This window comes from Gordonia sp. NPDC058843, from assembly GCF_042743165.1.
In the GTDB taxonomy this organism is placed as follows: domain Bacteria; phylum Actinomycetota; class Actinomycetes; order Mycobacteriales; family Mycobacteriaceae; genus Gordonia.
Window position 1 is genome coordinate 1 of the sequence record NZ_JBHYNC010000018.1, and the last position, 91932, is coordinate 91932.

A 91932-nucleotide genomic window follows, 5' to 3' on the forward strand; every position below is an offset into this window, starting at 1 on the left:
CCACCATCAGCCCAATGCACCACATGATGGACTTGCGTATGCGCCGCTGGGGCACCACATTTCACGCAACACACATCCCGCACGATGATCGCCTGGCGCAGATGATGCGGGAACAGTCGTTTCGTCGTTCCCATCCGCAACGGCACGCCTTCGTCGTCGAGGACGATCGACGTCACACCGCCATCGCATGACAACCGCCGCGCCGTCGATGCCGATACCGCCCCAAGCCACGGCAACCGCGCCGGATCCGCGCCGTCGGCAGGGATGGTGACCAACACCTGGGTGCGGGGTGCGCCGGCGGTGGTCATGGCAGCACCGATCGCGGCCTGATCGAGTAGTAGCTCCAGCCCGTCGGCGCGACGTTCTCCGACACTGCGACGATCCTCGGCACCGTCGGGTTCCGGGCGCGGACCGGAGCGTTCGTCGATCATCGACAGAAACTTCTCCCCGATCACCGCCGTCACATCCCCGCTGATGACGACCCTGCCCTCCTCGGTCACCCGCGTGTGCACCGTGTTCAGCGATGCATCATCAGCCGCCGCCACCGCGTCCGGATCGGCATCGGCCACCCGCATGGCAATGCTCCGGGCGTGGGTGTCGATCTCGGCCGGTGTGGCACCGGAGAACGCCTGCGTGAGCAATTCGCTCTCGAACAGGGTCCGGTCGTCGTCGGACAACGCAGCCGCAGCCCGCCTGCCGATGACTGCGATGCCACGAACCACCGCATCAACACACTCGGCAGACAGATAGCCCTCGGCGGCACAGTCCGCGACCTTCGGCAACGCCCCCAACCCGCCGGCGATCCGTGCACCACGGTGCGCGGCCGCCGGGGGCATGCCCATCTCGATCAGCCACGACCGGGTCGTCGACCCCGCCCGCGACGCCGCGCCCGAGGCATCCAGCAGCGCGATGTGGACCGCGATCTGATGATCCAACACGTTGCGCAGCACCCGTAGTTCGTCGAGGCGGTCGCACACTGCGCGACCGCTCCCGTCGTCGGGTGGCGACGGCAGAGAGACGAGGGTGTCGCGGAGCTCGGTGATCGAGGTCATGAGACCAAGATACTCGCCAAGACGTTCGACGACGAGGTTTGTCCACAACCCGTTTGCATTCGAGTTTGGTTGTGTAGCAGTAGATGTCTTTCACATCCCAGCGGTGAACCGTGGTGAACTGTGGTGAACAGAAACCCCATCAGTCACACGCGACGCCCCGGCTCGGGTGCCAGAGCGTCATAGTTGACGGACTCTTCGGCACTCATGGACGCGCAGATTTCTGCCGGCCGTTCTACATTCACGCATCGTGGTTTCTCTCCGCTGTGAGAAGCCCTGCGTGACACCGTGCGTACTGGCTCCACGCCGACACGGTCGGACTGGTTGGTTCTCACGCAGATACCGTGTCCTGGTGAAGACCTTGCGAATCGCGTCGATCATCTCGGTGCTGTGCGCGGTGCCCATCCTGGTGTTCGTCGTACCGCCGCTCCTTCTGTCCGGAGTCGTAGAGGTATCGGGCAACTTCGAGTACATGGTGGTGTTCCCGACACTGATCGGCTTGCTGTGCGCGTTCGTTGCGTCAGTCATCGGGGTCGTATGTGTTCTACGGCGACACACGCGCACGGCCGCTTCGATCCTCGTCACCCTCGGCCATCTGATGACCATCGTTCTGGGTACGGCAATCATCGTGTGGGCTCTGAACTTCGGCACGACCGGATGGGAACTGCTCGCTCTGCCATGGGCACTCATCGGCGGGCAGGCCGTCGTCGCTGTGGGCCTTTCCGCCTGGGGCCGAACGCAGTCGTATTCCCGCGGGACCGGTGACGGTCCGGCAAGCTAGGACCGTGGCGACAACACTGGAAGACACATTGGCGGCGATCAGCCTTCTTCAGAACACCGGTTCCTGTGCACGCATCTCCGGAACCGCCGAATACAGGTCGTGGGGTAAGACCGATCTGACCGGCCCGCCCACGAAGGTTCAGACGGTTGAGTTCTTTGTCGACAACGAACTCTGCTCCTGGTCGGAACGCACGCCCAAGTACGGCCAGACCCGTCGATACACCAGGAATGCAGGACAAGAGTTGGTCGACGACAGCGGGCAATCGATTCCCCCGAAGCCACCCTCGGGGTTTGCGCACTGGCCGCTGCTCGTCAAGATGCTGAAGCCGAATAGATTCCCGATCTGGGGACGCCCTGGAGACAAGTGGCAGATGAGGGGCGCCGAATTGACCGAGCACGGTTACCTCATGCACCTCGACCGTGACACCTCCCCAGCCGTGGCCGAGCTATTCATAGATACCACCTTCTCACTACCGATCCGCTGGACCGAGGTCAACCAGATAAGGCCGGACCTCGGAGCGAAGCAGGAGGTTGAAGTATTGGCCCTGCACGTTCCCCCAGAGTGGAAGCGGTTGACAGGCATGGACATGTCCGAAGAAGGCGAGGACATGGCCGGGTAGTGCTCGGCCGGCGGGGCCGCGGGCATTGCCGGAGCGACACGTCCGCGGGTCACACGGCGTCGAGCTTGGCCACCGACCGCTTCGGTGCGATCTGGCGGTAGCTGGTGTCGAGGAGCTCGCCGACCTCATCCCAATCGGTGTCGTCGTCGAGGATCAGGCCCACCCAGCCGGCGGGGCCCAGGTAGGCGGGCAGGAAGAACCGCGGATCGTCCAGCAGCGCGGGCCGTTCGGACTCGTCGGCGAGGACCAGGATCGATTGATCATGACGCACCTTGCTGCCCTTGACGCCGCCGCCGTAGTTGCCGAACATCTTGCCGCAGCGGAACGTCGGCCGGCCGTGCGCGACGACCTCGGTCGCGTCGGGCAACGCGAGCGCGATCTCCCGGATCCGACCCAGATGGGGATCCGCGTCGTCGAACATGATCGGGTGCGGCATACCGACGAGGATAGGTCTGCGACGGCGCCGCCGCAGACTTTTCAGAGTGCCGAGGGATCGCTGCCCAGCAGCTGGCCGGCTTCGGCGGTGATCGTCAGTGCCGTCTTGGCCCACGACGCCGAGGCGCCGGCGAGACCACAGGTCGGCGTCACGATGACGTTGTCCGCCAACACTTTGCGATTCAGTCCGATGCGGTCGGTCAGTGCCGCGAGATCGGTGGCCACAGTCTCGGCGGCCAACGGGCGATCGGGTGCGGTCGACGGTACGCGTCCCGCGAGCAGCACGCCGCCGCGATCGACGAGCGAGCCGATGCCGTCGAGATCGGTCGCCGACGGCTTGGTGACGTCGATCGAATACGCGACACCGGGGAGGAGTTCGAGCAGATCCCATCGCGGTTTCCCGCAATCGTGCACGATCACCGGTGCGCCGACGTGGTCGACGAGTTCGGTGAGCGCACGGGCCACCTCGACCACCGGGATCGCCCGGATGGGGTCGAAACGGGTCAACGGCTTCACCGTGCCGTCGATGACCTGGCCGATCATCGGCTCGTCGAGCTGGACCACCACGTGCGCGCCGAGCCGGCGTTCCAGTTCGGCAACGTGCTCGCGCACACCTTCGGCCGTCGACTCCACGATGTCGCGCACCGCACCGTGGTCCTTGAGCACCCGCTGCCCGTTCGCCAGTTCGACGGATGCCGAGGTGGTGAACGGACCGGCGACCTGCACCTTGAACGGCCTCCCGGTGCCGACGAAACCCGCTGTCTCCCAGAGTTCCTCGACGACGTCGAGGTCCTCGGCGAGCAGATCGGCGGCACGCCGGGCCAGGCGGGAATGGCGTTGCGCGAGGCGGTATCCCCACGTCGCGGTGTCCATCGGCAGATCGACGAGGATGGCCGCCATCCGGCCGACCATATCCGAGCCGATGCCACGGCCGGGGAGTTCGGCGAGGTGTGCGAAGTCGAGTTCGCCGTTGATCACCTCGGCGGCGGCACGCGCGTCGGTGCCGGGCATCGAACCCACACCGGTGCCCACGCCGGTGGGCAGAACCGGACCGGTCACGGAGACGCTACGACAGACGGCTGCGACGCGGTGGTGGCGATGCGTCCACACCCGACGACCTGGTCGCCGCGACGGGCATCGGGCAGATACAACACCGCGGCCTGACCGCGGGCGACGCCGGTGAGCGGCTCCTGCAGCGCGATCTCGATGGCGGGTTCACCGTCGATGGTGATGGCCGTGGCCCGCACCGGCGCGAGTCCGCCGTGAGCGCGGACCTGCACCATCGCGTCGAAGGGCTCGTCGGGGGTGACCCCCGAGGTCCAGACCGCGCGGGTGGCGGTGATCCCCCAGACCTGCAGATCGGCCGCCGTCCCGACCGTCACCGTCCCCGAATCCGGGTCGATCTCGGTGACGTAGCGCGGCTTGCCGTCGGCGGCCGGCGCCTCGACACCGAGACCCTTGCGCTGACCGATGGTGAAACCGTGGACACCGTCGTGCTCGGCGAGTCGCTCACCCGACGTCGCGTCGACAATGGCTCCCGGCCGGACGCCGATGCGCGCACCGAGGAACGCACGGGTGTCGCCGCTGGGGATGAAGCAAATGTCGTGGGAGTCCGGCTTGTCCGCGACGGCCAGCCCGCGCCGAGCCGCCTCGGCCCGGATCTCACTCTTCGGGGTGTCGCCGATCGGGAACATCGCGCGCGACAACTGGTCACGCGTCAAGACGGCGAGCACGTAGGACTGGTCCTTGTCGGCGTCGACCGCGCGGCGCAACTCTCCATCTACGAGCTGGGCGTAGTGGCCGGTGGCCAGTGCGTCGAAACCCAGGGCGATCGCCTTGTCGGCGAGTGCCGCGAACTTGATCTTCTCGTTGCACGTCAGGCACGGATTCGGGGTGCGTCCGGCCGCGTATGCCTCGACGAACTCGTCGATCACGTCGTCTTTGAACCTGTCGGCGAAATCCCAGACATAAAAGGGGATTCCGAGTACGTCGGCCGCCCGGCGGGCATCTGAGGCGTCCTCGCGTGAGCAGCAGCCGCGCGAGCCGGTGCGTAGCGCACCGGGAGCCGTGGACAGCGCCAGGTGGACACCGACCACCTCGTGGCCGGCCTCGACCGCTCGTGCCGCGGCGACCGCCGAATCGACTCCGCCGCTCATCGCCGCCAGTACGCGCATCAGGAGATCCTTCCGCCGGGGACAGACACGAGACCCGCGGCCCGCGCCCGGTCGACGACCTCGTCGATGACCGCGGCGACCGCGTCGATGTCGGCATCGGTGGTGGTGTGACTGAGGGAGAACCGCAGCGACGACCGCGCGTCGGCCATGTCCAGCCCCATCGCGAGCAGGACATGACTCGCCTGTGCGACGCCCGCGGTACAGGCCGATCCGGTCGAGCATTCGACACCCTTGGCGTCCAGCAGCATGAGCAGCGAGTCGCCCTCGCACCCGGCGAACGACACGTGCACGTTTCCGGGGAGGCGACCGGCCCCGTCGACCCCGTTGCGCACCGTCCCGTCGACCCCGAGGAGCACCTCGGTCAGGCGCGTCTGCAGCGTGCGCACGTGGGCGGAGTTCGCCTCGAGGTGCTCGACACACCAGGTCAGTGCGGCGGCCATGCCGACCACCCCGGCGACGTCCTGGGTCCCCGAGCGCACATCACGCTCGTGGCCGCCGCCGTGCAGCAACGGCACACACCCGACATCACGGCCGAGTAGGAGCGCACCGACGCCCTGCGGACCGCCGAACTTGTGGGCGGTCAGGCTCAGCGCCGAGAGGCCACTGGCCGCGAAATCGACCGGCAGGTGGCCGACGGCCTGGATCGCGTCGGAGTGCACGGGTACCCCGAACTCGGCCCCCAGCGCAGCGAGCTCGGCGACCGGCTGGATCGAACCGACCTCGTTGTTGGCCCACATGATCGTGATGAGAGCGGTCTCATCCCCATGCTTTTCCAGCTCGGCGCGCAGGTCGGCCGGTGAGACCACACCATCGGCGCCGACGGGCAGCAGGACGAGTTCGGCATCGGCGTCGTCGGCGAGCCACTGCGCGGGATCGAGGACCGCGTGGTGTTCGATCGCGGAGGTGATGATCCGGCGACGACGCGGGTCGGCATTGCGCCGTGACCAGTAGATGCCCTTGACCGCGAGATTGTCGGACTCGGTCCCGCCTCCGGTGAAGACGACCTCAGAGGGTCGGGCTCCGACGGCCGCGGCGATCGCCTCGCGAGACTCCTCGAGACGACGCCGCGCGAGGCGTCCGGAGCCATGCAGCGACGAGGCGTTACCCGGCTGGGCGAAGACGGCAGTCATCGCCTCGACGGCTTCGGGCAGGATCTGCGTCGAAGCGGCGTGGTCGAGGTAGACGGGCGCCTTCACGGGCGGTCGGCTTGGCACGGGCATCGCTAGCAAGGATAAACGCGCGTCGGTCGCCGACAAATTCCGCGATCGGCGACCGATCGGTCGTCTGTCGACGAGGCGAACGCGCACAGAAGAGGCGCGAGGGGGCGGAACGTCTGTTCGCTGTCAGACCCGCTCGAGGTAGAAGTACAGGTGACGGCCGTCGATGACGCCGCCCTTGCCGTTCATGATCCCCATGACAGTGGTGTCGTCGACGCGCTTGAAGTGGTCGATGACCGGCTGGCCGTCGTAGACCATCGACGCGGTGACCTCGCCGCGGAATTCGATCGCCCAGAGGCTGGCCTCGCCCTTGCCGAGCTTCGTGTTGGAGTACAGGTCGCCGTTCTCGTCGCGGCACACCAGCGGTTGGACGTCACTGCGCGAGGTGAAGGTCTTGCCGAACCAGTTGGCTTTCGCCAGCATGCCGTTGATGGCGTGACCGGTGGTGAACTCCCCACCCTTCCACGCGCCGAGCATTTCCTCGGGCCGGAGCGTCGAGAGTCCCGCCCACACCGTGTCGAGATCGGCGTCATCGACTCGTCCGTCGGCGTCCCGGAGTTCGAAGAACTTGGCGCGCGCGGCTTCTCGGGTTTGCGTGGACGTCATCGTCGGCCTCCTGGAGGTACGCGGGTGATCGTCCGCAGAACGCGGACGGCTACCGGAGAAACCTATATGAGAGAACGGGTGATGTCACTTTCGGCGGCCTCCGGCATGCCCGCCACGACGCGCTCGCACCGGCCGGCGAGCTCGCGACGATCCCGGCCGGGCGCCTCGGGTGGGTGGATGACCATCGTGACCGCGAGGCCACGCGTCCGCAGAACCCGCCGCAGCGTGTCGGCCGGGGTGTCGGCGCCGATGAAGCTCGGCGCCGTCGCCGTGGTCCCGTCGGTACCGATGAATCTGAGTCGGACCGGCACCACCGGCACATCGGCGTCGATCGCGGCCTGGAAGAACGCCGGCCGGAAGGCGCCGCCGGATCGACCGCAGTACGTGGTGCCCTCGGGGAAGACGATCACCGATGAGTCGTGGTGCAGGCGGCCGGCGACCTCGCCGACCGTCCCCGGCAATCCGCGAAGCGTGCCGCGATCGACGGCGATGACGCCGAACCTGCGTGCAAGGGAGGACACCACCGGCATCCCGACGACATCGGACTTGGCCACCACGTGCGCCGGGCTGACCAGCGCCAGCGCCAGGACGTCGAGGAAGGAGATGTGGTTGGCGACCACCAGCCCCGGTCGGACCGGGCCGGATCGCCGGTCCTCGACGTCGACGGAGATGCCCAGGGCCGCCAGCAGCGCACTCGCCGCGGGGGCGCGAAGTGCCCGCGGTGGGCGTCGGCGCAGACGCGCCACCGCGCCGGCGGTCAGGGCTGCCCAGACGATCCACAGGACGACGGCGAACAGTCGGCAGATGCGCCAGGCGACGATCGTCGCGTCGGCCATCGCGTCGAACCGCCGCGCCACCGTTGCGCCGATGCAACCGTCGCCGCAGGTGCTGATCGGGAACCATGGGTGTGCCGGCGCGCCCGATGAGGTGCGGGACGGCGGACACCCCACATGGTGGCGCCGAAGATCATCCGTGCGCGGTGTGACCGGACCGACCAGCAGCGCGGTCATCGTGCCGCGCCCCCGGGCTCCGGCGCGGCATCCGGCCGTTGGGTCGAGCCGAGGCGCCTGGCGCTCGATCGCAGTCGGTCGAGGTATCGCTTGTTCGCGCCCTCGCGGTCGAGCAGGGTCAGGAAGTCCGCGACGTCGAAGACGTCGTCGACCGCGGGCTCGCCGCAGATGCGGGCGCCGAGTCGTAGATACCCGCGCATCAGGGGCGGCATCGCGACCGTCTCCGACGGCACGATGTCGTCGAGCAGTCGTCCGCCGACGCGTGCCGGCGCCAGCGGGTGCGCGCGACGCTGCGGATCCTGGTGCTCATCGCGCAGCCGATCGCGCAAGGCACGCATCGACGAGCCCGGGAGCCACTCGCCCGGACTGTGCAGCGGCACCGACACGCAGCCCATCAGGTAGCGCAGCTCGGCGTCGTCCATGTACTGGAGAAGGGCCGCCCACATCAGCGCGGTCACCGACCCGTCACGGTGCCCGGGGTGGACGCACGCGCGACCCAATTCGACTGTCTCGGAGACGATGTCGCTCATCTCACGGAGATCGAACTCGGTGGCCGAGTACCAGCCGCCGGCGGCGATTGCCCGCGCCGGGGAGAGGAGTCGCGCACACCCGACGACTCCGTCGTCGTCATGCCGGACGATGAGGTGCTCGCAGAAGGCGTCGAAACGGTCGGCGTCACGCCCGGTCACCGCGTCACCGATGCGGTTGGAGAAGCCGGGTTCGTCGGCGAAGACGCGGAACCGCAGCTCTTGTGCGGCGACGATGTCCGCCGGGTCGTCGGAGACGAGGACCCGGATGGGCCCCGCGGTGAGCAGGGTCGTCGGCACGGCCCGCGTGAACCGTGCGCGCGAGACGTGGCTGGTGCGGACTGGCGACTGCATGGCGTTCATGACTCGAATGAAAGCCAGACCGGGCGTCGGCGGGACCACCGCAGTGTGTCGTGTCGGTGCGGGTTCGATGAACTCGGGCCGACGCCGGATGAACATGCTGCGCGGCGACCACCTGCGGGTGAACGACCCCCGAACGCACGGTGACCCCCGACGCGGAGTCGGGGGTCACCGGGTGTTCAGCTGATCAGCTCCTGATCACTTGCGCTTCTTGACCTCTTCGGTCAGCTGCGGCGCGACGTTGAACAGGTCGCCGACGATGCCGTAGTCGGCGATCTCGAAGATCGGGGCCTCTTCGTCCTTGTTGACGGCCACGATGGTCTTCGAGGTCTGCATGCCCGCGCGGTGCTGGATGGCGCCCGAGATGCCCAGGGCGACGTACAGCTGCGGCGACACGGTCTTACCGGTCTGACCGACCTGGAACTGGCCCGGGTAGTAACCGGAGTCGACGGCCGCACGCGAGGCACCCACAGCGGCGCCGAGCACGTCGGCGAGCTCCTCGACGACCGAGAACTTGTCGGCGCTGCCGACACCACGGCCACCCGAGACGACGATCGATGCCTCGGTCAGCTCGGGACGGTCGCCGCCGACGTTCGGCTCGACCTTGGTGATCTTGACCGCGCCCTCGCCCTGGGCGGGGACCTCGACGTCGACACGTTCGCCGGCGCCGGCCTGCGGAGCGGCCTCGACGCCACCGGGGCGGATCGAGAAGACCGGCACGTCTCCCTTGGCCTGGGCGTCGACGGTGAAGGCGCCACCGAAGATCGAGTGGATGCCCACGCCGCCTTCCTTGACGTCGACGATGTCGGCGAGGACGCCGGAACCGAGACGCACGGCCAAGCGGCCCGCGATCTCCTTGCCGTCGGCGGTCGCCGGCACGAGGATGCCGGCCGGCGATGCGCTCTCGGCGATCGAGGCGAGGACGTCGACCTGCGGGGTGATGAGGTAGCTGCCCGCGTCGTCGGACTCGGCGACGTAGATCTTCTCCGCGCCGGCTTCCTTCAGTCCGTCGAGGATGCCATCGGCCGAGCCGGGCTTGCCGACGACGACGGCCGACGGGGTGCCGAGAGCGCGGGCGGCGGTGATGAGCTCGCTGGTGACCTTCTTCAGGGCGCCTTCGGCGTCCTGTTCCACGAGAACGAGTACTTCTGACATGGTGGTTTTCTCCTGAATGTCTGGGGGTTCGCCGGTGGTCTGCGTGGAGAAGGTCAGATGATCTTCTGGCCGACCAGGTACTCGGCGACCTTGGTGCCGCCGTCGCCTTCGTCGGTGACGCGCTCGCCCGCGGTCTTCGGCGGCTTCGGGGTGTTCGCCGTCACGACGGAGCCGGCATTCTCCAGGCCCACATCGCTCGCCTCGACGTCGATCTCGGCGAGGGTGAGAACGGTGACTTCCTTCTTCTTCGCGGCCATGATGCCCTTGAAGGACGGGAAGCGCGGCTCGTTGATCTTCTCGTTGACGCTGACGATGGCCGGCAGGGTGGCCTCGACGTGGAAGATGCCGTCGTCGGTCTCCCGCTCGCCCTTGAGGGTCTCGCCCTCGAGGGTCAGCGCACGCAGGTGGGTGAGGTGCGGGAGTTCGAGGTACTCGGCGATCATCGCCGGGATCGCGCCGACGCGACCGTCGGTGGCCTCGTTGCCGGCGATGACCAACTCGACACCCTCGACCGTGCCGAGCGCCCGGGCCAGCACGTAAGCGGTCTGAACCGCGTCCGAGCCGTGCATGAGGTCGTCCTTGATGTGGATCGCCTTGTCCGCGCCCATCGACAGTGCCTTGCGGATCGCGTCGGTGGCGCGCTCGGGGCCGGCCGTCAGAATGGTGACCTCACCGCCGTCGGCCTCCTTGATCTTCAGCGCTTCCTCGACGGCACGCTCGTTGATCTCGTCCAGTACGGCGTCGGCGGCCTCACGGTCCAGGGTGTAGTCGTCGTCGGACAACTTGCGCTCGGACCACGTGTCGGGAACCTGCTTGATCAGTACGACAATGTTTGTCATGGGTCTACGTCGACCTCCTGCATCGGGTTCGGCAACTTACCGGCGGGTAAGGCCATGGGTCCCCACCACTTTAGCGTCTCCTATGATTCCACTAAACATCGACTACCTCACACAATGCACTCGACCGTTCGCTCGCTCGGTACGACGGCCCCGGCAGCCGGTAGGGCATGCCCTACTCTCTCTCAGATGACTGACGCAGACCTCGGATCGTCGCACGGGACGACAACCAGTGGTCTCGAGGCACTCGACACCGACCAGCAACTCGCGCTCACCGGCGAGCGGACGGTCCCGGGAATCCCTGCCGAGAACTACTGGTTCCGGCGCCACGAGATCGCGTACCGCCACATCGCCGGCCGGTGCGCGGGACGTGACGTCCTCGAAGCCGGGTCCGGCGAGGGGTACGGCGCTGCGATGATCGCCGACGCCGGCGCGTCGTCGGTGATCTGCGTCGACTACGACACCGCCGCGGTCGAACACACCCGCCGCCGATATCCCCGCCTCGTCGTCCACCAGGGCAATCTCATCGACCTACCGCTCGCCGACGCCTCGGTCGACGTCGTGGTCAACTTCCAGGTCATCGAGCACCTCTGGGATCAGCCACGATTCGTCGCCGAATGTCGCCGCGTGCTGCGTCCGGGCGGGCTGTTGCTGATGTCGACGCCCAACCGCATCACCTTCTCTCCCGGCCGCGACACCCCGCTCAACCCGTTCCACACTCGTGAGCTCGACGCCGCCGAACTCACCGAACTGCTTCTCGACGGGGGCTTCGAGGTCGACGCGATGCTGGGCGTCGTCCACGGACCGGCGCTCCGCGCGCTCGACACCAAATGGGGTGGTTCACTCATCGATGCCCAGATCGAGCGTGCTCTCGCCGGCGAGCCGTGGCCCGACGAACTGACCGCGGATGTCGCCGGCGTGGTCGCCGCGGACTTCGACGTCGTCGACTCCCGCGAGTCCGACATCGACGCCTCCCTCGACCTGTTCGCGGTCGCGTCGCGGGCCGACGGGTGACCACCGGCACCGCACCCGTCCCGGGCCAGTTCACGCTGGTCCTGCATTCGCATCTGCCCTGGCTGGCGAATCATGGGCGCTGGCCGGTCGGCGAGGAGTGGCTGTACCAGTCGTGGGCGGCGTCGTATCTGCCGTTGTTCGACGTGCTCGAGCGTCTTGCCGCCGACGGTTACACCGATCAGCTCTCCCTGGGCATCACGCCGGTCCTCGCCGCGCAGCTCGACGACCCGCACTGCGCGTCGTCGATGTACGAGTGGCTCGCCGACTGGCAACTGCGCGCCACGCAGGCCGCGATGTCGCGCGACACCGACCGCGCCGACGCCGGCCGCCGAGAGTTCCTCGACGCGCAGCGCGCACTGGACGTCTTCGAGACGAGGTGGCGGCATGGTGCATCGCCGCTGATCCGCGGGCTCGCCTCGAGCGGGGTGGTCGAGATCCTGGGCGGTCCACTCGCCCACCCGTTCGCGCCGCTCCTCGATCCGCGACTGCGCCGCTTCTCGCTGACCGAGGGGCTCGCGGATGCGCACGCACGCTGGGGTTTCGACCCCGCCGGTATCTGGGCCCCGGAGTGCGCCTTCGCCCCCGGGATGGGGACCGAGTACGAGGGCGCGGGCGTGCGTCACTTCATGGTCGACGGGCCGGCATTGCACGGCGACACCGCACTGGGACGTCCCGTCGGCGAGAGCGACGTCGTCGCGTACGGACGTGACCTGACGGTGAGTTATCGCGTCTGGTCGCCGAAGTCGGGCTATCCCGGGCATGCCGCGTACCGCGACTTCCACACCTATGACCACGAGACCGGGCTCAAGCGGTTCCGGGTCACCGGCCGAACCGTCTCGGGCGAGGACAAGAAGCCCTATGATCCGGCGCGGGCAGACGCGGTGCTCGACCGGCACGTCGACGACTTCGTGATGCACGTGCGCGAGCGCCTCCTCGACGAGAGCGACCGGATCGGCCGACCCGCGCTGGTCGTGGCCGCGTTCGACACCGAATTGTTCGGACACTGGTGGCACGAGGGACCGCAGTGGCTCGAACGGGTTCTCCGGCGACTGCCCGAGGTCGGCGTCACCGTCGGAACCCTTGCGGGCGCAACACGTTCCGGTCTCGTCGGAGCGCCGATCGATCTCGCCCGGTCGTCGTGGGGGTCGGGCAAGGACTGGCGGGTGTGGAACGGCCCGGCCGTGCGGCACCTCGTCGACCTGAACGCCGAGGTCACCGAGACCGCCCTCGACGCCGTGGCCAAGTTGCAGCACCGAGGGGGTCAGCGCAACCGCGTGGCCGACCAGATCGTGCGTGAAGCGCTGCTGACGGTGTCGTCGGACTGGCCGTTCATGGTGTCGAAGGACACCGCGGCTCAGTACGCTGTGTCGCGAGCACACACGCATGCGCATGCCACCCGCGAGATCTGCGACGCGGCGATGCGCGGCCGCGACGACGCGGCCGAGACGCTCGCCGCGAACTGGTCACGCGCCGACAACCTCTTCCCCGCACTCGATGCGCGTCGGCTGCAGACGACCCTGACCGCGGCTGAGCGGATCGGCGCCGGGGGGAACGTCACCGAGGGGGAAATCGGATGAGGGTGCTATTCGTGTCGTGGGAATACCCACCGGTGGTGGTGGGCGGACTCGGCCGGCACGTGCATCACCTCGCCACCGAGATGGCCGCTGCGGGCCACGACGTGGTGGTTCTGACCCGTCGGCCCTCGGGAACCGATGCGGTGACTCATCCCACGACCGACACCGTCGTCGAAGGTGTTCGCGTCCTTGCCGTCGCCGAAGACCCGCTGGAGTTCGAGTTCGGGCAGGACATGATGGCCTGGACGCTTGCGATGGGGCATGCGTTCGTGCGGGCGGGGTTGCGGGTTTTGCACGGCGCCGGGAGCGGAGCGAGCGGGCCGAATGTGACCGGCGCCGGGAGCGGAGCGAGCGGGCCGAATGTAACCGGTTCCGAGCAGCGGTGGGTGCCCGACGTGGTGCATGCGCACGATTGGCTGGTCGCCCACCCCGCCATCGCACTGGCCGAATTCTTCGATGTCCCTTTGGTTTCCACGATCCACGCGACCGAAGCGGGTCGGCACAGCGGCTGGGTGAGCGGCCGGACGAATCGGCAGGTGCATTCGGTGGAGTGGTGGCTGGTGTCCGAGTCCGACGCCCTCATCACCTGTTCGGCGTCGATGCGTGACGAAGTGAACCGCTTGTTCGGGTACGACGCCGCCGACATCACGGTGATCCACAACGGCATCGACATCCGTGCGTGGCCGTTCGCGGAGCGCACCCGCACGGGTGGTCCGGCCGAATTGCTGTTCGCGGGTCGGCTCGAATACGAGAAGGGCGTTCAGGACCTTCTCGCCGCACTCCCCCGGATCCGACGCAGCCATCCGGGTACGACGCTGACGATCGCCGGCGACGGCACCCAGCGGGACTGGCTGCTGGAGCAGGCGCGCAAGCACCGGGTCAGCAAGGCGGTGACCTTCGTCGGTCCGGTGGATCACGGCGAGCTGGTGACGCTGATGCACCGCTGTGACGCCATCGTCCTGCCCAGTCGGTATGAGCCGTTCGGGATCGTGGCGCTGGAGGCGGCGGCCACCGGCGTGCCGCTGATCGTGTCGACCGCCGGCGGTCTGGGCGAGGCGGTCCGCGAGCCGGACACCGGCCTGACGTTCGAGCCAGCCGATGTCGCGGGTCTGGCTGCGGCGGTCCGTGCGACGCTGTCCGATCCGGGCGCGGCTGCCCAACGAGCGCTGCGGGCCCGGGCACGGCTCACCGCGGAGTTCTCGTGGGCCGAGGTCGCCGAACGGACCGCGAGCGTGCACCTCTCGGCGAAGCGTCGGGTCCGGCATGCGATCGGACGACCCGACATCCCGGAACGTCCCCTGCCGGAACGGGACCCGGGGCAGGCCTGACCTTCCGCTCCACTTTCGATTCGGTAGGTGGCACTGCTGTCGCTCAGAGGTCCCCGGGATTTCGTCCGCGGACGGACGACTCGCGATTTTCACGACCGGCTTTTGAAGCCCAGTATTTGCGGCCTGGTGAGATGAGTCGCCGGACCCTTCGTGACGCGCCCTCCGCAAGCTCCGGGCGCTCCTCAGGGAGCAGTGGGGCTGTTGCGCCCTCCGCAAGCTCCGGGCGCTCCTCAGGGAGCAGTGGGGCTGTTGCACCCTCCGCAAGCTCCGGCCGCTCCTCAGGGAGCAGTGGGGTGCGCGCCCTCCGCAAGCTCCGGTCGCTCCTCAGGGAGCAGTTGGGGCGCTTCCTTCGTATGAGGAAGCAGCAGTTGCAGTTCTGTCGGATCAGTGCCGGCAAGGAGCTGTCGCGTCGATCTAGTCGCGCTCGGCCGCAGCCTTCTTGCGCTCGATGTCGGCGAGGGCGCGTTCGAGCTCGGCGCGCTCGGCCGAGTTCGAGGCCCAGTCGTCCATCCGGTTCTTGACCACCCGCGCAGGTGCGCCGACCGCGATCGCATAGTCGGGGATCACGCCCTTGACCACCGCGTGCGAGCCGAGGACGCATCCTCGGCCGACGATGGTGTTGCGCAGGACCGACACCTTGGCCGCCACCCAGGTGTCCGGACCGATCCGCACCGGGCCTTTGACGATGCCCTGGTCTTTGATCGGCAGGGTGATGTCGTCCATCTTGTGGTCGAAGTCGCAGATGTAGCACCAGTCGGCGATCAGGGTGGAGCCGCCGATCTCGAGGTCGAGGTAGGAGTTCACGACGTTGTTGCAGCCGAAGACGGTCTTGTCCCCGATCCGGAGGCTGCCCTCGTGACAGCGGATGGAGTTGCCGTCACCGATGTGGACCCAACGGCCGATCTCCATCCGCGCCAGTTCCGGAGTGGCGTGGATCTCGACATTGCGTCCGAGAAAGACCATGCCCCGCAGCACGATGTGCGGGTTGGCCAGGCGGAATCGGGCCAGGCGGTAGTAGCGCACGAGGTACCACGGTGTGTACGCACGATTGCGTTTCACCCAGCGCAGCGAGTCCAGCGTGAGGAAACGCGCCTGGTCGGGGTCGCGGCGTCGGCCTGCGCGCCGGCGGGACCGGTACGAGGCATTCCACATGGTGGTCATGACGAGAAACCCTAATCGACCCGGATTTGGCGCACGATAGGCTCACTGCTGGCACGTCCCCGTGCCGTTCGACGGCACGCCCCGTGCGCGGACACGATGATGAGGAGCAGGATGGCCTTGGCACGACCGCAGGTGTCCCGACACCGCCGATCCGCGCTGGCCCGTCTGCTCGTCGCCCTCACGGCCGTGTGCTCACTGGGACTCGCCGCGTGCTCGGACGGCCACATCGACGTCCGGTCGGTTCCCAGCGTCGGCTGGCCCAGCTACGGCGGTGTCCCGGGCAACGCCAACTTCGCGTACGCCGATGTGCCGGACGATCTGACGCTGAGCTGGACGCGGCCCACCGGCGGACCGGTCACCGCGCCGGTGACCATCTCCGGCAAGGGGAACGTGGGAGTGACGTCCAATGCGGCCGAGGGATGCAACGTCCTGGTGCTCGACAGCCGGTCGGGCCGCAAGAACTTCTGCAAGGACATGCGGGCCGGCGTCGAGATCAACGCGATGCTCGTCGACCAGTATGACCAGCCTTATCTCGGCGAGGAGTCGACCTTCCTCGCCTTCAATGCCGGCGGCGCCATCCGCTGGCGTGCGGGAGTGATCGGCGTCCCGCTGTCGGCGAAGTTCGCGGCTCCCAACACCGTGCTGGTCGCCAGCACGCAGGGTCAGATCCTGCTGATCGACACCCAGCGCAACGAACTCCTCGCGCCCGAGGTGAAGTTGCGCGACGACGCCGACCCCGCGCAACCGCTCCGCGGCTTCGGCGACTGCGTGAGCAACGGGCCGCAGTGCGCGATCCCGGCCCCTGCCGCCGTCGACACCGAGCGAGAGCGCTTCTACCTCAACTTCTTTCCCCAGGGTGCCGCGACCTCGCAGATCCGCGCGATGAAGTACGGCGCGGTGGCCGGAAACCGTGAGATCCGGACCGCCTGGCAGGCCGACGTCCCGAGCGGCGTCGTCGGGACACCGACGCTATCCGCCGACGGTGCGACGCTGTACGCGTTCTCGCGCGACGGCAAGATCGTCGCCCTGAACGCCGAGGACGGATCGACGCGGTGGACCTACGACATCGGCGGGCACGGTTTCGCGACGATGACCGTGTCGCCGGACGGTCTGATCATCCCGACCGGTTCACTCGGCGCCCCGCTGACCTTGCTGCGGGATCAGGGCGATCGAGCCGAACAGGTCTGGCAGCGCACCGATGTGGCGACGGTGAGCCTGTCCGCGCTGACCCAGCAGCAGACCGCGTGGACGGTCGCTCGTGATCCCGGCAAGGACACCCTGTCACTGGTCGAGGTGTCCACCACCGACGGCGTGACGAAACGGACTCTGCCGCTGCCCGATTCGCGCGGCTTCGCGACCGGGGTCTCGGTGTCCTACTCCGGACAGATCGCCACCGCCACCAACCTCGGCGAGGTGTACTTCTTCGACAGCAAGGCCAGCCTCGGATAGTCGTTCGCCGACTCAGAGACGTGTGCTCGCGGCGTCGGGGTCGAGGAAGAAGAGTCCCGCAACCCGTCCGTCGGCGTCGAAGGCGACTCGAAAGACGACCTCGCCCGCTTCCTGTTGGAGGGGAACGTCAACGACCGTATGCAGACCGTGTCCGCGCACGAAAGGCGTTCCGGTGCTCTCCAGTTCGCCGTGCAGCGCCACCATCGAGGCCCAGGCGTCGGCAAGTGCCGTGTCCGACAACGCAGCCGACATGGTCGCGTCGAACCGTCCGGTGACGGTGGCCCACTCCGCCGTGGTGATCCGTTCGATCAGATCGAGGGCCATGACATCGGCGTGTGCGATCGTGATCTTCTGCATGGGTGCTCCTGTTCGAGGGTCGACGGGTTTGCCGAAACGCTGAAACGCCGCCTGACGGGTCACCCCGACGACATCGCCGATCTCCTGCCACGTACACCCGCTCGTACGCGCCGCACGGGCTGTCGCACTGAGTAGTTCCTCTGAACGGCGGCCCAATTGCAGCGCATCATGGATGCGACTCAAGGCCGCGTCGCGGGCTCCGTGACCTCCCGCCTCAGCGCCGGAGCCCGAAGCCACACTCCGCGCGTACCGTTCGATCTCGCGGGCCACTTCCTCCACCTCGGACATGTGTAAACCGTAGATTTACACATGACCGACTGTCAAGCCGAGATTTACACACCGAGACTCACCACCGGACGCCCGGCTCACAGATGAACGCCACACCCTTGCGTCCGATCCGGGTCAGCACCACCGACAGCGATCGGGAGCCTTTGAGCTTGAGCTTCTTTCGCAGTCGATCGGGGTCGATGTCGAGTCCACGGACGAGAATCTCGAGTGGACCGCAGTCGAGCGCGGCCAGTGCCTTACGGAGCGCCTTCTCGGTCACCGGCGTCTGCTCGATCACCCGGAACCCGCGCGCGCCGTCGGGGACGGAATCGCCGGCGAGATAGGCGATCTGCGGATCGAGCTGCCAGAGTCCGTATCGGTGGGCATAGTGCTTGACCAGTCCTGCCCGTACGATCGCCCCGTCCGGATCGATGATCCACTTCCCGACCTCGCCGGCCGGTACGTCGTCGTCCTCCCGGTCGGTGATCTCGAACTCGACGACCGTGCCATCGGGCCTGGTCCGCAGCACGGTGGCGCGACGACCGGGCTCCACCCCCGGGCCCGACCACAGGCTGGCCTCCCGCACGCCGCCGTCGAGCGAGGTGATCTGGACTTCGCCGTCGAATCCGAAGCGGTTGCGCAACATCTGATGATCCAGTCCGGGTGCGCATTTGACGATCAGAACCCGGCCCGGGTAAGTGGTCAGCAGCTCGAAGAGCGGCGGCGTCAGCTGATCGAGCCGGAAGATCCGGCCCGCGTCCGACCGGCGCGCCGGATCGGCGAGGAGGACATCCGCGGTCGAGGTCGGGGTGAGCGCATCTGCGAGCAGGAGCGTCGCATCGGGCACGTTGGACCGCGCCATCGCGAGCCTGACCTGGTCGATGTCGCTGCCGATCACACCCCGGATATCGGTGACGCGCACGAGTTCTCGCAACTCGGCGCCGATCGAGCAGGTCAGGTCGTGGACGACCGACCCCGGGAATCGTCTGGCGATCTCGGCGGCGCGGTGCGCGGCGACCACCGACGCGGTTGCCTGCTGTAGTGCGTCGTCGGTGAGGAGGAGCGCCCCGGCGTCGCGCAGCTTCGCCTGCGCCCGCCGCCGGCACTGCACCGTCTCGATGAGGGCGGCATCGTACGGCTCGTATCGGCTGCGGGCCTCGGTGATGTCGGAGAGCATCGTCGACGGCGTGAGCTCGAGGCCGGACACCATCTCGAGCGCCTTCTCACCGTGCCGCGACCGCAGGAAGGCGACGTCGTCGAGACTGAAGGAGTAGCCCATGATGCTTGCAGGCTACCGTCGCGGCGCACACCGGCGGAGCGACGTCCGACACATCCGAGCGGGTGAGGAGTGGCAGCACCGCGATGCTCGACCACTGACCGCCGCGAACGCGCCTACTGCGGCTTCGTACCGGTCACCACGACGTTGTAGAAGAACTTCGGGGGAACGATCTTGCGGAGCACGTTCTCGTCGAGCCAGGTGAGGCGCTTCCATCCACCGAACGCGAATCGGGCCCAGCCCCACCCCAGCTTCTCCGGCGGCACCGCGGCCTCGAAGGTGCGGACGGGCCAGCCGAGCATCGCGGCGGCCAGCTCCTCGGTGGCCGTGTCCACCTTGTGCGCACCGGCGGCGCGGGCGATCCCGGCGAGCTGGTCGGGATCGAAGGTGTGGATGTCGACCACGGCCTCGAGCGCGGCCGCGCGGGAGGACTCGTCGAGTTCCTCCTGCGGGCGCCGCCACCCTTGCAGCGGACCGAGCTTCGTGACGTTCGTCGTGGCGAACCACGTCGCACGACTCATCCACCGCGCGTAGAAGTCACCGATCGTCGACGGCTCACCCGCGAAGATGAACCGCCCACCGGGTTTGAGGACTCGCAACACCTCGCGAAGCGCCTGCTCGACATCCGGGATGTGATGCAGCACAGCGTGTCCGACAACAAGATCGAAGGTGTCGTCGTCGTAGGGGATCTTCTCTGCGTCGGCGACTCGACCGTCGACGTCGAGACCGAGATTCTCCGCATTGCGCAGCGCGACCTTGACCATGCCCGGTGACAGGTCGGTCACCGATCCCTTCGTCGCGACTCCCGACTGCATCAGGTTCAGCAGGAAGAAGCCGGTCCCGCACCCGAGTTCCATCGCGCGCCCGTAGGGCAGGGGTTCGTCGGTGGGCACGGCGTCGAACCGACCCCGCGCGTAGTCGATACAGCGCTCGTCGAAGCTGATCGACCACTTCTCGTCGTAGGTCTCGGCCTCCCAGTCGTGGTACAGCACCTGGGCGAGCTTCGTGTCGGTGAGGGCCGCCTTGACCTGCTCTTCGGTGGCGTGCGGGTTGGGGGCCGGATCAGTGCCCGGAGTGACGTCGGTGGTCATGATCGCTCCTGTTCGCGTGGTGATGTGGTGATGAAGTCGAAGGTCCGCGGTGAGGTCGTCGGCTCAGCGGCCGACGAATTCCGCCTTGCCGGGCCCGTTCTCGGCGAACGAGGCCATTCCGATGGCGCGGTCCTCGGTCGCGAACAGCGGGGCGAACAGCTGCTCCTCGATCTTGAGTCCCGTGTCGAGGTCGACGCCGAGCCCCTGGTCGACCGCCTTCTTGATCGCCGCGAGCGCCACCGAAGCGGCGCCGCTGAATTGGCCGGCCCAGGCGAGCGCTACGTTGTAGACCTCGTCGGGGGCCACGACCTCGTCGACGAGTCCGATGGCCAGGGCTTCCCCCGCATCGACGAAGCGACCGGTGAACATGAGGTCCTTGGCCTTCGACGGACCGATGAGGCGCGCCAGCCGCTGGGTTCCGCCACCACCCGGGATCAGACCGAGCAGCACCTCGGGCAGTCCGAGTTTCGCGTTGTCGCCGGCGATGCGCCGGTCGGCACCCAGCGCGACTTCGAGTCCACCGCCGAGCGCATACCCGGTGATGGCGGCCACGGTGGGCTTGGGAATGGCGGCGATCGCGCCGAGGTCGCGTTGCAGTCGACCCGCGACCCGACTCATCTCGGCGTAACCGATGTCCCGCATCTCCTTGACGTCGGCGCCGGCCGCAAGGATCTTCGGGCCGCCGTAGACGACGACCGCCTTGATGTCCGTGCGTACCGTCGCCTCCTCGGCCGCGGCGGCCAGTTCGGCTTGGACCTGCCTGCTCAATGCGTTCATGGGGGGACGCTGCAGCAGGATGGTGCCGACACCCGGATGAGTGTCGGAGCACTCGAGGGTCACGAACTCAGGCATGGTCGAAGGCTACCGGGTGGTAAGTCCCGTCGGTGCCCCAGCCCGAACACGCAGCCCGAGGGCGCGGCCCGCAGAGTCCGTCGCCGACAGACGCCGGAGTCCTACAGTGGCGGTCATGGCGAAAACGTCGGGTTCCGCAGGTGATCCCATCGAACTCGAGGTCGGCGGCCGCGCCGTCCGGTTGTCGAGTCCGGACCGCGTGTATTTTCCCGAACGCGGCGAGACCAAGCGCGATCTCGCCGAGTACTACCTGTCCGTGGGCGACGGGATCGTCCGTGCGTTGCGGGACCGTCCCTGCATGCTCCACCGGTTCCCGAAGGGTGTCAGCGGCAACAAGGTCCACCAGAAGCGTGTGCCGGCCGGTGCGCCGGACTGGCTGGAGACCACCGAGATCTACTTCCCGCGGTACGGCCGCACCGCCGACGAACTGTGCGTCACCGAGCTGGCGTCGGTGATCTGGGCGGTACAGATGTCGACCGTCGAGTTCCATCCCTGGAACTCACGTCGCGCCGACCCCGAGACGCCGGACGAGTGGCGGATCGACCTCGACCCGATGCCCGACTGCACGTTCTCCCGGATTCAGCGCGTGTCCCACGTCGTCGAGGAGGTGCTCGACGAACTGGGCATGCGCGGGTTTCCCAAGACCTCGGGTGGTCGCGGCCTGCACATCTACGTCCGCATCGCCCCGGAGTGGGGATTTCCGCAGGTCCGGCGCGCGGCGCTGGCCTTCGCACGCGAGGTCGAGCGCCGGGCGCCGGACGACGTGACGACGACGTGGTGGCGCAAGGACCGTGATCCGGCGGCGGTCTTCGTCGACTACAACCAGAACACCCGCGACCACACCATGGCGTCGGCCTACTCGGTTCGCGGCAACGAGCGGGCCACGGTGTCGACGCCGATCACCTGGGCCGAGATCGATGACATCGAACCCGACGACTTCACCATCGCCACCGTGCCGGCCCGTTTCGCCGAGCTCGGCGATCTCCACGCCGAGATCGACGACGTCGCTCACCGGCTCGACACCCTCATCGACTGGGCGGACCGCGACGACATCGGCACCGACGAGGACGCCGAGGTCATCGATATGGATCGGTGACCTAGGACAGCCGGGTTGTCGACTCTCCCGATGTGAGCGTCTGCCTCAGAGGGTGATCTCCGGGGGCTTCTGGTCGCCGAGCGTCCGGAAGTACTCGTCAGAGTTGGGAAAACCGAGTCCCGCGAGACCCGCGCCGGGTGTGACGTTCGGCAGGATCGGTTCGATGACGCGCTCGGCGCCGAGGAGTTCGTCGATGGTCGAGAACCCGGAGACGTAGTGGAGCTGCGACCACGTCGGCGGCATGAGGAAATGCTTGCCCTCGGCCCACGAGTCGATGGCGACCCGCGCGTTCACCCACCGCGCGACCTCGGCCTCGGTGGTCTCGGCGTCGGCGTGCTGCCCATCGGGCATCGCCGCCAGGAAGAACCGGGTGTCATAGCGTCGCTTCTCGTTGACCGGAGTGATCCAGTGGGCGAGCGGACGCAGCAGATCGGCTCGCAACGTGAGTCCGCGCGAGGTGAGGAACTGCGCAAACGACAACGACTTCTCGACGAGGCGTCGGCGGTCGTCGGACAAGCCGTCAGGGTCGGCGAAGGTCCCGTCGGCATCCGTCGCGAGCAGGACGCCGCACTCCTCGAATGTCTCGCGGACCGCCGCACACACCAGCGCCTGGGCGGTCTCGGCATCGGAAGCGAACTGCGTCGCCCACCAGGCGGCGTCGGGACCGGTCCACGCCAGGTCGGCATCGGCGTCGCGCTTGTCGACACCACCGCCGGGGAAGACCGTCATCCCGCCCGCGAACGCCATCTGTTTCACCCGGCGCTGCAGGAACACCTCGATACCCTCGGCGGCGTCGCGGACGAGCACGACCGTCGCGGCGTCACGCAGCGGCGCGGACACGGCCTCCGCGCCCGGAGTGGTCGACGTCATCAGTTACCTCCCGCTGCTCGGCGATGGCCGCCCGCGCGGCGTCGGCGCCGCGCGAAGTACCGATTATCGACCTTGTCGAGGACGATCTGCTGCCGGAAGGCAGCGGTCAGATTCTCGCTGGTGAGTACCTCGTCGAGTAGACCCTGTGCCACCACGCCGCCCTCGGAGAGGATGAGTGCGTGGGTGAACCCCTCCGGGATCTCCTCCACGTGGTGGGTGATCAGCACGATGGCCGGGGCGTCCGGGTCGGCCGCGAGACGTGCGAGCCGATCGACGAGTTCTTCGCGACCACCGAGGTCGAGGCCGGCGGCCGGCTCGTCGAGCAGGAGGAGTTCGGGATCGGTCATCAACGCGCGCGAGATCACGACGCGCTTGCGCTCGCCTTCGGACAGCGTGCCGAAGCGACGGTCGGCGAGGTGCTCGGCACCCATCGATTCCAGCGACTCGACGGCCTGCGCACGGTCCATCGCGTCGTAGCTCTCCCGCCAGCGACCGAGAACCGCGTAGCCCGCCGAGATCACGACGTCACTGACGACCTCCTCCGGCGGCACGCGGTCGACCAGCGAGGGGCTCGACACACCGATCCGGGTCGACAGTTCTCGGATCTCCACCCGGCCCAGCTTCTCGTTCAGCACGAATGCGGTGCCCGCCGTCGGATGGATCTCCGCGCCGGCCAGCCGGATCAGCGTCGTCTTGCCTGCGCCGTTGGGTCCGATGATCACCCATCGTTCGTCCAGTTCCACCTGCCACGACAGCGGGCCGACGAGACTCTTGCCACCGCGGACGACGGCGACGTCGCGAAAATCGATCAGGAGGTCGGGATCGGATTCGGTCACTCCCCCATCCTGCACCACGACCGAGTGTTCGACGGGTTCGACTCTCGGCAACACATCGACACCCAGCGCACTCGGCGACACGACAACTCTCGACGACACGACGCCGGGAATAGTCGGGGGCGTCGGCTGCATTGAACATGAGCGTGACGCCTTCGAACCTCCCCTTGTCGATCCTGGACCTCGCGCAGATCGGCCGTACCGAAACTGCCGCGCAAAGTCTTTCCGCCAGTGTCGATCTCGCTCAGAACGCGGAAAAGTGGGGGTACCGCCGGATCTGGTATGCCGAGCATCACAACATGTCGGCCATCGCTTCGTCGGCACCGGCGGTGCTCATCGCACACATCGCCGCGCATACCTCGACCATCCGTCTCGGCGCCGGCGGTGTGATGCTGCCCAACCACTCCCCGCTCACCATCGCCGAGCAGTTCGGCACGCTCGCCGAACTCCATCCCGGACGCATCGACCTGGGGCTCGGTCGCGCCCCCGGCAGCGATCAGCAGACCTTCGCCGCCCTGCGCCGTACCCACGCCTCGGCCGAACGCTTCCCCCATGACGTCCTGGAACTCCAGGCGTTCCTCGGCGACGAGTCACGGGTCGAAGGCGTGCGCGCGACACCCGGCGCCGGCACCCACGTACCGCTGTACATCCTGGGGTCGTCGCTGTTCGGCGCGCAGCTCGCCGCCGCGCTGGGACTCCCGTATGCCTTCGCCTCCCACTTCGCGCCGCAGGCGCTCACCGAGGCTGTCGCGTTGTACCGCCGCGAGTTCCGGCCGTCGGACGTCCTCGCCGAGCCCTATGTGATCGCGGGCGTCGGGGCGATCGCCGACGAGGACGCCGACCGCGCGCAGGCACAGCTGCTGATCGCGAAGCGTCAGCGGGTGGCACTGCTCTACGGCCGCGGCCGTACCTTCACCGACGAGGAGGCCGACGCCATCCTGTCGATGCCGCAGGGGCGTCAGATCGACGAGATGCTGGCATACTCCGGCGTCGGCACGCCGGACGAGGTTCGCGACTACCTCGGGTGGTTCGCCGGGCACGCCGACGCCGACGAGCTGATCGTCGCGTCGCTGGCGCCCGACCGTGAGGTGTGGCTGGGGACCTTCGGACATCTCGCGCCGGTGAATTCGCCGGTGGCCGTAGGGCACTGACCCGAGCTCGTCGGCGGGCCGCTCAGGCCAGCCGGAAGTCTTCGAAGTCGAAGCCCGGCACCACGATGCAGCTGACGAGTGATGGTTCGGCCCCGGCGGGCCGGGCCCGCTGCCACACCCGCGGGGGCACGAGCGCCTGAGGGTGTTGGCCGGATTCGATGTCGGGTCCGACGAGAACGGTGGTCGGCTCGCCGGGCTCATCCGCGTCACCGCCGAGGTCGAGTTCGACCGGAGCGCCGCGATGGTGCAACCACAGTTCGGCGCCGCGCACCGTGTGCCACGCGGATTCGTCGCCCGGCATGAGCACGAAGTAGATCGCGGTCCCGGCAGCACGGTCCCCGGTGTAGTCCCCCGGCAGCACGTCACGCGGGATCTCGACGTCACTACGCCACGTCTGGCGGTACCAGCCGCCTTCGGGATGCGGCTGCAGATCGAGCTCCCGCACCCAGTCGGGCACCTGCGCGTCACTCATCGGAACTCCCGGTTGTCGATGTCCTGGTCGCCTGGGTCGTCGCCGTGTCGCAGTACTTCGGCGATCACGGTCACCGAACCCGGCGCGATCTCGGTGAACCCGGCATCGCGCACGGCGACCGCCCTCCCGGCGGCATCCGCGGCAAGGAGGTCGCGCCAGCGCTCGGGCGTGGCCTGACGGACCGCGAGCGGACAGTCGTCGAATCGCCATCGGATCGCCTCGGCGGGCGCCAGCAACTTCGCGGCGAGCATCGACGCGTGCCCGACCTGCGCCGCCAGTTTCCCGACGGTCATCTCCAGATCCGGACTGGTCCACAGCACGACGCCGCGGTCAGGTGGCTCGCTGGAGAGTCCTCCCTCGACGTCGGTACCCCCGATCTGCAACTTCGCGACACGACGGTCGAGGTCGCCCACCCGCCCCGGGACGAACGCCCGCGCCGAGGCGTCACCCTCGGTCGCCGTCACACCCCAGACCTCTTGCGCCGCAGCCCATTGCGCCCCGCGTGCGCGCCGGGCGATCTTTCGGATGCGTGCCTCGCACCAGTCGTCCATCGCCGACGCCCAGGGGCCGTCGCCCGCACTCCGTTCGTCGAGACACAGCAAGGCCACCGCCCGTGCCGCGGCGGTCAGCAGGTCGGTGCGGTCGGGCGGATCGTTCTTCTCGATGCGCAGCACCATCGCCATCGCCAGCACATCGGCGGGATCGGACGGGTCGGCGCCGCCGCCGACGTAGCCGATCAGCCGACGGTGGTCAGCGGCGATCGCTGCTGCGGGGTCGGCGTGCGGTGCGTCCGTGCGCTCGGCATCCATGGCGCGGCCGCGCGCTCAGCCCAGCGGCACCCGGCGATAGACACCGTCGGCGGCGTCGGCCGCCTCGATCTCGTCGCGGGAGACACCCAGGATGAACAGGACCCCGTCGAGGAACGGGTGATTCAGCGTGGCGTCGGCGACCTCGCGCAACGCCGGCTTCGCGTTGAAGGCGATACCGAGCCCGGCGACGCTGAGCATGTCGATGTCATTGGCACCGTCACCCACGGCGATCGTCTGCTCCATCGGCACCCCGACCTGGTCGGCGAACGACCGCAGCGCGAGCGCCTTGCCCATCCGGTCGACCACCTCGCCGACGACACGGCCGGTGAGCTTGCCGTCGACGATCTCCAGGGTGTTCGCCCGGACGAAGTCGAGCTCGAGTTCGTGCGCCAGGCCGTCGATGACCTGACGGAAGCCGCCCGACACGAGCCCGCAATGGAATCCGAGCCGGTGCAGCGTGCGAATGGTCGTGCGGGCACCGGGCGTCAGCTCCAGTGACTTCGCGACCTCGTCGAGGACACTCGCGTCGAGCCCGGCCAACGCCTTGACACGTTCGTGGAGGGATTGGGCGAAGTCGAGTTCCCCACGCATGGCCGCCTCGGTCACCGCGGCGACCTCGGCCTCGCGGCCCGCGTGCGCGGCGAGCATCTCGATGACCTCGCCCTGGATGAGAGTCGAGTCGACATCGAAGACGATGAGCCGCTTCGCGCGGCGGGCGAGTCCGCCGCGTTCGACGGCGATATCCACCGAGTGCTTCGCGGCCACCTCGGCGAGGCCCTTGCGGAGCGCGGCGTCCGCGGCGACACCACCGCGACCGGCGACGCTGACCATGAGTTCCAGACCGGTGAGCGGGTAGTCGGCGATACCGCGGATCGAGTCGATGTTGCCGCCCTGGCTGGCCAACTTCGTTGCCACCGCACTGAATGCGGTGGCAGTCATCGGACTTCCGAGGAGAACGACGGCATGCGACGACGGTGAACGACTACCGGGATCGACCCCGATCTCGACCCGCACCTCGAAACCGATCGACGCCATGGCCTGTTCGACGACCTCTTGCAGCGCCTCGGGATCGCGCGTGGCCGAGACGAGCACACCGAGCGTCAGTTGGCCACGGATGACGACCTGCTCGACGTCGAGCAGTGCAACGGCCTGACCGGCCAGCGCACCCATGAGAACAGAGGTGACACCTGGCCGGTCGGGACCGGTGACAGTGATCAGGACGGTCGTACCGGAACTGGCTGTCGAGTCCTTGCTCACCGGTCAGCGCGGATCGGGATCCGGAGACCCCTCGTGCGTTCCCACGGTGAACGGCTCACGACGAGCCTCTTCCATCTGGCGGTCCTTGCCCGCGGCGTGACCCGGGCCCACGTGCGCCTCCGCACGCATCCGGTCGATCATGTGCGGGTAGTGCAGCTCGAACGCCGGACGCTCCGACCGGATGCGGGGCAGCTCGGTGAAGTTGTGACGCGGCGGCGGGCACGAGGTCGCCCACTCGAGCGAGTTGCCGAAGCCCCACGGGTCGTCGACGGTCACGACCTCGCCGTAGCGGTAGCTGCGGAAGACGTTCCACAGGAACGGCAGGGTCGACAGGCCGAGGACGAAGGCACCGACGGTCGAGATGATGTTCAGCGTCGTGAAGCCATCCGACGGGAGGTAGTCGGCGTAGCGACGCGGCATGCCCTCGTTGCCCAGCCAGTGCTGCACCAGGAAGGTGAGGTGGAAGCCGATGAACGTCATCCAGAAGTGGATCTTGCCGATCCGCTCGTCGAGCATGCGTCCGGTCATCTTCGGGAACCAGAAGTAGATGCCGGCGTAGGTGGCGAACACGATGGTGCCGAAGAGCACGTAGTGGAAGTGCGCGACCACGAAGTAGCTGTCGGACAGGTGGAAGTCCAGCGGCGGGCTCGCGAGCAGGACACCGGTCAGACCACCGAAGAGGAACGTGACGATGAAGCCGACGGAGAAGAGCATCGGTGTCTCGAACGTCATGTGGCCGCGCCACATCGTGCCTATCCAGTTGAAGAACTTCACGCCGGTGGGCACCGCGATCAGGAACGTCATGAAGGAGAAGAACGGCAGCAGCACCGCGCCGGTGACGTACATGTGGTGCGCCCACACCGCGGCCGACAGGGCGGCGATGGCCAGGGTGGCGTAGATCAGACCGGAGTAACCGAAGATCGGCTTCCGCGAGAAGACCGGGAAGACCTCGGACACGATGCCGAAGAACGGCAGGGCGATGACGTAGACCTCGGGGTGCCCGAAGAACCAGAAGAGGTGCTGCCAGAGGATGACGCCGCCGTTGGCCGGGTCATAGATGTGTGCACCGAACTGCCGGTCGACCTCGAGACCCATCAGTGCCGCGGTCAGCAGCGGGAAGATGAGGAGGATAAGGACGCTGGTCACCAGGATGTTCCAGGTGAAGATCGGCATGCGAAACATCGTCATACCGGGTGCGCGCAGACAGACCACGGTGGTGACCATGTTGACCGCACCGAGGATGGTGCCGAGACCACCGACGGCCAGGCCCATGATCCACAGGTCCGCGCCGATACCGGGGCTGTGCACGGCGTCGGTCAACGGCGTGTAGGCGGTCCAACCGAAGTCGGCGGCACCACCGGGGGTGATGAAGCCGGCGATCGCGATGGTCGAGCCGAACACGAACAGCCAGAAGCCCAGTGCGTTCAGGCGCGGGAAGGCGACGTCGGGCGAACCGATCTGCAGCGGCAAGACGAAGTTGGCGAAACCGATCACGATCGGGGTCGCATACATCAGCAGCATCACGGTGCCGTGCATCGTGAAGAGCTGGTTGAACTGCTCAGTGGACAAGAACTGCATGCCCGGCACCGCGAGCTCGCCGCGCATCAGCAGGGCCATCAGGCCGCCGATGAGGAAGAACGCGAAGCAGGCGGTGATGTACATCATGCCGATCAACTTGTGATCGGTCGTCGTCAACAGCTTGTAGATGAACGAACCCTTGGGCTGATAGCGCTCCGGGAACGGACGCACTGGAGCCACTTGCGTGGTGGGTTGGTCTACCGCGGTCACAGATCCTCCTCTTGCCCGAACCCGACGCCGAACCCCTTCGGCCGTCGGTCGGCACATGAACAAACCGAGCGCTGGTTACTGATCCTAAACCCTCACCGGCGCCCGAGCCGAGCGGGTCCTACGATCTGTCGTATTCGATGCCGGAGCCACCGGATCGGCAGTGCTCATCGGCTGTTTCTTCGCCGACGCGCCAGGCTCTCGGAGCGACCTCCCGGGTGCCGGTGTCCGGCACCTGGGTGTGCGCATCCGAGCCTACGCCGAGCGCCTCTGGGCCGGTGCTAGGTTGGGCGGGTGCAACGCAGGGTGACGGTCGCGAACGAGGCCGGCAGAAGTGTCGACGCCGCCACCGGCGGCACCCGCCGCTCACCCGTCCGGCGCATGGGCCTGGCGACGACCATCGGCTTGACGGTGCTGGCGCTCGCCGCCTGCTCGGGTGAGCAGCAGCTGACGACCCCGGACGGCTCCCCCATCTCCACTCTGACGACCCGGGTGGCTGAGGTTAACATCGTCTCGGCCGACCGCGACTACGCCGAGACCTGTCTCGCTCCCACCGCACCGGATGCGGGCGAAGCCGATGTGCAACGCATCGTGGTGACCGATCCCGCCGTTCTCGATGCGCTCTGCGCGCTGGGACTCGGACCCGACGTCGTCGCGGTCGCCGCCGAACCCGGGTCCGTCCCCACGTACCTCGGTCCGCAATTGACCTCGGTCCCGGCCATCGGGTCGACGCCGAACGCCGCAGCGGTCGCCGATGCCGACGCCGACCTCGTGATCACCACCGCCGACACCGCCGACTCCGCCCGCCCGTTCACCGGCGTCCGGACCGTCACGATCCCGGCCGACGGCACGTGGCAGGAGGAGTTCCAGGCCGTGGCCGACGCGGTGAACCGCAGCGAGTCGGGCCGAACCCGCCTCGCCGAGTACTCGACCGAGGCCACCAAGACCGGCAGACGGATGGATGCCGCGCACACGCAGGTGTCACTGGTGAGATTCGGGGACGACTCGGAGACCATCGCCGGGATGAACACCTTCGCCGGCCAGGTTCTCGGCGACATCGGCGTCCAGCGACCCGGCCCGCAGCGTGTGCCCGATTCCTTCGCAGTCACCGACCAGAACTTCCGCGACGCCGACGCCGACCTCATATATGTGAGCTTCGACGGCGAGGAGGGCCTCACCCACGGTGAGGAGGTCCTCCTCAGCGACGAATGGCTCAGCCTCGGTGCGCCCGTCTGGAAGCGCGTCCTCGCCGTCGACGACGACGTCTGGTACGAGTCCTCGGGACTCGCCGCCGCCTGGCTGGTCCTCAACGACGTCAAGGGTTCCCTCGACGGGAACTCCTGACCTCTCGTCACCGGTGGCGTAGAGGTCGCACTTCGTTGCGGCAGAAGCAACGAGACGCTACATCTGCGGGGTGCCGGTTTCGGCACTTCGGATCATCCGCGTCCAAACCCTCGCCGCGGCGGCGACGACACATCAGGATCGGCGCATGAGTGTCACCGACGAATACCTCGCGAACAACGCCGAATACGCCAAGACCTTCAACGGCCCGCTGCCCCTGCCGCCGGCCAAGCACGTGGCAGTGGTGGCCTGTATGGACGCCCGCCTCGACGTGTACCGGATCCTCGGACTGAACGAGGGTGAGGCGCACGTCATCCGTAATGCCGGCGGCGTCGTCACCGACGACGAGATCCGATCGCTGGCCATCAGTCAGCGACTTCTCGGCACCACCGAGATCATCCTCATTCATCACACCGACTGCGGCATGCTGACGTTCACCGACGACGACTTCAAGCGCCAGATCCAGGACGAGATCGGGCAGAAGCCCGCATGGTCGGCCGAGGCATTCGGCGATCTCGACGAAGACGTCCGTCAGTCGCTGACCCGGATCGAGAGCAGCCCGTTCGTCACGAAGACGACGTCGCTGCGCGGATTCGTCTTCGACGTCGCGACGGGGCTCCTGCGCGAGGTGTCCTGACCCGCGTCCTCACTCGTCCGTCGAACCGCCGCCCTCGGAGCGCTTGACCGCTTCGGGGGCGTTCTCACGGGTGGCCATCCCGCCCTCGCGCCCGTGGTCCTGCGGGCCCGGCGGGTCCTTCTCCACTTCCTTCTCGGCAGACTTGTCGCTCTCTGACTTCCCCATCGGTACCTCCGTGATCGTCACCGCCGATATGCCGGTTGCGAGGATCGTCGATACCCAGGTCGTCGCGCGGGCAAACCACTGTCCGACGGGTCCGCGACCGGGATCGGTGTCAGGGGACGCCGCTAAACTGGCCGACGATCCTCGATGCCACACGATTCGCCTCCCAGCGGGCAGACTCCCCCGGACTCCGCCCCGAAGCCCCACGCAGCCGAGCCCCTGCACGCCCTGTGGCGGCCGGGCGTCGGCATGGCGGTGTGGGTCGACGGTGACGTGTCCGATCTCGCGCCACCGCTGCGCGACCTCCTCGAGCGCCGCCGGTTCCGCAGCGAGATCCCGGTCGTCGACGCCGACGACCGCCGGCAGTTCGTCCGCGCGGCCACGCTGGGCATGACGTCGGCGATCACGCTTCTCGATGCCTCGCGTCCGGTCGCGGTGACGGGCGACGTCCGGTGGTACCGCCATCTTCTCGACGGCGCACGGTCATTCGTACGGTCCGGGGCGGTGGCGCCGTCGGTGCTGCAGGTCGCCGGTGAGTGGATGGTGCGTTGGGTCGCCGTCGCGACGCCGACGTGGCGCAGTTGGCACGCCGTCGCGGTGGGGAGCGCACCGGATGCATTGCTGCACAACGGGTCCGCAACTGCTCTCGACGACTTTCTCACCGAACTCATCGATCACGAGTGTCGTTCTGTCATCGCCCGTTCCACCGTCCGCCTCGGCGAACCGCGGCCCGCGTCGCCGATCGTGCGGGCGCTGTTGCCCGACGCCGATCCCCGCCCACCCAGCTCACCCGAACGCCTCGCCGCCGCCGCCGGGGGCTGGACGAGGTGGAACTCCGGCGCCCCACGCGACGACCGTTCATTGATCTTTCGTCTGCACGAGCCGGAGTACGACGATCTCGCGGAGAGCCAGTGGGACGACGCCTGGGACGACGACACCTTCGACGTGCCGAGCCGTTCCGAGGTCGCCGAGAACTCGCGGTGGCGATTGCAGGTCTGCCGTCGCAGCATCGACGGTCAGGTCGAACCCGTCGCGCCGCACCGACTCGACGCCCACGAACTCGACGAGCTGACGACCGAACTGGCGACAGCGGTCCGAGAGTTCCCCGATCTCGGCCGGGCCGACCCCGACCGCGGTTCGCTCGACTTCCTGCTGCCGACCGACGTCGCCGAGGAACTCTTCGCCACCGGCGCCGCGGCGCTCGGCGCGGCAGGCATCCCGGTGCTGCTACCCCGGACGATCGCCGAGATCCGCCCGAGTCTCACGCTGCGCGCGCTCGCCCCGCCCGGCGGCGGAGCGCCGGCCGCGATGGTCGGCCTGCGGGAGATCCGTGAGTTCGAGTGGCGCCTGGCCCTCGGCGACACACCCGACGCGATCACGCTCACCGACGCCGACCTCGACGAGTTGTCCGGCCAGAAGGGCGATCTCGTTCGGGTGCGTGGGGTGTGGATGCGAGCCGAAGGAGCCGCGCTCACCCGAGCGGCCGCGTTCGTCGCCGCTCAGCGCGCGCTGGCCGCGACCGAACCGCCGAGCGACTTCGGCGAGTTGTTCAACCTCGTCACGGGCGAGTCCGACCGGCTGCCGGTACCGGTCTCCCGCGTCGAGGGCCTCTCCTGGCTCGACGATGTCGCCGACAGCGGCACCCTGCGTCCCGAATCCATCACGCCACCAGCGGAATTGGCGGCCATCCTGCGCCCCTACCAGCAGCGCGGGCTGGACTGGCTCGCCCATCTGTCGACGCTGGGTGTCGGCGGCGTGCTCGCCGACGACATGGGTCTGGGCAAGACCCTGCAGGTCATCGCGCTGGAATGTCACGAGCGGCGCGATGTGACCGACGAACCCGATGCCGAGCCCGCGAAGCCGACGCTCGTCGTCGGCCCGATGTCCCTGGTCGGCAACTGGGCGCGGGAGTTCGCGCGATTCGCGCCGACGCTCCGCGTGGCGATCCACCACGGTCCCTCTCGTGAGTCCGGGGCCGCCTTCGCAGGGATCCGCGACTCCGTCGACGTCGTGATCACCACGTTCGCGGTCGCGGCGCGCGACCACGAGCTGCTGTCCTCCCGGCCGTGGCATCGGATCGTGGTGGACGAGGCCCAACATCTCAAGAACGTGAACACCATCGCGGCCAAGGCAGTTCGGACGATCCCGGCCGACCATCGCCTCGCCCTCACAGGCACCCCGGTCGAGAATCGGCTGGAGGATCTCCGCGCTGTCGTCGATCTGGTCAATCCCGGTCTGCTCGGATCGGCGTCGGTGTTCCGCGCACGCTACGCCGAACCGATCGAACGAGATCGCGACCCGGCCGCCCTCCGACGGTTGTCCGCAATCACCCGCCCCTTCATCCTGCGCCGCGAGAAGACCGATCCCGCGATCGCCGCCGATCTTCCCGAGAAAGCCGACTTCGCCGTCCGCGCCAACCTCACCGTCGAGCAGGCGGCGCTCTATCGCGCGGTGATCGACGAACTCATGGCAGCGTTGCGGGACAAGCAGCAACGGACTCTCCGACGCCGCAATGTGCTGGCGGCGCTGACTCGCCTCAAGCAGGTCTGCAACCATCCGGCGCACTACCTGTCCGACGGCACCGACCTCGTGCGCGACGGCGAACATCGTTCGGGCAAAGTCGAGTTGCTCGTTGACATCGTGTCCACGGTCGCCGACGAGGGCGACCGCGCGCTGGTCTTCACCCAGTTCGCGACCTTCGGCGACATGCTCTCGTCGTGGCTGAGTTCGGAGTTCGGCACCGAGATCCCGCTCCTCCACGGCGGCCTGGGCCGCACCGAGCGCGACCGCCTCGTCGCCGACTTCCAATCCGACGACGGGCCGCCGGTCCTGCTGGCGACGTTGAAGGCCGGCGGCACCGGACTCAACCTGACCGCCGCCAACAACGTGATCCACGTCGACCGCTGGTGGAATCCGGCCGTCGAAGACCAGGCCACCGACCGTGCCTACCGGATCGGCCAGGATCAGAAGGTGTCGGTTCATCGGTTCGTCTGTGTCGGCACCATCGAGGAGCGCATTGACGACATGATCGCCAAGAAACGTGAACTCTCCCGGTTGACGGTCGCGGCCGGGGAGAACTGGGTGTCCGACCTCGCCGACGACGAGCTCTTCGAACTGTTCCGGCTTCGGGATGAGGCGGTGAGCGAATGACGGTACGTAAGAAGGGCACGCAGCGACGGGGCGAGCGGGGCACGATCGCGGTCCGCGGTTACGGCCTCACCACCTGGTCGCGCGCATTCGTCGACGTCGTCGAGGGACGCGGCGCCGATGGTGAATCGGTCGCCGACAGTCGCCGCATCACCAAGGCGCGCAGATACTTCCGTGATCGGCACCTGCGGGGCCTGCGGATCGGCGCCGGACAGGTGACCGCATCCGTCGAGGGCACCCAGCTCGAACCGTTCGACGTCATCCTGACCACCCGCACCGTAGACACCGGGACGCTCGCCACTCTCCTCCGCGAGCGTGGCGCCGTCGACGAACTCATGTTGCTCACCCGCGGCGAGCAACCTCCGACGCTGGGTGAGCTGCTGGTACCCACCGAGTCGGCCGATGTCGAGACCGATTGCACCTGCCCCGACGAGGCGCCGCGGTGTATCCATGCGCTCGTCACCTGTTACGAGGTGGCTGCCGAGATCGACCGCACCCCGCTGACCCTGCTCACGGTGATGGGCACCGACCTCCGGGCACTGCTGGCCGAGATCGATTCGCGCCCAGCGGTATCTCAGACATCGAACGATGCCGGGTCAGCGGAGTCGTTGCGCCCGGACGACTTCTACGGCACCACCACAACCCTGCCACCGCTGCCGTCGCCGGCGCGGATGAACCCACTGACAGCACTCGACGGCGCGGAGTTGCGCGCCGCGTTGCGCGCGACCGGCGTCGCGCCGGCCGACATCGCCGAGACGATCGACGAACTCGGCGACCTGTACGACCGCCTCACCGCCGACGATTTGTAGCGGAAGACTAGAAGTCCCAGTCCTCATCCTCGGTGTTGACGGCCTTGCCGATGACGTACGAACTGCCCGACCCGGAGAAGAAGTCGTGGTTCTCGTCGGCGTTGGGCGACAGCGCCGACAGGATCGCCGGGTTCACGTCGGTCTCGTCGCGCGGGAACATCGCCTCGTAGCCGAGGTTCATCAGGGCCTTGTTCGCGTTGTAGCGCAGGAACTTCTTGACGTCCTCGCTGAGTCCGACCTCGTCGTAGAGCGCCTCGGTGTAGTCGCTCTCGTTGTCGTACAGCTCGAAGAGCAGCTCGAAGGTGTAGTCCTTGAGCTCCTGGCGACGCTCCGGGGTCTCGACCTCGAGCCCGCGCTGGTACTTGTAACCGATGTAGTACCCGTGGACCGCCTCATCGCGGATGATCAGGCGGATCAGATCGGCCGTGTTGGTGAGCTTCGCGCGGCTCGACCAGTACATCGGCAGGTAGAAGCCGGAGTAGAACAGGAACGACTCGAGCAGTGTCGAGGCGACCTTGCGCTTGAGCGGGTCGTCGCCACGGTAGTAGTCCATGACGATCCGGGCCTTGCGCTGCAGCTGCTCGTTCTCCTCCGACCAGCGGAACGCCTCGTCGATCTCCTTGGTGGAGCAGAGCGTCGAGAAGATCGAGCTGTAGCTCTTGGCGTGCACCGACTCCATGAACGCGATGTTGGTGAGCACCGCCTCCTCGTGCGGAGTGGTCGCGTCCGGGATGAGCGAGACCGCGCCGACTGTGCCCTGGATGGTGTCGAGCAGGGTGAGCCCGGTGAACACCCGCATGGTGAGCTGCTTCTCGTACTCCGTGAGCGTGCCCCACGACGGGATGTCGTTGGACACCGGCACCTTCTCGGGTAGCCAGAAGTTGCCGGTGAGGCGATCCCACACCTCGGCGTCCTTCTCGTCGGGGACGCGGTTCCAGTTGATCGCCGAGACCCGGCTGACCAGCTTGATGGGCGCTCCGTCGGCGGGGCTGTGGCTTTCGGTGGAGGTCATCGCTCTTCCTCGTCTAACGGGTGTGGGCAAGTTCGGAAGCATTGAGATGCGCTGTCGCGCAACGGATCACAACATGCAGCTGACGCAACCCTCCACCTCGGTCCCCTCGAGCGCGATCTGGCGCAGGCGGATGTAGTACAGCGTCTTGATGCCCTTGCGCCATGCGTAGATCTGCGCCTTGTTGACGTCGCGCGTGGTGGCGGTGTCCTTGAAGAAGAGCGTCAGGCTGAGACCCTGGTCGACGTGCTGCGTGGCCGCGGCGTAGGTGTCGATGATCTTCTCGTACCCGATCTCGTACGCATCCTGGTAGTACTCCAGGTTGTCGTTGGTCATGTACGGCGCGGGATAGTAGACGCGGCCGATCTTGCCTTCCTTGCGGATCTCGATCTTGGCGGCGACCGGGTGGATCGAGCTGGTCGAGTGGTTGATGTAGCTGATCGAACCGGTCGGCGGCACGGCCTGCAGGTTCTGGTTGTAGATGCCGTCGCGCTGGACGGCTTCCTTCAGCTCGCGCCAGTCATCCTGTGTCGGGATCGCGATGCCGGCCTGACCGAACAGGTCGCGCACCTTCTGCGTCTCCGGCTCCCACGTCTTGTCGATGTACTTGTCGAAGAACTCGCCGCTCGCGTACTTCGACTTCTCGAAGCCGGTGAACGCCCGGCCGCGCTCCTTGGCGATCCTGTTCGACGCGCGTAGGGCGTGGAACAGCACCGTGTAGAAGTAGATGTTCGTGAAGTCGATGCCCTCGTCACTGCCGTAGAAGACCCGCTCGCGCGCCAGGTAGCCGTGCAGGTTCATCTGCCCCAGGCCGATGGCGTGAGAGTTGTTGTTGCCGTGCTCGATCGAGGGCACCGAGGTGATCGAGGTCTGATCACTCACCGCGGTGAGGCCGCGGATCGCGGTCTCGATGGTCTGGCCGATGTCGGGCGAGTCCATCGTCTTGGCGATGTTCAGCGAACCCAGGTTGCACGAGATGTCCTTGCCCACTTCGGCATAGGACAGGTCGTCGTTGAAGGTCGACGCAGTCGACACCTGCAGGATCTCCGAGCACAGGTTGGAGTGGGTGATCTTGCCGTCGATCGGGTTCGCGCGGTTCACCGTGTCCTCGAACATGATGTACGGGTAACCCGACTCGAACTGCAGCTCGGCGAGCGTCTGGAAGAACTCGCGGGCCTTGATCTTCGTCTTGCGGATCCGGCGGTCCTCGACCATCTCGTGGTACTTGTCGGTCACGTTGACGTCGGCGAACGGGACCCCGTAGACACGCTCGACGTCGTAGGGGCTGAACAGGTACATGTCGTCGTTGGCCTTGGCCAGCTCGAACGTGATGTCCGGGATGACCACGCCGAGGGACAGCGTCTTGATGCGGATCTTCTCGTCCGCGTTCTCGCGCTTGGTGTCGAGGAAGCGATAGATGTCCGGGTGGTGCGCGTGCAGGTACACCGCGCCCGCACCCTGCCGGGCACCGAGCTGGTTGGCGTAGGAGAAGGAGTCCTCGAGCAGCTTCATGATCGGGATGACACCCGAACTCTGGTTCTCGATCTTCTTGATCGGTGCGCCGTGCTCACGGATGTTGCTGAGCAGCAGGGCAACTCCGCCACCCCGCTTCGACAGCTGCAACGCGGAATTGATCGACCGGCCGATCGATTCCATGTTGTCCTCGATACGCAGCAGGAAGCACGAGACCGGCTCACCACGCTGCTTCTTGCCCGAATTGAGGAACGTCGGCGTCGCCGGCTGGAAGCGGCCTTCGATGATCTCATCGGTGAGGTTGCGGGCGAGGGCGGTGTCGCCGTCGGCCAGGGTCAGCGCCACCATGCACACGCGGTCCTCGAAACGCTCGAGGTATCGCTTGCCGTCGAAGGTCTTGAGCGTGTAGCTCGTGTAGTACTTGAACGCCCCGAGGAAGGTCGGGAAGCGGAACTTCTTGCTGTAGGCGTACCCGAAGAGGTCCTTGACGAATTCGCGGTCGTACTTCGCGAGGACCTCGGGCTCGTAGTAGTTCTCCTCGACGAGGTAGTCGAGCTTCTCGTCGAGATCGTGGAAGAAGACCGTGTTCTGGTTGACGTGCTGCAGGAAGTACTGGTTCGCGGCCTCGCGATCCTTCTCGAACTGGATCCTGCCGTCGGCGTCGTACAGGTTGAGCATCGCGTTGAGGGCGTGGTAGTCCAGCTCGCCCGGGTCGTGTCCCGACGGCCCGGGGTGCACGCCCGACTTGCTGGCTGAAGTGGTGTCCGAGACGGCGGCGGTGGGCGACACGACAGATGACTCCTGCGGATAGTGGTGGCTGTTACCGAGGGCCGGCGAGGCCAGAGTATGGGATGGGTACGACAAGCCTTGGAACGCGCGAAGCGCCAGGTCAGGCGGGCGAGGCGCTGAGCGACACACTCGCCGCGAACGCCGGACTCAGGGCGAACTCGGCGAGTCCCGCGCGGACGCGGTCGACATCGTCGGAGGTGCCCATCAATTCGAATCGGTAGAGATAGGGGACGCGACATTTCCGCGCGATGACGTCGCCTGCGTGGCAGAACTCCTCACCGAAGTTCGTGTTGCCCGCCGCGATCACCCCCCTGATCGATGATCGGTTGTGTTCGTCGTTGAGGAAGCGGATGACCTGTTTGGGGACGTAGCCGCCGGGTTGCCCCGTCGCCTTGCCCCCGCCGTAGGTCGGACAGACCAGGACGTACGGCTCGTCGACACGAAAATCACCGGTCCGATCGAGGACCGGGATGCGCAGGGCGCGCATCTCCAGCTTCTCGACGAACCGGTGGGTGTTCTCCGATACGGAGGAGAAGTACACGATCAACGGCGATTCTGCCGCCATGTCTCCTCCAGCCTGGTCGTTCTCGTGGATCTCGCCTGCCGGAGAACTCCGGCAGTGCACTGTCGGTATCAACGCCGTGTCCGGCGTGTCCATTTCCTCGATGACTTGTCGATGCTGTGCGATCCGGCTTCCCCGTCGGATCGGCTCCGCACCGCCAGTCCGGCGGGCGTCGTCACCGTCACGGTGACGACGGATCAGGCAGCGGCGGTGGCGAGTGCCTTGATCCGATCGGGACGGAAGCCCGACCAGTGTGCGTCGTCGGCAACCACGACCGGCGCCTGCAGGTAACCGAGCGCCATCACGTAATCACGTGCTTCGGCGTCCTCGCTGATGTCGACGATCTCGTAGGACAGACCCTGCTTGTCGAGGGCCTTGTAGGTGGCATTGCACTGGACGCAGGCCGGCTTGGTGTAGACGGTGATTGACATTCGGAGGTGCTCCTCGGGTCGTAGGAATCGCCAGTGACGTGCGGTTTTCCAGCGTGAAGAAGGTGATCTGGATCACCATCGTGGCGGCTTCGTCGAGGAGTCGAACTGCTTCTCGTCTTGTGCCTGACTGGTACGGCAAACACTACACCTAGTGGCTGACATTTCTGGTCACCACAAGGGGTTGTGAATAACATTGATGGAAGACATGCAGGTCGGAGAGGTGCACGATCACAAATCCGGGCGTGTCCACCGCATGTTCGGCGTGTCGCTCACATGTTGTCCCGAGGCGGTCCACAACATGTCCACCGACCATCCACAGCCGGACGTCGCCGACCCCGAACACGACGACGCCGCGCCGGGCAGAGCCGGGCGCGGCGTCGGTACGTCGGTACGAGGTCAGGCGCTGACCGACGCCTCGTCCACCAGCCGGGCGACAGAGGCGACGACCTTCTCGACGATCTCCGGATCGCTCAGTCCGCCCTCGGGGAGAGCTGCGACCTGCAGGCCGAGGTCGGCCTCCTCGATCGCGCGACCCCCGGCGATGCCGACCGACTTACGGGTGTCCTCGCGCGTCCACGCGCCGCCGTACTGACCGAGCGCAGCGCTCAGCACCGCGACGGGCTTACCGGTCAGCGCACCGGTGCCGTAGGGCCGCGACAGCCAGTCGATGGCGTTCTTCAGCGCCGCGGGGATGGTGCCGTTGTACTCCGGCGTGGCGATGAGGACGCCATCGGCAGCACCCACGACCTGGCGCAGCTTCGCCACCCCGGCGTCGAGCTGATCCTCGACATCGACGTCTTCGCTGTAGAACGGCAGCGAGCCGAGGTCGTCGACGACGGTGACATGAACTCCGGCGGGCGCGTTGTCTGCGGCCACGTGAGCGAGCTGACGGTTCAGGGAGGCGGCGCGCAGGCTTCCGACCAGCGCGACCAGTTCGACGACTCGTTCCGACATGTGATTCCTCTCGATGGCACAGGTGGTCCGCAGGGACCTTGTCTACGACTTGCTTTAACCGGACCAGGGTCCGATTCATTCCGCATCTGGTCAAGAGTTACGCTCATCACGTGCCGAATGGGCCCGACCACTCCCCGCTCCACATCTCGCTCAACCCCTCGGGGACCGAACGTGCCGACGCCGCACGTAACCGACGTCTGTTGCTGGCTGCCGCGAAGAACCTGATCGACCACCACGGCGCGGCCGCGGTGACCATGGAGGCGGTGGCCCGCGAGGCAGGTGTGGGCAAGGGCACAGTATTCCGTCGATTCGGCAGCCGGACCGGTCTCATGCTCGCCCTACTCGACCACAGCGAGTCCGAGATCCAGCAGGCCTATCTGTCCGGTCCGGAGCCGCTCGGCCCCGGCGCACCCCCGCTCGACCGCCTGCTCGCCTACGGTCGAGCCCGTCTCAAACTCACCTCCGACCACCTGGACATCCTGCTGGAGGCAGGCGCGGGCGCCGAGGACTTCATGAGCCACCCGGTGGCCCGGACGTCAACTCAACATGTGCAGATCTTGTTGCGCCAGTTGGGTTTCGATGAGTCGATCGACTTCTTGGCGCTCACCGTCCAGGGGCCACTGTGGGCGAGCTCGGTGCGCTATCTATTGGTGGACGTCGGTCTCGACCTCGAGACGATCATCGATCAGTGGCAGAAGATGGTGACCGCGCTCGTCACCGGTCACCACCGGTCCTGAACCTCGTTGGCTCCGCACGGCCCGTGACATCGTGGCCAGACGGACAGCCGAGCCGTTGCCGAGGCGCTCGTCGCGCGCCGGGACGCCCGGACACCTAGCCTGGGTTCCTGTGAAAGCAGTGATCATCGGCGCCGGTATGGGCGGGACCTCGGCGGCCATCGCGTTGCGACAGCTCGGCCACGAGGTCGAGGTGTACGAACAGGTCACCGAGAACAGACCGGTGGGCGCGGCGATCTCGGTGTGGTCCAACGGGGTGAAGTGTCTCAATCACCTGGGGCTGGAAGCGGAGACGGCTGCACTCGGCGGCATCGTCGACTCGATGAGCTACATCGACGCCTTCACCGGAGAGACCATGTGCCGCTTCAGCATGGCACCGCTCATCGACGAGGTCGGACAACGTCCGTATCCGATCGCCCGCGCCGAACTACAACTCATGCTGATGAACGCATTCGGGCACGACGAGATCCGATTCGGCAAGAAGATGGTCGCCGTCCACGACGGCCCGGAGCGCGCCACCGTCGAATTCGCCGACGGCAGCACCGCTCACGGTGACATCGTCATCGCCGCCGATGGCGCGAGATCGCTTGCCCGCGAACACGTGCTCGGCCACGCCGTCGAACGCCGCTACGCGGGATACGTCAACTTCAACGGGCTGGTCCCGATCGACGAGGAGATCGGGCCGGCCACCGAATGGACCACCTACGTGGGTGATTCGCGAAGAGTGTCGGTGATGCCGGTGGCGGGCAACCGGTTCTACTTCTTCTTCGACGTCACCATGCCGGAAGGAGTCCCGTTCGAACGCGGTACGGCACGTGACGTGCTCGCCGAGGAGTTCGCGGGATGGGCGCCCGGGGTCCAGAAGCTGATCGAGACACTGGATCCCGCGACCACGAACCGGGTGGAGATCCTCGACATCGACCCGTTCCACACGTGGGTGAGAGGACGAGTCGCCCTGCTCGGAGACGCCGCACACAACACGACTCCCGACATCGGCCAGGGCGGCTGCTCGGCGATGGAGGACGCGATCGCACTGCAGTTCGCCTTCCGCGACCATGCCGACGATCCGCACGCGGCACTCGCCGCCTACGAGGCGTCGCGCACCGAACGGGCCGCCGACCTCGTCCTGCGAGCGCGCAAGCGCTGTGACGTCACCCATGGGAAAGACCCGGAGGCGACCGCCGCCTGGTACGAAGAGCTACGGTCCGAGGACGGCACGAACGTCATCCGCGGCATCGTCGGAAACATCATCGGCGGTCCGCTGACGTAGGACCGAAGCCGGCGGCCGATCATCCCTCTGCTGCCGGTCCCTCCGTGCGCTCCGCGCCGGCTTCCAGTTCGGCGGTCTCGAGGCCGTCGTGCGCGACCAGTGCGTTCTCGCGCGAGAGGGTCGGCCCGGGCGCCAGCAGCGACACCACCGACCATGGCGCGAGGGACGGCGAGTCCCCGAGTCCGAGGATGCCGCCGGTCTCGAAATCCGGGACTCCGAATCGCACGCCCGAATCGTTGACGTAGAACAGGGATTCGGTGCGTGAGCTGTCGGCCTCGTTGCCGGTCACCTGCAGGTACTCGCCCGAACCCGGCGGCATGTACACCGCGTCGAGGTTCGGCCCGGCGCCGTCGGACGATGTCAGTCGGACCGGCACCGCATCGGAACCGAGCGGTAGTTCACGGCCGGCGAGCAGCGAGGTCTGTGCCCGGGGCTCGCCGGTGCCGCGAGTCCAGGTGCGGCACAGCGTCGGATCGCCGCTCACGTCCAGCAGCTCCGGCTCGAGTTCGGGAAAGTCCGAGACGGGTTCCGAACTCACGGTCTTCAACGCGGCGAGCCGTCCCGGGGCGACGGTGGTCACGGGTGCGGCGTCGGAGTCGGCCAGCCGCATGATCTCGGCAGTAGGGGCGCTGATCTGCTGGACCCCATCACGCAGGACGAGGTGATAGGCCGTCGAGTCATCGACGCCGACCGATTTGACGACACTACCGATGCTCGCCCCCTCGACCGCGCCCGGCTGACCGGACCCCGAGATCTCCGGCACCGCAAGCGGATCGACGAGCGGGAAGGTGTTCAGCAGCCCGGCGGACATCTGCCTCGGGGTGGCCCCCTCCAGTCCGAGCGCACGCAGGACCGGCACGCTCTCGGTGTCGACCGCGGCACGAACCGGGCTCCAGACCCCGTCCCGGAACAGTTGATACACCAGGAAGGTCTGGTCGCCGGCGTCCACGAGCACGGCATCGGCGGGACGCCCCACCCCGATCGAATCGCCCAGGCGCGGCGTCTCGGCGATGACGGTCTGCTCGATGGACTCGGTCGGCGACTCCGACACGGTCGACGAATCGCACACCGTCCAGGTCGAGGAGTCCGCATGCGACGACCCCGGAAGTGCCGCCGGCGCCCCGGGGATACCCAGCAGGGGTCCACGGGGGTACGGCTTGAGCTTGTTGTCCCCGACCGACGTCGGCGATTCCGAACTGCCGGTGATCAGCCGGGCGGAGGCCAGATTGAGGACGGGATGCAGGGTGTCCTCGATCAATACGTAGGTGCTGCCGCTGTTCTTGCTCACGATGATGGTGGCGTCGCCGACCGAGCCCTGCGGCCGGATCAGACCCCAGATACCGCATCCGCCGAGGACCAGCAGGCCGAGGACCGTACCGACCACGAGAGCCTGCAACTGGGTACGCATGGGATCGTGCAGCATGCGGACGTCGCGTCGTACCAGCGCGTGCTCGAGCCGCTTGATCAGGAAACGGTAGCCGTTGACCTGGGCCTTGGTCGTCAGCTGACGTGCCACGACTCCCCCTGTCCGCACCCGGCTCGCACCGTCGGACCGGGTCCGGCGGCGGGCGGGTTGTGATCTCCTGCGGCATACCCCCTGCCGCGCGGTAGTAGCCTAACCGACAAAGATGCCCCTGACGTGTGGGGCTCCACCGCTTGTGGACACGCGCGGTGGGCGCCACGTGACAATCGGGCAGCGGTGATCGAGGGGGTCGCAACCGTGGAGCGGAACACGCGTGGGATGGCACTGCCCACACTCGTCGTGATCGAGGCGATCCTGGCGGTCGGGCTGGTCGTCTGGACCGTCTCCGGCAGCGTGTGGGGGGCAACCGCGCTCGGCGTGGCCGCGATCGTCTCGGCAGGCCTGGTGCGCGTGGGCGGTCGGCGGTCATTGTTCGGCCGGATGGCCGCCCACCTGTCGTTCTCGTGGTCGCGCATGCGCCGCGATCATGCCGACCTCGCCCCGGCCCCGTTCGACATCCCGCTGCCCGCACCCACCACGCACACCGCCGCACGACGTTCCTCGGCGCCGACGACCATCGGCGCGCGATGGGTCGGGGACACGCTGGTGACGGTCGTCCGAGTGGATCCGGGCGGTCCGGCCGTCACCTACCTCACCCCGGGGCACAGCGAACTGAGCGACGAATCGGGACAGGTGGTGCCCCTCGGTGTCCTGGCCGAGTGCATCAGCCCCTACGACATCCAGCTCAGCTCCATCGAGGTCATCAGCCACGGTGTGCGCGTGTGGGGTTCGGGCGTGGCACCGGCCACCTATGACCGCACTCTCGGCCCGCTGTCGGCAACGGCCCAGCGGTCGGTGCTGGTCGTCCTCCGGCTCAACCCCCTCGACTGTGCCGACGCCGTTGCCCGGCGTGGCGGCGGCGCGACCGGTGCTCTGCGGACCGCGACCGTGACCACCAGGCGGGTCGCGAAAAGGCTTGCCGAACAGGGATTGTCGACAACGATCTTGTCGGCGGCGCAGATCACCGCCATCGCGACGCAGCTGACCGAGGGTGCGAGTCTCGATTCGCTCGCGGAGGAGCGTGACTCGGTTGGTGTGGCCGGCCTGCGGATGCGCAGCGCCGCCGTCGAACCGGCCGCGCTCGCCGATGTGATGCGCGGCGTCTGGGTCAACTCCGCGGTCTCCACGACCGTCACCGTCAAGCTCCGTTCTCGAGCGACCGAGGGCAGGCGTCGTGGTGATCGCACGACGGTCGAGGTGTCCGGGATCGTCCGCTTCAACGAGTTCCCCGCCGCGCGGCGCGCGATCACCGAGTGGCCCGCCGGGTTGATCCCCCTCGACGGCCGCCAGTTCGACGCTCTTGCAGCGAGCCTGCCCATCTCGACGCCCACTCGCCTCGACCGGGTCCTCCCCGCGCTCACCGGTCCCGAGGCGGAGGAGTTCCTCACCTCGGCACGTATTCCGGCGGGCGGTTGCGGGCAGTTGATCGGGGCCGATCACGCCGGTCGCGCAGTCGCCACCCGGCTCGTCGGGCCCGGCATCCCCACCGTCTCGGTCGCCGCGGGGCTCCACGTCGTCGCCCAGATCGCCCTGCGCGCGGTGGCGGCCGGCGCCGCGGTACGCGTGCACACCGATCGCCCGCACCGATGGACGCCGGTCGTCACCGCCGTGGGCGACCCGAGTGCGCTGTCGCTCTCGGGCGACCGCACTCCGGCGCGCCCCGGTCCGGCACTGATCATCGTCGACGGCGTCGCACCGCCTTCTCCCCAACCCGACACCACCCGCATGATCGTCGTCGCACCGGGTCTCGGCGAACCCACCGATGGCGCCACCGTTGCGCTGCGACAGAATCCGCGTACACCGCAGGACATCTCACTCGACACCGGTGGCCGGCCGATCCTGGTGACCATGGTCGCGACCCCCGACGAATGGACCCTGATCGGCGGCTATCCGGAACCCGCCGCCGCCACACCGGCGGCACCTGTCCGACGCTGATCCACCCGGCGAGATCGGTACCGCGACCGGATCACTCGGCAGCGGTCGCCACCGTCGAGGTCAGTCCGGGATGCGCCGACACCGCGGCCGGCACCAGTGCGCGGTAGAAGACCGCTCGCGCCGACGCCGCGCGGACGATGACGTCCGGGTCCTCGTCGGTGATCCACATCGCCCGGCCGGCCGGCACGGTGAGCGGATTCCCGCCCGCCGGCCGGACCTCCACCGCGCCGCTGAGCACGGCGAGGATCTGCGGCCCGGGCATGTCGAAACAGATCGACGACGCGTGATGAAGTCCCGTGCCGTCCAGTTCGATCCGCGACAGCCGGAACTCCGGGGCGGGGGTGAGATAGATGCGCTCGGCACCGATCGTCCGGACCTGCGGGGTCAGGTCGGTGACGTCGACCGGGGTGAAGTCCAGGACACGCAACAGTTCGGGGACGTCGATGTGCTTGGGTGTCAGCCCGCCCCGTAGGACATTGTCGGAGTTCGCCATGATCTCCACACCGGTACCGCGAAGGTAGGCGTGCAGGTTGCCCGCGGCGAGATAGAGTCCTTGCCCGGGTTCGAGGTGGATGTTGTTGAGGAGCAGCGACGCCAGGACACCGGGGTCGTTCGGGTAGGCCTCCCCGAGTTCACAGACCGTGCGCAATTCGGCGACGAACTCGGTCTCACCCGCACTGAGGACGGTGACCGCGCCGGCGAGTACCGCCGGAACCAGTTGGCGGAGCATGGACTCGGGCAGCGTCAGCCACGTCGTGAACAGCGCCCGCAAACCCTCGGAATCCGGTTGGCCGGCCAGCATTCCGAGATAGGGGTCGAGTTCGCTCACCTGCAGCGCGCGGAGCAACCGGACGGTGTCCTCCGGTCGGCGGAAACCGGCCAGCGCGTCGAACGGGGTCGTGGCGACGATCAATTCGGGCTTGTGCCACGGATCTCGGTAGTTGCGGTCGCGGGCGTCGAGGGCGACACCGCGGGCGTTCTCGCGCTCGAATCCCGCGCGCGCCTGTTCGGCGGACGGGTGGGCCTGCAGGGACAGCGGCTCGTCGGCGGCGAGCACTTTCAGCAGGAACGGCAGCCGCTCGCCGAAGGCAGCCGTGCTCGCCGCGCCGAGCGTCCCGATCGGGTCCGCATCGATCACGTCGACGAGATCCTGCTGAATCCCCGCCACGTCCACGCATCGAGCCGAACCCGCGGGATGGGACCCGAACCACAGTTCGGCCTCCGGGTGTGCCGAGGGCACCGGCCTGCCCTGTATCGACGCGATCGCCGTCCGTGAACCCCACGCATAGGGCCGCACCACACCGTCGATAATCCTCATTGCATCGCGTTCCCAACCAGGCGGAGGTACACCGCCGCCATCTCGACCCGTAGTGCCACGATCAGGAAATCCAGTACATCCCCCGGGCCGTCGGCCACCGGATCCTCGCCCGGCACCGGGCGCCGGTCGTCCCATTCTCGGCCGTCCGTGCCCCCGGCGGCCGAAGTCTCTTGTGCACGATCGAGTCCGACGAGCAGATCGACCTCGCCCAGACCTGCGACGCGCTGGCGCGTGTACCACTCTCGTCGGCCGGTCGAGACGACCTGAACCCGCGGCGCGGGTGCCGACGGAGGACCGTCGAAGTCGGGATCGTAGAAGATGGAGTCCGCGACCGGCCCGCTGTCCGGGCGCGCTCCCAGTAACTGAACCATTCGCGAGACGTCCGCAAGTTCGGCTGCAGCGCTGACGATCCCGGACAATCCGACCAATCCCGCAACCGCGTGACGGGCGATGGCCGCGCCGGCGGGGCTGTCCGCCGTCCAGACCGTGGGGCGTCCCTGGATACGCAGCGCCAGCGACTTCGCCCGGTTGTGGAACGCATCGCGCGCCGGATGTCCGGTGGAGGCCTCGGCGTCGAGTGCGTCGGCGAGGTCGTCGAGCGTGGGCGCGGCACCGGTGAAGCGGACCTGGGTCAACGCCCCGAACACCGCGAGCAATGCCGCGGCGAAACCGACGAACCGGAAGCGGGGTTCGATGTCGAAGCGGGGCGCGAGGTTGATCCCGTTGCCTCCCAGTGCATCCTGAAGCGGGCCGGCCACCGGGGCCACCACCACGACTTCGGCCCGCCTGCGCAGCGCCCGCGCGGCCGCGTCGGCGAGCGCGAGATCTCCGGCGTCATCGCCTGCGACGATCACGACGTCCAGCGGCCCGATCCACCCGGGCAACACCGGACCGCTGACCACCGGGACGTCCACCCGGGCGGCAAGTGTCGCCACCGCGAAATCGGTCGCCCGATGGGACACCCCGCTGGAGCCGTGGACCACGACGACGCTACGGGGACGCAGTTCGGCGAGGGGTGAGAGAACCCCTTCGCGGACCGCTTCGGCAACGGCACGTACCTGGGCGCCGGCGAGTGCGACCGCTCTCAGCACACCGTCGACATCCGCGGAGATCAGCTCCTCGGCGTTGTCGAGGTCGGGGGAACCGGTTCGCATGTCACCAGGGTAGCCAGCTCGCGGGGTCGGCGCGCACGTACTCGGCACAGTTCCGGGAACTCCGGCCACGGCAGACGTGGGGGCCGAGACCACCGACGCGGCCAGGTGGCGACGTCTCCCCTCGACGTCCTCGGGGTCCACGCCCCCCGCGCGGTGGTGACCGGTCAGTCGACCGGGTCCGGAAGTACCCGTAGGTGGCCACGACGGCCCGGACGCGGCCGGGTCTGGTGACGCGGCGCCGCAGACGACTGCGACGGCGCGTCGACCGGGCCGGCGCGATGACGCCCGGACCGGCGGTCGTCCACGGCGTCACGGTGGGCGTCGGCGAAGTGGGTGTCCTCGAAGGCATCGAGCGCGTCGATCGGACCGCGATCGACATATCGTGCGCGTCCGCCGCCGGCGACGGCGCCGGCCTCCCGGACCGCCTCGGCGAGTGCGGTCAGTTCTTGATCCTCGGCCGGCGGCGCGGAGAATCCCCGCTCGCTGCGCAGCATCTCCCACCCGCGCGGGACGGTGATCCCGCGGGCGTGGTCGTCGCACAGGTCCCAGGAGTGCGGCTCCTGCGACGTCGCCAGCGGACCGATCACCGCGGTGGACTCGGCGTAGACGAAGGTCAGGGTAGCCACCGCAGATCGGGCGCAGCCGGGTCGGCAGCACAGACGGGGAAGCTTCACGTGACGAGATTAGCCCTCGTCGCTCGCAACCACGTCGGCGACACGCTCACGGCCGGACCGACCGGACACGACAAGGGGCACGAGAAGAGACACGGGCAACCAGAGGAGACACGGGCAACCAGAGGAGACACGGACTCATCCGACCTCCTACACTCTCGCCATGCGTATCGACCCGAAGCCGACTCCACGTGGCGCCTCCGGCCTGCCGGAGTCGCGCCGCGGTCGTCGGCGCGTCGGTCGTCACCGTGACCGTCGCGGACGCGGGCTGCGCTCACCGCTGCTCCCGCAGGGTGTACCCGCCCACAACAGCCGGTCCGACGAATTCGACGCGGTCGCGCTGGAGGCCTTCGCCGAGATCGACGCGCAGTGGCACGATCAGATCGCCGGGCTCGACATCGCCGTGGACGAGATCCCCCGCCTGCTGCCCCGCGATCCCGAGACCGTCGAGTGGCCCGACGAGGTGACAGCCGACGGAGCCGTCCCACTCGCCCGGTTGATCCCGGCCGGGATGGATGTGAACGGAGCGCCGACGCGTGCGCAGATCATCCTGTTCCGCCGGCCCCTGGAGTCCCGCGCCAAGAAGGGCACCGAGTTGCTGGACCTGATCCACGAGGTCCTCGTACAGCAGGTGGCAACGCACCTGGGCGTCGACGAAGACACGATCGACCGCGGACCAGAATGATCCGCGGTCGAAATACTGCGGTAGCCGTTAGGCCGACCGACAGTCGAGTTTGATCGGTGGTGTCGAGCGATCCCTGTGCGGGGCGCCGACTCAGATGATGCCGCGCTTGAGACGCCGGCGCTCACGCTCCGACAGGCCGCCCCAGATGCCGAAGCGTTCGTCGTTGTGCAGTGCGTACTCGAGGCATTCGGACTTGACCTCGCAGCCCTGGCAGATCCGCTTGGCCTCGCGCGTCGACCCACCCTTCTCGGGGAAGAACGCCTCGGGGTCGGTCTGCGCGCACAGGGCGCGGTCCTGCCACTGGTCTTCGACGGCGTCGAAGAGATCATCGAAGTCGTTGGGCACCAACGAGAGATGGCGACGGCCTGGGTCCTCGTCATCGGCGATGGGCGCCACGGGCGACCCGAAATCGGTGCCGACACCGATGACCGACGCGGCGGCGGTGCCACCGATCATCGAATCATCAACGGGGCCAAGGGTATTGAACTCGGCGGCGAATTGCGGGCGATTCTGTGGTTCAAGCGGATTGCCGATCGGGTTTTCCAAAGCCATCGTCGGCGCCTCCTAGCTCGGGATGTTGGTAGTTTCTGCGTCCTCTGCGAACACGGCCTGTGAGCCGCACCCACCACTGTTGCCACACCACTTGTACTACGGATGCGTCAACACCCACATCAGTCGTACTCAGAGCGCCCGAGCGACGGCCCGCGAAGTGCCGGAACCGACCCTCACCCGAGTTCGAACATACGATCGAATCCGTTGACGTCCAGCGGTTTTCGATCCGAAGGTTCTCGATCTCAAACTCGGAATGACACTGATGTGATTACACACGCCCAAGGCGGTCCCGGTCAAGTTGAAGTCAAAGATTCTCTGTTTACCACCAGGATCCGACAATCTTGTGACTCGACACGACGTTGACCTCAACCCGACGTGAATGTCACACCGACCCGGACGCCGGTCCACACCATCCGGACCGCGCCGACAGCGCCTGACCGCCTTCTCGCACCGCGCACTACAGTGGCGGTGTGAAGGAGTACCTGCTGTGAAGGTGACCGTACTCGTCGGGGGCGTCGGAGGGGCACGATTTCTCCTCGGTCTGCGCGAATTGTTCGGCCCGACGGCGTTCCCTGCCCCCCAGGACGACGCGTCCGGCGCCCGGTCGAGCGAGCATGAGATCACCGCGATCGTCAATGTCGGTGACGACGCCTGGATGCACGGTGTCCGGATCTGCCCCGATCTCGACACGTGCATGTACACCCTCGGCGGCGGGATAGATCCCGAACGCGGATGGGGCAGGCGCGACGAATCCTGGCGCGCGAAGGAAGAACTCGCCGCCTATGGCGCCGACCCCGACTGGTTCGGCCTCGGCGATCGTGACCTCGCGACGCACCTGATCCGAACCCAGATGCTCGACGCCGGATACCGACTGTCCGACGTCACCGCCGCCCTGTGCCGCCGCTGGAACCCTGGCGTGCGGCTCCTCCCCGTCACCGACGACCGTCACGAGACCCACGTGGTCGTCGCCAAACCCGACGGCGAGGACGGCGAGCGCGTCGCGATCCACTTCCAGGAGTGGTGGGTGCGCCATCGCGCACAGATCCCCACGTTCGGCTTCGCACAGGTCGGTTCGGACGACACCGCACCGGCACCAGGAGTTCTCGACGCGATCGCCGACGCCGACGTCGTCCTACTCGCACCGTCGAATCCGGTTGTGAGCATCGGCGCGATCGTCAGCGTCCCCGGAATGCGCAGCGCGTTACGACAGACGAAGGCCCCGGTGGTCGGCATCTCGCCGGTCATCGACAACCGGCCCCTGCGCGGCATGGCCGACGAATGTCTGTCCGTGATCGAGGTGGAGTCCTCGGCCGAGGGCATCGCCGGGCACTACGGTGCCCGCAGTGGCAGCGGGATTCTCGACGGATGGCTGATAGCCGAGGGCGACCACGCGGCCGTCGACGGTATGGCCATCGGGTCGGCTCCGCTCCTCATGACCGACCCCGCGGCCACCGCCCAGATGGTGCGCGCGGCCTGCGCCATCGTCGACGTGCCGCTCCCCGATTCGAACAAGGGCCTCGCGTGACCGCTCGCCCCGACCACCGTGCGCCGGGCCACCTCGAGATCCATCCGGTGACCGGCCTGCCCGAGTTCACCGCCGACTCCGACGTCGCCGGCGAGATCCTCCGCGCCGCACCGTGGCTCGAATCCGGGGATGTCCTGGTGGTCACCAGCAAGATCATCTCCAAGGCCGAGGGCCGGATGGTCGACGCACCGAGCGACCCAGAGGAGCGGGACGCGTTGCGCCGCCGCCTCGTCGACGCCGAATCGGTGCGCGTGCTGGCGCGCAAGAACCGGACCCTGATCACCGAGAACCGGCTGGGCCTGGTCCAGGCCGCCGCCGGGATCGACGGCTCCAACGTGCGCAGCGACCAGCTCGCGCTCCTCCCGGAGGACCCCGACGGCAGCGCCGCGGCTCTCCGGCGGGCGATCGCCGATGCCACCGGCCTCGACGTCGCGGTGATCATCACCGACACGATGGGCCGCGCCTGGCGGACCGGGCAGACCGACGTCGCCATCGGCGCGGCGGGCATCGCCGTGACCCATCCCTACGAGGGTGGCATAGACGACTACGGAAACCCGTTGATCGTCACCGAGATCGCGGTGGCCGACGAACTGGCCGCCGCGGCCGACCTCGTGAAGGGCAAGCTCGCCGCTGTCCCCGTCGCCGTCGTGCGGGGTTTCGGTCCGGCCGAGAACGGGACCACCGCCGCCGACCTCATCCGCCCCTACGACGAGGACCTGTTTCGACTCGGGACCGAGGAGGCGATCGCTCAGGGTCGGCGCGAGGCCATCCGCACCCGACGTTCGGTGCGGACCTTCGCCGATCGTCCCGTCGACCCCGCCGAACTGCGCGCCGCGCTCGGCGAGGCGCTCACCGCTCCGGCGCCCCACCACACGCATCCGGTCCGCTTCGTCTGGCTGCGGTCGGCTTCGCGGCGCCGAGAACTGCTCGACGCGATGTCCCACGAGTGGCGCTCTGACCTCGAATCAGACTCCAAGACACCCGAATCCATCGAGAAGCGGCTGCGGCGCGGACAGATCCTGTATGACGCACCGGAGCTGGTGATCCCGTTCCTCGTGCCCGACGGCGCCCACGAGTACCCCGACGAACGACGCAACGACGCCGAACACACGATGTTCACCGTCGCCGCCGGCGGTGCGGTCGCCAGCCTGCTCACCGCGCTGTCGGTCCGCGACATCGGGAGCTGCTGGATCGGGTCGACCATCTTCGCCGCACCGACGGTGCGCCGAGTCCTCGACCTTGACCCGAGCTGGGAGCCCCTGGGCACCGTCGCCATCGGTCATCCGCTCGAACCGGCGGGGCTGCGGGACCCCGCGCCCACCGCGGAGTGGGTGCTCGAGCTGTGACCGCGGAGTCGCTGCACGCATCCGCCGTCGAAGCCCTCACCCGGTGGCAGACGCCCGACCCCACCCAGGACTCGCTCCGTCACGCGTACCTCGCCTTCCTGGCGGCGTCCTCGGATGGATGCCTACGAGCCTGCGCACCAGGACATCTGACGGGCTCGGCGATCGTCTTCGACGCAACGCGCCGGCACGTCCTACTCACCCTGCATCCCCGGGTCGGGAAATGGATCCAGCTCGGCGGGCACTGCGAGCCGTCCGACGACTCCATCGCCGACGCGGCGCTACGCGAGGCGCGGGAGGAGTCGGGCATGCCCGAACTCGTGCTCGACACCCCCGACCCGGCCGAACCCGGTGGTGGGATCGTGCACCTCCACACCCACCCGATCACCTGCTCGCTGGGAGTTCCCACCCGCCATCTCGATGTCCGCTACCGGGTGATCGCGGCTCCGACGTCCGACGGCGAACTCCCGCACGTCGTGCGCAGCGACGAGTCGGTGGACCTCCGCTGGTGGCCCGTCGACGCGCTCCCGGACGATGCCGGGGACGATATCGCCACACTCATCGGCGCCGCGCTGCGGGACGGCGGTCCGCGCTAGACGCGGATGTTCTTGCCGACCGTCACCACGCCGCCGGCACTCACCGAGAACCGTTCGCGATCGGCGCTGACGTCGACACCGAGTTGTTCGCCGTCGCCCACCACGACGTTCTTGTCGAGGATCGCCTTCCGGACGACCGCGCCCTTCCCGACGCGCACGCCGGGCATCAGCACACTCCCCTCGACCACCGCGCCGTCCTCGACGATGACGTTCGACGACAGCACCGAATTGCGCACCGTACCCCCCGAGATGATGCAGCCGGACCCGACGACGGAGTCCTCGGCAACCCCGGACTGAACGAACTTGGCGGGCGGCAGGTTGTGCGTCTCGCCGCGAATGGGCCAGCGGCCGTTGTACAGATTGAAGATCGGGTGGACCGACACGAGGTCCATGTGTGCCTCGTAGAACGCGTCCAGCGTTCCGACGTCACGCCAGTAGCCGGTGTCGCGTTCGGTGGCACCGGGGACCTCGTTGTCCTTGAAGTCGTAGACGTAGGCGGTGTCACGGCGCACGAAGGCCGGGATGATGTCGCCGCCCATGTCGTGGTCGGAGTCCGAGTCGGCGGCGTCGGCGCGCAGTGCGTCGACCAGCGCCTCGGTGGTGAACACGTAGTTGCCCATCGACGCGAAGGTCGACTCGGGATCGTCCGGAGTGCCCGGCGGGTCGGTCGGCTTCTCGAGGAAGCGGGTGATCTTCCCGCTCGCGTCGGAGTCGATACAGCCGAAGGCCGTCGCCTCGGCTCGTGGCACGCGGATCCCGGCGACCGTGACATCGGCGCCGGATTCGACGTGCGCGGCCACCATCTGCGACGGGTCCATCCGGTACACGTGGTCGGCACCGAAGACCACGATGTACTCGGGCCGTTCGTCGGTGATGAGGTTCATCGACTGGAAGATCGCATCGGCACTGCCGGTGTACCAGCGCGGCCCGAGTCGCTGCTGGGCCGGTACCGGGGTGATGTACTCACCGTGGAATCCCGACGTCCACCAGGTCTGCGAGATGTGCCGGTCGAGCGAATGCGACTTGTACTGTGTCAGCACGCAAATGCGCTCGTAACCGGCATTGACCAGGTTGGACAACACGAAATCGATCAGCCGGTAGGCACCGCCGAAGGGCACCGCAGGTTTGGCGCGGTCCATCGTCAGCGGGTACAGACGCTTGCCTTCGCCGCCTGCGAGGACGATGCCGAGGACGTGCGGCTCAGATCTCACTCCCCCAACTTAACCGCGATCGAACCCGTCGGCCAGGTGACCGGGCCGGAAGAATGCGCGCGTCCCGGCCGCCGCCACCGTTTCCCAGCACCGATGGCGAACTGCGCGCGATGGCACTAGCGTCGAGCCCATGCGGGTGGCGATGATGACACGAGAATATCCACCTGAGGTCTACGGCGGCGCCGGTGTCCACGTCACCGAATTGGTGCGCCATCTCCGCGATCTCATCACCGTCGATGTGCACTGCATGGGCGCCGAGCGGGACACCGCCGAGGTGTACACCCCCGACCCCGGGCTGGCCGGTGCCAATGCGGCCATCACCACGCTCTCGGCCGACCTCCGGATGGCCGTGGGCGCGGCCGACGCCGACGTCGTGCACTCCCACACCTGGTACACCGGCTTGGCGGGGCATCTGGCCGCCCAACTCTACGACGTGCCGCACGTCCTCACCGCGCATTCGCTCGAACCGTCGCGCCCGTGGAAGGCCGAGCAACTCGGGGGCGGGTACCGGGTGTCGAGCTGGGTCGAACGCAACGCGGTGGAGTACGCCGACGCGGTGATCGCGGTGAGTTCCGGGATGCGCACAGAGATCTGTGACACCTACCCACGACTGGACCCCGAACGTGTCCATGTGGTGCGCAACGGGATCGACACCTCGCAGTGGTACCCCGTCGACGACCCCTACGGTCCCGACTCGACGCCCACTGCCCTCGGCCTCGACCCGGACCGCCCCGTGGTGGCGTTCGTCGGCCGGATCACCCGGCAGAAAGGTGTGGCGCACCTGGTGGCCGCGGCACACCATTTCGATCCGGCGATCCAGCTCGTCCTCTGCGCAGGCGCCCCGGACACCCCGGAGATCGGCGCCGAGATCGAACAGGCCGTGGGCGAGCTGTCCGCGTCGCGTCCCGGCGTGCACTGGGTGCGCGAGATGCTCCCCCTACCGCGTATCCGCGAGATACTGACTGCGGCAACGGTATTCGTGTGCCCGTCGGTGTACGAACCACTCGGCATCGTCAATCTCGAGGCCATGGCCTGCGGTACCGCGGTGGTGGCCTCGGAGGTCGGCGGCATCCCCGAGGTGGTGCGCGACAACGTCACCGGCCGCCTCGTGCGATACGACCCCGTCGACCCGAGATCCTTCGAACACGATCTCGCCGAGACGGTGAACGCGGTCAGTTCCGATCCGGCCGCGGCGGCGGCGATGGGATCGGCCGGTCGCGAACGCGCCGACGCCGAGTTCTCCTGGGCGACGATCGCCGAACAGACACTGGCGGTCTACGAGTCCGTACGGCGCTGAGCAGAAGGAGTCAGGCGCGGGCGGGCCGGCACACGGTCACCACGACCGACACCGTGACCGGCCTGCGGCCGTCCTCCACGAACGCGGCCGCCCGGGAGCGGATGTCGGCTTCCTCGGAGTGAAAAGCCGAGGGTCCCATCGCGACGAGGTCCCCGATGGTCTCTGCATCGACGTCCACGGTGTACTGCAGTGCCGACTCGTCGACCAACTCGAAACCCTCGTCGAGCGAGGCGTGCAGGCGCGCCGACTTGGCGGAGTCGACGCGCAGCATCTCCATCGGCTCGATGAGCTCGGCCAGGTGGTCGGGCCCCGGACTCACGATGACCAGCGCGCCATCCGGTGCGAGCACCCGGGCGAACTCTGACGCGTTCCGGGGTGCGAACACCGAGAGCACCACCGAGACAGCATCATCGACGACCGGCAGACCACGCCAGACATCGGCGACGACGGCGGCGAGCGCATACGGGCCCCGGGCGATGGCTCGCGCGCAGTACTTGGAGAGGTCGATGCCGATTCCGGCGACAGGAGACTCGTCGACACCGCCGGGCGCTCCGCTCGCTGCGACCGCGGCGCGAAGATAGTGTCCGCCACCGGCGCCCGCGTCGAGGATCACGGGCCGAGGGGGTCCGATCGCGAACTCGGCGGCGCGCCGGGCGACGGAATCGACCACAGGGACGAAGAAACCGGCGTCGTGGACGCGCGCCCGAGCGGCCACCATGGCCGCGGTGTCGGCGCGCAGCGCACCCGACCGACCGTCGAGCAGTGAGACGTAGCCCTGCCGGGCGATGTCGAATGAATGGGCGTCGGGACAACGCAGCGACGTGCCGTCGACCGAGAGGGGTCCGGCGCACACCGGGCATCGGAGGATCTCGACGATCGAAGTGAGGCCATGCGCCCGGTGCGGTGTCGGTGTGTCCGCCCGGGCCTCATGGGAACTGCCCTCGTGGGGCATGTTCAGCCGGTGACCCCGCGGAGTTCCTCGCCCAGCGCGGCTGCTTCGTCGGCGGTCAGCTCGACGACGAGTCGACCCCCACCCTCGATCGGAATCCGGACAACGATTCCACGCCCTTCTTTGGCCGCTTCGAGGGGGCCGTCCCCAGTACGTGGCTTCATTGCCGCCATTCTCAAGCTCCCTTCAAGGTCCCTGCTCCGAACATGATACGTGTAGGCGTCTCACACGATTGCCAGTGCGCGACACGCGCGCCGCGCGGAACCCGCTGCGCGCCTACCCCGGGGCTGTCGGCGGGCCCGACCGCCACGCGCCGGCACCACCGTTCTCGTGGTCGGCGGCCGGATCGTCCGGTCGCGTGTCGACCGCTGTCCCGGGCACCGGCTCCCGGTCGCGCAGGCGCGCGATCACCGAGCGCAGATCGTCGACCTCACGTGCGAGACGCGCCAGCGCCCAGTCGACTTCGGCCTGCTTGTAGCCTCGCGGTGTCTGCACGAACCGCAGCGCGCGGACGTCGTCGCCCGTGATCCCCACCGACGGCAGTCTGGTGAGAGTCGTGTCGGGCTCGACCGGCGGAAGATCTTCACCACGTCCGAACACGAACCAGACGATGGCGAACACGCCCGCGACGACGAGCCCCATGATCAGCAGGTACAGCAGCAGCGTCTGCATGCAATCCATCCTGACAGAAGCCGGCTGGCGTGCCTCCGGCGCAGCGCGAACCCGACGACCGCTCGCGCCCGGTGGGGACGCGGCGTCGCCGGGTCGGCGTCTGTCGAAATCGGTCTGTCGGCTCCGGGCGCGAGCCTAGGAGGCCATCTCCTCGGTCTTCGCGTCCAGAGCCCGCACGGTGTTCATCGGCGGACGATCCTCGAGGTAGACCTCGGTGGTGTGCGGCGTGAACGATCCGTCGGGTTCGGCGGTGAACTGGGTGAGTCCGACACCCGAGTCCCCGATGCCGCAGCGGCGCATGAGGGTTCCGACGATCTGCCGGCTCATGACCCCCAGCTCCACCAGCGGGCGGTTGCGATGGGTTCGGACCCCGAGGTTGACCTGACCGATCCCGGCCAGACCGTGGCGATCGTAGGTGTCGATGAGAAGCCCGATCTCGACCCCGTACCCGGGCGCGAACGGTACCGAGGAGAGCAGTTCGCGCGTTCCGGCGTACTCGCCGCCGAGAGGCTGCAGGACGGCGGTGAGGTCGGGTTTCTGGGAGGCCAGGAGCGGTCGGGCGACGAGCTCGGTCACGCGGCCGCCGCCGTTGGCGTCGTGCGTACCGCCCGTGCGCAACGGACGTCGGTAGTAGCCCTTCACGAGCTGGATCTCCGGGTTCACCAGAAGCGGGCCCAGCATCTTCGGTACGAACATCGGGTCCGGGTCGATGAGGTCGGAGTCGACGAACGCGATGATGTCGCCGGTGGCGACCGCGATGGAACGCCACAGCACCTCGCCTTTGCCCTTGACCGGATCCAGCTCGGGTACCGCCTCCTCGCGGGTGATCACCTGCGCGCCGGCAGCGACCGCACGCTCGGCGGTGGCGTCGGTCGAACCGGAGTCCAGGACGATGATCTCGTCGACCAGGTTCCCGTACAGCGGCATGATCGTGGCAATGACGTCGGCGACCGTCTCCTCCTCGTTCAGCGCGGGCAGCACCACCGAGATCGTCCGGCCGTCTTTCGCGTCGACGAGTTCGTCGATCGTCCAGTCCGGCTGCTCCCACGTGTGGGTTGCCGACCAGCGCTGCTCGGTTCCCGGGGCCTGGGCGACCGTCGGCCACACTGCGGCCTTGTCCCGGCTGACGGTGCTGGGCGTACGTCGCTTCTGCTGCTTGGTCATGCGAGTCCCCTGACTGTTCGGGCGGGTGGTCTCGTTCCCGCGATGGCAGCGACCATGTCGACCACGCGGCGAGTGGCAGCGACCTCGTGAACGCGGAAGATCCGGGCGCCGTGGGCGGCGGCCAGACTCGTCGCGGCCAGAGTCCCTTCCAATCGTTGCGCTAGGTCTGTACCCAGAGTCTCCCCTACGAAATCCTTGTTGCTCAGTGCCATCAGCACCGGCCAGCCCGTGTTAACAAGATCTTTCACACCGCGTAACAGAGCCAGCCCGTGGTGAGTGTTCTTGCCGAAATCGTGCGTCGGATCGATGACGATCGAGTCTCGACGGACCCCGGCCGCGAGCGCCCGTTCGGCCGCGGAGGTCACCTCCCGGATCACATCGGCGACCACGGCGTCGACGGAATCCCCGTAGGCGACGCGGTGCGGCCGGGTACGCACCAGTGCACCGCCCGTGTGTGAGCACACGATCCCGACGCCACGTTCGGCGGCGACGGCAACCACCTCGGGATCGAAACCAGCCCAGGTGTCGTTGATGAGATCCGCGCCGGCGGCACAGGCCTGATCGGCGACCTCGCTGCGCCACGTGTCGACGCTGATCAGCACGTCCGGGTGGCGGTCGCGGATCCAGGAGATCATGCCGACCACACGCGCTGCCTCCGTGGCGGCGTCGACCTCCCGACCGGGCCCGGCCTTCACCCCGCCGACGTCGATGATGTCGGCGCCCTCCGCGACGACCCGGTCGACGTGCTCCTGTGCGGCGGCGTCGTCGAAGCTCGCGCCCCGGTCGTAGAACGAATCGGGGGTGCGGTTGACGATCGCCATCACCAGGGCGCGGTCGGTCGGCACGCGACGCCCGCACAGCGTCGGCGACACCGACGCCTCGGGGGCGGGACTCACCCCTTGGGTACCTTGGCCGCGGCGACGTCGTCGGGGTAACCGTCGTAGAACTCGGTGTACCCCTTCTCCTTGCCGAGCAGCACGTAGAGCCGTTCGGAGTCGGCGTCGGCGTAGCCCTCCTTGCGGAGCTCGACCTTGCGGTTCTTGAAGGTCGAGGTCTGCTCGAAGTCGTCGACGATCCGCACGAACAGCGGCACCGCATACGACGGCAGGGCGTCGTAGAGGTGGACGGCGAACTTGCCCGGATCGAGATCTGCGCCCTCGCGCAGCTTGATGGCGATCATCCCGGCGCGACCGTCGGTTCCGGGCACCTCGACGCCATAGGCCACCGACTGTGCGACGGCCTCGTAGCTGTCGACCGCGCCCTCGACCTGGGTCGTGGCGACGTTCTCGCCCTTCCAGCGGAAGGTGTCGCCGAGCCGGTCGACGAAGGCGATGTGCGCGAAGCCCTGATCGCGGACGAGGTCCCCGGAGTTGAAGTAGGCGTCGCCGTCCTTGAACGCGTCGCGGATGATCTTCTTCTCGGTCTCCTCCGAGTCGGTGTACCCGTCGACGGGCACCCGGTCGCTGATCTGGGCCAGCAGCAGACCGGTGCCGCCCCGACCGACCTTCACGAGCCGGCCATCGTCATCGCGCTTGGGATTGCCCTCCTCGTCGTACTCCACGATCTTGTACGGAAGTGGGCAGAACCCGGCGGTCTTGTCGACGCTGAACGCGTTGACGAACGCGAGGTTGAGTTCACTGGCCCCGTAGAACTCGACGACCCGGTCGACGCCGAAACGCTCGCGGAACTCGTCCCAGATGTCCGGGCGCATACCGTTACCGACCACGGTGTGCACGGAATGCTGACGGTCCGTGGGCTTCTCGGGCTGGGCGAGCAGGTAGCGACACAGTTCACCGATGTAGCAGAACGCGGTGGCGCGGTTGAGGATCACATCGTCCCAGAACTTCGACGCCGAGAACGACCGTCCGATGGCGATGCACGCACCGGAGGCCAGGACCGACGACAGCGACACCGACAATGCGTTGTTGTGGTAGAGCGGCAGCGGCACGTACATGGTGTCGCTGTGGCGCAACCGGACGGCGAGACCACCGATGCCGGACAGGCTCGCGAGCCACCGGTTGTGGCTCATCACGCTGGCCTTCGGCATACCCGTGGTGCCGGAGGTGAAGATGTAGAAGGCCTTGGTCGACGCGGGCAGTTGCTCGGTGACCTCGGGATCTGCCTCCGAGAGCCCCTCCGCGGCGGCGTCGAATTCGGCGAAGTCGTAGACATGTTGGGGCAGAACCGATTCCGGGATCGACTCGAATGCCTCGGCACAGTCGGGATCGTGGACGAGGACCTTGGCCTCGAGAAGTCCGACGCTGTGCTCGAGCACCTCACCGCGCTGGTTGTAGTTCAGCATCCCGGCGATCGCACCCAGCTTGACGGTGGCCAGCATCAGCAGCAGGTCGGTCGTGCAGTTCTTCGACAGCAACGCGACCACGTCGCCCTTGCCGACGCCGTCCGCCGAAAGCGCTGCGGCGTATCGGTTCACCCGACGATTCGCCTCACCGTAGGTGGTCGTCCGGCCCTCGAACCGGACAAAGGGCCGGTCGGGATGTTCGGCGGCGTGCTTCTGGAAGACCGAGCCGATGGTCCGCTTGGCCTCGGGTGGACGCCGGATCAGACCAGGCGCGTGTTTGATCATCCCGGTCGCGTGTGGCGCCATCTTCACCACGCCACGAAGAAGGTCGGGGATACCGACGGTCTTCTTCACACTCTGCTGCCGACTGTCCTGCTGCTCGACCTCTGGGGACATCTGCCCTCCGCTCTCCCGCTGCATCTCGAGTGCCCCGCGCACTCACGCGCTACCCTACCGGCCGGTAGCAAGGCCTCACCGTGCCGTCGCCGACTCCACCGCGTCGGAGACCGTGCGCGTGATGAGCAATCGGTCCAGCGATCGCCGGGCGACGAACCCGGTTGTCGACAACTCTCGCAGCCAATCGAGCAGCGGCGCGTAGAAATCGAAAGGATCGAGCAGGACGACCGGCTTGTCGTGCATCCCGAGGTATCCCCCGGTCCAGGTCTCGAAGAGCTCTTCCAGTGTTCCGATCCCGCCCGGCAGGGTGATGAACCCGTCGGCACGCTCGTCCATGAGTCGTTTGCGTTCGCGCATGGTCTCGGTGACGACGAGTTCGCCCGAACCCAGGTCGGCGACCTCGTGTTTCATCAGCGCGCGCGGGATGATGCCCACCGTGTGTCCGCCGGCCTCGCGAGCGGCATTGACCAGCGCGCCCATCATGGAGATGTTGCCGCCACCCGAGACGACCACGTGTCCCTGTTCGGCCAGCGTCCATCCCACCTCGGCGGCGAGATCGAGGTAGGGCTGGTCGACGGGACCGGACGCGCAATAGACGCAGACAGCACTCACCGGGCAATCGTGCCATCGCCGGCCGACCGGGTCATCTCCGACCTCGTGAGGGCCGGGGTCACCTCTGCGGTCGGGGCGTGGCCGCCTCGATCGCCGCGACCACGTCATCGGGATCGTCGACCACGGTGAGCAGGTCGAGATCTTCGGGCGAGATCATCCCGCGCGCGGCGAGCACATCGCGCATCCAGGTGAGGAGTCCGCCCCAGAAGTCGCTGCCCACCAACACGATCGGGAACCGGACGACCTTCTTGGTCTGCACGAGGGTCAACGCCTCGAAGAGTTCGTCGAGGGTGCCCATGCCGCCGGGCAGACACACGAACGCCTGCGCGTACTTCACGAACATCGTCTTGCGCACGAAGAAGTAGCGGAAGTTCATACCGAGGTCTACCCACGGGTTGAGGCCTTGCTCGAACGGCAACTCGATGTTGAGTCCGATCGACTGGGCCCCGGCCTGGTGCGCACCCTGGTTCGCGGCCTCCATCGCTCCGGGGCCACCACCGGTGATGACCGCGTAACCGGCCTCGCCCAGGGCCCGGCCGACGCGCACACCGAGGGCGTACTCCGGTGAGTCCGGATGCAGTCGTGCCGAGCCGAAGACCGTCACGGCCTCGGCGACCTCGCTCATCGCGTCGAACCCGGCCACGAACTCGGACTGGATACGGAGTACCCGCCACGAGTCGCGCATCGTCCGGTCGGAACGTCGCTCCGCGTCGCGTGGGTCGACCCACTCGAGGAGCCGACGATCGGTCGTCTTGCCCTGCTGGTCGCGCCGGATCCGGATCGGCCCGACGTAGCAGGTGTCGGGGTCCGTTCCGTTTTCGACGGATTTCGGCTCGGGCGTGGTCGACATGGCGGTCACGCTAGCAGCGCTGCAGGGATCAGCAGGCCTCGAGAGGTCAGGACAGGTATGCGCGCAGCAGGTCGGTCACCGCGCGGATCTGCTCTACAGGCACCCGCTCGTCGACGCGGTGCGCGAGATTGGGATCGCCGGGGCCCAGGTTCACGGCCGGGATTCCCAGCGCCGAGAACCTCGACACATCGGTCCAGCCGTATTTCGCGCGGAACCGTCCCCCCGCGGCGTCGACGAGCGCTGCGGCGGCCGGGTGCGCCAGACCGGGCAGCGCGCCGGCAGCGGAATCGGTGACCTCCAGCCCGATGGTGCCGTCGGCGAGGTCGGCGGCGAACACCTCACGCACGTGGTCGAGCGCCTGATCGACCGAGCGGTCCGGGGCGAAGCGGAAGTTGACGTCGAGATGCGCGGCGTCGGGGATCACGTTGCCCGCGACACCACCCCCGACCGCGACCGCGGACAGGCCCTCGCGATACTCGCAGCCGTCGATGTCGACCCGCCGGGCCCGGTAACCGGCCAACGTGGTCAAGACGCCCCCGAGCTTGTGAATGGCGTTGTCGCCCATCCACGACCGGGCCGAATGTGCCCGCGTGCCCGACGCGGACAGACGAACCCGCAGCGTTCCCTGACATCCCGCTTCGATGAGTCCGGCGGTCGGCTCGCCGAGGATCGCCACATCGCCGACGAGCCACTCGGGAAGCTCACGTTCGATGTCGTTCAGGCCGTTGAACTCCGCCGCGATCTCCTCGCAGTCATAGAAGATCAGTGTCAGATCCGAGGCGGGATCCGGCAGCGTCGCCGCGAGGTGGAGGAACACCGCGTCACCGGACTTCATGTCGACGGTCCCGCACCCGTGCAGGACGTCCCCCTCGTCGGGATGCACCTCACGGCGGTGCGGGAGGTTGCCCGCGACCGGCACGGTGTCGAGGTGCCCGGCCAGGATGACGCGCTGTGCGCGACCCCGATCGGTGCGGGCGAGGACGCGGTTGCCGTGCCGGATGATCTCGAAACCGGTCGTCTGCGCCCGCAGCGCGGCCTCGACCGCATCGGCGATGGCCGATTCGTTGCGCGACTCGCTCTCGATGTCGACGAGTGCGGCGGTCAGGTCGACGGGGTCGGCGGTCAGGTCGAGATCGGGAGTGGTCACTCCTTCACCGTAGTGAGGCCATCTCCGCGGCGCCGAAGGAGACACTGAACTTCACGCACCACAGGAACACCGACGGGTAGTCGCCCAGGTCGACGTCGGCGGGGATCTCGTAGATCTGGTTGCCCTTGTTCCCCTTGATCATGCCGAGGTCGACGTGCGGAACGCCTGCGGCCGTACGCCAGCCGCCGAATCCCTCGACGACCTCGCCCTGCGACAACCACACGTGGACGTCCGGCCCGGTGGTGGTGTCCAGGTTCTCGATCGCCAGCACACGCGATCCGTCGGGTTGCTCGATGACCGAGACCGCTCCGGAGGTCGAGTGTTCGTGACTGATCAGGGTGCCGCGTGAGATCACCACCGGTCCGGCGGGGGGCGCCTGCCCCGGCACCGAGCTCGTCGGGGTGACCGCGACGGGGATCGCGTCGTCGACCTCGGTGTCGACGAAGATCAGCCACGGCTGGAAGACAACCGCACCGATCGCCAGCGCGACCAGCACCACCGCGCCGAGCCCGCCGAGCACCCACGGCCAGCGGCGTCGGCGCCGGGGCGGAGCGGGCGGTTGCGGATGACCGGTCATGGTGGCGACCCTACGAGCGGTGCACCGCGCGTGACCAGGACTTTGGGCCGAATGGATGACGCCGGCGCGACGCCGTGGTCCCGGTGGCGGGGCGGGGCGACCGGTGCCGATCACCTAGACTCACCTGTCGTGACATCTACTGGCGCACACGCAACTGGCATCGCGACCGTGATCGACGGGGGTTCGACTCCCGGCGTCGTCCTCGACGTCTGGTTCCCCGAACCCGAACTCGACGGGGTCGAGGCCGCGGAGACCGTGACCCTCGACGAGGAGTCGACGCCCGCCCACCTTCGTGGGCTGGTCGGTGTCGACGAGGCCCGCGGGGTGAAGACCATCGCGGTCCGCACCGGGATCGCCGACATCGCGGCCGCACCCATCGACGCCTATGACGTCTACCTGCGACTGCATCTGTTGTCGCATCGCCTCATCACCCCGCACGGGGCCAACCTCGAGGGCATCTTCGGGATGCTCACCAACGTGGTGTGGACCAACCACGGGCCGTGCGCCGTCGAGGACTTCGAATCGGTGCGGGCGAAGCTCCGTGCGCGCGGACCGGTCACCGTCTACTCCATCGACAAGTTCCCGCGCATGGTCGACTACGTCGTGCCCGGCGGCGTCCGCATCGGCGATGCCGACCGCATCCGCCTCGGCGCGCATCTCGCGGCCGGCACCACGGTGATGCACGAGGGCTTCGTGAACTTCAATGCCGGCACCCTCGGTTCGTCGATGGTCGAAGGCCGTATCTCCGCCGGTGTGGTCGTCGGCGACGGCTCCGACATCGGCGGCGGTGCCTCGACGATGGGCACGCTGTCGGGCGGTGGCAAGGAGATCATCGCGCTGGGCAAGCGCTGCCTCTTGGGCGCGAACTCCGGGTGCGGCATCCCGCTGGGTGACGACTGCGTCATCGAGGCCGGCCTCTACGTCACCGCCGGCACCAAGGTGACCGGCCCCGACGGCACGCAGATCAAGGCACGCGACCTGTCCGGCCAGTCCAACCTGCTGTTCCGTCGCAACAGCCTCACCGGCGCGGTCGAGGTCGTGCCGTGGAAGGGCGACGGGATCTCCCTCAACGAAGCACTGCACAAGAACGACTGAGCCCACTGCGACCAGCTCTCGCTCACCTGTTCCGTTCCCGCTCACACAGAGCGGGTGAGCGGGAACGGATCCGGTGAGCGAACGGTCGCGACGAGTCGCTCGCTGGCCGGATTCCCGAAGGCGACGTAGGGTGGGCTCATGAGCACATCGAACAACCGTTCGACGAACGGAACCGACGACACCGGCGACGTCCTCGGCGCAGGCGCCGGGAATTCCACCGAGAAGGATCCGGACGACTGGGTGACCGGCGACGAGCCGATGACCGGAGCGCAGCGGAGCTACCTCGACACCCTCGCACGGGAGGCCGGCGAGACCATCTCGGCCGAACTCACCAAGGCCGAGGCGTCCGAGGAGATCGACCGCCTGCAGAAGAAGAGCGGTCGCGGCTGACCTGGTCCGGACTCAGCCGGCCAGTCGAGAGGCAGCCAGTCGAGAGACGGCCGCGCCGATGCGCTCGTCGGTCGCGGTGAGCGCCATCCGAACATGGCGTTCGCCGGCCGGTCCGTAGAAATCGCCCGGAGCGCAGAGGATTCCGCGGTCGGCCAGCCAGTCGACGGTGTCCCGGCACGGTTCGTCCCGGGTTGCCCAGAGGTACAGACCCGCCTCGGAGTGGTCGACCCGGAAGCCCGCATCCTCGACAGCCGCCTTCAGCAACCGTCGACGAGCGGCATACCGCTCGCGCTGCTCGTCGACGTGCGCGTCGTCGCGCAACGCAGCGGTCATCGCCCCCTGGATCGGGAACGGAACGATCAGTCCGGCGTGTTTGCGAACCGCGAGCAGTTCGCCGATGAGCGCGGTGTCGCCCGCGAAGAAGCCGGCACGATACGACGCCAGATTCGAGATCTTGGACAGCGAGTGGACCGCGAGCAGGCCGGTATGGTCGCCGTCGCACACCCGCGGGTCCAGGATCGACAGCGGCTCGCCCTCCCAACTCAACCCGAGATAGCACTCGTCGGACACGACGACTGTCCCCCGCTCGCGTGCCCATCCGACGACTTTGCGGAGATGGTCGAGGCCGAGGACCTTCCCGGTCGGATTCGACGGCGAGTTGATGAACATCAACGCCGGGTTCATCGGCCCCAGCGCGACGGTCGAGTCCGCGCGCACCGGCCGGGCGCCCGCGAGCAGCGCGCTCACCTCATAGGTCGGGTACGCGACCTCGGGGATGACCACGTCGTCGCCGGGGCCGAGACCGAAGGTCGAGGCCAGTCCGGCGATCGCCTCCTTGGTTCCGATCACCGGCAGGATGCCCGTCTCGTCGAGCGACGAGACTCCGTGCCGACGGATCAGCGACTCCGCAGCCGCCTCCCGCAACTCGCGTGTGCCGATCGTCGTCGGGTACCCCGGGAACGTCGAGTTGTCGGCGAGTGCGTTCCGGATGAGCGCGGGCACCGGGTCGACGGGAGTCCCCACCGAGAGGTCGACGATGCCGTCGGCGTGAGCCTGCGCCGTCGCCTTCGCGCCGGCGATCGTGTCCCAGGGGAAGTCGGGCAGGCGACCGCTCACACGGGTCGAGGTGACACGCAACGGCGCGGCCGCACGGGAGACAGGGCTGCTCATGCGGAGCCGGTCAGCCCTCGTCGTTCATCGGCGGGAGTCCCTTGATGAACGCCGGGTCGGCGTCGGTCTTGCCGACCTTGCTGGCGCCGCCGGGAGATCCGAGGTCATCGAAGAAGTCGGCGTTCGCGCTGACGTAGGGCTCCCACTCGTCGGGAACATCATCCTCGTAGAAGATCGCCTCGACCGGGCACACCGGCTCGCACGCACCACAGTCGACGCACTCATCCGGCTGGATGTAGAGCATGCGTCCGCCTTCGTAGATGCAGTCGACGGGGCATTCCTCCACGCAAGCCTTGTCCAACACGTCGACGCAAGGCTCCGCGATGATGTAGGTCACCACTCACTCCTTCGCTAGGGAAAGATCCGGGTCGGCGCGACGAGAAGCGCAGTTCGGCGTCGAACGGCACTCCGGCGTCGGCGCCGGTGCGGCCCGAGGGCTGGTCGAACCGCACCCCACAGTATCCGCCCCGCCGGCGGCCACCACGAAATCGGCCCCCGTCCAGAAGCGCCTGGATCGGCGATCGAGTAACGAGGATCACACTCAGGACGTGACCCCGACGCCCCGGGTTTCGCTCAGCGTGCCGACAACCCTCGACGCGGCGACGATACGCGGGCAGGGTCGGCCCCATGATCGTCGTCGACGAATCCGTCCTGACGGGACACCGGCACCCGGGTGCGTGCGCCCGGGTGCCGCACCGACCCACCGCGCGGTCGATGTCCATGTGCTGTTGCTGACCCGATCGGCCTCACCACATCCCGTCGACCTCGCAAGGATTCGCCATGACCTCCACCCTCGCCCGCGACGAGTGGGCGTCTCAGCCCACGACGCCGTCCCTCTCCCCCGTCCGTCACCGGCCCCGGAACGCCTCCTCACTCCGTGAGCGCCCGGGGACCGCGGCCCCGCGCACCATCAGCCACCTACCGACGCGGCTCCGGCCCGCCGACCTGCTCCGGATCACCGACCAGGGCGTCGCAGACGTCCTCGACGGCCGTCACGACACACTGCTCCCGGAGGTCTGGGACGAACGACACCGCTGGTCGACGCGCCTGCACGCCGACGACGACGTCGACGTGTGGCTGATCAGCTGGACGCCGGGTGAGGCCACCGAACTCCATGACCACGCCGGTTCACTCGGCGCGCTCACCGTACTGTCGGGCAGCTTGCGCGAGTACCACTGGACGGGAGACGATCTGGCGGTGCGCATCCTCGACGCCGGCGACCAGGCCGCCTTTCCTCTCGGGTGGGTGCACGACGTCGTGCGAAACCCCGTCGTGGCCGCGCCGGAGCTCTCGACCAGCGGGGAGACCGGCGCACTGGTGACCCCGACGCTCAGCGTGCACGCATACTCTCCGCCGTTGACCGCGATGTCCTACTACGACATCTCCGAGGGCGGGCACCTGCGCCGCAATCGGACCGTCCTCACCGACGAACCCGAATGAGCGCTCACCGGACCATCGACGACGTGCTCGCCGACGCGCGGTCGCGGATCGCGCGGGTCGAGCCCGTCGACGTCCAGGCGGAGCTGGCCGACGGTGCGGTACTCGTCGACATCCGGCCCGCAGCCCAGCGGGCCGAGGAAGGCGAGGCCTCGGGGGCCCTCGTGATCGAACGCAACGTCCTCGAATGGCGGTGCGACCCGGCGAGCGACGCACGCATCGACCAGGCGGTCGACCACGACGTCCGCTGGATAATCCTCTGCTCGCAGGGTTATACGTCCAGCCTCGCCGCGGCCGCGCTGCAGGAGCTCGGACTCCATCGCGCGACCGACGTCATCGGCGGATACGAAGCTCTCGCACCCGTTCTCGGCTGACCCTTCGAGGCTCGCTTCGCTCGCACCTCAGGGAGCACAAAGCTGCGCTTCGCTCGCACCTCAGGGAGCGAAAATCAGGCGACGGCGGGCCAGGGACGCGGCGCCGGACGGGTGTCGACCGCGAGTCCGGTGACCGGGTCTGCGAGCGCCGAGACATGATGCGCCAGAGCCGGATCGATCCAGTCGGCCCCGTTCAGCACATAGGGCGGCTGGGCGGTGATGCGTTCGGTGAGCACAAAGTCGGATTCGGCGGTGCGCGCGGCCAGGGCATCGAGATGGGGCCACGGGCGCTCCGGATTGACGTGATCGGGCGTCAGCGGCGACACGCCACCCCAGTCGTCGACACCGGAGGCGATGAGCGCGGCGCATTCGGCAGGCGACACCAGATTCGGCGGCGCCTGCACCCGCATGTGCGGGCCGAGGACGACACGGGCGACCGCGACGGCGGCGAGGAACTCGCTCATCTCCGCGTCGGGGGTCGAACGCATGGCGGTGTCCGGCTTGGCGCGGAAGTTCTGCACGATCACCTCCTGGATGTGCCCGCCCTGGGCCTGCACCTCGGCGAGGGCCAGCAGCGATTCGGCTCGCTCGGTGAGGGATTCGCCGATCCCGACGAGGATTCCGGTGGTGAACGGAACGCGCGCGGTGCCCGCGTCGCGCAGCACCTGCATGCGGACCATGGGATCTTTGTCGGGACTGCCGTAGTGCGCCTGACCTTTCTCGGTGAACAGGCGGCGCGACGTGGTCTCCAGCATCATGCCCATCGACGGCGCGACCGGCCGCAGCGTGAGGAGTTCCTCGAGACTCATCACACCCGGATTGAGGTGTGGCAGCAGACCCGTCTCGGACAGCACGGCCACCGCCGCGGCACGGACGTAGTCCAGCGTCGAGGAGTAGCCCCGCTCGGCCAGCCACTCGCCGGCCTGCGGCCATCTGTCCTCGGGCCGGTCGCCGAGCGTGAAAAGTGCTTCCTTGCAGCCGAGTTCGGCGCCTCGGCGGGCCAGGTCGACGACCTCGTCGAGCTCCAGGTAGAGCCCCTCCCCCGCACGTGTGAGCTTTCCGGGGACCGTCACGAACGTGCAATAGTGGCACCGGTCGCGGCACAGCCTGGTGAGGGGGATGAACACCTTCCGCGAGTAGGTGATCTGACGCGATCTGCCGACCGCGGCGAGTCCTTCGTCGCGGATCGTCCCGGCGATCGACTGGAGCTCGGTCAGGTCGTCACCCGAGCAGGACAGCAGCGCCACGGCCCCCTCGAGACCGATCGGCGTCCGTTCGCGGGCGGCGGACAGAGCCGCGCGGATGGTTGTCTGGTCGGTCATTCTTCCCCCTTCACGGGTGTTCCGGTGCCGGGGTCACCGGGCCCGGACAGATATGGCTCCGGGTCGAAGGTGCCGTTGCGTTCGCGGAACGACGCCGCGGTGCCCGGCCACAGCAGGGTCAGGCGGCCGCTGTCCGGGTCGACATACCAACTGTCGCAACCGGTCAGCCACACCGTCGACTCGCTGCGCGCGTCGATCTCGTGCGTGTAGGCGTCTTCCGCGGCAGGCGAGACCGCCAGGGTGGCGATCCCGTTGTGGGCCATGTACTCCAACGCGCCCACCACGTAGTCGAGTTGCGTCTCGATCATGTAGATCGCGGAGTTGTGTCCGAGCGCGGCATTCGGCCCGTCGAGGACGAACATGTTCGGGAATCCGCTGACGACGGTCGAGGCGTAGGACGTCATGCCCGCCGACCAGTGCTCGGACAACCGTCGACCGGCTCGGCCCCTGATGCGCGACGCGGCGGGAGGTCGCGCGGACTCGAATCCGGTCGCCATCACCAGGACATCGAGGTCGTAGGTGTGCCCACTGCGCGCGGTGGCCTTGGACTCGGCGACCGACGACAACGCGCTCGACTCGAACACCACGTTGTCCCGCTGCAGCGCCGGGTAGAAATCGTCGCTGAGAAGTATTCGCTTGCAACCGATCTCGTAGTCGGGGGTCAGTTGCTCGCGAAGGTCGGCATCGACGACCTGGCCGTGAAGGTGGTCCCGGGCCCGGGCCCGGATCTCGTCGATGTCGGGATGCAGCCCGAGCCGCTGCCGAAACGCCGTGTCGGCCTCGGTGAGCAGTCGGTCGCGCACCTGCGCTGCGACCCGAGGGTCGAGCATGGCGGCGCGTTCGTCGTCGGTGTAGTGCCGATCCTCGCGCGGCACGACATACGGTGGCGTGCGGCAGAAGACCACGAGATCCTCCGCGGCGTCCGCGAGATGAGGGACGAGTTGCACCGCCGAGGCACCGGTTCCGACGATGCCGACCCGCGCACCGGCCACGGCGACGTCGTCGTGCCACGCGGCCGTGTGGACGATCTGCCCCGGGAAGGTGTCGAGTCCGTCGACATCGGGAATGCGTGCCTCCGACAGTCGCCCCACCGCCACGACCAGCGTCCGGGCGCGGAACGTCGCCGCCCGGCCGTCCGGCGCTGCCGCGGTGACCACCCAGTGCGCACCCGCCTCATTCCAGACCGCCTCACGCAGTTCGCGATTGAGCGCGATGTGATCGGTCAGCTGTTCGTCGACGACGATCTGCTCGAGATACGAGCGGATCTCGGCACCACGCGGGAAGCGCGCCGACCAGTCCGCGGGTGGCCGGAACGAGAACGAGTACAAGTGGGCGGGGATGTCGCAGGCGATCCCGGGATAGGTGTTGTCGCGCCACGTGCCCCCCACGCCGTCGGCGCGTTCGAGTACGACGAAGGACTCCTGCCCGCGGCGCGCGAGTTGCGTCGCCATCCCGAGGCCGGCGAAGCCCGCGCCGATGATGACGACATCGACGTCGTCCATGGTCGACGAGTCGTCGTGCGGTCCGGTCGACTGCGTTCCGGAAGACGTGGTGCCGCTCACGAGGACACCTGGGGCAGCGGGAGTTGCCGTGCCGGCTCGGGCACCTCATAACGGGTGGTGCGTTGGCGGGGTGTGCGGCCGGCCCGGGCCGCGATGTCGACCACGGCGGCGGCATCGAGAACGCGGCCCGCCTCCGGCCCGGCGTCGGGCATCAGAGTGCCGTCGAGCAGTAGACCACCCAGGTCGTCCGCGCCACCGCGCAACACCAGATCGACGGTGGTGGCGGGCAGTTTCGTCCAGGCCACCTGGAGGTGGTCGACGAGGCCTGCGGACATGAGACGTGCGACGGCGTGCACCGCGCGCGTCTCCCGCTCCGACGCGGTCCGCGAGGCAGCGTCGGACAGGTGGGGTGGCACGTTCTCCGGAAGCAGCGGCATCAGGATGAGTTCGCTGAATCCGCCGGTGCGACGCTGGATCTCGAGAAGCAACCGCAGGTGTGCGACCTGGTGCGCGGGCGTCTCGATGTGCCCGTAGAGCATCGTCGCGGTGGAGAAGAGCCCGACACGGTGGGCCTTCTGGATGACATCGACCCAGCCGGCGACCGGCGGCGCCGAGCCGGTGGGTGACAGTTGCGCCCGAACGGTGTCGTCGAGTACCTGGGCGGCGGTGCCCGGGACCGAGCCCAGGCCCGCCGATCGCAACCGCTCGAGATGTTCGACGACGGACACTCCGGCACGCTCGGCGCCGTCGACGACCTCCGGGACCCGATATGCGTGCAGGTGCAGCCCGTCGGCGGCACCGGTGATCTCCTCCACGAGCCCGACGTACCGGTCGGCGGGGAGTTCGGCGGGCAGCGGTCCCTGCATGCAGATCTCGGTTGCGCCGAGCCCGACCGCCTCGGCCACCAGTTCGTCCAGCCCCGGGTCGGCCGGGCCGAGCCTGCTGACGACGCCCGTGTCGAAGTTCCGGTTGACCACGAAGGTCAGCACGTCCGGGTCGGTGGCCCGGCGACGCGCGGCGTCGGCGAGGTCGCAGAGTTCGTCGAGCTGCGCGCCGGAGGCACCCAGCAGCGCGACCCAGCCATCATCGTCGAGGGCATCGGCCCCGACGGTCGGGTCGTCACGGACACGGCTCAGTGCGGCCGTGACGCGCTCGATCGGGGCCGTGATGTCTTCGGCCCACGCGCGCAGAAGCATGTCCCCCACTCTAACTCCCGAGCCGCGCCGCCCCTGCGCGGTGCGGTCTAGTCGGGCTCGGGCAGCCGACCCGTCCAGCCCAGCGCGGCGCAGGGCCCGACGCCGAACACGAGGAGCAGCAATGTCTGCACCAGGTAGTCACCGCTGATCGAGAGCACCACATCGCCGCCCGGCCCGGGAAGGCCACCGGCGATGACGACCACGACTCCCCACGCGGCGAGGGGGCCGTACCGCCACGGGGTGGCGGTGAAACCGGCCGCGAGCCAGAGGAGAGCGGCGTTGACCACCCCGGCTGCCAGAGCCGCGACGGGTAGCGCGACGCCGCCGAAGCGCTGGTAGGTGAACGCGACGCTCAGGAGCCCGATCGCGAACCCGTCGACGACGAGGAAGCCGAGCAGCACTCGGTCGAGCACGGAACCCGGTACAGGGCGGACGAGACGTGGCATCGACTAGTCGATCCCGGCGAACAGGTCCGATTCGCGCCTGCCCGTGCCTCGCGGGCCTCCGAGGAACTCGTGCCGTTCTGGTTCGGTGAGGATGAAGTGCTCCGCACCGGCTATCGGCTGCAGGATGTTGTTCGACAGTGCGTATTCGGTCCCCGACGCGGCAACCGTCACCTGGGTGGCGTGGGCGGCGAGGGCGGCGACCTTCTGGGCCAGGTGGGCACTGATGTCGATCTCGGTGGTGATGTCGTCGTCGGGATAGCTCGGCAGCTCACCGTCGCGGGGCATCCGCCAGCCGTCGGGCACGGCGACCGCGTCGGCGAGACCGGACTCGAGGGCGCTGCGTTCGGTCACCGACTCGTAGATCTTCGCCGGCCCGGTGCCGAGTTCGCGGGCCCGCGCGACCGCGGCGGCTGTGACCTCGTGCACGAGCTTGTGATCGGGGTGTCCGTAGGTTCCCGAGGCGTCGTAGCTGACGACCACCTGGGGCGCGAAGTCGGTGAGCACGTCGACCAGCGCACCGACCGGTTCGCTCATCGGCGCCCGGACGAGCGCCCGCGGGTGGTGTGCGGACGGCGCTCCGGCCATGCCGGAGTCCCGCCAGCGTCCGGCGCCGCCGAGGAACTGCGGCCGCAGCGGGGGCCGGCCGGCGGGACTGAGCGCGGCCAGTGCCCGCGTGAGTTCGAGGACCCGGAATCCGCCGAGCTGGTCGGCGCCGCCGTCGGCGACCAGCTGCGCCCACTCGTCGCCGATGACCTCGCCCTCCTCACCGAGGGTGAATGTCAGAACCCGGACGTCGACGCCCTCGGCGAGATACCGGGCGATGGTGCCGCCGGTCATGATCGTCTCGTCGTCGGGGTGGGCATGGACGAGCAGCAACCGCCGATCGGCCGGGGCACCGGTCACGACAGCTCCCAGTCGACCGCGGTCCCGAAGATCGAGACCTGGATGGGCCCGGTGAGAGGCACGTCGCGCACCGCGGTCGTGGTTCCCACGACCATCGAGTCCTGGTACAGCGGAAGGTAGATCGCCTGTGCGGCCAGCAACGGCTCGGCCTCGTTCAGCGTGGGGACCGGGTCGTCCTCGGAGAGCGCGTTGCGCGCGAGTTCGATCAGTCGGGGATCGCACAACCCGGAGGTGTTGCTCGCGTAGCTGTCACCGGGATCGCCCCCGCTCGGCGCGATGCTGGTGGGGGTCGGCGGCGTCGCGGGCGACGGCTCGGTGCCTGGTTTGGGCTGGTTGCAGTCGACCTGTGAGGCGAGTGACGCCGCCGGCGGCACGCCGAGACCCGACCACCCGACCACCAGGTCGACGCGCTTGTTGGTGAGTGCGGAACCGTACAGTTCGCTGTTGGGGAGCGTGACGATCTGCGCACGCACCCCTGCGCCGCGAAGCTGGTCGACGATGCTCGACGCGGCCGACGTCGTCCGCGGATCGCCGGCGACCGCACCGACACGCACGATGAGATCCTGTCCGTCTCGCTGGAACGGCAGGATGCCGTCCGGCAGCTCCGGCACCTCGACCAGCCCCTCGATCGGGGCCTCGACCGAACCGGGGGCCGATGATTGGCCGGGGGCCGGCGACTCGGACGGGGACGGTGTCGCCGACGAAGAAGACGATGCCTCCGATGACGAGGCCCCCGACGACGCCGACGGCACCGGGGATGCCGAACCGACGGGTTCCGGTGCGGCGCGCCGATAACCGGCCGCGCCCAGCAGGGCGTCGATCTCGGCAGGTCCGGTTCGCGGGCGGGTCACCGGCGAATAGCCCGGGTCCGACGGCGCGAAGACGGTGTTGGCGAACGGTTCGACGACCCAGTCCCCGGCACCGGCGAAGGTGGTCAGCCGCGGGTCGACCAGTCCGAGGATCGCACGCCGGACCTCCACCGAGCTCATCGCGTCGGTGCGGGCGTTCACGCTCACACCCAGTGACCGGGAGGTCAGGCTGCGGGCGGTCTCCAGACCCGGCAGGGCCGTCAGTTCGGCGTCGGTGGCCGGCGATGCACCGAGGGCCACGACCGCCGAGTCGCCGGAGCGCACCGAATCGAGCATCTGGGCCGAGGTGCCCGCGCGGCGCAGCACGATCTGATCCAGCCGAGGCGGGGTGACCCAGTACCGGTCGTTACGGGCGAGGCGGACCTCGTCACGGGTCTTGTCGATCCCGACGATCGCGTAGGGGCCCGCCGACACCGGCTTGCCGGTGTCCATCCCGGTCTGGAAACCCGCCGGCGCGCCCTTCAGCACGTGACTGGGCAGCAGCCCGATGAAGAGTTCTCGCCAGGCGGGATACGGCCGCTCGAACTGCACCTCGACGACCTTGCCGCCCTCCCGGGACTGCACCGAATCGATGAGGCGGTAGCCGGCCGGCGCCACCACGTTGGGTTGCCGGGACATCTGCTGCCACAGGTAGTTGAAGTCGTCACCGGTCACCGGCAGACCATCGGACCACTGGGCGTCGGTGTGGATGCGATAGGTGACCGTGAACGGCGCCCGCGACGTCACCTCGGCGGAGGTCACGAACGAGCGCTGGAGCTCCCACACCGTCCCGTCCGGCGTCTGCACCGGCGCGAACGCGCTGGGCAGCGTCATCGCCGCGACCGCCGTCGTCACCGGGTTCTGGTCCGCGGCGATGTGCGGATTGAACCCGGCTCCGACCGAGTCGGTGGCGATGTAGACCGTCTTCTCCACCGGATACTCGGTCGGGGTGGGCGGCGGACCCGTGTCCCGAACCGGAGGCGGTGGATCGGACATGCACGCCGTCAGCACCACGAGCATCGCGATCCCGCACGAGAGCACACCGAACAGCCTGCCCCGGACGCGACTCGTGGTCTCGCGGCCCGGTCGTGGTCTGGCGCGATTCACTCGGGTACCCCCATGACAAAGAAGCTTCTCGGTCCGTCAAACGTGTCTACCACCGCGTTCGGCGCCGATCGTCAGCTGACAGCGGCATCCCGGGACTTGGCCCGCGAGCGCTCGCGGGCACGCGTGTTCGAATCGAGATGAACCTTACGCACCCGGACCACCTCGGGGGTGACCTCGACACATTCGTCGGCAGCACAGAACTCCATGGCGGCCTCGAGGTCGAGCTGCATCGGCTTCGCCAGGGTCTCCATCACGTCCGCCGAGGACTGACGCATGTTGGTCAGCTTCTTCTCGCGGGTGACGTTGATGTCGAGGTCCTCGTGCCGTGGGTTGATCCCGACGACGTGTCCCTCGTAGCTGTCGTCGCCCGGGTTGACGAAGAACGTGCCGCGATCGGCCAGCTGGATCATCGCGAACGGGGTCACGGTGCCGGCGCGGTCGCTGACGAGCGACCCGGTGTGGCGGGCGCGGATCTCGCCTGCCCACGCGTCGTACCCGTCGAAGACGGCGTTGGCGATACCGGTGCCGCGCGTCTCGGTGAGGAAGTCGGTCCGGAAGCCGATCAGTCCGCGCGAGGGCACGATGAACTCCATCCGGACCCATCCGGTGCCATGGTTGTTCATCTGTTCCATGCGGCCCTTCCGAGCAGCCAGCAGCTGGGTGACCGCACCCAGGTACTCCTCGGGTACGTCGACGGTCAGGTGCTCGAACGGCTCCTGGACCTTGCCGTCGACCTTGCGGGTGACGACCTGCGGCTTGCCGACGGTCAGCTCGAAGCCCTCACGGCGCATCTGCTCGACGAGGATGGCGAGCGCGAGCTCACCACGACCCTGCACCTCCCAGGCATCCGGCCGGCCGATGTCGAGCACGCGCAGCGACACGTTGCCGACCAGTTCGGAATCCAGACGCTGCTTGACCATCCGGGCGGTCAGCTTGTGACCGGACACCCGGCCGGCCAGCGGCGAGGAGTTGGTGCCGATGGTGACGGAGATGGCCGGCTCGTCCACGGTGATCCGCGGCAGCGGCTGCGGGTTCTCGAGGTCGGCGAGGGTGTCGCCGATCATGATCTCCGGCATACCGGCGACGGCCACGATGTCGCCGGCCGACGCGGCCTCCGCGGGCGTGCGCTCGACGCCGACGGTGGCGAGGAGTTCGGTGATCTTGGCTCGTTCGACGACGGCCTCGCCGTCGACCTCACGGCACCAGGACACCTGCTGGCCCTTGCGGAGGGTGCCGTTGTGGATGCGGACCAGCGCGAGGCGGCCGAGGAAGGCCGACGCGTCGAGGTTGGTGACGTGGGCCTGCAGCGGCGCCTCGGGATCGCCCTTGGGCGCCGGGACGTGCTGGAGCAGGACGTCGAAGAAGTCGTCGAGATTCTCCCCCAACGGGACCTCGCCGTTGGCGGGCTGGATGGTGCTGCACTTGCCCGCGCGGCCCGAGGCGTAGAGCACCGGGAGCTCGAGAACGAGTTCGGCGGCCTTGGCGGCCTCGTCGTCCAGGTCGGACGCGAGGTCGAGGAGCAGGTCCTGGGTCTCGTCGACGACTTCCTGGATGCGGGCATCGGGACGGTCGGTCTTGTTGACGACGACGATCACCGGCAGCTCGGCCGCCAGCGCCTTGCGGAGCACGAAGCGCGTCTGCGGCAGCGGGCCCTCGGAGGCGTCGACGAGCAGGACCACTCCGTCGACCATGGACAGGCCGCGCTCGACCTCGCCGCCGAAGTCGGCGTGGCCGGGGGTGTCGATGACGTTGATGACGACCTCGGTGCCGTCCGGCTGGCGCCGGTGGACCGCGGTGTTCTTGGCGAGGATGGTGATGCCCTTTTCACGTTCGAGGTCACCGGAGTCCATCACCCGGTCGACGACCTCGGCGCGCTCACCGAAGACGCCGGACTGGCGCAGCATGGCGTCGACGAGTGTGGTCTTTCCGTGGTCGACGTGCGCGACGATCGCGACGTTGCGGAAGGTGGGGACAGCGCTCACTGGCTCTCTTTCGTGTGGTTGGGACCGGCAGCAGCGGCCGGGGTCCGGGTCTCTGCCGAACGTCTCTGACGTTCGCAGCCGAACGGCTCTGACCGGCGCGGGGAGCAGATCACCTAGGGATTCAAGGTCACAGACTATCGGCTCGGGCGGTGAGACCGCGATCACAGCACCCAGAAGCAGTGGAGTTAGGGTCTGCTAACCTCCCCGTATGGGCAAGGTCGACCCGACCAGAGTGGGCTCTCTGAAGCCCAAGAAGAAGTGCTGCAAGAGCTCGACGCGCTGCGTTCGTTGCCCGGTGGTGATCCATCGGATGCGCAAGCTCGACACCTCGGAGATGTCGAAGAAGGAACTCCACAAGGCGCTCAAGAAGGCGCGCGCGGCCTGACCCGAAATCGTCACCCCGGGGGAAGCTCGTGATCCCGGTCGGGGTCGTCGTCATCGACCGATCGGACGCCGACCGCCACCGCCACCAGCGCGATCCCGACCGCTTCGAGGGGCCGTGGCACCTGACCCAGCGCGAGGAGCCCGATCACCGACGCCGTCACCGGGAGCAGCGCGAGCAGGATCGCGAATCTGGCCTGTCCGACTCGCCTGAGCACGATCTGGTCCAGCGCATAGGGCACCGCGGTCGAGGCGATGCCGAGCAGGAGGCCCTGTCCGAGGACCACCGGCAGCGCGGCCCCCTCGCGTACCGCGTCGGCCACCCACCACGCGAGCGGCGCGGTGAGCAGGGCGGCCACCGCGAAGCCGGTCGCCAGGTCCTCGACGCCCGCGCCACGCGCCGCGACCCGCTTGCCCAGGACGATGTACCCCGCCCAGCACGCGGCCGCAGTCAGCGCCAGGACGACGCCGACCGCCGTTCCCGACCACCGGACGTCGGCGATCAGGACCACACCGACCGCCGCCAGGACGAGCGCGGCCACGTCGCGGCGCGTCGCAGAACCCAACGCGGCCACCACGATCGGTCCCAGGAACTCCAGGGCGACCGTCGTACCCAGGGGCAGGTGCGCGAGCGCCTCGTAGAAGGCGATGTTCATGCCGGCGGTGATCAACCCGAAGCATCCGGCGAGGCGTAGTCGCTCCCACCGCCAGGCGGTCCGCGGCGGCCGCACCCACAGCAGCAGCACCAGGGCGGCCCCGGCGATCCGCAGCCAGGCGACCGCGGCCGGGGAGATGACGTCGAACAGCCCGACGGCGACGGCCGCACCGAGGTACATCGACGTGGCGCCGACGACCATCAGACCCGGTGGGACCAGCACGTCGCGTCGGGTCACCGACACGGCGACGTCCTGACCCTCGAGCGTGTTGTCCCCGAGCGCGTCTTCCCCGAGCGTGTTGTCACGTCACGGCCCGATCACCGCGACCCGTTCGGGCACCAGGGCCATCCGCACACGATCGCCGATCGCCACCGAGGCGTCCGTCACGGCGTCGATCTCGCCGACCGGGGTGTCGATGCGCACCCGCGGGCCGGCCGGGAGTTCGGCGACGAGCACGACGGTCGCCATCGTCTGCGGATCCGCAGACTCCGGTGGCGACAGCGGACGGATCGCCACCGACTCGGGCCGGAGACCGAGTCGGCGGGAGCCGTCGGGAAGGGCCAGCGTCATCTCACCGAGGACGGTGTCGGCGACGCCCGACCGGATCTGGGCGTCGATCACGGTCGTGGCGCCGAGGAACCGCGCCGTCCACTCGTCGACCGGGCGTCGCCACAACCCCGCCGGGGCATCGGTCTGGACCATCACCCCGTCCCGCATGATCGCGATCTCGTCGGCCATGGTGGCGGCTTCGGCGTGATCGTGGGTGACCACCATCGTGGGGACGCCGGCAGCGCGGACGATCTCCGAGATCTCCACGGCCAGTTCGTCTCTCATGCGACGATCGAGGGCTGCAAGCGGCTCGTCGAGCAACAGCAGACGCGGATGGGGGGCCAACGCCCGCGCGAGCGCGACCCGTTGGGCCTGGCCGCCCGACAGGGTGTCGACGAGGCGCTCGTCATATCCGGCGAGGCCGACGACATCGAGCATCTCGGCGACACGCTCGGCGATGGCGCGGCGCGACCAGCGCCGCATCCGGAGCCCGTATCCGATGTTCGACGCGACGCTGCGCCCACCGAAGAGCTGCCCGTCCTGGAACACGACGCCGAAATCCCGGCGATGGACCTCGACCCCGGCGAGGTCGACACCGCCGAACCGCACGGTTCCCCGGACCGGCGACTCGAGTCCGGCGATCGCGCGGATCAGGGTCGACTTTCCGCAACCCGACGGACCGAGGATCGCGGTCACCAGCGAACCCGCTCCCCCGAGGCGCCAGGACAGACCGTCGATGACGGTGTCGCCGCCGTAGGCGATGGTGAGGTCACAGACCTCCAGCGCGGCCTGCTCGCCAGGGTCGGCCACGGGCGTCGGATCGTTCGGGGTCACAGCAGCGGAACCTCCGAGCGGGGACGGAACGCCTCGACCACGACGACGGCGAGCACCGTCGCGATGACCAGGACCATCGAGGCGGCCATGGCGGTCGCCAGGTTGTCGGGGCCCGGCCGGTTCAGCGCGGACCCGATCAGCACCGGCAGGGTGGTCGTGTCGGCGCGTGCGAGAAAGCTCGTCGCGCCGAACTCGCCCAGGGCCATGACGAATGCGAAACCACCGGCCGCCCCCATCGATCTCCCGATGATCGGCAGATCGACCGTCGCGAAAACCCGGATCGGTCTGGCCCCCAACGTCGCCGCGGCATGCCGAAGCCGGGTCGGCACCGATTCGAGTGCCGGCATCATGATGCGGATGACCACCGGGATCGCGATGAGCGCCTGGACGAGTGGGATGACGGCGGGTGAGGCGGCGATCTCGTACGGCAGCGACGCCAGCACGATGAGGTAGCCGAATCCGAGTGTGACCGCGCTGATTCCGAGCGGCACGAGCGAGATGGCCGAACCGATCGCCCCGACCACGCCGTGCGCGCGGTGCAGTGCGACGGCGGCGAGGGTCCCGACCAGCAACGCGATCGCGGTCGCCGCGGTGGCGGTCACCAGGGAGTAGCGCAGACTCTCCAGCGGTGTCACCCCGTTGACCGGTTCGGCGAGTGCGCGATAGCCGGCGAGCGTCCAGTCTCCGTGCGTGACCGGGCGCACCGACCGCACCATCAGTACGACGACGGGTCCGACGAGCAGTACCGCCGTCCACGCCCCGACGGCCCAGACGGCCGGTCGTGTCCAGCGCCCGCCGGCGACCCTGCGCTCACGTTCGGCCCGTCGGCCGCCGCCACCGGATCCGAGGCCGGCCGGATCGGTGAACACGCGCGTCAGCATCAACGCAGCGATCACCACCACGATCTGGAGCATCGACAGCGCGACCGCCTCCGGGATTCGGAAGTACCCGATGGCCTGGGTGTAGATCTCGGTCTCGAGCGTGCGGAGCTCACCGGCCCCGAGGATGATCACGACACCGAAACTGGTGGAGCAGAACAGGAAGATGAGCGCGGCGGCCGAGGCGATCGCGGGCACGAGTCGCGGCACGACCACGGTCATCGTCGCTCGCATCCGACTCGCGCCGAGCGATCGCGCCGCTTCGAGGAGCCGCGGGTCGAGGTTGCGCCAGGCCGCGCCGACGACGCGGACGACCACGGCGATGTTGATGAACACGTGCGCCGCGAGGACGGCCGACAGTCCCGATTCGATGTGCAGGAAGGCCAGTGGGCCGGACAGCAGCGAGCGGAAGGCCACACCGACGACGACCGTGGGCAACACGAACGGAACGGTCACCACGACGGCGAGAACGACCGCGGTGGTCCCGCGGACCCGCGCGAACAACCAGGCGATGGGTGCTGCGGCGGCGAGCGCCAGGACGGTGGAGGCGGCCGCCTGGCCCAGGGTGACGCCGAGAAGCCCCAGGGCGTCCGTGCGATCGAGCAGGTCACCGAGATCCGCCCCGGAATCCCCGGCGATCGCGACTGCCCGCCGGGCGAGTGCGATGACCGGCCACGCGAACAGCACCACGACGAACAGCGCCGGGATCAGCCACAGCGCAACCGGTCCGGCAGCCCGGCTCGCCCGGATGACCGCCGTCCCGGCCCGGGTCACCGAGGCATCACCGGCCGACCGCGGCACGCCACTGATCGAGCCACATCTCGCGGTTTTCCGCGATGGTGGCGGGCGGCAGCGACGACATCCAGGCGGGCACCTCCGCGCGCGCCGGCCAGCCCTCCGGCAGCGGAGTGTCGCGCTGCACCGGGTAGACGTACATCGACGTCGGGAGTTCCTTCTGCACAGTGGGGCTCAGCATGAAGTCGACGAGTTTGCGTGCGCCGGTGGAGTTCCGGGTGCCCTTCAGGATGCCGATGTACTCGACCTGAGGGAAGCAGCTGTCGAGCAGCGCGCTGGTCCCGGGCGTGGCCGCCGGGGACGAGGCGTAGGACAGCACGATGGGTTTGTCGCCGCGGCCCTCGCCTGCGGTGAACAGCTGGTTGTAGGCGACCTCCCAGCCCGAGACGACGGTCGCACCACCGCCGATGAGCTGCTTCCAGTAGTCCTGCCAACCGTCGCCGAGCGCACCGACCGTGGTGAGCAGGAAAGCCGTGCCCGGCGAGGAGGTCGCGGGGTCGGTCACCGCGGTGAGTGCGGCGAACTCCGGCCGGGTGAGGTCGCGAAAACTCGCCGGCGGGTTCAACGATCTGGACCGGAACCAGCCGTCGTCGATGTTGAGGCACACGTCTCCGCGGTCGACGGCCGTCAGCTGCCCCTCGGCGCCGGGTACGGCGTAGTCCGCGGCACCGTCGACCGCGGCGGGCGACTCGTAGGATTCCAGGGCTCCGGCGTCGATCGGACGCGACGCGAAGGTGTTGTCGATGCCGAAGACGGCATCTCCCTTGGGAGCGCCCGGTGTCAGCGACACCGTCGACGCCAGTTGCCCCGCGTCGCCGGACTTCACGATCTTCAGGGTCAGGCCGGTCTCCTGGCGGAATGCGCCGATCACCGACTCGGGCAATTCGAAGGAATCGTGGGTGAGCAGCGTGACCTCCGCACCCGACGACGAATCGTCGGCGCAGGCAGTCGCCGTTGTCGCCGCCAGCGCGAGCGCGGCCACGACGACGATGCCGCGCGTCAGCCGCGATCCCACGCGTCGACGACCCGACACACTGTCGGTGAGAAGCTCATTCACATCAGACTCCTGTTCGGCGTGCCGATTCGACGAATGCTCCTCATCCAACCAGGTTGCCGATCTCGCGCACGATTCAACCATCGGGACATCACTTCAGTAACAATTGCATCAATAACCACATGAACCCCACCTATAACACCGTGACGGCCTGGACAGTGGAACCTGCGGGGGGCTTAGAATGACCCGCGACGACCAGGGTGAGAGGATGGGCTGTGCGCTACCCGACACCCGGGCGGATGACACGACCACGAGGCGCCGGGCGGTTTTCCCGCTTGCGCCACGACCGTTAGGACACACCAGTGCGTTTCTCCCGGCCACTGAGGTTGCGATCCGGCAATGCTCCGCATCGAATCCGGACCCGTCGCCTCCTCGTCGCCGTGTCGGCGCTCGCGGCGGCCACATCACTCGCGCTGCCGATGGCCGCGCAGGCTGCGCCGGCCCCGAAGCCCGACCAGCGCGTGCTGGACTCGCTCGGCGCGTTCGCTCCCGCCATCATCGGCTCGGTGGCGACCCCCGGCCCCGACGGCAAGGTCTCGGCCGACCTGCTCCGTCAGGCCCAGTCCTTCGCCGACACCCCCGGGATGCCCGGTGAGGTCAGCAAGATCTGGCGCTCGATCGCCGACTTCCTGGGCGAACCCGGACGCAAGCAGGCCGCGCGTGAGCTCGCCGCCGAGCGCAAGCCCGGCGATCCGGAGATCCCGCAGGGCCCGAACGCCCCGAAGATCCAGGAATTCCTCTATCCGACCTTCGGCCTCGGCTGCATCCCGGGCGGCGGTTCGCTCGGACGCGCCCTGGTCACCGCCGGACCACAGGAAGCGCCGGCTCCCGGCCCCAAGCGCGGCGAGAGCGGCTACGTCTACACCTCGCTCGGTACCGGCCCGGCCATCGACAACAAGGCCGCACCCCTCACGGTGAGCTGGTTCAACGTCGACACCGGTCGCACCGGCACCACGACGCTCAAGCGCAACCCGAAGATCAACGTCCAGGAGGGACCCGGCACCTTCACCGGAATCTCGCGCACCGGCAAGGGCCGCGTCATCTCGGCCATCCACGGGAACGTGACCACCAAGACGAAGGGCCAGATCGTGTCCTGCACGATCGTCCCGGTCATCGGACTCGCGATCATCTGACCTTTCCCCTCTCACCGACGAAGGCACCCCGGCTCATCGCCGGGGTGCCTTCGTCGTGCTGCGGGCTTTCGTGGGCAACCCCGACAATCGGGCGCCACATTCACGCAGGTCGGCCGGGGTTCGGTCTCTTGCCGATCGCGCCCGTGTCACAGGTCGGACTCGCGACTTGCCGGGGCGGACACCGTCATGGTCTCTTGTAACTCAAGTCCCATCTGTCACACCCGCCACACGTGGCGGGTGCTCGGTTGTCATAACCGGTCGCCATAAGGAGAGCCATGTCCCTCACGTCTCGGTTCACGCGCCCCGACGCCGGTCTGCGCGTCACTCGCAGCCGCGCGATTCGGCGCTGCGGCGCCGGTCTCATGGGTGTGGCGATGGCGGCGGCCACGCTCACCGCCACCTCGGCACCCGCGGCGGCCGAACCGCTCATCCCCGCCAACATGCTGGGCGCACTCGCGATCCCGTTCGACGCCGAACTGGCCGGCGCGATCCGCCTGCTGAAGGCCGCGGGGGTGGATCAGATCGCGGTTCAGGCCGCGCAGACGATCATGGGTAGCGCCGGGCAGCTCTCCGTCGAGGACATCGCCGGTCGCGCGGGCGCCCTCCCCCTGCCCGCGGCCGCCGACGGTGCACCCACGCCGGCCGCCACCCCGGTCGCCGCGCCGACCGATCCCATCGCCCTGCTGCGAACCCTCGGCATCCAGACGCTCACCCCGTCGGTGTCGCCGTTCTGCACCGCGCCGACCGCCGACAACCCGCTCGGTCTCGTCACCGCCGGGGCCGGAGCCGTGGCAGGTCCGTGGCCGATGAAGACCGATCCGCTGACCCAGCTCAAGCCGCTGCTCGACATGATCCCCGGCGTCAAACTGCCCGAGAAGCTGAACCTCGTCGACAAGGGCGAGACCGCCTACGCCTTCGTGCCCGCCTCCCCGACCGCGGGCAGCGGCGGCACGATGCAGGTCGCCTGGTTCAACACCAGCACCCTGCAGGGCGGATTCGCCGATCTCGATCCGATCACCGACAAGACCGCACTGACGGCGCTGCCCCTGCTGTCCGGGGTACGGCTGGCACCGGTGAAGACCGGCAGCGGCACGATCCTGTCGGCGGTCTTCGGCAACGCGAGCAACGGCACCCAGAACTGCTGGTTCCTACCGGCAGTTGGCGTCGTCAACGCTTGAGCCACAACGCTATCGGAACCCAGTTTCCCCTCACAGAACGAACTGACAACACATGAACCCCCACGACCACACTTCGAAACCCCGGAGTGCTCGCCTCTCACGCACCCTCGCGGCCGCTGCGGCTCTGACGATCGTCGTGGCTCCGGCCGCCTTCGGCCTCACCGCGACCGCCGCGGCCGAACCGACCCCGGGCACCTCGACACCGGGCACGTCCGCCCCGGCATCCGAGCCGTCGTCCGACGACGGCGCCGCCCCCGCCGACGACAACGCCGGCACCGTGGACACGCGAGGTCCGGGACAGACCCCGGGCGCCGTCTACGCGAACCGCGAACTCCCCCGCGCCCGGACGGTCGCGGGAGCCGCTTCCGGTAATGACTTCACCTACTGGAGCACCGGAGCCGACGGCAAGGCCCACCTCTCGTCCGGCGTGCTCATGGTGCCCAGCGGGCGTGCCCCGGCCGGTGGGTGGCCGATCGTCGCATGGGCGCACGGCTCGCGGGGCATCGCCGACAAGTGCGCGCCGTCGTCGCGGCCGACAGCCGAGGACACCGAGGAGCTCAAGCGCTGGCTCGGACGTGGGTATGCCGTCGTCAGTACCGATTACGCAGGCGTCGGGACTCCCGGTACCCCGCAGTACTACGACCTGGAGGCCACCGCCCGCAACATCGTCGACGCGGTGCGCGCCTCGCGGGACATCGCCGACAACCTGTCGCGTTCGTGGGCTGTCGTCGGCGAAGGGCAGGGAGCGGCGGCCGCCATCACGCTCGCCCGGTTGGCGCCGACGATCCAGGGCGGCAAACTCGACTTCAAGGGTGCCGCGGCGAGTTCGATCCCGGCCCAATTCGGTTCGCTGGTGGCCAATCTCGGCCCGTCGTCGGCGGCGATGCCGTCCGGGCTGGCCGCCGACGCGCTGTACACGCTGAGCGCGATCCGCAACGCGCAGCCGGACATCGACGTGAACGCCTACCTCACCGACGCCGGAAAGAAATGGATGACCAGGGCCGCCGCGTCGTGTGTGACCGAATTCGTCCGTGAGGTGGACGGTCTCGCGATCGGCTCGCTGTTCACCAAGCCGCTGTCGGGGAACACCGAACTCACCGAATTGCTCACCAAGGCGACGGAGTTGCCCACTCGGGGTTTCGAGCGGCCGGTTCTGATGACACAGACTCTGCAGGACACCTCCGTTGTCGTGCCGCTCACCCTCAAGTACCTCAACGACGCGCGGGTCGGCGACTCCAAGGTGTCGGCCCGTACCTACCTGACGCTTGACGGGGTCCAATCGAACCGATTCTCCGACAACGACATCCGTGGGTTCGTCGCACGGATTCTCCGGTGAACCGAGCCTTCCGGATCGCCTACGCGGCCGCCGCTGCGGCAGCGACCGTCAGCGGGTCCGCCGGTGGCCGACGCAGCGCCGAGATCACCAAGCCGCTGCCGATCATCCTGCTCGCGGCGCGGGTGGCCGCAGGCGCTCGACGCCGCCCGGTCGCCGACACCGTCGCATTGGCGGCCGTGCTCGGGTTCTCGGCGGCAGGCGACCGGTTGATGCTGCAGGAGGAGTTCGAACGCGACGACCCGGCGACCAAGGATCGGTATCTCCGCAGGGGTGCAACCTCTTTCGCGGGTGCACAGCTGAGCTACGCGGCCGCGATGTGGCGCGCGGGCGGACGACCGTCGGTCCGTACCATCGCACCGCGGGTGGGCATCCTCGCCCAGTCGGCGACGGTGCTGGCCCGCCACCGCCCCGCGTTGCTGCCGGTTCTGAGTACATACGGCAACACACTCGCGACGATGTCGGCGCTGGCGTCGGACGTGCCCTCCCCGCAGCCGCGCATGCGAGCCGGCGGTTGGTTCTTCCTGCTGTCGGACCTGGCGATCATCAACCGGCGCCACCTGGTCGCAAACCCTCGCCTTCGGATGGCCGGCGAGGCCTGGGTGCTCGCGAGCTACTTCACCGCGCAGTACCTCTTGATCGGCGGACTCGCCGACCGGTAGGTCACGCGACAGCGCGATCCGAGCACGTCGAGTACTTCGGGTTGGTCATCGGGAAGAACGCGAGCGCACCGATCTTCTGGCGGATCGTGAAGTTCACCGGACCGCTTCCCGGGTGGATGTCGACCTGCCACTTGACGGTGTAGCCACGGCCGGGAACCGTCGTCACACCGGACCGTCCGGTACGCAGATTCCGCCACGACACCGACACCTCGTAGGTGTATTCGAGCGCGACGCGCTTGGCGCGGTCGGTGCCGATGAGCGCGATGACCGGGCCGGGCAGACCGTCGGCGGGGTGCCGGATCTGGTTGAACACGTCCACCCGGACCTTGACCGTGCCCGCGGGCCACGGGTTGACGCTGTCGCACCGCAGGGTGGTGACGTAGTTCGCGCCGTCGTCTGCCGGCGCGGCCGCCGCGACGCCCGTCCCGAACAGCGACACCGCCAACCCCATCACGGTTGCGACCATCGTCGCGATCGTCCCCGCCCCGACGCGCCCTCGCCGACGCCTGCTGTTGTCGAAGCCGACCGTGTTCTCCCCGCTGACCATGGAGGCAGTCTAGAGCCGCGCGGGGGGCGCCGTCTGCCAGAATCGACCCATGCCGAAGATCCAGATCGCCCAGGAACCCGCGGCCGACGAACTCCTCTCCAGCGATTCGTTCGCCCTACTGACAGGAATGCTCCTCGACCAGCAGTTCCCGATGGAACGGGCGTTCGCCGGGCCGGCCAAGATCCGCGACCGATTCGGCACGATGAATCCGGTCGAGATCGCCGACGCCGAGCCCGAGGCGTTCGCCGACCTGTGCGCCACTCCCCCGGCCATCCACCGCTACGGACGTTCGATGGCCGGCCGGGTTCAGGCACTCGCGAAGGTCGTCGCCGAGGAGTACGACGGCGATGCCTCGCGTATCTGGACCGAGGCCTCCGACGGCGCCGACCTCATGAAGCGGTTGCGCGCCCTGCCCGGGTTCGGCGACCAGAAGGCCAAGATCTTCGTCGCCCTTGTCGCCAAGCAGCTCGACGTCAAACCGTCAGGCTGGACCAAGGTCGCCGGCGATTACAGCAAGAAGGGGTTCCGTTCGGTCGCCGACGTGACCGACCCGGATTCGCTGCAGAAGGTCCGCGACTTCAAGAAGGCGGCAAAAGCCGCCAAGGCCGCACAGACGTCCGGCACCGAAAGTCGGTAGCGACACCGCCCGCCGGAATAGCGCAACCCTCACCCCGAACGAACACCCATTGGCCTAGGGTCGGACACCATGGAGTCCCTTCCGGATCGGCCACTCCCCGACCGCCCCGTCCCCGGTGGACGCGGTGTCGAGCGTCGGCAGGCCGCGCTCGATCCCGGCCGCGCACTCGTCGAGCTGCCGTTCCGGGTCGGATTCGCGGTGACCGGCGTGGTGTTGAGCGCCGCGGAGTCCGCCGTCACGATCGCCCGGGTCACCGCGAGCAGCGTCCAGCACGAACTCGCGCTGGCCGTCGGGGTCGACGCCGACGAGCTGGGCAGTGCTCGCACGCCGCTCGCCTTGCTCAACCAGTTGTCGGAGCTACTCGGGCCCGACCGGCCGTTCGGGCGCATCCTCGCCAACGGTGGCCCGTTGGAACGGTTGCTGAACCCGGGCGGCGTCATCGACCGCCTGACCGCACCAGACGGCCCGCTCGAGAAGCTCACCGCCAAAGGCGGGCTCCTCGATCAGATGGCTGACGAACGCGGCATTCTGATCCGTCTCACCGCCAAGGACGGCCCCCTCGACCGGTTGACCCGTGCAGGCGGCGTCGTCGATCAGTTCACCGAGAACGAGGGCATTCTCGAACGTCTGACCTCCGAGGGCGGAATCGTCGACAAGCTGACGGCACCGGACGGCGTGCTGGAGAAGGTCACCGCGGCCGGGGGCATCCTCGACCGGCTCGCCGCGGACGGTGGGCTGCTCGATCAACTCGTCGGTGAGGACGGCGCCGTCGAGCGGGCCATCGCACCCGGCGGTCCGCTGGACCGGATCACCGAGCTGACCGAGGTCATCGGGCAGCTCGCGCCGAACCTGCTCGCGATGCAGGACACGGTGCACGAACTGGCCGAGACCGTGGACCTGCTCAACCAGACGGTCGCACCTCTGGGTGGCCTCGCCGAACGACTTCCCAAGCGGCTCACCCGTCCGCCGAAGGGGTCGGGCGGTAACGGCAACGGGGACGCAACTCCCGCCGACTCGAACGGGTACCCGCGGGCTTAGCCTCCGGACACTGCAGCCCCAACCACCCAGAAACCGCAGCCACTCAGAACGGCGGCGGGTTGTCATCGGTGTTCGGTTGACGGTTGGCCGCCGCGGTCAGGGCATGTCGGTTCGCTTCGCGCTGTGCCTTGTTCCGCGCACGTTCTTCTCGCCGCTTCGCGTGTTTCGCGGCGGTTCGTTCGGTGATCGTGCGTGGTTGTCGGTGTGGCCGCTCGGGCACGATGATCCGCGGATTCGGTGGGGCTTTCGCGGCTTGCTCGAACCGGATACGACGCAGGTTGGGGAAGAGGTCCTCGAGGGTTTCGGCCTCGCCGGGGATGACGAACCCCTCCGGAGTCACGAATTCGGTGACCAGACGACCCTCATCGTTGCGGTACTGCACATCCGTCCACTCGCCGTGCGTTTTGTGCAGATGACCGGCACGGCACTTGGCGTTGAGGTTCTCACTGCAGGTCGCACCCCCGCGGGCAGGATGTGCGTGGTCGTACTCGGCGACATGATCGACATCGGCGGTGAATGCCGAACGCGTGCAACCCGGTTCAGTGCAGTAACCGTCACGCACCCGCACGAACTCCGCACACGCAGTGGTCGGCCGATACGGGTCACCCGGTTGGGCACCCGGAAAGACCACCACTGTGTCCGTATCATGCTGTGGTGCGACGGCATTCGCGGTTCGCGTGTGCTCGTAGTCGGCGACGATTCGCGACGGTGGGGTACGTGGCGGGGTCACCGGTCGGATGGTGGCGTCGGGCCGTGCGGCGAGGTCGCGTACGTGTTCGTCGGAGATGACTCCGTGCCCGTCGACCCACCCGGGGCCCGACCCGCCGGCGAGGGTGTCGGCGTCGGTCACGACGTGGATGACGATCTCGGTGCCTGGCCCCGCATCGGCAGGATCGAAAGGTGTGGCGGTGCACTCGGACTGACCGCAGGCGCACGTGAACACCGTGTTGGTGAGCAACGCGCACATGGCATCGGACTTACGTTGCCCGAGGGTGCGCCCATCACGGTCGCACACCGATGCGGCGAGCGCCCGCACCGAGGCGTCGCAGGCCCGGATGTTCTCCGCGGCCATGACCGCGGTGATCTCACCGGTCCCGTCGCCGTGGTTCTCCGTCCACACGCCACGCTTGTCGAGCGCTTCGCGGCGCCGCTGGCGGACCGCGTCGGCGTCGTGGCCGAAGACCAGACGGTCGATCATGTCACGCAGACCCGAGGTCGACCACGACCCGACCCGAGTGCGCAGCAGGTCGGCGATCGATTCATCGAGAACCTCGATGA

The 91932-nt window shown here is 68.3% G+C and carries 89 protein-coding genes; 31 read left to right on the forward strand and 58 right to left on the reverse strand.

Annotated elements, in window-relative coordinates; genetic code table 11:
* Nucleotides 1-1052 (reverse strand): DUF222 domain-containing protein (locus ACFW3F_RS13725; RefSeq protein ID WP_388058169.1); only part of this gene is annotated, 1052 nt, incomplete at its 3' end.
* 349 nt (nucleotides 1053-1401) lie between these two features.
* Here ACFW3F_RS13725 and ACFW3F_RS13730 point away from each other — a divergent pair.
* Both ACFW3F_RS13730 and ACFW3F_RS13735 read left to right on the forward strand, forming a co-directional pair.
* Complete coding sequence (locus ACFW3F_RS13730) at nucleotides 1402-1830, forward strand: hypothetical protein (RefSeq protein WP_388058171.1); 429 nt, start codon at nucleotides 1402-1404, stop codon at nucleotides 1828-1830.
* Nucleotides 1831-1834: 4 nt separating this feature from the next.
* Nucleotides 1835-2449, forward strand: a complete 615-nt coding sequence (locus ACFW3F_RS13735) for a hypothetical protein (RefSeq protein ID WP_388058173.1) — start codon at nucleotides 1835-1837, stop codon at nucleotides 2447-2449.
* Between the two features lie 49 nt (nucleotides 2450-2498).
* Here the strand turns inward: ACFW3F_RS13735 and ACFW3F_RS13740 are convergent, their stop codons facing one another.
* From ACFW3F_RS13740 to ACFW3F_RS13780, 9 genes are all read right to left on the reverse strand, one after another.
* A complete protein-coding gene (locus tag ACFW3F_RS13740) occupies nucleotides 2499-2885 on the reverse strand; it encodes an MmcQ/YjbR family DNA-binding protein (protein WP_388058175.1) in 387 nt (128 codons plus the stop codon).
* Between the two features lie 41 nt (nucleotides 2886-2926).
* Entirely contained in the window at nucleotides 2927-3943 is a 1017-nt protein-coding gene (locus tag ACFW3F_RS13745) for a vitamin-B12 independent methionine synthase (protein ID WP_388058177.1), read from the reverse strand.
* Complete coding sequence (gene mnmA, locus ACFW3F_RS13750; protein ID WP_388058179.1) at nucleotides 3940-5058, reverse strand: tRNA 2-thiouridine(34) synthase MnmA; 1119 nt, start codon at nucleotides 5056-5058, stop codon at nucleotides 3940-3942. Before mnmA ends, ACFW3F_RS13745 begins: the two co-directional genes overlap by 4 nt.
* Complete coding sequence (locus tag ACFW3F_RS13755; RefSeq protein ID WP_388058181.1) at nucleotides 5058-6278, reverse strand: cysteine desulfurase family protein; 1221 nt, start codon at nucleotides 6276-6278, stop codon at nucleotides 5058-5060. The genes mnmA and ACFW3F_RS13755 overlap by 1 nt, the downstream gene beginning before the upstream one ends.
* Before the next feature lie 123 nt (nucleotides 6279-6401).
* Nucleotides 6402-6881, reverse strand: coding sequence for a DUF4334 domain-containing protein (locus ACFW3F_RS13760; RefSeq protein WP_388058183.1), 480 nt, complete (start codon nucleotides 6879-6881; stop codon nucleotides 6402-6404).
* Between the two features lie 62 nt (nucleotides 6882-6943).
* Nucleotides 6944-7891 (reverse strand): lysophospholipid acyltransferase family protein, encoded by a 948-nt coding sequence (locus ACFW3F_RS13765; RefSeq protein WP_388058185.1) that lies wholly within the window; start codon nucleotides 7889-7891, stop codon nucleotides 6944-6946.
* Nucleotides 7888-8877, reverse strand: coding sequence for a GNAT family N-acetyltransferase (locus tag ACFW3F_RS13770; RefSeq protein WP_388058187.1), 990 nt, complete (start codon nucleotides 8875-8877; stop codon nucleotides 7888-7890). Before ACFW3F_RS13770 ends, ACFW3F_RS13765 begins: the two co-directional genes overlap by 4 nt.
* A gap of 99 nt (nucleotides 8878-8976) precedes the next feature.
* Nucleotides 8977-9933, reverse strand: coding sequence for an electron transfer flavoprotein subunit alpha/FixB family protein (locus tag ACFW3F_RS13775; RefSeq protein WP_388058189.1), 957 nt, complete (start codon nucleotides 9931-9933; stop codon nucleotides 8977-8979).
* A 53-nt stretch (nucleotides 9934-9986) separates the two neighbouring features.
* Complete coding sequence (locus ACFW3F_RS13780) at nucleotides 9987-10772, reverse strand: electron transfer flavoprotein subunit beta/FixA family protein (RefSeq protein ID WP_388058191.1); 786 nt, start codon at nucleotides 10770-10772, stop codon at nucleotides 9987-9989.
* A 186-nt stretch (nucleotides 10773-10958) separates the two neighbouring features.
* On the opposite strand from ACFW3F_RS13780, the gene ACFW3F_RS13785 reads away from it, so the two are divergent.
* Genes ACFW3F_RS13785 through ACFW3F_RS13795 form a run of 3 tightly spaced genes read left to right on the forward strand, consistent with a single transcriptional unit; the run spans nucleotide 10959 to nucleotide 14685 of the window.
* The gene (locus ACFW3F_RS13785) at nucleotides 10959-11783 is read left to right on the forward strand and encodes a class I SAM-dependent methyltransferase (protein ID WP_388058193.1); all 825 of its coding nucleotides are present in this window, start codon (nucleotides 10959-10961) and stop codon (nucleotides 11781-11783) included.
* Complete coding sequence (locus tag ACFW3F_RS13790) at nucleotides 11780-13360, forward strand: 1,4-alpha-glucan branching protein domain-containing protein (RefSeq protein WP_388058195.1); 1581 nt, start codon at nucleotides 11780-11782, stop codon at nucleotides 13358-13360. Before ACFW3F_RS13785 ends, ACFW3F_RS13790 begins: the two co-directional genes overlap by 4 nt.
* Nucleotides 13357-14685, forward strand: a complete 1329-nt coding sequence (locus ACFW3F_RS13795) for a glycosyltransferase family 4 protein (protein ID WP_388058197.1) — start codon at nucleotides 13357-13359, stop codon at nucleotides 14683-14685. Before ACFW3F_RS13790 ends, ACFW3F_RS13795 begins: the two co-directional genes overlap by 4 nt.
* Before the next feature lie 414 nt (nucleotides 14686-15099).
* Here the strand turns inward: ACFW3F_RS13795 and ACFW3F_RS13800 are convergent, their stop codons facing one another.
* Entirely contained in the window at nucleotides 15100-15846 is a 747-nt protein-coding gene (locus tag ACFW3F_RS13800; RefSeq protein ID WP_388058198.1) for an acyltransferase, read from the reverse strand.
* Nucleotides 15847-15957: 111 nt separating this feature from the next.
* Here ACFW3F_RS13800 and ACFW3F_RS13805 point away from each other — a divergent pair, with 111 nt between their 5' ends.
* Nucleotides 15958-17295 (forward strand): PQQ-binding-like beta-propeller repeat protein, encoded by a 1338-nt coding sequence (locus ACFW3F_RS13805; protein ID WP_388058200.1) that lies wholly within the window; start codon nucleotides 15958-15960, stop codon nucleotides 17293-17295.
* Nucleotides 17296-17307: 12 nt separating this feature from the next.
* On the opposite strand, the gene ACFW3F_RS13810 is transcribed toward ACFW3F_RS13805, so the two are convergent.
* The 4 genes from ACFW3F_RS13810 to ACFW3F_RS13825 form a co-directional block, all read right to left on the reverse strand.
* Nucleotides 17308-17940, reverse strand: coding sequence for a DUF3887 domain-containing protein (locus ACFW3F_RS13810; RefSeq protein WP_388058202.1), 633 nt, complete (start codon nucleotides 17938-17940; stop codon nucleotides 17308-17310).
* A 58-nt stretch (nucleotides 17941-17998) separates the two neighbouring features.
* On the reverse strand, nucleotides 17999-19198 hold the full coding sequence (locus ACFW3F_RS13815) for a class I SAM-dependent methyltransferase (RefSeq protein ID WP_388058204.1): 1200 nt from the start codon (nucleotides 19196-19198) through the stop codon (nucleotides 17999-18001).
* A gap of 113 nt (nucleotides 19199-19311) precedes the next feature.
* Complete coding sequence (locus ACFW3F_RS13820; RefSeq protein ID WP_388058206.1) at nucleotides 19312-20286, reverse strand: class I SAM-dependent methyltransferase; 975 nt, start codon at nucleotides 20284-20286, stop codon at nucleotides 19312-19314.
* Nucleotides 20287-20349: 63 nt separating this feature from the next.
* Nucleotides 20350-21138 (reverse strand): enoyl-CoA hydratase/isomerase family protein, encoded by a 789-nt coding sequence (locus ACFW3F_RS13825; protein WP_388058208.1) that lies wholly within the window; start codon nucleotides 21136-21138, stop codon nucleotides 20350-20352.
* A 115-nt stretch (nucleotides 21139-21253) separates the two neighbouring features.
* On the opposite strand from ACFW3F_RS13825, the gene ligD reads away from it, so the two are divergent.
* A complete protein-coding gene (ligD, locus tag ACFW3F_RS13830; protein ID WP_388058210.1) occupies nucleotides 21254-22234 on the forward strand; it encodes a non-homologous end-joining DNA ligase in 981 nt (326 codons plus the stop codon).
* A gap of 45 nt (nucleotides 22235-22279) precedes the next feature.
* Here ligD and ACFW3F_RS13835 read toward each other — a convergent pair whose 3' ends face one another.
* Nucleotides 22280-23104 (reverse strand): NUDIX hydrolase, encoded by an 825-nt coding sequence (locus ACFW3F_RS13835; protein WP_388058212.1) that lies wholly within the window; start codon nucleotides 23102-23104, stop codon nucleotides 22280-22282.
* Nucleotides 23104-23940 (reverse strand): ABC transporter ATP-binding protein, encoded by an 837-nt coding sequence (locus ACFW3F_RS13840; RefSeq protein WP_388058214.1) that lies wholly within the window; start codon nucleotides 23938-23940, stop codon nucleotides 23104-23106. The genes ACFW3F_RS13835 and ACFW3F_RS13840 overlap by 1 nt, the downstream gene beginning before the upstream one ends.
* Before the next feature lie 137 nt (nucleotides 23941-24077).
* Between ACFW3F_RS13840 and ACFW3F_RS13845 the strand changes: the two genes are divergently transcribed.
* Nucleotides 24078-25088, forward strand: coding sequence for an LLM class flavin-dependent oxidoreductase (locus ACFW3F_RS13845; protein ID WP_388058216.1), 1011 nt, complete (start codon nucleotides 24078-24080; stop codon nucleotides 25086-25088).
* Between the two features lie 22 nt (nucleotides 25089-25110).
* Here ACFW3F_RS13845 and ACFW3F_RS13850 read toward each other — a convergent pair whose 3' ends face one another.
* From ACFW3F_RS13850 to ctaD, 4 genes are read right to left on the reverse strand one after another with little or no spacing between them, the layout of a single operon-like run.
* Nucleotides 25111-25560 carry a cupin domain-containing protein gene (locus tag ACFW3F_RS13850; RefSeq protein ID WP_388058218.1) on the reverse strand — a complete coding sequence of 150 codons (450 nt, stop codon included), beginning with the start codon at nucleotides 25558-25560 and terminating at the stop codon, nucleotides 25111-25113.
* Entirely contained in the window at nucleotides 25557-26369 is an 813-nt protein-coding gene (locus ACFW3F_RS13855; protein WP_388058220.1) for an aminoacyl-tRNA hydrolase, read from the reverse strand. The genes ACFW3F_RS13850 and ACFW3F_RS13855 overlap by 4 nt, the downstream gene beginning before the upstream one ends.
* Before the next feature lie 15 nt (nucleotides 26370-26384).
* Entirely contained in the window at nucleotides 26385-27626 is a 1242-nt protein-coding gene (gene serB, locus ACFW3F_RS13860) for a phosphoserine phosphatase SerB (protein WP_388058222.1), read from the reverse strand.
* A gap of 3 nt (nucleotides 27627-27629) precedes the next feature.
* A complete protein-coding gene (gene ctaD / locus ACFW3F_RS13865) occupies nucleotides 27630-29414 on the reverse strand; it encodes a cytochrome c oxidase subunit I (RefSeq protein ID WP_388058224.1) in 1785 nt (594 codons plus the stop codon).
* A 291-nt stretch (nucleotides 29415-29705) separates the two neighbouring features.
* Between ctaD and ACFW3F_RS13870 the strand changes: the two genes are divergently transcribed.
* Nucleotides 29706-30755 carry an ABC transporter substrate-binding protein gene (locus ACFW3F_RS13870; protein WP_388058226.1) on the forward strand — a complete coding sequence of 350 codons (1050 nt, stop codon included), beginning with the start codon at nucleotides 29706-29708 and terminating at the stop codon, nucleotides 30753-30755.
* Between the two features lie 145 nt (nucleotides 30756-30900).
* Nucleotides 30901-31389 carry a beta-class carbonic anhydrase gene (locus tag ACFW3F_RS13875; RefSeq protein ID WP_388058228.1) on the forward strand — a complete coding sequence of 163 codons (489 nt, stop codon included), beginning with the start codon at nucleotides 30901-30903 and terminating at the stop codon, nucleotides 31387-31389.
* A gap of 9 nt (nucleotides 31390-31398) precedes the next feature.
* Here ACFW3F_RS13875 and ACFW3F_RS13880 read toward each other — a convergent pair whose 3' ends face one another.
* Nucleotides 31399-31554, reverse strand: a complete 156-nt coding sequence (locus ACFW3F_RS13880; protein ID WP_388058230.1) for a hypothetical protein — start codon at nucleotides 31552-31554, stop codon at nucleotides 31399-31401.
* A gap of 144 nt (nucleotides 31555-31698) precedes the next feature.
* Between ACFW3F_RS13880 and ACFW3F_RS13885 the strand changes: the two genes are divergently transcribed.
* Nucleotides 31699-34701, forward strand: a complete 3003-nt coding sequence (locus tag ACFW3F_RS13885; protein ID WP_388058232.1) for a DEAD/DEAH box helicase — start codon at nucleotides 31699-31701, stop codon at nucleotides 34699-34701.
* Nucleotides 34698-35507, forward strand: a complete 810-nt coding sequence (locus tag ACFW3F_RS13890; RefSeq protein WP_388058233.1) for a hypothetical protein — start codon at nucleotides 34698-34700, stop codon at nucleotides 35505-35507. The genes ACFW3F_RS13885 and ACFW3F_RS13890 overlap by 4 nt, the downstream gene beginning before the upstream one ends.
* Before the next feature lie 7 nt (nucleotides 35508-35514).
* Here the strand turns inward: ACFW3F_RS13890 and nrdF are convergent, their stop codons facing one another.
* The 5 genes from nrdF to ACFW3F_RS13915 form a co-directional block, all read right to left on the reverse strand.
* Nucleotides 35515-36519, reverse strand: a complete 1005-nt coding sequence (gene nrdF / locus ACFW3F_RS13895; protein WP_010841379.1) for a class 1b ribonucleoside-diphosphate reductase subunit beta — start codon at nucleotides 36517-36519, stop codon at nucleotides 35515-35517.
* Between the two features lie 66 nt (nucleotides 36520-36585).
* Nucleotides 36586-38778: a class 1b ribonucleoside-diphosphate reductase subunit alpha gene (gene nrdE / locus ACFW3F_RS13900; RefSeq protein ID WP_388058235.1), complete on the reverse strand. Its 2193-nt coding sequence runs from the start codon at nucleotides 38776-38778 to the stop codon at nucleotides 36586-36588.
* A gap of 100 nt (nucleotides 38779-38878) precedes the next feature.
* On the reverse strand, nucleotides 38879-39343 hold the full coding sequence (gene nrdI / locus ACFW3F_RS13905) for a class Ib ribonucleoside-diphosphate reductase assembly flavoprotein NrdI (RefSeq protein WP_388058237.1): 465 nt from the start codon (nucleotides 39341-39343) through the stop codon (nucleotides 38879-38881).
* A 194-nt stretch (nucleotides 39344-39537) separates the two neighbouring features.
* A complete protein-coding gene (locus ACFW3F_RS13910; RefSeq protein ID WP_388058239.1) occupies nucleotides 39538-39771 on the reverse strand; it encodes a redoxin NrdH in 234 nt (77 codons plus the stop codon).
* A gap of 396 nt (nucleotides 39772-40167) precedes the next feature.
* Entirely contained in the window at nucleotides 40168-40725 is a 558-nt protein-coding gene (locus tag ACFW3F_RS13915; RefSeq protein WP_388058241.1) for an NAD(P)H-dependent oxidoreductase, read from the reverse strand.
* A 110-nt stretch (nucleotides 40726-40835) separates the two neighbouring features.
* Here ACFW3F_RS13915 and ACFW3F_RS13920 point away from each other — a divergent pair, with 110 nt between their 5' ends.
* Complete coding sequence (locus tag ACFW3F_RS13920) at nucleotides 40836-41462, forward strand: TetR/AcrR family transcriptional regulator (protein WP_388058243.1); 627 nt, start codon at nucleotides 40836-40838, stop codon at nucleotides 41460-41462.
* Between the two features lie 109 nt (nucleotides 41463-41571).
* The gene (gene hpxO, locus ACFW3F_RS13925; RefSeq protein WP_388058245.1) at nucleotides 41572-42729 is read left to right on the forward strand and encodes an FAD-dependent urate hydroxylase HpxO; all 1158 of its coding nucleotides are present in this window, start codon (nucleotides 41572-41574) and stop codon (nucleotides 42727-42729) included.
* Nucleotides 42730-42748: 19 nt separating this feature from the next.
* On the opposite strand, the gene eccB is transcribed toward hpxO, so the two are convergent.
* A complete protein-coding gene (eccB, locus tag ACFW3F_RS13930) occupies nucleotides 42749-44245 on the reverse strand; it encodes a type VII secretion protein EccB (RefSeq protein ID WP_388058247.1) in 1497 nt (498 codons plus the stop codon).
* A gap of 225 nt (nucleotides 44246-44470) precedes the next feature.
* Here eccB and eccE point away from each other — a divergent pair, with 225 nt between their 5' ends.
* Entirely contained in the window at nucleotides 44471-46186 is a 1716-nt protein-coding gene (gene eccE, locus ACFW3F_RS13935) for a type VII secretion protein EccE (RefSeq protein WP_388058249.1), read from the forward strand.
* Nucleotides 46187-46217: 31 nt separating this feature from the next.
* Here eccE and manA read toward each other — a convergent pair whose 3' ends face one another.
* From manA to ACFW3F_RS13950, 3 genes are all read right to left on the reverse strand, one after another.
* A complete protein-coding gene (gene manA, locus ACFW3F_RS13940) occupies nucleotides 46218-47504 on the reverse strand; it encodes a mannose-6-phosphate isomerase, class I (protein ID WP_388058251.1) in 1287 nt (428 codons plus the stop codon).
* On the reverse strand, nucleotides 47501-48658 hold the full coding sequence (locus ACFW3F_RS13945) for a hypothetical protein (RefSeq protein ID WP_388058253.1): 1158 nt from the start codon (nucleotides 48656-48658) through the stop codon (nucleotides 47501-47503). Before ACFW3F_RS13945 ends, manA begins: the two co-directional genes overlap by 4 nt.
* Before the next feature lie 164 nt (nucleotides 48659-48822).
* Entirely contained in the window at nucleotides 48823-49332 is a 510-nt protein-coding gene (locus ACFW3F_RS13950; protein WP_388058255.1) for a DUF3499 domain-containing protein, read from the reverse strand.
* Between the two features lie 160 nt (nucleotides 49333-49492).
* Here ACFW3F_RS13950 and ACFW3F_RS13955 point away from each other — a divergent pair, with 160 nt between their 5' ends.
* Nucleotides 49493-50014: a metallopeptidase family protein gene (locus ACFW3F_RS13955; protein WP_086534562.1), complete on the forward strand. Its 522-nt coding sequence runs from the start codon at nucleotides 49493-49495 to the stop codon at nucleotides 50012-50014.
* 90 nt (nucleotides 50015-50104) lie between these two features.
* On the opposite strand, the gene ACFW3F_RS13960 is transcribed toward ACFW3F_RS13955, so the two are convergent.
* Complete coding sequence (locus ACFW3F_RS13960; RefSeq protein WP_172622106.1) at nucleotides 50105-50362, reverse strand: WhiB family transcriptional regulator; 258 nt, start codon at nucleotides 50360-50362, stop codon at nucleotides 50105-50107.
* A 691-nt stretch (nucleotides 50363-51053) separates the two neighbouring features.
* Here ACFW3F_RS13960 and cofD point away from each other — a divergent pair.
* The 3 genes from cofD to ACFW3F_RS13975 are packed head-to-tail and all read left to right on the forward strand — an operon-like array spanning nucleotide 51054 to nucleotide 54030.
* Nucleotides 51054-52091, forward strand: coding sequence for a 2-phospho-L-lactate transferase (gene cofD / locus ACFW3F_RS13965; protein ID WP_388058257.1), 1038 nt, complete (start codon nucleotides 51054-51056; stop codon nucleotides 52089-52091).
* Nucleotides 52088-53437 (forward strand): coenzyme F420-0:L-glutamate ligase, encoded by a 1350-nt coding sequence (locus ACFW3F_RS13970; RefSeq protein ID WP_388058259.1) that lies wholly within the window; start codon nucleotides 52088-52090, stop codon nucleotides 53435-53437. Before cofD ends, ACFW3F_RS13970 begins: the two co-directional genes overlap by 4 nt.
* Nucleotides 53434-54030, forward strand: a complete 597-nt coding sequence (locus ACFW3F_RS13975; RefSeq protein ID WP_388058261.1) for an NUDIX hydrolase — start codon at nucleotides 53434-53436, stop codon at nucleotides 54028-54030. The genes ACFW3F_RS13970 and ACFW3F_RS13975 overlap by 4 nt, the downstream gene beginning before the upstream one ends.
* Here ACFW3F_RS13975 and glgC read toward each other — a convergent pair.
* Complete coding sequence (glgC, locus tag ACFW3F_RS13980) at nucleotides 54027-55241, reverse strand: glucose-1-phosphate adenylyltransferase (RefSeq protein ID WP_388058263.1); 1215 nt, start codon at nucleotides 55239-55241, stop codon at nucleotides 54027-54029. The genes ACFW3F_RS13975 and glgC overlap by 4 nt on opposite strands.
* Before the next feature lie 130 nt (nucleotides 55242-55371).
* Between glgC and glgA the strand changes: the two genes are divergently transcribed.
* A complete protein-coding gene (glgA, locus tag ACFW3F_RS13985; protein ID WP_388058265.1) occupies nucleotides 55372-56538 on the forward strand; it encodes a glycogen synthase in 1167 nt (388 codons plus the stop codon).
* A gap of 10 nt (nucleotides 56539-56548) precedes the next feature.
* Here glgA and ACFW3F_RS13990 read toward each other — a convergent pair whose 3' ends face one another.
* From ACFW3F_RS13990 to ACFW3F_RS14035, 10 genes are all read right to left on the reverse strand, one after another.
* Complete coding sequence (locus tag ACFW3F_RS13990) at nucleotides 56549-57391, reverse strand: putative RNA methyltransferase (protein WP_388058267.1); 843 nt, start codon at nucleotides 57389-57391, stop codon at nucleotides 56549-56551.
* Nucleotides 57392-57492: 101 nt separating this feature from the next.
* Nucleotides 57493-57660, reverse strand: coding sequence for a DUF3117 domain-containing protein (locus ACFW3F_RS13995; protein WP_004019232.1), 168 nt, complete (start codon nucleotides 57658-57660; stop codon nucleotides 57493-57495).
* A 103-nt stretch (nucleotides 57661-57763) separates the two neighbouring features.
* On the reverse strand, nucleotides 57764-58159 hold the full coding sequence (locus ACFW3F_RS14000) for a DivIVA domain-containing protein (RefSeq protein ID WP_388058269.1): 396 nt from the start codon (nucleotides 58157-58159) through the stop codon (nucleotides 57764-57766).
* A gap of 135 nt (nucleotides 58160-58294) precedes the next feature.
* Nucleotides 58295-59323, reverse strand: a complete 1029-nt coding sequence (locus tag ACFW3F_RS14005; protein ID WP_388058271.1) for a glucosyl-3-phosphoglycerate synthase — start codon at nucleotides 59321-59323, stop codon at nucleotides 58295-58297.
* Entirely contained in the window at nucleotides 59320-60144 is an 825-nt protein-coding gene (gene folP / locus ACFW3F_RS14010; protein WP_388058323.1) for a dihydropteroate synthase, read from the reverse strand. The genes ACFW3F_RS14005 and folP overlap by 4 nt, the downstream gene beginning before the upstream one ends.
* A 71-nt stretch (nucleotides 60145-60215) precedes the next feature.
* Complete coding sequence (locus ACFW3F_RS14015; RefSeq protein WP_388058273.1) at nucleotides 60216-62021, reverse strand: long-chain-acyl-CoA synthetase; 1806 nt, start codon at nucleotides 62019-62021, stop codon at nucleotides 60216-60218.
* Nucleotides 62022-62096: 75 nt separating this feature from the next.
* Nucleotides 62097-62633: a TIGR00730 family Rossman fold protein gene (locus tag ACFW3F_RS14020; RefSeq protein ID WP_388058274.1), complete on the reverse strand. Its 537-nt coding sequence runs from the start codon at nucleotides 62631-62633 to the stop codon at nucleotides 62097-62099.
* A gap of 58 nt (nucleotides 62634-62691) precedes the next feature.
* A complete protein-coding gene (locus tag ACFW3F_RS14025; protein WP_388058276.1) occupies nucleotides 62692-63483 on the reverse strand; it encodes a TIGR00730 family Rossman fold protein in 792 nt (263 codons plus the stop codon).
* Between the two features lie 46 nt (nucleotides 63484-63529).
* The gene (dapE, locus tag ACFW3F_RS14030) at nucleotides 63530-64630 is read right to left on the reverse strand and encodes a succinyl-diaminopimelate desuccinylase (protein ID WP_388058278.1); all 1101 of its coding nucleotides are present in this window, start codon (nucleotides 64628-64630) and stop codon (nucleotides 63530-63532) included.
* A 4-nt stretch (nucleotides 64631-64634) separates the two neighbouring features.
* Nucleotides 64635-65150, reverse strand: coding sequence for a DM13 domain-containing protein (locus ACFW3F_RS14035; RefSeq protein ID WP_388058325.1), 516 nt, complete (start codon nucleotides 65148-65150; stop codon nucleotides 64635-64637).
* A gap of 186 nt (nucleotides 65151-65336) precedes the next feature.
* Here ACFW3F_RS14035 and dapD point away from each other — a divergent pair, with 186 nt between their 5' ends.
* Together dapD and ACFW3F_RS14045 are read left to right on the forward strand one after the other, a co-directional pair.
* The gene (dapD, locus tag ACFW3F_RS14040; RefSeq protein ID WP_388058280.1) at nucleotides 65337-66302 is read left to right on the forward strand and encodes a 2,3,4,5-tetrahydropyridine-2,6-dicarboxylate N-succinyltransferase; all 966 of its coding nucleotides are present in this window, start codon (nucleotides 65337-65339) and stop codon (nucleotides 66300-66302) included.
* Nucleotides 66303-66440: 138 nt separating this feature from the next.
* Entirely contained in the window at nucleotides 66441-66692 is a 252-nt protein-coding gene (locus tag ACFW3F_RS14045) for a DUF3072 domain-containing protein (protein ID WP_388058282.1), read from the forward strand.
* A gap of 12 nt (nucleotides 66693-66704) precedes the next feature.
* On the opposite strand, the gene dapC is transcribed toward ACFW3F_RS14045, so the two are convergent.
* Both dapC and fdxA read right to left on the reverse strand, forming a co-directional pair.
* A complete protein-coding gene (gene dapC, locus ACFW3F_RS14050) occupies nucleotides 66705-67862 on the reverse strand; it encodes a succinyldiaminopimelate transaminase (RefSeq protein ID WP_388058284.1) in 1158 nt (385 codons plus the stop codon).
* 10 nt (nucleotides 67863-67872) lie between these two features.
* Nucleotides 67873-68202, reverse strand: coding sequence for a ferredoxin (fdxA, locus tag ACFW3F_RS14055; RefSeq protein WP_388058286.1), 330 nt, complete (start codon nucleotides 68200-68202; stop codon nucleotides 67873-67875).
* 440 nt (nucleotides 68203-68642) lie between these two features.
* Between fdxA and ACFW3F_RS14060 the strand changes: the two genes are divergently transcribed.
* Nucleotides 68643-69302, forward strand: coding sequence for a cysteine dioxygenase (locus ACFW3F_RS14060; RefSeq protein ID WP_388058288.1), 660 nt, complete (start codon nucleotides 68643-68645; stop codon nucleotides 69300-69302).
* Nucleotides 69299-69673 carry a rhodanese-like domain-containing protein gene (locus tag ACFW3F_RS14065; protein ID WP_388058290.1) on the forward strand — a complete coding sequence of 125 codons (375 nt, stop codon included), beginning with the start codon at nucleotides 69299-69301 and terminating at the stop codon, nucleotides 69671-69673. The genes ACFW3F_RS14060 and ACFW3F_RS14065 overlap by 4 nt, the downstream gene beginning before the upstream one ends.
* Nucleotides 69674-69747: 74 nt before the next feature.
* On the opposite strand, the gene cofG is transcribed toward ACFW3F_RS14065, so the two are convergent.
* The 7 genes from cofG to typA all read right to left on the reverse strand — a co-directional run bounded on the left by cofG (nucleotide 69748) and on the right by typA (nucleotide 78979).
* Entirely contained in the window at nucleotides 69748-70995 is a 1248-nt protein-coding gene (cofG, locus tag ACFW3F_RS14070; protein ID WP_388058291.1) for a 7,8-didemethyl-8-hydroxy-5-deazariboflavin synthase CofG, read from the reverse strand.
* Nucleotides 70992-72497, reverse strand: coding sequence for a flavin-containing monooxygenase (locus tag ACFW3F_RS14075; RefSeq protein ID WP_388058327.1), 1506 nt, complete (start codon nucleotides 72495-72497; stop codon nucleotides 70992-70994). The genes cofG and ACFW3F_RS14075 overlap by 4 nt, the downstream gene beginning before the upstream one ends.
* 56 nt (nucleotides 72498-72553) lie before the next feature.
* The gene (locus tag ACFW3F_RS14080; protein WP_388058293.1) at nucleotides 72554-73693 is read right to left on the reverse strand and encodes an FO synthase; all 1140 of its coding nucleotides are present in this window, start codon (nucleotides 73691-73693) and stop codon (nucleotides 72554-72556) included.
* A 47-nt stretch (nucleotides 73694-73740) separates the two neighbouring features.
* Nucleotides 73741-74139 (reverse strand): facilitated glucose transporter, encoded by a 399-nt coding sequence (locus ACFW3F_RS14085; RefSeq protein WP_388058295.1) that lies wholly within the window; start codon nucleotides 74137-74139, stop codon nucleotides 73741-73743.
* A gap of 3 nt (nucleotides 74140-74142) precedes the next feature.
* Nucleotides 74143-75042 carry an N-acetyl-1-D-myo-inositol-2-amino-2-deoxy-alpha-D-glucopyranoside deacetylase gene (gene mshB / locus ACFW3F_RS14090; protein ID WP_388058297.1) on the reverse strand — a complete coding sequence of 300 codons (900 nt, stop codon included), beginning with the start codon at nucleotides 75040-75042 and terminating at the stop codon, nucleotides 74143-74145.
* Nucleotides 75039-76910: an ABC transporter family substrate-binding protein gene (locus ACFW3F_RS14095; protein ID WP_388058329.1), complete on the reverse strand. Its 1872-nt coding sequence runs from the start codon at nucleotides 76908-76910 to the stop codon at nucleotides 75039-75041. The genes mshB and ACFW3F_RS14095 overlap by 4 nt, the downstream gene beginning before the upstream one ends.
* A gap of 158 nt (nucleotides 76911-77068) precedes the next feature.
* Entirely contained in the window at nucleotides 77069-78979 is a 1911-nt protein-coding gene (gene typA / locus ACFW3F_RS14100) for a translational GTPase TypA (protein ID WP_388058299.1), read from the reverse strand.
* Between the two features lie 208 nt (nucleotides 78980-79187).
* On the opposite strand from typA, the gene ACFW3F_RS14105 reads away from it, so the two are divergent.
* The gene (locus tag ACFW3F_RS14105; protein WP_388058301.1) at nucleotides 79188-79364 is read left to right on the forward strand and encodes a hypothetical protein; all 177 of its coding nucleotides are present in this window, start codon (nucleotides 79188-79190) and stop codon (nucleotides 79362-79364) included.
* Between the two features lie 10 nt (nucleotides 79365-79374).
* On the opposite strand, the gene ACFW3F_RS14110 is transcribed toward ACFW3F_RS14105, so the two are convergent.
* The 4 genes from ACFW3F_RS14110 to ACFW3F_RS14125 form a co-directional block, all read right to left on the reverse strand.
* Nucleotides 79375-80217 (reverse strand): DMT family transporter, encoded by an 843-nt coding sequence (locus ACFW3F_RS14110; RefSeq protein WP_388058331.1) that lies wholly within the window; start codon nucleotides 80215-80217, stop codon nucleotides 79375-79377.
* A gap of 105 nt (nucleotides 80218-80322) precedes the next feature.
* Entirely contained in the window at nucleotides 80323-81399 is a 1077-nt protein-coding gene (locus ACFW3F_RS14115; protein ID WP_388058303.1) for an ABC transporter ATP-binding protein, read from the reverse strand.
* Nucleotides 81396-83051, reverse strand: a complete 1656-nt coding sequence (locus ACFW3F_RS14120) for an ABC transporter permease (RefSeq protein ID WP_388058333.1) — start codon at nucleotides 83049-83051, stop codon at nucleotides 81396-81398. Before ACFW3F_RS14120 ends, ACFW3F_RS14115 begins: the two co-directional genes overlap by 4 nt.
* Nucleotides 83052-83058: 7 nt before the next feature.
* Entirely contained in the window at nucleotides 83059-84129 is a 1071-nt protein-coding gene (locus ACFW3F_RS14125; protein WP_388058305.1) for a thiamine ABC transporter substrate binding subunit, read from the reverse strand.
* 299 nt (nucleotides 84130-84428) lie between these two features.
* On the opposite strand from ACFW3F_RS14125, the gene ACFW3F_RS14130 reads away from it, so the two are divergent.
* The 4 genes from ACFW3F_RS14130 (at nucleotide 84429) to ACFW3F_RS14145 (ending at nucleotide 88432) form a co-directional block, all read left to right on the forward strand.
* Nucleotides 84429-85259, forward strand: a complete 831-nt coding sequence (locus tag ACFW3F_RS14130; protein ID WP_388058307.1) for a hypothetical protein — start codon at nucleotides 84429-84431, stop codon at nucleotides 85257-85259.
* Nucleotides 85260-85534: 275 nt separating this feature from the next.
* Entirely contained in the window at nucleotides 85535-86437 is a 903-nt protein-coding gene (locus ACFW3F_RS14135) for a hypothetical protein (RefSeq protein WP_388058309.1), read from the forward strand.
* A 52-nt stretch (nucleotides 86438-86489) separates the two neighbouring features.
* Nucleotides 86490-87773: an alpha/beta hydrolase family protein gene (locus ACFW3F_RS14140; RefSeq protein WP_388058311.1), complete on the forward strand. Its 1284-nt coding sequence runs from the start codon at nucleotides 86490-86492 to the stop codon at nucleotides 87771-87773.
* On the forward strand, nucleotides 87770-88432 hold the full coding sequence (locus ACFW3F_RS14145) for a lysoplasmalogenase (RefSeq protein WP_388058313.1): 663 nt from the start codon (nucleotides 87770-87772) through the stop codon (nucleotides 88430-88432). Before ACFW3F_RS14140 ends, ACFW3F_RS14145 begins: the two co-directional genes overlap by 4 nt.
* 1 nt (nucleotide 88433) lies before the next feature.
* Here ACFW3F_RS14145 and ACFW3F_RS14150 read toward each other — a convergent pair whose 3' ends face one another.
* Nucleotides 88434-88979: a hypothetical protein gene (locus ACFW3F_RS14150; RefSeq protein WP_388058315.1), complete on the reverse strand. Its 546-nt coding sequence runs from the start codon at nucleotides 88977-88979 to the stop codon at nucleotides 88434-88436.
* Nucleotides 88980-89028: 49 nt separating this feature from the next.
* Between ACFW3F_RS14150 and ACFW3F_RS14155 the strand changes: the two genes are divergently transcribed.
* Both ACFW3F_RS14155 and ACFW3F_RS14160 read left to right on the forward strand, forming a co-directional pair.
* Nucleotides 89029-89616: an HhH-GPD-type base excision DNA repair protein gene (locus tag ACFW3F_RS14155; RefSeq protein ID WP_388058317.1), complete on the forward strand. Its 588-nt coding sequence runs from the start codon at nucleotides 89029-89031 to the stop codon at nucleotides 89614-89616.
* A gap of 69 nt (nucleotides 89617-89685) precedes the next feature.
* Entirely contained in the window at nucleotides 89686-90654 is a 969-nt protein-coding gene (locus ACFW3F_RS14160) for a hypothetical protein (protein ID WP_388058318.1), read from the forward strand.
* 43 nt (nucleotides 90655-90697) lie between these two features.
* On the opposite strand, the gene ACFW3F_RS14165 is transcribed toward ACFW3F_RS14160, so the two are convergent.
* On the reverse strand, nucleotides 90698-91932 hold a 1235-nt coding region (locus ACFW3F_RS14165), incomplete at its 5' end, for a DUF222 domain-containing protein (RefSeq protein WP_388058320.1).

What these genes read in the sequence shown, in the direction of transcription:
- ACFW3F_RS13740 (WP_388058175.1), bottom strand. Translation starts at nt 2,885, where the DNA reads ATGCCGCACCCGATCATGTTCGACGACGCGGATCCCCATCTGGGTCGG.
- mnmA (WP_388058179.1), bottom strand. Translation starts at nt 5,058, where the DNA reads ATGCGCGTACTGGCGGCGATGAGCGGCGGAGTCGATTCGGCGGTCGCC.
- ACFW3F_RS13755 (WP_388058181.1), bottom strand. Translation starts at nt 6,278, where the DNA reads ATGCCCGTGCCAAGCCGACCGCCCGTGAAGGCGCCCGTCTACCTCGAC.
- ACFW3F_RS13760 (WP_388058183.1), bottom strand. Translation starts at nt 6,881, where the DNA reads ATGACGTCCACGCAAACCCGAGAAGCCGCGCGCGCCAAGTTCTTCGAA.
- ACFW3F_RS13765 (WP_388058185.1), bottom strand. Translation starts at nt 7,891, where the DNA reads ATGACCGCGCTGCTGGTCGGTCCGGTCACACCGCGCACGGATGATCTT.
- ACFW3F_RS13770 (WP_388058187.1), bottom strand. Translation starts at nt 8,877, where the DNA reads ATGTTCATCCGGCGTCGGCCCGAGTTCATCGAACCCGCACCGACACGA.
- ACFW3F_RS13775 (WP_388058189.1), bottom strand. Translation starts at nt 9,933, where the DNA reads ATGTCAGAAGTACTCGTTCTCGTGGAACAGGACGCCGAAGGCGCCCTG.
- ACFW3F_RS13780 (WP_388058191.1), bottom strand. Translation starts at nt 10,772, where the DNA reads ATGACAAACATTGTCGTACTGATCAAGCAGGTTCCCGACACGTGGTCC.
- ACFW3F_RS13785 (WP_388058193.1), top strand. Translation starts at nt 10,959, where the DNA reads ATGACTGACGCAGACCTCGGATCGTCGCACGGGACGACAACCAGTGGT.
- ACFW3F_RS13795 (WP_388058197.1), top strand. Translation starts at nt 13,357, where the DNA reads ATGAGGGTGCTATTCGTGTCGTGGGAATACCCACCGGTGGTGGTGGGC.
- ACFW3F_RS13800 (WP_388058198.1), bottom strand. Translation starts at nt 15,846, where the DNA reads ATGACCACCATGTGGAATGCCTCGTACCGGTCCCGCCGGCGCGCAGGC.
- ACFW3F_RS13805 (WP_388058200.1), top strand. Translation starts at nt 15,958, where the DNA reads ATGGCCTTGGCACGACCGCAGGTGTCCCGACACCGCCGATCCGCGCTG.
- ACFW3F_RS13810 (WP_388058202.1), bottom strand. Translation starts at nt 17,940, where the DNA reads ATGTCCGAGGTGGAGGAAGTGGCCCGCGAGATCGAACGGTACGCGCGG.
- ACFW3F_RS13815 (WP_388058204.1), bottom strand. Translation starts at nt 19,198, where the DNA reads ATGGGCTACTCCTTCAGTCTCGACGACGTCGCCTTCCTGCGGTCGCGG.
- ACFW3F_RS13820 (WP_388058206.1), bottom strand. Translation starts at nt 20,286, where the DNA reads ATGACCACCGACGTCACTCCGGGCACTGATCCGGCCCCCAACCCGCAC.
- ACFW3F_RS13825 (WP_388058208.1), bottom strand. Translation starts at nt 21,138, where the DNA reads ATGCCTGAGTTCGTGACCCTCGAGTGCTCCGACACTCATCCGGGTGTC.
- ligD (WP_388058210.1), top strand. Translation starts at nt 21,254, where the DNA reads ATGGCGAAAACGTCGGGTTCCGCAGGTGATCCCATCGAACTCGAGGTC.
- ACFW3F_RS13835 (WP_388058212.1), bottom strand. Translation starts at nt 23,104, where the DNA reads ATGACGTCGACCACTCCGGGCGCGGAGGCCGTGTCCGCGCCGCTGCGT.
- ACFW3F_RS13845 (WP_388058216.1), top strand. Translation starts at nt 24,078, where the DNA reads ATGAGCGTGACGCCTTCGAACCTCCCCTTGTCGATCCTGGACCTCGCG.
- ACFW3F_RS13850 (WP_388058218.1), bottom strand. Translation starts at nt 25,560, where the DNA reads ATGAGTGACGCGCAGGTGCCCGACTGGGTGCGGGAGCTCGATCTGCAG.
- ACFW3F_RS13855 (WP_388058220.1), bottom strand. Translation starts at nt 26,369, where the DNA reads ATGGATGCCGAGCGCACGGACGCACCGCACGCCGACCCCGCAGCAGCG.
- ACFW3F_RS13875 (WP_388058228.1), top strand. Translation starts at nt 30,901, where the DNA reads ATGAGTGTCACCGACGAATACCTCGCGAACAACGCCGAATACGCCAAG.
- ACFW3F_RS13880 (WP_388058230.1), bottom strand. Translation starts at nt 31,554, where the DNA reads ATGGGGAAGTCAGAGAGCGACAAGTCTGCCGAGAAGGAAGTGGAGAAG.
- ACFW3F_RS13885 (WP_388058232.1), top strand. Translation starts at nt 31,699, where the DNA reads ATGCCACACGATTCGCCTCCCAGCGGGCAGACTCCCCCGGACTCCGCC.
- ACFW3F_RS13890 (WP_388058233.1), top strand. Translation starts at nt 34,698, where the DNA reads ATGACGGTACGTAAGAAGGGCACGCAGCGACGGGGCGAGCGGGGCACG.
- nrdF (WP_010841379.1), bottom strand. Translation starts at nt 36,519, where the DNA reads ATGACCTCCACCGAAAGCCACAGCCCCGCCGACGGAGCGCCCATCAAG.
- nrdI (WP_388058237.1), bottom strand. Translation starts at nt 39,343, where the DNA reads ATGGCGGCAGAATCGCCGTTGATCGTGTACTTCTCCTCCGTATCGGAG.
- ACFW3F_RS13910 (WP_388058239.1), bottom strand. Translation starts at nt 39,771, where the DNA reads ATGTCAATCACCGTCTACACCAAGCCGGCCTGCGTCCAGTGCAATGCC.
- ACFW3F_RS13915 (WP_388058241.1), bottom strand. Translation starts at nt 40,725, where the DNA reads ATGTCGGAACGAGTCGTCGAACTGGTCGCGCTGGTCGGAAGCCTGCGC.
- eccE (WP_388058249.1), top strand. Translation starts at nt 44,471, where the DNA reads ATGGCACTGCCCACACTCGTCGTGATCGAGGCGATCCTGGCGGTCGGG.
- manA (WP_388058251.1), bottom strand. Translation starts at nt 47,504, where the DNA reads ATGAGGATTATCGACGGTGTGGTGCGGCCCTATGCGTGGGGTTCACGG.
- ACFW3F_RS13945 (WP_388058253.1), bottom strand. Translation starts at nt 48,658, where the DNA reads ATGCGAACCGGTTCCCCCGACCTCGACAACGCCGAGGAGCTGATCTCC.
- ACFW3F_RS13955 (WP_086534562.1), top strand. Translation starts at nt 49,493, where the DNA reads ATGCGTATCGACCCGAAGCCGACTCCACGTGGCGCCTCCGGCCTGCCG.
- glgA (WP_388058265.1), top strand. Translation starts at nt 55,372, where the DNA reads ATGCGGGTGGCGATGATGACACGAGAATATCCACCTGAGGTCTACGGC.
- ACFW3F_RS13995 (WP_004019232.1), bottom strand. Translation starts at nt 57,660, where the DNA reads ATGGCGGCAATGAAGCCACGTACTGGGGACGGCCCCCTCGAAGCGGCC.
- ACFW3F_RS14000 (WP_388058269.1), bottom strand. Translation starts at nt 58,159, where the DNA reads ATGCAGACGCTGCTGCTGTACCTGCTGATCATGGGGCTCGTCGTCGCG.
- ACFW3F_RS14005 (WP_388058271.1), bottom strand. Translation starts at nt 59,323, where the DNA reads ATGACCAAGCAGCAGAAGCGACGTACGCCCAGCACCGTCAGCCGGGAC.
- folP (WP_388058323.1), bottom strand. Translation starts at nt 60,144, where the DNA reads ATGGCGATCGTCAACCGCACCCCCGATTCGTTCTACGACCGGGGCGCG.
- ACFW3F_RS14015 (WP_388058273.1), bottom strand. Translation starts at nt 62,021, where the DNA reads ATGTCCCCAGAGGTCGAGCAGCAGGACAGTCGGCAGCAGAGTGTGAAG.
- ACFW3F_RS14025 (WP_388058276.1), bottom strand. Translation starts at nt 63,483, where the DNA reads ATGTCGACCACGCCCGAGCCGAAATCCGTCGAAAACGGAACGGACCCC.
- ACFW3F_RS14045 (WP_388058282.1), top strand. Translation starts at nt 66,441, where the DNA reads ATGAGCACATCGAACAACCGTTCGACGAACGGAACCGACGACACCGGC.
- dapC (WP_388058284.1), bottom strand. Translation starts at nt 67,862, where the DNA reads ATGAGCAGCCCTGTCTCCCGTGCGGCCGCGCCGTTGCGTGTCACCTCG.
- ACFW3F_RS14060 (WP_388058288.1), top strand. Translation starts at nt 68,643, where the DNA reads ATGACCTCCACCCTCGCCCGCGACGAGTGGGCGTCTCAGCCCACGACG.
- ACFW3F_RS14065 (WP_388058290.1), top strand. Translation starts at nt 69,299, where the DNA reads ATGAGCGCTCACCGGACCATCGACGACGTGCTCGCCGACGCGCGGTCG.
- cofG (WP_388058291.1), bottom strand. Translation starts at nt 70,995, where the DNA reads ATGACCGACCAGACAACCATCCGCGCGGCTCTGTCCGCCGCCCGCGAA.
- ACFW3F_RS14075 (WP_388058327.1), bottom strand. Translation starts at nt 72,497, where the DNA reads ATGGACGACGTCGATGTCGTCATCATCGGCGCGGGCTTCGCCGGCCTC.
- ACFW3F_RS14080 (WP_388058293.1), bottom strand. Translation starts at nt 73,693, where the DNA reads ATGCTTCTGCGCGCGTGGGCCGAAGACATCACGGCCCCGATCGAGCGC.
- ACFW3F_RS14085 (WP_388058295.1), bottom strand. Translation starts at nt 74,139, where the DNA reads ATGCCACGTCTCGTCCGCCCTGTACCGGGTTCCGTGCTCGACCGAGTG.
- ACFW3F_RS14095 (WP_388058329.1), bottom strand. Translation starts at nt 76,910, where the DNA reads ATGCTCGTGGTGCTGACGGCGTGCATGTCCGATCCACCGCCTCCGGTT.
- ACFW3F_RS14105 (WP_388058301.1), top strand. Translation starts at nt 79,188, where the DNA reads ATGGGCAAGGTCGACCCGACCAGAGTGGGCTCTCTGAAGCCCAAGAAG.
- ACFW3F_RS14110 (WP_388058331.1), bottom strand. Translation starts at nt 80,217, where the DNA reads ATGGTCGTCGGCGCCACGTCGATGTACCTCGGTGCGGCCGTCGCCGTC.
- ACFW3F_RS14135 (WP_388058309.1), top strand. Translation starts at nt 85,535, where the DNA reads ATGTCCCTCACGTCTCGGTTCACGCGCCCCGACGCCGGTCTGCGCGTC.
- ACFW3F_RS14140 (WP_388058311.1), top strand. Translation starts at nt 86,490, where the DNA reads ATGAACCCCCACGACCACACTTCGAAACCCCGGAGTGCTCGCCTCTCA.
- ACFW3F_RS14150 (WP_388058315.1), bottom strand. Translation starts at nt 88,979, where the DNA reads ATGGTCAGCGGGGAGAACACGGTCGGCTTCGACAACAGCAGGCGTCGG.
- ACFW3F_RS14155 (WP_388058317.1), top strand. Translation starts at nt 89,029, where the DNA reads ATGCCGAAGATCCAGATCGCCCAGGAACCCGCGGCCGACGAACTCCTC.
- ACFW3F_RS14160 (WP_388058318.1), top strand. Translation starts at nt 89,686, where the DNA reads ATGGAGTCCCTTCCGGATCGGCCACTCCCCGACCGCCCCGTCCCCGGT.